Here is a 112,738-nt window from a genome sequence, read left to right on the forward strand (position 1 = left end):
CGGGGCCCCCCATGGCGCCCCCCCGCTGACCCCCATGGGCGTTTAGGCCCACCTACCGGGGGTCTGCCGCCCTTATGGTGGCCTTAACGGCACTTGGGCTACTTCTCCAGGATCGCGGTGATGCCCTGGCCGCCCGCCGCGCAGATCGAGATCAGGCCACGGCCGGATCCCTTCTCGTGCAGCAGCTTCGCCAGCGTCGCGACGATCCGGCCGCCGGTCGCGGCGAACGGGTGCCCGGCCGCCAGCGACGAGCCGTTGACGTTGAGCTTCGTCCGGTCGATGGCGCCGAGCGGCTCGTCCAGCTCCAGCTTCTCCTTGGCGAACGCCGGGTCCTCCCACGCCTTGAGCGTGGCCAGCACCTGCGACGCGAACGCCTCGTGGATCTCGTAGAAGTCGAAGTCCTGCAGTGAAAGCCCGGCGCGCGAGAGCATCCGCGGCACGGCGTACGCGGGCGCCATCAGCAGGCCTTCCTCGCCGTGGACGTAGTCGACGGCGGCGGTCTGCGAGAACGTCAGGTACGCCTGCACCGGCAGCTTGTGCGCCTTCGCCCACTCGTCGGTGGCGAGCAGGACGGTCGACGCGCCGTCGGTCAGCGGCGTCGAGTTGCCCGCGGTCATCGTGCCGCCGGGGCCGCCGAAGGCCGGCTTGAGCTTGGCGAGCTTCTCCGCGGTCGAGTCGGCGCGCAGGTTCTGGTCGCGCGCGAGCTTGAGGAACGGCGTCACGAGGTCGTCGAAGAACCCGCGGTCGTAGGCGGCGGCGAGGTGCTGGTGGCTGGCCGCGGCCAGCTCGTCCTGCGCCTCGCGGGTGATCTCCCAGATCTTCGCCGTGAGCGCCGCGTGTTCGCCCATCGAGAGGCCGGTGCGCGGCTCCTCGTTGCGCGGGATCGCCGGGACGATGTGCCCGGGCCGGATCTTCGCGACGAGCTTGAGCCGGTCCCCGAGCGTCTTCGCGGCGTTGAGCTGGATGAGGATCTGGCGCAGGTCCTCGTTGACGGCCAGCGGCGCGTCGCTCGTCGTGTCGACGCCGCCGGCGATGGCCGAGTCGATCTGGCCGAGCGCGATCTTGTTGGCGACGTTGACGATGGCCTGCAGGCCGGTGCCGCACGCCATCTGGACGTCGGACGCGGGCGTCGCGGGCGAGAGCTTGCTGCCGAGCACGCTCTCGCGGGCCAGGTTGAAGTCCTTCGAGTGCTTGAGCACGGCGCCGGCGGCGACCTCGCCGAGCACCTCGCCCTGCAGTGAGAAACGGCTGACCAGGCCGTCGAGCGCGGCGGTGAACATGTCCTGGTTCGACGCCTTCGCGTACGGGCCGTTCGACCGCGCGAAGGGGATCCGGTTGCCGCCGATGATCGCGACCTTGCGGACGGCTGCTGTCTTCCTGGGCGGCATGAACGTCACCTCTCTGGTCGGCTCTCTCACACTGTAACCTACTCGCAAGTAGGTTAGACTGCGACGTGACGCAGACTGCACGGGAGGCATTCGATGGCTGACAGGTACCAGCAGTTCACGAAAACCCCGTTGGGGAAGTTCGTGGTGCCGAAGCTCGGCCTGCCCAACCCCGCCACGCTGCGCCGGTACAAGCCCGGGCAACCCGCCCTCGAGGGTCCCGCACTTCTCGGCGCCGCGCCCGGCGGACGGCTCGAGAAAACCCTTCGTGACCAGCTGGCCGACGCCGGCATCGACGTCGTCACCACTTCGGGTGACCGGCACGCGGCGCTCGTCTTCGACGCCACCGGCGTCACCGACCCTTCGAGCCTGCGCGAGGTCTACGACTTCTTCCACCCGGTGATCCGCAGCGTCGGGCCGTCCGGCCGCGTCGTCATCCTGGGCACGCCGCCGGAGCAGGTCGAAGGCCGCGAGCGGATCGCTCAGCGCGCTCTCGAGGGCTTCGTGCGCTCCGTGGGCAAGGAGCTGAAGCGCGGCGCGACGGCTCAGCTCGTGTACGTCGCCGAAGGCGCCGAAGAAGCGACGGAGTCGACGCTGCGCTTCCTGCTCTCCGCGAAGTCCGCGTTCGTCGACGCGCAGGTCATCCGGATCGGCGCCGAAGGCAAGACGGCTTCGGCGCCCGCCAGCTGGGAGAAGCCCCTCGACGGCAAGGTCGCGCTGGTCACCGGCGCGTCCCGCGGCATCGGCGCGGCGATCGCCGAGGTGCTGGCCCGCGATGGCGCGCACGTCGTCGCGCTCGACATCCCCGCCCAGGGCGGCGACCTGTCCAAGGTGGCGAACAAGATCGGCGGGTCGTCGCTGCAGCTCGACATCACTTCGCCGAGCGCGCCCGCGAAGCTCGCGGAGTACCTGAAGGAGCGTCACGGCGGCGTCGACGTCGTCGTGCACAACGCGGGCATCACGCGCGACAAGACGCTGGGCAACATGAGCGAGAGCGCGTGGGACTCGGTGATCGCGGTGAACCTGGCGGCGCAGCTCGCGGTGAACGACAAGCTGCTCGGCGACAAGATCCTGCGGGAGAACGGCCGCATCATCGGCGTCTCGTCGATCGCGGGCATCGCCGGCAACGTCGGCCAGGCGAACTACGCGACGTCGAAGGCGGGCGTCATCGGCATGGTGAACGTCGGCGCGCCGCAGCTCGCGGCGTACGGCGGCACGATCAACGCGGTCGCGCCCGGGTTCATCGAGACGAAGATGACGGCGGCGGTCCCGCTGTTCATCCGCGAGGCCGGCCGGCGGCTGTCCAGCCTCGGCCAGGGCGGCCTCCCGGTCGACGTCGCCGAGACGATCGCCTGGTACGCGAACCCGGCGTCGGCCGCGGTGAACGGCAACGTGGTCCGCGTCTGCGGCCAGGCCCTGCTGGGGGCGTGACGTGGCGATCCGCGAACTCGACAGCACCCCGAGCCTGGCCACGCTGTACCCGAAGGCACTGCTCGGCGGCGTGCTGCGCAAGTCGTCCGGCTCTTCGCTGCCGGACACGGAGCTGGTGCGGACGGGCGTCGTCGTCGACCCGGCACACCTGGCGGCGTACAACACGGTGTGCGGCTTCCGGCTGAGCGACGAGCTGCCGGCGACGTACCCGCACATGCTGGCGTTCCCGCTGCAGATGGCGCTGATGACCGAGCCGGCGTTCCCGTTCCCGCTGCTCGGCATGGTCCACGTGGCGAACCGGATCACCCAGCACCGCGCGCTGCGCCTGGGCGAGCCACTGACGATCCGGGTGCGCGCGGAGAACCTGCGCCCGCACGAGAAGGGCCGTCAGTTCGACGTCGTCAGCGAGGCTTGGGCCGGGGACGACCTGGTGTGGGCCGACGTCAGCACCTACCTGCGTCGCGGCTCTTCTTCGGGTTCTACTTCCCGGCGCGACCAGCTCGCCCCGCCGACGCCGGACGCGATCTGGCGAGTGCCCGGCGACATCGGCAGGCGGTACGCGGAGGTCTCGGGCGACCGCAACCCGATCCACCTGCACCCGCTGACGGCGCGCCTGTTCGGCTTCCCCCGCGCGATCGCCCACGGGATGTGGACGAAGGCCCACGCCCTGGCCGCGTTCGAGGGCCGGCTGCCATCGGCGTTCACGGTGGACGTCCGTTTCAAGCAGCCGGTGCTGCTGCCGGCCAAGGCGGGCTTCACGTCCTGGGCCGACGGCGACGGCTGGGCGTTCGAGCTGTGGAGCAAGTCGAAGCCACACCTGGACGGCACGATCACCTCACTCTGACGGCTTCCAGACCTCGCCCTCGATGAGGTCGTTGAAGCCGAGCCAGACGAGGTTCATCAGCCACGACGCGAGGACGCCGTCGGAGATGTCGGGGTGGTCGAGGGCCCAGTCGGCCAGCGACTCGGCCGCCCCGACCAGCGCCGCGGACAGGCCTTCGCCGGAGAACTCGGCCTGCTCGCCGACGCCCTTGCGAGTACCCGCGGACACGACGAGCGCGGCGACCAGCTGGATCGCGCGCGCCCGCATGTCGGTGACCTCCGCGGCGAACGCCCCGCCGACGGTCAGCGCCTGGCGGTGCAGCACCGTCCACGACTCGCGGTACTCCGCGACGAAGCGGTAGAACGACCGCAGGCCGTGCCAGAGCTGCATGTCCGGCGGCAGATCGGGCTTCACCCCGGCCTGGATGGCTTCGAGCAGGCGGGTCGCCTCGCGGCGGATGCACGCGCCGAACAGGTCCTCCTTGGACCCGAGGTAGGTGTAGATCATCGGCTTCGAGACGCCGGCGACGTCGGAGATCTCGTCCATCGAGGCCGCGTGGTAGCCGTGACGCGAGAACACCTGGACGGCGGCGTCCAGGATCTGCCGCTCGCGCACGGCGCGCGGTAGCCGCCGCGCCCGCTCGGGCGGACGCTGATCATCCTCTGACACGCTGGACCTCCCTGTTGCTGCCCGGAGACGGTACCGGGCGTTGCCCCGGGAGGGTGATTTCGGCACGCTTGCCCGCCTACCTACTGGCGGGTAGCCTACGTGTGAGTAACTTGAGAGGGAGTGACGATGGCCGACAACGCCGGGATGACCAGCGCAGATCAGGTCGCGGAGCTCCGTGGAGCGGCACTGCTGGACAGGCTGGAGCGGCTCGACCCGCTCGGCCCCGAGGCGCACGCTCTCGACGTCAACGCACTGGCGGAGGCGGTCAACCCCCGCGACCTCGGCAAGGACGACTTCCGAAGACTCCTGGCGGCGCTGCTTCGCCTGGCGGAGCGCGCCCCCGCGTTCGACCTGAGCAAGGTCGAGCCGGCGCGGTTCGCGTCTCTGGTGTCTTCGGCGTCCCGCGCGCAGCTCGAGAGCGTCGTCGCGGAGAGGCCCCTGCGGGAGCGCGTGCTGGACGAGATCTTCGCCCGCATGGGCGCGCACATCAGGTCTGACAGGGCCCGTGACCTGCACGCGGTGGTCCACTGGCGCCTGTCGGGCGGCGTCGGCGAGGGTGGCTACGACCGCTACGAGACGGTGATTTCGCACGGTTCGTGCACGGTGAGCCGCGAGATGCGCTCCTCGCCACGGGTCACGATCACAACCGCCCCGGCGGACTTCTTCCGGCTCATTACCCACCAGGCGACGCCGGCAGTGTTGTTCGTCACGGGCAGAATCAAGGTCAAGGGCGATTTGGCCTTCGCGGCGGGCCTGATCGGATTCTTCGACCTCCCGCACCCCGTATAGTCCGTCCCTGTGCCCCGAAAAGCGAAGTGGCGCCTTTCCCGGCCCCGCGGAGTTCGCGCCGGCCACGCGGTGAACGCGTTCGCGGACAAGCTCGTCATCGGCAACCTGACGCCCACCCAGTTCATCCAGGTCCTGGAAACCCTGCACATGCTGGGCGAGTCGGGCGCGGGCATCGAGCTGAGCTCCCTGTCGACGGACGTCCTGGTGGACGTGGTCAAGCGCTCTTCGCGAGACCAGCTGAAGGCGATCGCGGACCACGCGGAGCTGCGTTCAGTGTTCCTGGACGAGATTTTCCGCCGAATGTCCGAGCATTTCTTGCCGGAGCGAGCGCGCCATGTGGACTTCGTGGTTTCCTGGCGCTTTTCCGAGGGAGACGGCGAGGACGGCTACGACCGTTTCCAGACAGTGATCGAGGACGGCGTGTGCGTTTCTTCGACGGACTTGTCACGCACCCCGGACACGACGATCACGCTGTCGGTGGACGACTTCATCCGGATGGCCACAGGTAACGCAGCAGTGGCGGCGATGTTCGTGACGGGCCGGGTGAAGGTCAAGGGCGAGTACGCCCCGGCGGTGCGGTTCTCCAGCTACTTCGACATCCCCAAGCCCAGCACTGACTAGCCCCCACGACAAGGGGCATCCTTCCCACCCGACTACCCGTGGCCGACTGACTTCTGAAGGACCTTCATCGGCGTCCGCGGACTGCTTTTATGACGCGGTCCGCGGCGGTCTCCGCGGTCTCGTGTTCCCAGATTCGAAGTGCAAGCCAGCCGGCTTCGTCGAGTCGAGTGTCGGTGTCGGCGTCACGCCTGCGGTTGGTTTCGATCTTCTCGCGCCAAAAGTCCGCGTTGTTCTTCGGCCACGTTGCGTGCACGGGACACCCGTGCCAGAAACACCCGTCGACGAAGACTGCTACACGGGCAGGGCCGAAGACCAGGTCTGCCTCCCGCCGCACCCCTTTGACCGGTCGCCGGTGCACTCGGTAGCGAAAGCCGGCGGCGTGGAGGATCTTGCGCAGTGTCATCTCGATCCCGGTGTTCCGGGACTTCTGCTTGCTCATCCGGATGCGTACCGCGGATGTGGTCTTCAGGCGCTCCACGCGCACATTGTGGCAAGGCCCGAGTCAGTTCTCCACGATCCGGCCCTCGATGACGGTTGGCTGCTCCTGCCGACGCGGCGCCTCGGGGACCACCTCACTGTCCACCACCATCACCGGCCCACGTCGCTGGTTGGCGAACCGCACCGCCCGCTTCTCCATCCGCTTCAACCACAACCGCCGAGCCACCGCGCGCGACGGCGGCAGCATCAACAGCAACCCCAGCACGTCGGAAACGAAACCCGGGACCAGGATCAACACGCCGCCGAGACCCACCAGCATCCCGTCGGTGAGTTCCTTCTCCGCCGGCTGCCCAGCCCGGGCGGCGTCCATGAACGCCCTCATCGCCTTGGCGCCTTCGCGGCGGGCCAGCCAGGAGCCGATGAACGCGCCGGCCAGGAGGAGGCCCAGCGTGCCGAGGACGCCGACAGTCGAACCCACCGCCCAGATCGCGGCGATCTCGGCGAAGACGTAAAGCAGGAACGCGACAGCCATACTCCTACAACGAACGACCCGTCCGATTTGCTCCCGGACCACGGACGGACCGGTCGGTCGCTGTTCCCGGTACCAGGTCAGCGCAGCAGCGTCTCGATCATCGAGCGCAAGCCGGTGGTCAGCCGGTGGGTCTCGCCTGTGCGCAGCAGGTGCAGCATCAAGTCGCTGTGCAACGAGCCCAGCAGCAGGTGCGCGATCAAGTCCGAATCGAGGGATGGCGCCGCCGCGGCGAGCAGGTCTCGGACGTGGGCGTGCCACGACACGTAGATCGGGTTGTTCAGCCGGTCCGTCGACGCCTGCTCGAACGCCGCCATCACCTTCACGTTGCGGGTCGCCAACTCGACCACCGCGTCGAAGAACGCCGCGAGCCGCGCAGACGGCGAGGCGCCCGGCCCCAGGGGTGGCGGGCCTGAGTCCACCGCGGAAGAAAGCGCTCGCACTCGCTCCTCCACCAGCGCGCGCATCAGGCCTTCGCGGTTTCCGAAGCGGTGGAACACCGTCCCCTTGCCGACGCCGGCCGCGGCCGCGACGCGATCCATCGAAACCTGCGAAAGCTCGTTCGTCTCCAGGAGCTCCTCGGTCGCGCGCAGGATCGCCCGGCGGTTGCGGGCCGCGTCGGCGCGTTCCATGGAAGCTCCTCGACAAGTTGACTGACGGTCCATATAGTAGGCGACCGTAAGTTGACCGATGGTCCAGTTAGGGAGCGGCAATGCGCGCAGTGGTGCTGTACGGCACGGGTGGCCCGGAAGTGCTGAAGGTCGAGGACCGGCCCGAACCCCACCGGCAGGACGGCGAAGTGCTGGTCCGCGTCGAGGCAGTCGCGGTCCCGTTTTACGAGACCCAGCTGCGGGCCGGGCTCCTCCCCGCCTCCAGCGAAGCGACGGTCTTCGGGCACGAAGCCGCGGGGATCGTCATCGAGGCCGACGACGAAACCCTCGTCGGGCGCCGGGTCGTCACCATGTCCTTCACCGGTGGCGCCTACGCCGAGGTCGTCGCCGCGAGCCAGTACACGGTGGTGCCCGACGGGGTTACCGCCGAGCAAGCCGTTGTTGCCGCTGTCCCCGCCGCGGTGGCGCTCGCGCTGTTTCGCACGGCGAACGTCATCGAGGGCGAAACAGTGCTGGCCGAGGCCGCTTCCGGGGCGATCGGCGGGTATGTGACGCGGCTGGCGAAGGCCCGCGGCGCGCGGGTTGTCGCCACGGCCGGCGGCGGGAAGTCCGTCCCGGACGCGGACGTCGTGCTCGACCACAACGACCCGGAATGGCGCAAGGACGTCCCCGAGGGCGTCCACGTCGTCTTCGAGTCGATCGGCGGAGCGCGCGCCGCCGAGCTCGCGACGAAACTCGCGCCGCGTGGCCGGATTCTCGCCTACGGCCTGCTCAGCGGCGAGTTTCCGGCGTACCCCGTCGCGAGCCTCGTGGCGCGCGGACTCACCTTGATCGGCTTCGGCGGTCCCGACGCCTACGGCCGAGACGTCGCTGCCGCCCGCGAAGAGGCCCTCGACCTCGTCGCGGACGGCACGCTGACGCCGGTGATCGACCGGACCTACCCCCTCGATGAAGCCGCCGCGGCGCACGAGCGCGTCGAGAGCCGCGAAGGCGTCGGCAAGGTCGTGCTCGTTCCCTAGCTCGGCACCTCGTCCAAGTACGCCTGCGCCTGAAGGGTGAACAGATCCGCGTACCCGGCCTTCGCCGCCATCAACTCCTCGTGCGTCCCGTACTCCGCCACCTTCCCGTGGTCCAGCAGCAGGATCCGCTCCGCCTGCCGCACCGTCGAGAACCGGTGGGAGATGTACAGCGTCGTCCGGCCCTCGGACAACTCACGCAGCCGCGAGAACAGATCGTGCTCCGCCTGCGCGTCCAGCGCCGACGTCGGCTCGTCGAGGATCAACAACGGCGCCTCGCGCTGGAACGCCCGCGCCAAAGCGATCTTCTGCCACTCGCCGCCCGACAAGCTCACGCCCTGGTCGAACCAGCGCCCCAACGGGCTGTCGTAACCACTGGGCAGCCGCTCGATGCGCTCGTCCGCGCCCGCTCGGCGAGCCGAATCCTCGATGTGGGGACGATCTTCCAGCCGGGTCAGGTCGCCCAGGCCGATGTTCTCCGCCGCCGTTCCCTGGTAGGTCACGTAGTCCTGGAACATCGCGCTGATCCGCGTGCGCAGCTCGACCGGGTCGTACTCGCGGATGTCGACGTCGTCCAGAAGGATGCGGCCGGCGGTCGGGTCGTACAACCGGCACAGCAGCTTGAACAGCGTCGACTTGCCCGCGCCGTTGCGGCCCACCACCGCCACCGTCTCGCCTGGGCGGATCTCAAAACTGACGTTGTCGAGCGCCGCCTCGTCCGCGCCTGGGTAGGCGAAGGTCACCGAGTCGAACTCGATGTGTCCCTCCACTGTGGACGGCATGGGACGCGGTGCAGGAGGCGCTGTGATCTCCGGCTTCGTGTCCAGGAAGCGGTACAGCGTGTCGAGGTAGAGATTGTTCTCGTACATCCCCGAAAACGCCGTGAACAGCCCGGACACCGACGTCTGCACGGACGTCGCCGCGGCCGTGTACAGCGCCAAGTCGCCGAGCGTCAGCCGGCCGCCGACCGCCTCCAGCGCGATGTACAACGCGATCGCCGAGCCCGCGAGCGTGCTCAGCAGCCCCCACGACGTCGAGCTGAGGTTGCGGTTGATCGTCAGCTTCCGCTGTCGCTCGTACGACACCAGGCCGAGCCGGCGGAACCGGTCGACGAAGTACGGGCCGAGCCCGAACAGCTTCGTCTCCTTGGCGTACGTGTCCGTCGTGACCAGCGACGACAGGTAGTCCATCCGCCGCTTGATCGGCGACATCAGGAACGTCAGCCAGAACGCGCGCGAGCCGTACTTCGACTGCGAGATGAACGCCGGGATCGGCGCCACCAGCGCGACCAGCGCGAGCAGCGGGCTGATCGAGACGAGCAGCGCGATCATGCTGCCGAACGTGATGAGCGTCCGGACGAGCCCCAGTGCGGAGTTCATCATCGACAGCGGCCGCGTCGGCGCCTCCTGCGCGGCCTGGCGCAGCATGTCGTAGGACGTCGAGCCCTCGAAGTACGCGAGGTGCAGCTCGCTGGCGTGCGCCATCACCTGGTGGCGGATGGTCAGCGTCATGCGTTCCTGCAGCAGCGACTGCGCGATCGACGTCAGCGCGCTGCTGATCGCGGTCGCGGCGAGCACGCCGAACTGGAACAGCGCGACGTTCACGATGTCGCCGGTGGTGCCCGTGTGCTGGATCGCCGCGACGACCGCGTCGAGCAGCAGCTTCGCGATGTACGCGGTCACGGTCGGCAGGAGGCCCGACAGCAGCGTGATCAGCGCCAGGAGGATCGTCAGGACCGGGCTGGCCTGCCACGTCAGCCGCACGACCTTCGGCAGGCCGCGGACCGTGCCCGCCACCGACGTCTTCGCGCGTTTCAGCCGGGATCGCCAGTCCTTCGGCTGGTCTTCCGGCTTGGGCTCGGGGATTTCGACCGGTCCGGTGAGCCCGCTTTCCGGGACCGTCGACGCGTGCCGCCGCCTTCCTCGCCGAGCCAGCATGAACTCCATGCCGCCCCCACCGCCCGGGATCATTTGGCCTCCACGGCGCCGTGCAGGAAGACGTCGACCACCTGGCGCGTGGTGGCGGGGTCATCGAGCGGTGCCATCCGGCGGCCGCCGAACAGCAGGGTCAGGAACAGCGCGGCCAGCTGCTCGGGGGCCAGCCGCAGCCGGTCCTTTTCGGGCTCGAACAGCTCGGTGATGGCGCCGCGCATGGCGGCCATCGACTCGCTGCGACCGCCCTTCCACGTGCCGCGCCGGTCCTTGAGGCGCTGCTCGGGATCGCGCTGCTTGTGCCGGCCGGACGCGTGCAGGGCGCCCATCAGCGCGCCCATCCGCTCGAGGTGCGCGCCGAGCGCGTCGGCGGCCTCGACGAGCCGGTCTTCAAGGGGCTGGTCGATCGGGATTTCGGCGATCGCGTCGAGCACGTGGTCGGGGCGCAGCGCCTCGGCCGTGCAGGCGTCGAACAGCTCGTCCTTGTCCTTGAACGCGCGGAAGATGGTGCCCTCGCCGATGCCGGCGGCGCGGGCGATCTGGCTGGTGGTCACGCCGGCGCCGTGCTCGATCAGGAGCGGCAGCACCGCGTGCACGATCATGGCGCGCCGGGCTTCGACGCTCATGCCCGGCGCTCTCCGCCGGGTTTCGGGTGCTGGTGTCATGCGACCAGTGTGCGGAGTGAGTGCTCACTCCGTCAAGCGAGTATGCCGACGGCGAAAACCATGAAGGGCACCCTCATGGGCGTTAACGCCCATGAGGGTGCCCTTCATGGCATGGGAACTAGTACGTCATCGCCATGGCCGGGTCGGCCAGCAGGGCGCCGACGTCGGCCAGGAACTCCGAACCCTGCTGGCCGTCGACCACGCGGTGGTCGAAGCTCAGCGACAGCTGGAGCACCTTGCGGACCTTGATCTCGCCGTCCACCACCCACGGCTGGTCCTTGATCGCGCCGAGGCACAGGATCGCGGACTCGCCCGGGTTGATGATCGGCGTGCCGGTGTCGACGCCGAACACGCCGACGTTGGTGATCGTGATCGTGCCGTTCGCCATCGCCGCCGGGGACGTCTTGCCCTCGCGGGCCACGTCCGTGAGCTCCGTCAACGCGGCCGCGAGCTCCTTCAGCGACAGCGAGTCGGCGTCGCGGACCTTGGGCACGATCAGGCCACGCGGGGTGGCCGCGGCGATCCCGAGGTGCACGTAGTCCTTGTAGACGATCTCCTGCGCCGCTTCGTCCCAGACCGCGTTGATGTCCGGGGTGCGCTTCGCCGCCAGGCACACGGCCTTCGCCGCGAACGTCAGCGGCGTGACCTTCACCCCGGCGAACTCCCGCGACTTCTTCAGCTTCTCGCGGAACTCCATCATCGGCGTGACGTCGATCGTCAGGAACTCCGTGACGTGCGGAGCGGTGTACGCGCTCTGCACCATCGCCGCCGCGGTCATCTTGCGGACGCCCTTGATCGGCACGCGCCGCTCGCGGGTCGCCGGGTCGTAGCCGGTGTCCACAGCGGACACAGCGGGAGCAGCCGAACCGTTCGCCGCCCGCTCGACGTCGTCCCGGGTGATCACGCCACCGTCGGCGCTCCCGGTCAGCGCGTGCAGGTCGACGCCGAGGTCCTTCGCCAGCTTCCGCACCGGCGGCTTCGCCAGTGGGACGTACCCGCCGCGCGGAGCCGCGACCGGAGCCGGAGCGGGAGGAGCGACGACAGCGGCAGCCGGAGCGGGAGCGGCGGGAGCCGCGCCCTTCCGGGCCCGCCGCTGCGTGACGACGGCCTTGGAGCCGTAGCCGACCAGCGGCTTCATCTCCTCTTCCTCCGCAGGCGCGGCGGCAGCGGGAGCAGCAACCGGAGCAGGAGCAGCCGCCCCACCGGGGTCGACGTCGATGGTGAGGATCGCGGTACCGACCTCCACCGTCTGCCCCGGCTCGACGTGCAGCTCCGTGACCACCCCGGCCCACGGGATCGGCAGCTCGACGGCCGCCTTCGCGGTCTCGATCTCGACGACGATCTGGTTGACCGTCACCGTGTCGCCCGGCTTCACGTGCCAAGAAAGAATGTCGGCTTCGGTCAGCCCCTCGGCCGTGTCGGCCAGGGGGAACTGTTTGTACGTAGGCATTGCGCGGAGATCCCCCTTACCAGGCGAGTGAGCGGTCGACGGCGTGCAGCACCCGGTCCAGGTCGGGGAGGTAGTGCTCCTCGAGCTTGGCCGGCGGGTACGGCGTGTCGAACCCGGTCACCCGGAGGACGGGCGCTTCCAGCGAGTAGAAGCACTCCTGCTGGACGCGCGCGGCGATCTCCGACGTCAGCGACGACTCGGACGGCGCCTCCGACAGCGCGATCAGCCGGCCGGTCTTGCGCACCGACTCGAACACCGGGCCGAGGTCCAGCGGCGAGAGCGTGCGCAGGTCGATGATCTCGAGAGACTTGCCCTCGTCCTCCGCTGCGGCGGCCGCGTCGAGCGCGACCTTCACCGAAGGCCCGTACGCGACGACCGTCGCCGTCGTACCTTCACGGACGATCTGCGAGGAGAACATCTGCTGCGGCGTGCCCGCGACGTCGATCTCCGTGCGCAGCGCACCCGAGTGGTACAGCCGCTTCGGCTCGAAGAACAGGATCGGGTCGTCCGACTTGATCGCCTGCTGGATGCCCCAGTAGGCGTCGACGGCGTTCGAAATGGACACGACCTTGAGGCCCGGGATGTGCGCGAACAGCGACTCCGGCGACTCCGAGTGGTGCTCGACCGCGCCGATCCCGCCGCCGAACGGCACCCGGATCACGATGGGCATCTTGATCTTGCCCTGCGTCCGGTAGTGCAGCTTCGCCAGCTGCGACGAAATCTGGTCGAAGCCGGGGAAGATGAAGCCCTCGAACTGGATCTCGCAGACCGGCCGGAACCCGCGCACGGCCAGGCCGACCGCGGTGCCGATGATGCCGGACTCCGCCAGCGGCGTGTCCAGCACGCGCTGCTCGCCGAAGTCCTTCTGCAGGCCGTCGGTGATCCGGAAGACGCCGCCGAGCTTGCCGACGTCCTCGCCCATGATCAGGACCTTGGGGTCCTCTTCCATCGCGCGGCGCAGGCCGAGGTTGAGCGCCTTGCCGATGGTGAGTTTCTGGAGGTCGGTCATCAGTGCTCACCCGCCGATACGAAGCCGTCGAGGTAGGACAGGAACTCTTCGCGCTGCGCCTCCAGCACCGGGTTGCCCTCGGCGTAGACGTTGCTGAAGATCCTCTCCGGCGGCGGCTCCGGCATGTTGAACGTGTACTCGCGCAGGTCGGCGGCGAAGGCGTCGGCTTCCTCCTGGACCTTGTCGAAGAAGGCGTGGTCGGCGCCGCCCTTGCGGGCCAGGAACGCCCGGACGCGCTCGATCGGGTCCTTGAGCTTCCACTCTTCGAGCTCGTCGGAGAGCCGGTAGCGCGACGGGTCGTCGGTCGTCGTGTGCGCGTCCATCCGGTAGGTGAACGCCTCGATCAGGACGGGTCCGTTGCCGTGGCGGCACTCGTCGAGCGCCCAGCGGGACACCGCGAGGCAGGCTAGGACGTCGTTGCCGTCGACGCGGATGCCGGGGAAGCCGTACCCGCGGGCGCGCTGGTAGAGCGGCAGGCGCGACTGGCGCTCGGTCGGCTCCGAGATGGCCCACTGGTTGTTCTGGCAGAAGAACACGAGCGGCGCGTCGTAGACGGCAGCCCAGACGAATCCTTCGTGGACGTCGCCCTGCGAGGTCGCGCCGTCACCGAAGTAGCAGATGGTCGCTTCGCCGTCGTCGTCGCCGACCTTGCCCTCGAACTTCTGGCCCATCGCGTAGCCGGCGGCGTTGAGCACCTGGTTGCCGATCACGATGGTGTACGGGTGGAAGCCCGTGCCCTGGTAGTCCCAGCCGCTGTGGTCGGTGCACCGGAAGATGCCCAGCAGGTCCTTCATGTCGACCCCGCGCGCGTACGCGACGCCGTGCTCGCGGTAGCTGGGGAACGCCATGTCGTTCTTCTTCAGCGCGCGGCCGGAGCCGATCTGCGCGGCCTCCTGGCCGAGCAGCGGGACCCAGATGCCGAGCTGGCCCTGGCGCTGCATCGCGTTGGCCTCGCGGTCCGCGCGGCGGACGAGCACCATGTCGCGGTACAGCTGGCGCAGGGCTTCGTCATCGATGTCGTCGACGTACTTGTCGAACTGGGGCGACGGGACCCGCTCGCCTTCGGGGGTGAGCAGCTGAGTCAGCTCAGCGCCACCTTCGCTGGTCGCTCGCAATCCGGCGATCACCTGCTCGGGGGAAGGCTGGGCCGCGACGGCGGCCGGTCCATCTCCAGGCTCCGGGTGCGTCCACTGTTCGGACGGCATGGGCGTTGCTCCTCGGTGTCGGTGCCTCTGGCGGCCGCTTGTGGCGACCACAGCGACTGCACCGGCGGGGACCAGCGCATCGGGTCTCCGAAGCGCTCGGTCACCGTCGGCATTGACGGTTCACGCCGACATCCTGGCACGAAGGTCTGCGCTTTCGTCAGGCGCGGTTGCTGATTTGTTGCTGAGAAACGGGTCCTGAACAGGCAAAACGCTAGGAAGCCCGAGCATTGGACCTACGAGAGTAGGGAGCCGGTCGGCGGGCTCACCAGGCGCGTCCGCACACACGGGCGGCCGTGCGCACACGCGCGCTCGCGCTCCGTGCCCGCCTTTGTGACGTGCCGCACGGTGGGACGTGCGTGGCAACATGGGCGGCGTGGAGCAGAAATCCGTTCGTGAATCCGTCGTGACGTCGTGGACCGATGACGTCATCCCGAGCCTGTCCGGACTGGTGGCCATCCCCGCCTTGTCCCCGGCCTTCGACGCCGAGTGGGCGACGACCGGCCACCTGGCCAACGCCGTCGACCACGTCCGCGAGTGGATCGCCGCGCGCGACCTGCCCGGGGCGACCCTGGACGTCGTGCAGCTCGAAGGCCGCACCCCGCTGCTGCTCGTCGACGTCCCGGCGACCCCGGGCGCGGCGGGCAAGGGCACCGTCCTGATGTACGGCCACCTCGACAAGCAGCCCCCGGTCGGCGGCTGGTCCGAGGGCCTCGGCCCGTGGACCCCGGTGATCCGCGACGGCCGCCTGTACGGCCGCGGGTCCGTCGACGACGGCTACTCCGGCTACGCGGCGACGACGGCGATCGAAGCCGTCCACGCGGCCGGCGGCGAGCACGCCCGGATCGTGGTGCTCCTGGAGACCGGCGAGGAGTCCGGCAGCCCGGACCTGCCCGCGTACGTCGAGCACCTGGCCGACCGGATCGGCGGGGTCTCGCTGGTGGTCTGCCTCGACGCCGGCGGCAGCGACTACGAGCGGTTGTGGCTGGTCACGAGCCTGCGCGGGATGCTGCACCTCGACGTCACGGTGCAGCTGCTGGACTCGGCGCAGCACTCGGGCATCGCGAGCGGCGTCGTCGCCAGCTCGTTCCGAGTCCTGCGGCGGCTGATCGAGCGGCTCGAGGACAGCGCGACCGGCGATCTGCTGCTCGACGAGCTCAAGGTGGACGTCCCGGCGAACCGGCTGGCCGAGCTCAAGGCCGTCTCGCAGGACTTCCCCGAGGCGCTGACGACGGCGTTCCCGCTGGTCGAGGGCGGTCGGGTGATCACCGAAGACGCACTGGAGCTGATGCTCAACAACGCGTGGCGTCCGACGCTGTCGATCATCGGTGCCGACGGCTTCCCGAAGCCCGCCGACGCCGGCAACGTCCTGCGCGAGAGCACGACGTTGACCCTGAGCTTCCGCCTCCCGCCGACGGCCGACGCCGCGAAGGGGCTCGAAGCCGTGAAGGCGGCCCTGACCACCGACGTCCCGTACGGCGCGAAGGTCACCTTCGGTCACAACCCGCAGGCGGAGGACGGCTGGAACGCGCCGACCGAGTCGCCGTGGCTGACGAACGCCCTGCGCACGGTCAGCGACGAGGTCTTCGGCCAGCCCCACCGCGCGACCGGCATGGGCGGGTCGATCCCGTTCATGGGCCTGCTCTCCCGCAAGTACCCGGAGGCGCAGTTCCTGGTGACCGGCGCGTGCGGGGCCGACTCGAACATCCACGTGCCGGACGAGTGGCTGCACCTGGACTACGCGCAGCGGGTGACCGAGGCCGTGGCGCACATCCTGGACGCCCACGCCCGCGGCTGATCCCGTCTGAGCGGCGCTTTCACCGCGAAAGCGCCGCTCAGCCCAGCCGGGTCAGGTGGACCGAGACGTCCAAAGTGGACTGCCCGCCACCCGTGAAGATCCCCTTCAGCGGCGCCACGTCCGCATAGTCCCGCCCCATCGCCACCCAAACATGCCGCGGCCCGACCGGGATCGCGTTCGTCGGGTCGTACGCCCACCACCCGCCGGTCCAGACGTCGACCCACGCGTGGGACTCGCCCTCCACCACCTCGCCGAGCTTCGCGTCCGGTTTCGTGTGCAGGTACCCCGACACATACCGGGCCGGGACGCCGATCGCGCGCAGCATCACCAGCGTCACGTGCGCGAAGTCCTGGCACACGCCTTCACGCGCCTGCCACGCGTCCGTCGCCGTCGAGTGGACGCCCGTCGTGCCCGGCTGGTACTTCAGCTGCTTGTTCACCCACTCGCACACCGCGAGCACCGCCTCGGCCGGATCCAATCCGGTCCGCAGCGAACGGGCCTCGCGCGCCAGGGCGGCGTCGCGCGGGGTGTAGTCGGTCGGGGTCAGGTACTCCGTGCGGTGGTCGACCACCGTCTCGCTCCGCAGGTCCTTCCACGACGCCGTGCGGATCGGCTCGGCCTCGTCCGCCGTCTCCACCACCGACGTCGCCAGCACCGTGAACTCCGTGTGCGGCGCGTGGAGGTCGAACGACGTCACGACCGTGCCCCAGTAGTCCGTGTACCGGTAGGCGCGGGTCGCCGGGGTCGTTTCGATGCGTGTCGCGACCGTCGTCTGGCGCCGGTCCGAACGCGGGGTCAGCCGCGCCTCGTTGTACGACTGGGTCGCCGGCGTCGCGTACCGGTACCCCGTCCGGTGCGCCACCCGCAGCTGCCACGTCACAGCGAAACCTCCGCACCGCTCCACGCCACCCACGGCGACGTGCTGAAGTACTGCAACGACACCGCTTCGCCGATCTCCTTGATCGACGTCTGCAACGTCCCGAGCCGCCGCGGCAGGTCCGTCAGCAGGTCCGCCGGGCGCAGGAACTCCAGCTCGCTGCGCGCCCGGCCGAGCTCGCGCAGGGCCTCGGACTTCTCGTTGTTGCGCGCGCCGCCGCCCGGGTCGAGCCGCTGCAGGCACTCCTCCGCCTGCCGCAGCGCGTGGAACACCGAGCGCGGGAACAGTGTGTCCCGCAACAGGAACTGCACGACGCGGCCGGCGTCCAGCGCGCCCCGGTACGTCCTCAGGTACGTGTCCTGCGCGCCGGCCGAGCGCAGCACCGTGATCCACCCCGGCGACGACGCACGGTCCGCGACCCGCGACAGCAGCAGCCGGACCACCATGTCGGCGCGTTCGATCGAGCGGCCGAGGACCATGAACAGCCAGCCGTCGTCCCGGCTCATCGTCGAGTCGGCGAGCCCGGCGAACATCGCCGCGCGCTCCTCGACGAACGACAGGAACGCGTGCGGCCCGGCGCGCCGGGCGTAGCGCTGCCGGTCCGGGACCGCGTTCCACGTCGCGTTCAGGCATTCCCACAGCTCGGTCGGGACGACTTCGCGCGCGCCCCGCGTGTTCTCGCGCGCCGAGTTGATCGAGCCGACGATCGACGCCGGGTTGTCCTTCGCGTACGCCACCAGCTCGGTCAGCTTCCAGACGTCGAGGGCGTCTCCGTCGGGGTCGTCGATGCCCAGGACGGCCAGCAGCTGCCGGCTCGCGTGGTCCGGGTCGACCGTCGCGTCCTCCAGCAGCTGGTGGACCGAGACGTTGAGGATCCGGGAGGTGTCGTCGGCGCGTTCGACGTACCGGCCGATCCAGTACAGCGACTCCGCGTTGCGTGCCAGCATCCGGACCCCCTAGCTCTGCTGTTGCTGCTGCTGTTGGGACGAGGTCAGTTCGGGTCCCTGTTCGGCGACCAGGCCGTCCACAGTGGACATCGCACCGAGCGCGGGCTGTTCGAGCTCTCGTTCGACGGTGGACGCGCGCGACGCCAGCACCCACGTGTCCTTCGAACCGCCGCCCTGCGACGAGTTGACGACCAGGCTGCCCTCCGGCAGCGCCACCCGCGTCAGCCCGCCGGGCAGCACGAAGATGTCCTTGCCGTCGTTGACGGCGAACGGCCGCAGGTCGACGTGCCGCGGCGCGAGCCGGTCCTCCACCTTGGCCGGCACCGTGGAGAGCTGGACCACCGGCTGCGCGATCCAGCCGCGCCGGTTCGCGCGCACCTTCCGCCGCAGGGTCGCCAGCTCCGCCGCGGTCGCCTCGGGCCCGAAGACGATCCCGTAGCCGCCGGAGCCTTCGACCGGCTTGACGACCAGCTCGTCGAGGTGCGCCATGACGTGGTCGAACTCGTCCGGCAGCCAGCACCGGAACGTGTCCACATTGGGCAGCAGCGGCTTCTCGTTCAGGTAGTACTTCACCATCTCGGGCACGTAGGTGTAGACGAGCTTGTCGTCGCCGACGCCGTTGCCGACGGCGTTCGCGACGACGACGTTGCCCGCGCGCGCCGCGTTGAGGACGCCGGCGATGCCGAGCACCGAGTCCGGCCGGTAGTGCACCGGATCGAGGAACTCGTCGTCGATGCGCCGGTAGATGACGTCGACCTGGCGCTCGCCCTCGGTCGTCCGCAGGTAGACGACGTTGTCGCGGCAGAACATGTCGCGGCCTTCGACCAGCTCGACGCCCATCAGCCGGGCCAGCAGCGAGTGCTCGAAGTACGCCGAGTTGTGGACACCGGGAGTGAGCACGACGACCATCGGGTCGGCGACGTTCGCCGCGGCCGCCGCGCGCAGCGCCCGCAGCAGGTGCGACGCGTAGTCCCCGACCGGCCGGACGCGGTGCTGGGCGAACAGGTCCGGGAAGACCCGCGCCATCGTCCGCCGGTTCTCCATCACGTACGACACCCCGGACGGGTTGCGGAGGTTGTCCTCCAGCACCCGGAACGTGCCTTCCTCGTCGCGCACCAGGTCCACTCCGGACACGTGGATGCGCACGCCGTTCGGCGGGTTGATGCCGAACGCCTCCCGCTGGAAGTGCTCGCACGAGGTGATCAGCCGCCGCGGCAGCACGCCCTCGCGCAGGATCTGGCGGTCGCCGTAGATGTCGGCGAGGAACGCCTCGAGCGCGCGGACGCGCTGGGCCACGCCCCGCTCGAGCTTCGACCACTCGGCCGCCTGGATCACCCGCGGCACCAGGTCCAGCGGGAACGGGCGCTCCTGGCCGGACAGTGAGAACGTGATGCCCTGGTCGACCATCGCCCGGTCCAGCGCGAGCGACCGCGAGTTCAGGTCGTGGGCGTCGAGTGCGGCGATCGACTCGTACAGCGCGCGGTACGGACCGCGGACCGTCCCGTCGGCGGCGAACATCTCGTCGTACGCGCCGGCGTGCGGCCGGTCCGGCGAGAGGTAGCCGTCGAACCGGGCTCCCGGCCGGGTGATCCGGCGGGTCGTCGCCTTCCTCGCGCGTCGACCGGAGGGGGGCAGCCGGGGCGGGGTCGCGTTCATGAACGACATCCTGACCCACGTGCCCCTTCGTGCGCGACACTCCCACACCGGTGGGCGCGGTGCGAAACGTCGCTGTAACTCGACAGTGCTGTGCTTTGGTATGGATGAGTGGCAATATGCGTGCTCTCACGAACTGAGAACTACGAGGAGTGACGACGTGGCCCGAGGACCCCAACTCAAGGCGCTCGCCCTGTTGCCCGCTTTCGCCCTGGTCGGACTGACCATGGCCTGCGGCGCGGGTGGTAGCGGTGCCGGCGACGTCGGCTCGAGCAGTGCCGCTCCGGCAGGTACTGGTTCGGGTGACGCGGGCACGGTCGCGAAGGACGACGCGCTCGCCGCGCTGGTGCCCGCCGACGTCAAGACCGACGGCAAGATCCTGGTCGGCCAGGACCAGAGCTACCCGCCCAACGAATTCCAGGACAACGGCAAGGCGGCCGGCTTCGACGTCGACCTCGGCACCGCCATCGGCCAGGTGCTCGGCGTGCAGATGGAGTTCCAGAACGCTTCGTTCGACGGCATCATCCCCGGCATCGGCTCGAAGAAGTACGAGCTGGCGATGTCGTCGTTCAGCATCACGAGCGAGCGGCTGCAGACGGTCGACATGATCTCGTACTACAAGGCCGGCACCTCGCTGGGCGTGCTGAAGGGCAACCCGGACGGCATCAAGGTCGACGACCTCTGCGGCAAGAAGGTCGCCGTGCAGAAGGGCACCACGCAGGTCGAGGACCTCGACAAGAAGAACGCCGCCTGCACCGGTGGCGGGAAGCCGGCCATCGAGATCACGCAGCTGCAGGCCCAGACCGACGTCAACCTGGCGCTCACCGCGAAGCGAGTGCAGGCCGAGCTGGCCGACTCGCCGGTCATCGACTACGCGGTGAAGCAGACGAACGGCGCGCTCGAGGTCGTCGGCGAGCCCTACGACACCGCGCCTTACGGCATCGTGCTCGGCAAGAACAGCGGCGACTACGGCAAGGCCGTCCAGGGCGCCGTGCAGAAGCTCATCGACAGCGGGGCCTACAAGAAGATCCTCGACAAGTGGGGTCTGTCCTCGGCCGGTGCGGTCACCAAGTCGGAGATCAACCCGGCTTCCTGAGTCAAAGGACTGAGTTCGTGAGCTCCTCCGAAGCGCCTCCCGCCGAGGCGCCGAACGACGCCGAGTCCATCAAGGCCGTCCCGGTGCGCCACTACGGGCGCTGGGTGGCCGGGGTGATCATCCTCTTCCTGGCGTTCATCGTGGTCCGCAGCGTGATCACGAACGATGCCCTGCAGTGGCCGGTCGTCGGCCAGTTCCTGTTCGACGACCGGATCCTGCGCGGTCTGCAGAACACGTTGATCCTGACGGTGATCTCGATGCTGATCGGGATCTTCGGCGGGATCCTGCTGGCCGTCATGAGGCTTTCGCCCAACCCGCTGACGTCGGGCGCCGCGGCGCTCTACATCTGGCTGTTCCGTGGGACCCCGCTGATCACGCAGCTGATCATCTGGAACTTCCTCGGCCTGGCCTACTCGCGGATCGGGCTCGGCATCCCGTTCGGGCCGACGTTCGTCAGCTGGGACACGAACCTGCTGATCACGCAGTTCACGGCGTCGCTGCTCGGCCTCGGCCTCAACGAAGCCGCGTACATGGCGGAAATCGTGCGCGGTGGCATCCAGTCGGTCGACTCCGGCCAGCTGGAAGCAGCGAGCGCGTTGGGGATGAACCGCACCAGGACCCTGCGGCGGATCATCCTGCCGCAGGCGATGCGGGTGATCATCCCGCCGACCGGCAACGAGACGATCTCCATGCTGAAGACGACGTCACTGGTCGTGGCGATCGGGTACTTCGAGCTGATGGTCGCGGCGCAGACCATCTATTCGCAGAACCTGAAGACCGTGCCGTTGCTCATCGTGGCCGCGCTTTGGTACCTGTTCATGACATCGGTGCTCACGGTGGTCCAGATCCAGATCGAGAAGCGGTTCTCGCGCGGCACCTCGCGGGACGTGGTTCAGCGCCAGGGCTGGGCAGCGAAATTGTTCAGCCGGGGTGGAGGGAACGTCACATGACGCCGGTGGTTTCCGCACAGCGGATCTGCAAGAGTTTCGGCAGCGTCGACGTCCTCAAAGGCATCGACCTCGAGGTCAACGAGCGTGAGGTGCTCTGCCTGATCGGGCCGTCCGGCTCGGGCAAGTCGACGCTGCTGCGCTGCATCAACCACCTCGAGAAGATCGACGCCGGCCGGCTGTACGTCGACGGCGTGCTCGTTGGTTACCGGCAGCGTGGCGACAAGCTGCACGAGCTGCGGGAGAGCGAGGTCGCGTTCCAGCGCAAGGACATCGGGATGGTGTTCCAGCGGTTCAACCTCTTCCCGCACATGACCGCGCTGGAGAACGTCATGGAGGCGCCGATCCAGGTGCGGCGCGAGCCGAAGGCCCAGGTGCGGGAGCGCGCGCTGGAGCTGCTGGACCGCGTCGGCCTCGGCGACAAGGCGAAGAACTACCCGGCGCAGCTGTCCGGCGGGCAGCAGCAGCGCGTCGCGATCGCCCGGGCGCTCGCGATGAAGCCGAAGCTGATGCTGTTCGACGAGCCGACGTCCGCATTGGACCCGGAGCTCGTCGGCGACGTCCTGGGCGTGATGAAGCAGCTCGCCAAGGACGGCATGACCATGGTCGTCGTCACGCACGAGATGCAGTTCGCGCGCGAGGTGGCGGACAAGGTCCTGTTCATGGACGGCGGCGTCGTCGTCGAAGAGGGCCCGCCCGACCAGGTCATCGGGAGCCCGCGCGAGGAGCGGACGAAGTCGTTCCTCGCCCGGGTGCTGAACCCGAACGCTTGAGGTGAATAAGGCCGTTGGCCTGCGAAACGCCTGCGAATATCGTTCGCTTTCGCTACTTTGAAGGAGGGTGAGGGAGGGGGCGGCCGGTGACGACCGAAAACGCGCTGCCTCCTCTCGACCCGTTCGCGGGCATCCCGGACCGCCGGTACGAGGTCAAGGCGTCCGACCTGCTCAAACCCGGCAACGGCGGGTTGCTGCGCTGGCGGCGGCAGGCCACCAACGCGCCGATCGTCTACGTCGAGGACGCCTACATCACCGGCACGCTCGACCTGCGCGCCGCGGACCTCAAGTACCTCTTCCGGTTCGAACGCTGCCGCTTCGAGCAGCCGCCGGACGTGCGTGAGGCGCACTTGCTCGGCCTGGTCTTCCGCAAGTGCTGGCTGCCCGGGCTCAAGGCCCGCAACATGCGCAGCCGCAACGACGTCCGGCTGATCCGCAGCGTCGTGCAGGTCGACGGCGCCGACCGCGAGATCGAGGAGACCACCGTCCAGCGCGGGGACGACCGCGAACGCGGGATGCCGAACGCCGCGGTCAACCTGACCGACGCCGTGATCGAGGGGTCGCTGGTGCTGACCCGCACGGTGATCGCCCACCCGCACGGCAAGGCGATCCACGCCGACCGGCTCGTGCTGAACGGCGCGCTGCTCGCGTACCGGATGGTCGCGAACGGCGAAGTCCGGCTCCCCGGCCTGCGGACCGGCGGTAACGTCAATTTTTCGGGCGCCACGCTGAACAACCCGGACGGCTTCGCGCTCAACGGCAACGGCCTGCACATCGGCGGCAGCCTGCTCTGCGAAGTCGACAACTACGGGCCCGCCAGCCAGCGGAAACGCTTCTCCGCCACCGGGATCATGTACCTGCCGAGCGCCACCGTGGACAGCGACATCGTGCTGCGCGAGGCGAAGCTGACGGTGTCCCAGCAGGGCCCGATCGCCGTCGACGCGTGGAAGTCCAACGACCCGTACCTCGACCCGCGACCGGCACTGGTCGCCGACCGGATGCGCGTCGACGGCAACGTCGAGCTGTCGGACGGCCTGCAGGCGCTCGGCACGCTGCGCATGGTCAACGCCCGGATCGGCGGCTCGCTGCGGCTGGCCGGCGCCGAGGTCAGCGTCGTGCGCGGCAAGTCGCAGCCGTACTACGACCGCGCGCTGCACCTGGACGGCACCGAGATCGGCGGCGACATCGAGGCGACGAGCCTGCGCGTCCCGGCCGGTCAGCTGCGGCTGGCGGACGTGACCGTCGGCGGCAACTTCCTGGCGTGGAACTCGATGTTCCGGCACCCGGGCCGTGACGTGTTCTCGGCGCGCCGGTCGAAGATCGCGGGCAACTTCCAGCTCACCGACGCGACGATCCACGGCACGCTGCGGCTGCAGGGCGTCGAGGTCGGCGGCTCGATCAACCTGGCCGGCACGCGGTTGACGGAGCCGGGCATGCGCTCGACCAGCAGTTTCTCCCTCGACATCCGCACCGGCCGGATCGGCCGCGACCTGACGCTCCGGGACAACAACAGCCGCCCGTTCGTCGCGGAGGGCGGCGTCAACCTCGACGGCGCCCAGGTCGCCCGCAGGGTGGATCTGCGCGGATCCGAGCTGGGTTCGCTGCCCCCGTTCCTGGTGGCACTCGACGCGGGCGACGTCGCGGCGGACGAGTTCACGCTGACGCCGAAGCTCCCCCCGACCGGCCGGGTGGTGCTGCGCCGCGCGCACTGCGGAACGCTGACCGACAACGAGGAGTTCTGGGCCGCGTCCGGCGGCATCGAGCTGGAGGACTTCCGCTACGACGCCCTCGGCAAGAGCATCCCGCTGGCCGACGACAAGGCGCTGGACCACCGCATCGAGCTGCTGAGCAAGGCCATGCGCGGCTACCGGCCGGGCCCGTACGACCAGCTCGCGCACATGCTCCGCGCGGCGGGGAACGAAGAGCACGCGTCGACGGTGGCGTTGCGCAAGCAGCAGTTCAGGTACGAGGCGCTGGCTCGCGGGTTCAAGTTCTTCGGGCCGGGGGTGCGGCTGTGGAGCTGGCTGCAGCGATCGATGGTCGGCTACGGCTACCGCCCGGTGCGCGCGCTGGGCTGGCTGTTCACGCTGCTGGTGCTGGGGAGCCTGTGGTTCGGCCTGGGCTCGGACGACTGCGTTCACTGGCAGTCGGCGGACCAGGCTCACCAGATCATCGCGAACGGCCCGCGCTGCGTGGTGAACCAGCAGGACACGGGGCTGCAGTGGAACCCGGTGATCTACACGGCGGACCTGCTGGTGCCCATCGTGGACTTCGGCAACAAGAGCCGCTGGTACATGCACGGCCCGGACAACTGGGTGGCGGCGGGATTCACGGCATCGGGCTGGATCCTGGCGACCACGGTGGCGGCGGGCGTCAGCCGGATGTTGCGCCGGGAGAACTAACAGCTTCTAAGCTTTTCTAGCTTTCACGCTAGACGGCGTCAGATTCGGCTAGTCGATGAAGCGGGACCAGAAGTCTATGTACCTCGGACCGTCCGGTGGGGCGGTGCTGATGCCGCCCGTCGCGAACTCGCGGTTCAGGTAATCCCGCAGGTCACAGCCGTAAACGATGATGTCCGTCTGGTACACCGACAGCACCGGGTAGCCCGCCGTTCCCGCGAAACCCGGGAGGTACCGGTGCCCGCACACCGGCACCAGCTGCGGCACGTCGGCCAAGCGCCGGCGGGCTTCGCGGACCGCGTCCTCCGGGCCGACCGGGCGCGTGCCCCAGTCCGGCAGCCAGAAGCCGTTGTGCTCGACGTCGTACAGCACGCCGTCGACCGGCCAGGCCAAGCGTTTGCGCAGCTGCTCGGTGTTGCCGCAGCGCCAGTCCGGCCAGCGGTCGCCGATCGGGACGCCGGCGGACAGGAACGTGCGGTGGTCCACGGCGAAGCGGAAGCCGAACCGGCGCTCGACGTCGTCGAGCTCGGATCCGGTCAGCCCGGGACGCACCGGTTCCCGGAGGTTCTCCTGCAGGTGCCGTGCCTCCTCGAAGGTGAGGGCGCCGGCCGGCTGGACGGGGGTCATGGTCCGAAGCCTAAGCGGCGGCTCACCCCGCCGCGCGTTCTTTTCCGCCGTCTTGGCGGGGCACCCCCGTGGGGTGAGTTTGTTCTCTCATCGGCTGAACTCCGGAACAGAGCGTGAACAGTTGTAGTTCACTCTTGCCGTGACTTCACCCCGACCGCAGGCCCGCGTGCGCGCCCCCGAGCTGCGCGGCGACGTCTGGCTGAACACCGGTGGCCGCGCGCTGACCCTCGCCGAGCTGCGCGGGCGCGTCGTCCTGCTGGACTTCTGGACCAGCGGCTGCATCAACTGCCTCCACGTGCTCGACGAGCTGCGCCCGCTCGAAGCCGAGTTCGCGGACGTGCTCGTCACGATCGGCGTCCACTCGCCGAAGTTCCTGCACGAGGGCGAGCGCGCGTCGATCGAAGCCGCGGTCCGGCGCTACGAGGTGCACCACCCGGTCGTCAACGACCCGAAGATGGAGCTGTGGTCGCAGTACGCGGTCCGCGCGTGGCCGACGCTGGCGGTCGTCGACCCCGAGGGGTACGTCGTGCACGTCGCCGCGGGCGAAGGGCACGAAGAGGCGCTTCGCCGGGTCATCGCGGACCTCGTGACGAAGCACGAGGCGAAGGGGACGCTTCGCCGCGGCGGCAGCCCGTACGTCCCGGTCGAGGAGCAGGTCAGCGAGCTGCGGTTCCCGAGCAAGGCCGTCGCGACGGCCGAGGGGCGCGTCCTCGTCGCGGACACCGGGCACCACTCCGTCGTCGAGTTCGCGTCGGACGGTGAGACGGTCATCCGGCGCTTCGGCAGCGGAGAGCGCGGTGGCCAGGACGGGCCGTTCGACATCGCGACGTTCGCCGAGCCGTCGGGTATCGCACTGCTGCCCTACGACGTCGCCGAGCGCGCCGGTTATCACGCCGTCGTCGCGGACACCGCCGGTCACCGGCTGCGCGGCCTCGACCTGATCACCGGCGAGGTGACCACGGTCGCCGGCACCGGCGCGCAGTGGCGCACCGGACCGGACGCCGGCAAGGGCGTCGAGGTCGACCTCACGAGCCCGTGGGACGTCGCCTGGTACGGCCCGGTCGGCGGGATCGTCGTCGCGATGGCCGGCAACCACACACTGAGCGTGTTCGACCCGGTCTCCGGCACGATCCGCCGCTTCGCCGGCACGACCGTCGAAGGCCTCCGAGACGGCGACGTCAGCGAAGCCTTCTTCGCGCAGACGTCGGGCCTCGCCGCGGACGGCGACAAGCTGTGGCTCGCCGACGCGGAGACGTCGGCGCTGCGCTGGATCGAGCCCGACGGCGAGTCGTTCACGGTGCACACGGCGATCGGCGTCGACCTGTTTTCGTTCGGCCACACCGACGGCCCGGCCGACAAGGCGCTGCTGCAGCACCCGCTCGGTCTCGCCGTGCTGCCCGGCGACAAGATCGCGATCGCCGACACCTACAACGGCGCGGTCCGCCACTTCGACATCTTCACGCGCGAAGTGACCACGATCGCCACGGGACTTTCGGAGCCGCAGGGCCTGCTGCTGCACGACGGCGAACTGCTGGTCGTCGAGTCGGCGGGCAACCGGATCGGCCCGTTGCCCGCGGGCGAGCCGACGCTCGTCGCGGGTGACGCGCACGCCGTTCGCAGGCCGCCGACGGTGCTCGCACCGGGCGAGATCGACTTTTCGGTGCTGTTCACGGCACCGCCGGGCGAGAAGCTCGACGACCGTTTCGGCCCGTCGACGCGGCTGGAGATCAGCGCGTCGCCGCCCTCGTTGCTGGCCGACGGCGTCGGCACCGGCACCGGCTTGAAGCGCAAGATCCGGTTGGCGGAGGGTGTCACCGAGGGTGTGCTGCAGGTGGTCGCGCAGGCGGCGAGCTGTGACGACGGTGGTGAGCACCCGGCGTGCCGGATCACCCGGCAGGACTGGGGCGTACCGGTGCGGCTCCAGGCGGACGGGGCGCGCGAGCTGAGCCTGGTCATGGCGGGTGAGCCCGCCGAGTAGCATGCGAACCGTGTCTGACGGGGCGAAACTCGAGATCCAGATGCTGCACGACCGCGTGCTGGTGCGGTTGTCCCCGGACGAGGGCGAGCGCCGCAGCAGCGGCGGCATCGTGATCCCGGCGACGGCGCAGGTGGCGCGCCGGCTCGCGTGGGGTGATGTGCTGGGCGTCGGGAACAGTGTGCGGAACGTCAAGACGGGCGACCGCGTGCTCTTCAACCCGGAGGACCAGTTCGAGGTCGAGATCAGGGGCGAGGGGCACCTGGTGATGCGCGAACGCGACATCCACGCGGTGGCGACGGAGCAAACCGAACAAGGAACGGGGCTCTACCTGTAGGCGGGGGCGTGGCAGACGACGAGGCGCGCGAGCGTGCCGAGGTACGGGAGCTCGAGCCTGTGACCGCGGAGCCGCCTGCGGCAGCCGAGCCCGCCGCGGAGCCGCCTGCGGCACCCGAGCCGGCTGCGGCAGCCGAATCGCCTGTGGTCGAGCCCGCTGTGGAGTCCGTTGCCGGCGCTACGCCCGCCGAATCACCTGCTGTCGAGCCCACCGAGCCCGAGCCCGCGGAGCCACTCGCCGCCGAGTCCGCCGAATCGGGCGCGGAACCCGAACTCGCACCCACCGACGAGCCGCCCGTCACCACTGATCTCTTTGCCGATGATCTCCTCGGCGAACTCCTCGAAACCCCCACGCCACCACCGGCGCCGGAGACTCCCGCGCGGAAGCTTCGGACCGGACTTGCCCGCGCCATGATGTCCGTCGGGATCGCGCTCGGGCTCTTCGTCATCCTCTATGCCATCGATCTCTTCGCCAGTGCCGGGGATGTTCCGCGGGGCGTGACCGTTGCCGGGATCGAGGTCGGCGGGCTGACCCATGCCGAAGCCGAAGCCAAGCTGCGCAAGGAACTCGAGCCGCGGCTCACCCGGCCCGTTGCCATCCACGGGGGCGATGTCCAGGCCCAGCTCGTGCCCTCGGAGTCCGGGCTCGGGCTCGACTGGCCGAACACCCTCGGGCTCGCCGGGCACCAGCCGCTGAGCCCGATCACGCGCGTCATGTCCTTCTTCACCACTCGCGAGGTCGGCGTCGCGACGCGGACCGATCCCAACCAGATCGGCCAGGCCGTGCGCGAACTCGCCGAGCGCAGGCTGAACCACCCGGCCACCGAAGGCTCGGTCGGGTTCATGGCGGTCCAGGGCAGCGATGGCGGTGTCACGCCGTACCCGATCCTGCCGCGGCAGGGGCAGCAGCTGACCGACCTCGACGGCGCCGTGCACGCCGTCACCGACCACTGGCTCGACCCCGGTGGCGTCAAGCTCGGCATGGCGATCACGCCCGTCAAGGCGACCGCGGCCGGTGTGCAGGCCGCCTACCAGCAGATCGTCGTGCCCGCCGTCGCGAAACCGGTCGTCGTGCACGGGCAGGGCAAGGACGTTCCGCTCACGCCCGCCACGATCGCGTCGTCGTTCCAGTTCGCCGCGGTCGAGGGCGGGGCCGTCGAGGTCCGCATCGACCAGGGCAAGCTGCAGGCCGCCCTCAAGGACGGGCTCGCCAGCACCGAGACCGACGGCAAGGACGCCCAGATCGTCTTCACCGGCGACCAGCCGGCCGTCGACCCCTCCGAGGACGCCCGGAAGGTCAACTGGGAGAAGACCTTCCTGCCGCTCATCGACGTGCTCAAGAAGACCGACGGCCGGGACCTCCCCGTCGTCTACAGCGCGTCGAAGCCCGGCGTGACGACCGACGCCGCCGGTGCGCTCGGCATCAAGGAGGTCGTCGGCGAGTTCGCCACCGGCGGCCTGGCCGGCCCGGCCGCGACGAACAACCGGACGCTCGCCGCCCGCTTGTCCGGCACGATCGTCAAGCCCGGCGAGACGTTCAGCCTCGGCGCCCGCTCCGGCCCGCGTACCGCCGACAACGGCTACGTGCCCGCCCCGGCCGACGAAGACGGCACCGGCGCGACCGTCGTCGGCGGTGGCGTCTCGCAGCTCGCGTCCACTTTGTACAACGCGGGCTACCTCGCCGGCCTGACCGACGGCGGCCACCTCGAGCACGACCACTACCTCGACCGCTACCCCGTCGGCCGCGACGCCAAGGCCGTCAACGCCGACGGCAGCCCCGTCGAGCTCAAGCTGACCAACGACTCGCCGACCGGGATCGCCATCCAGGCCATCGTTTCCGGCGACTCCGTGACGGTCCGGATCTGGGGCACCCGCCACTACCGCGTCGACGGCCAGACCGGCGCCCAGGTGCCCGGAGACCCGCCACCGGTCCAGTTCGGGGGGACCAGCCCGTGTCAGCCGTCGATCGGCACGCCCGGCTTCAGCGTCACCGACACCCGCGTGCTCTACGACATCACGAGTGGCGCCGAAGTCCGCCGGACGTCGCACACCGCGACCTACGGCCCGCGCCCGACCATCCTCTGTTGAGTTGTCAGCGAAGGACCATGCACCCCGCCTCCTCGAAGTCGCGCAGCCACGCCGGCTCCCGGAAGTGCTTGTTCCACCGCAGATCCAGTTTGTCCAATTTGGACAGCCGGGCGATCGACGAAGGAAGGGAGACGAGCAGGTTCTCCCGCAGGTCGAGCTGACGCAGCTCACCCAATGAACCGATCGACGCGGGCAGCGAAGTCAGCCCGTTGCCCCGCAGGTGCAGCTCCCGCAGGGCACCGAGCGTGCCGATCGACTCCGGCAGCGCGGTCAACGCGTTGCGGTACAACCGGAGTTCCCGCAGCGAAGAGAACCCGGAAAGATCCGGCGGCAACTCGGTGAGACGGTTGTCCGTGCACCCCAGGTACTTCAGCGTCCCCAGCCGGCACCACGCCGAAGGGAACGCCGTCAGCCGGTTGTCGCTGACGTACAGGTACTCGGTGAGCCCGGCCAGCTCACCCAGCTCGTCCGGCAGCGAGTCGAACTCGTTGTGCGCCAGGTCGAGCGTGTGCACGGACTTCAACGCGGAAATCCCCGGTGGCAACGAAGACAGCCGGTTCGTCGCCAGGTTGAGCACCTCCAGCCCGGTGTGCTCCCACAGCGAGGCAGGCACCGACGAGAGCGAGTTCCGGTACAGGTCGAGCCGGGTCACGCCGGCCGGCAGCGAGGGAAACTCGGTCAGCCCCCGGCTGCTCAGATCGAGTGACGTCATGACGACCTCCGCGTCGAGGGCAGCAACGCCCAGGTGGCCGCATCGTCCGGAGTGGACACCTGGATCCGCAGGCCCGGCACCTCCGACACCGCCAGCTCGGTCAGCCGGAAGGTCATCCGCCCGGCCCGCGGGTGGTGCAACCGCCGCAGCCGCGCCCGCGGTTCCGCCACCTCGTGCCGCTCCCACAGCTCGACGAACTCGGGACTCAACGCCGACAGCCGCCGGATGTCCTCTTCCCAGCCCGGATCGCCGACGTGCCTGCCGTACTCGGCCCGCATCCGCGCGACCATGTGCGGTACCTCCTCGTCGTAGTTCAGCAGGAACGCCCGCGCGTTCGGTTCGGTCACGCAGCACCACAGCAGGTTCTTGTGCAGGCACGGCATGCTGTGCCACTCCCAGAACAGCTCTTCCTGTGCCGCGTTCGACGCCAGCACGTCGAACCGGCCGTTGACCACCGTCGCGGGCACCGGATCCAGCGCGCGCAGCACCTCGCGCACCGCGTCCGGCACCACCTCGGCCGACGACGGCAGCCGCGACGGCGTCAGCTCCGCCAGCCGGTACAGGTGCTCCCGCTCCGGGTGGTCCATCCGCAGCGTGCGCGCCACCGCGTCGAGCACCTGCGCGCTCGCGTTGATCGGCCGCCCCTGCTCCAGCCACGTGTACCAGGTGACGCCGACGCCGGCGAGCAGCGCCACCTCTTCGCGGCGCAACCCGCTGAGCCGTCGGCGAGGACCGGGCGCGAGCCCGACCTCCTCCGGGCCGATCCGCGCCCGGCACGCCTTGAGGAACCCGCCGAGTTCCTCCCGGCGGTTCGTGCGGACCTGCGTCTGGGTCATGCGGACATGGTGCCGGAGGGGTACGACAGTTTTGGACGGCTCAGCGGACGGAAGCGGGTACTCCCAGCACCAGCATCACCAGGCTCTCTCCGCCGGGAACCGAAGAACCGCAAGGTCAGGTACATGACACTGACCACTCCTGCCCCGGCCACGGACCGGGAAGCCCGGCCGGACCGGCGGCCGTGGTTCATGCTGGCCGTCCTGCTGCTCGGCCAGTTCATGGCGCTGCTCGACGTCACCGTCGTGAACGTCGCCATGACCGACATCCGCACCGACCTGCACGCGTCCGGCGCCGCGCTGCAACTCGTCGTCTCCGGCTACACCGTGGGCTACGCGATGCTGCTGATCACCGGTGCCCGCCTCGGTGAGCTGTTCGGCCGGCGCCGGCTGTTCGTCACCGGCACGATCGCCTTCACCGTCTGCTCGGCACTCTGCGGCCTGGCGCCGGACGAAAAGATCCTCATCGTCGCGCGGATCGCGCAGGGCGCCGGGGCCGCGTTGATGATGCCGCAGGTCATCAGCGTCATCCAGGCGCAGTTCACCGGGGCCGCGCGGGCGAAAGCGCTCAGCGCGTACACCGCGGTCATCTCCGTCGCGTTCGTCGCCGGTCAGGTCGTCGGCGGGGTGCTCGTCGGCGCGGACCTGTTCGGGGCGGGCTGGCGGCCGGTCTTCCTGGTGAACGTCCCGATCGGCGTCCTCGTGGCCGTGCTCGCCGTCAAGTTGGTGCCCGGTGGTGCCGCGAAGGCGGGCCGGCGGCTCGACCTCGCCGGGCTCGCGATCGCCGTGCCGGCGGTGGTGCTCGTCGTGCTGCCGCTGGTGCTCGGGCACGAAACCGGCTGGCCGGCCTGGACGTTCGGCTCGATCGCCGTCGGCGCGCTGCTGGCCGTGCTCTTCGTCGTCGTGGAACGCCGCGTGCGCGATCCGCTCGTCGACCTCGCCGTGCTCAAGATCCGCGGTGTCGCGCCGGGCTTGGCCACCCTCGGGGCAGGAGTCGCGTCCTACGGCGGATTCCTCTTCTGCGTGGCGCTGCACCTGCAGTCGGGCCTCGGCAAGACGGCGCTGGCCGCCGGCTTGGCGATGGCCCCGGGCGGGGTCGTCTTCGGCCTGTGCGGGTTCTTCTGGAACAGGCTGCCGCCGCGGGTGCACGCTTGGCTGACCCCGTGCGGTTACGTGGGATCCGCGATCGCTTACGTGCTGCTCGGGCTGGGCCGGGACGGCGGCACGCTGTTCTTCGTGGCCCTGCTGCTCTTCGGCCTGTCGATGGGCCCGGCGTTCGGCTCCCTGATGGTGAACGCGCTGACGCACGTCCCGCTCGAGCGCGCGGCGGACGTCAGCGGTCTGCTGACCACGACGTTGCAGCTGGGCCAGGTCATCGGCGTGGCGACGTTCGGCAGTGTGTTCCTGACGATCGCCACGACGTCGTCGGCGCACGCCCTCACCACGACGATGGCCTGCGCCGCCGCGCTGCTGCTCGTCGGCGCAGGCCTGGCCGTCAGGCGGTAGTGCGGCTGCCGCCCTTGACCCTGGCGTAGATCGCCGAGGCCGCGATGACCCCGACGACGGCGGCGACGATCTGGAAGATGTGCCGGATCCAGTCGATGCCGGAGGTGTCCTTGACGCCGAACACCCCGGCGAGCCAGTTGCCGATGAACGCGGCCACGATGCCGACAACGATGGTCAGCCAGATCGGGATCTTCTGGTCGCCCGGCGCGAACAGCCGGCCGAGCACGCCCAGGATCAGGCCCACGATGATGGTCGAGATGATGCCCCAAAGTCCGCCGAGCACAGCTGCCTCCTCGGATTGCGCAATAAGCGCCACGGTGGCACCGATCCCGGCGCATCGCCCGCGCAGACCCCCGATGGAGTGAGACACGGAAAAGCCCGGTCCGGCGCACCCCCGACGGTGCACCGGACCGGGCCTTGGTCCGAGGTGTTACCTGGTCACGCCGCGACGGCCGTAAGCGCCGGCGGCGATGCTGACCCCGATCGCGGCCAGGACGACCTGCGTCAGGATCTCCAGCCAGTCGATGCCGTTGGTGTCGGCGTAGCCGAGACCACGGGCGATGGCCGTGCCGATGAAGGCGGCGATGATGCCGATCAGGATGGTCAGCCAGATCGGGATGCTCTGCTTGCCGGGGGCGACCAGCCGGCCGAGAACACCGATGATCAGCCCGACGATGAGTGCGCTGACGATGCCGGCGACAGTCATCACTTTCTCCTCTCAAGGATCCGCGAACCCGGCCACTCGGGTCCGTCGGACTCGGTGAGCGGAGTGCCCGCCCCGCGGGTCCCCGAAACGCGAAAAGGGCCCTCCTCACGTGAGGAGAGCCCTTTTCGTGACCATCAGAAAGCGGCTTCGTCGAGCTCCATCAGCGCGTTGTCGGCGGCCTCGACGATCGCGCGGCGAGCGGTCAGCTCCGGCAGCACCTGCTTCGAGAAGAACGACGCCACGGCGATCTTGCCCTCGTAGAACGGGACGTCCTTGGCGGACGCGCCCGCGTCGAGCTTCGCGATCGCGACCTCGGCGTGCTTGAGCAGCTGCCAGCCGATGAGCAGGTCGCCGACCGACATCAGCAGGCGGACCGTGTGCTGGCCGACCTTGTTGATGTTCTGCGGGTCTTCCTGCGACGTCGTCAGGTAGCCGATCAGCGAGCCCAGCATGCCCTGGGTGTCCTCGAGGGCCTGCTTGAGCAGCCCGCGCTCGTTCTTGAGCCGGCCGTTGCCCGCCTCGGACTCGATGAACTTCGTGACCTCGCCGGCGACGAAGGCCAGGGACGCGCCCTTGTCGCGGACGATCTTGCGGAAGAAGAAGTCCAGCGACTGGATCGCCGTGGTGCCCTCGTAGAGCGAGTCGATCTTGGCGTCACGGATGTACTGCTCGATCGGGTAGTCCTGCAGGAAGCCGGACCCGCCGAGGGTCTGCAGCGACTGCACGAGCTGCTCGGTGGCGCGCTCGGAGCCGACGCCCTTGACGATCGGCAGCAGCAGGTCGTTGACGCCGTGCGCGACCTTCTGGTCACCCTCGCCGGTCCACAGCTGGTCCTGGAACGACGCCGTGTACAGGTACACCGCGCGGAGGCCCTCGGCGTACGCCTTCTGGAGCATCAGCGAGCGGCGGACGTCCGGGTGGTGCGTGATGGTGACGCGCGGCGCGGCCTTGTTCAGCATGTTCGGCAGGTCGGCGCCCTGGACGCGCTCCTTGGCGTACTCGAGCGCGTTGAGGTACCCGGTCGACAGCGTCGCGATGGCCTTGGTGCCGACCATCATCCGGGCGTACTCGATGACCTGGAACATCTGCGCGATGCCGTTGTGCACCTCGCCGAGCAGCCAGCCCTTGGCCGGGGTGCCGTGCTGGCCGAAGGTCAGCTCGCACGTCGTGGAGGCCTTGATGCCCATCTTGTGCTCGACGTTGGTGACGTAGGCGCCGTTGCGCTCGCCCAGCTCACCGGTCTTCGAGTCGAAGTGGAACTTCGGCACGAGGAACAGCGACAGGCCCTTGGTGCCCGGCTTGGTCTCGATGCCGGGACCCTCGGGGCGCGCCAGCACGAGGTGCATGATGTTTTCGCTCATGTCGTGCTCGGCGGAGGTGATGAACCGCTTCACGCCGTCGATGTGCCAGGAGCCGTCCTCCTGCTGGACGGCCTTGGTGCGGCCGGCGCCGACGTCGGAACCGGCGTCCGGCTCGGTCAGCACCATCGTGGCGCCCCAGGCCCGGTCGATCATGAGCTGGGCCCAGTGCTTCTGCTCTTCGGTGCCGTTCTTGTTCACGATCATCGCGAAGTTCGGGCCCGCCATGTACATGAACAGCGGGGCGTTGGCGCCGAGGATGAGCTCGGACGCGGCCCACTGCACGGTCGGGGGCAGGCCGAAGCCACCGAGGTCGTTGGTGAGGCCGAGGCGCCACCATTCGCCGTCGAGGAGCTGCTTGTAGCTCTTCTTGAACGACTCGGGGATCTTGACGCTGAAGGTCTTCGGGTCGTACACGGGCGGGTTGCGGTCGGCGTCGGCGAAGGACTCGGCGAGCGGGCCGGTCGCGAGCTTGTTGAGCTCGGACAGCACCCCGCGGGCGGTCTCCTCGTCGGACTCGGCGAGCACACCCTTGCCCAGGCGTTCCTGGACGCCGAGCACCTCGAAGAGGTTGAACTCCAGGTCTCGGACGTTGCTCTTGTAGTGGCCCATGTCGTCACTCCAATGTGTTCGGCTCCCCGGCCGGGCACATGTTCGCCTTACTCGCCGGTAACTTCAGGATATTACCTGCGGGTAACTGGAGCAAGCAGATCCGCACTTCCGAGTGCGGAAATCCGGGTCCCTTCAGGGGTCAGCGCTGCCCCGGGAGGGCCGTTGTGTCGGCTGTCACGGGCACGTGGCCGTCTTCTGCCCGGGCGACCAGTATCCCGCCGCGGAAGGCGATCGTCACGGCGTGCGTCCGGTCCCGCGCGGACAGCTTGCGCAGGATGCTCTTGACGTGCGTCCGGACCGTCTCGACGGACAGGAACAGCAGCTTCGCGATCGCCGAGTTCTCGAGCCCTTCGGCGACGAGCTGGAGCACCTGGTACTCGCGCCGGGAGAGCGGCATCCCGCCACGCGGCGACGGCGGGCTGTCGTGGGCGAGATCGCCCTTCGGCACGGTCGACCGCTTCGGCCGGGCGGTGAGCGCGGCCAGCGCCGGGTCGATGTACCGGCGCTCGGTGTGCGCCCGCCGGATCGCTTCGGCGAGCCGTCGCGAGTCGATCGACCGCGGCACGATCGCGTGCGCCCCGGCGGCGATCGCGGCCGCGAGGTACTGCTGCGTGCGATTCGTGTCCCGGATGAGCGTGACGAGGATCAGCGCCGGGTCGCCGGCGTTGAGCAGCTTCGTCAGGTGGCAGTTCGGGTCGAGCGCCGAGTCGAGCACGACGACGTCCGGCTTGACCTGCTCGCACAGCTGCAGCGCGGCGTGGTGGCTGGCCGCCTGGCCCGCCCAGTGCAGCCCCTGGCTGCGGTGGACGAGCGCGGCGAGGCCGTCGCGGAAGATCGGGACCGGGTCGACGACCGCCACGCCGAGACTTCGCCCGCCGGGTCCGGTCGGCCCGATCGGCCTGCGGGTGGGCTCGATGCCGTGCATCGTGGGCCTCCGTCTCTGCGCCGTCGCTCTTGGGACGCCTGACGCGACCCCTCGGTTCACGCGTCCGGCACCGTCCGGTCTCCCCTGCCGGGACCGGCCAAAAGTGACTCCTCCTGCTTGGTACGAGTCGCGATTGCGCAGCTCATGACGCCATCTCCCCCTCATGGCCTAATCGCCCGGTCACAGCAAACTCTGGGTAGAAAACCTTCCGGGGAAGTGGGCTCGACCGGGCTGGAAAGGACCTGATGGGGCGGTTGGCGCTACTGAGGGTGGCCCGCCTCTTGTTCAACGATTTCGACGATGTTCGGATGCGGCCCGCAGCTCCGCGAACTCGGCCGCGAGCCCGGCCGGCGTCCAGTGCGCGTTGAGGCCGCTCGGATTGGGCAGCACCCACACGTGGGTGTCCCCGATCCGGTGCTCCTGCTGCCCGACGCGCGCCTTCGGGAAGCCGAACGCGGTCCGGTAGGCGGTGATCCCGACGACGGCCAGCCACCGCGGCCGGAACTCGAGGACTTTCGCCTCCAGGAGCTTGCCGCCCTCGCGCAGCTCATCGCCGGTGAGCTCGTCGGCGCGGGCGGTGGTCCGGGCGACGACGTTCGTGATGCCGAGCTTCAGGTCGAGCAGCTGGTCTTGTTCGTCCGGTTTGTAGAGGTGTGGGGTGAACCCGCCCTGGTGGAGCGCCGGCCAGAAGCGGTTCCCGGGACGGGCGAAGTGCTGCTTCAGTGCGCCGGAGTAGAGGCCGGGGTTGATGCCGCAGAAGAGGACGTCGAGACCGGGGGCGAGGACGTCCGGGATGGTCGTGTTGTGCGCGGCGGCCAGCTGGTCCTTCGTGGGTCGGGTGCTCACGCCTTCAGTTTCCGGCACGCTCGGGGGATGGACGTCACCGCGGACGGATGCTCGGTCGAGGTCTACCGGTTGCTGCCGCCCGCCGGTGAGCCGGAGATCGTGCACGCGGCGGTGCCGGCAGGGGCTTCGATCCTCGAGCTGGGGTGTGGGGTCGGGCGGGTCACCCACCCGCTGATGGAACTGGGCCACCGCGTGGTCGCCGTGGACGATTCGCCGGACATGCTCGCGCATGTCCGGTCGGAGACGGTGTGCGCGCGGATCGGCGACCTGGACCTGGGGCGGACGTTCGATGCGGTGCTGCTGGGGAGCCATTTGGTCAACACGGCGCTGGATTCGGACCGGCACGCGCTGCTCGCCGCCGCTCGACGGCATTTGGCGCCTTCGGGGCGGCTGATCGTCGAGTGGCATCCGCCGGAGTGGTTCGACTCCGTCGCTTCCGGTCAGGGCGGGCGGCTCGGGGACGTTGCAGTCGAGTTGGCCGATGTCGTCCGTGAAGGCGACCTGCTTTCGGCGACGGTCCGGTATTCCGCCGACGGGCGGCGGTGGAACCAAGAGTTCACCTGCCGCCGCCTGGCTCTCGACGACGTCCTGACCTCGGCGGGCCTGACTTTCGACGGCTGGCTCACCGATGACCGGAACTGGTTCGCCGCCCGCGCCCGTCGCTGGGGGTGGCGAAATGACCACAGACCTGCGTAACCTGTTGTGATCTCCCGCACAGCGCCGTACCGAGGAGGATTTCGTGCAGCTTCCGATCGTCCTCGGGCTGGTCGCGCTGGTCTTGGCCGTCGCCGCCCTCGTTGTCGTTCTCGAGGACCGCAGGGCCGCCAAGCGGGCCGCCTTGCAGCGGAAAGCCCGGTTAGCGCGTCTCGGCGAAGTGGACCCGCTCGCTCCGGGCCGGCTGCACGCCGACCGGTGAACGCAGGATCGCCAGCAGCAGCGCTCCGAACACCCAGCCGACTCCCGCGCCGAACGTGTTGTTCATGAGGTCGTCCACGTCGAAGATGCGGTAGACGTACGGCGCCGTCCCGAAGTTGGCCGTGACCTGCGTGAACTCGATCAGCAATGACGCCGCGAAGCCGATCAGGACCGTGCCGGTCAGGCCGCGGCGCCACAGAACCCGGGCGAACACCCCCAGCGGGACGAACAGCAGCACGTTCATGCAGGCCTGCTGGAACGTCTGCGTCATGAACCACTGCGACAGCGGCTCGCCGTGCTTCAGCAGCTCCGTGTGGATGTCAGTGATCCACTGGAACGGGTGCAGCTGCACCGTCTGGCTCAGCCGGCGCGTGCCGGGGCCGGGCAGCGGCAGGAAGACGACCGCCAGGGTCATGCAGCCGTACAGCAGCACCGCGGCGGTCGTGACGATGCCGCGCAGTCGCAGGCCGCCGTGCCGGGCCAGCTGGGTGATCAGCTGCGGCACCAGGACGACGGTCCACAGCGCCAGGAAGCCGATGAATCCGTACTGCAGGGCGGTGACCTGTGCGTTCGTCATGCCACCGACGTTATGGATCATGACCGGCGAGCACTTCGGTCGAAGAGCCGGACCCCATCGGCCACTCGGCCGAACGGCTCCCGGCCGATCGGTCAGTCGTCTTCGCGTTCCTCCGAGCGCTCGGCCCGCCACGCGCTGAACACCGTGCCCCCGATCAGCAGCACGACGACGGCCAGCACCACGAGTACGACCTCGATGCCCATTTGTCCCCCACACGTCCTAGTGCCCGGCTCATCGCCCCTGGCTGAACCGCCGTTACGGCGGTGATCGATGTCATGCCGGGTGAACCGAGACGTAACCGGATGCGGCTTGCGCTCACCCGGGAATGCCCACGACGCTCGGCACGTCGAACTCTTGTGGGGGCAACGAAAGGGAACGCTCATGGCACCGGTCCGGGTCGGCATCGTCGGGCTCAGCGCGAACGGCGGCTGGGCCGCCACCGCGCACGTGCCCGCGCTGGCCGCGGTGGACGGCTACGAGCTTCGCGCGCTGAGCGCGAGCAGCGCCGACTCGGCGCGGGTGGCCGGGGAGAAGTACGGCGTGCCGCTGACCTTCGGCGACGCCGGGGAATTGGCGCGGCACCCGGAGGTCGACCTGGTCGTCGTCGCGGTGAAGGTGACCGAGCACCGCGCGCTGATCGAGCCCGCGCTGGCGGCGGGTAAGCAGGTGCTGAGCGAGTGGCCGCTCGGCGTGAGCCTGGCCGAAACCGAGGCGCTGGCCGAAGCGGCGAAGGACGTCAAGACGGCCGTCGGCCTGCAGGGGCGGTCCGCGCCCGCGTTGCGTTACCTGCGTGACCTCATCAAGGACGGCTACGTCGGCCGCGTGCTCTCGACGTCGTTGATCGGCTCGGGGGGCAACTGGGGTCCGTCGGTCCGGGCCGGGCGCGACTACCAGCTGCACCCCGAAGGCGGGGCGACCATGCTGACGATCCCGTTCGCGCACACCGTCGACGCGTTCGACATGGTGCTCGGCCGGTTCTCCGAGCTGTCGGCGACGATGGCGACCGTCCGGTCGCGGGTGCGCGACGAGGTCACCGGCGACTCGGTCCCGATGACCGCCCCGGACCAGATCGCCGTCAGCGGCGTGCTGAACGGCGGCGCCGTCGCGTCGCTGCACCTGCGCGGCGGGTCCTCGCCCGCCACGGACTTCCACTGGGAGATCAACGGCACCGAGGGCACGCTCGTCGTCACCGCCGCGGACCCGCTGTTCTGGATCGCGAAGGTGACGTTGCGCGGCAGCCGGACCGGCACGCTGGAGAAGCTCACCGTGCCCACCCGGTACGAGCTGCCGCAGCTGGCCGGGCGCGCCGCCGAGCCGTCGTACAACGTCGCGCACGCCTACGCGCGGCACCTCAAGGGTGACCTGCCGGACTTCGCGCACGCACTGCGCGTGCACCGCGTTCTCGACGCCGTCCAGCGGTCCGCCGACGCCGGGACGCGGATTCACCCGGACGCAGAGTAACTGTTACCGACGGTAGTAGCTTTTCCGCGAACCCGGACTTACTCTCGGGTAATGGACGACGTTGTCTACGACCGCGAGGGCCGGGGCGAGCCGCTGGTGCTGATCCACGGCATCGGCCACCGCCGTCAGGCCTGGGCGCCGGTGTTCCCGCTGCTCACGCCGCATCGTGACGTCATCGCCGTGGACCTGCCCGGCTTCGGCGAGTCGCCTGAACCGGCCGGTGGTTACGGCGTCGAGCCCGCGCTGGTGATGTTCAAGGGGCTCTTCGCCGAGCTGGGGCTCGACCGCCCGCACGTCGCGGGGAACTCGCTCGGCGGCCTGCTGTCGCTGGCGCTCGGCCAGGCCGGGCTCGTCCGCAGCGTCACGGCGTTGTCGCCGGCCGGGCTGTGGAACCGGACGCAGAAGATGTACGCCGTCGCCACGCTCAAGGCCCATCGCGCGTTCGCCCAGCGCACGCCGCCGCACGTCGTGCGCCGGATCGCCGCGACGGCGGCCGGACGTAAGGCGCTGACCGGGATGATCGTCGGGAAGCCGGCCCTGCTGACCCCGGACGCCGTCGTCGAAGACGCCCACGCGCTCGCGACCGCGCCGGGCTTCGAGCCGACCGCCGCGCAGTCCCGCGGGGACTTCCGCTTCACCGGGCCGGTCACCGGCGTCCCGGTGACCGTCGCCTGGGCCGAGCACGACCGGATCCTCGCCCGGCCGCGCGTCGCCGACCTGCGAAAGGTCGCTCCCAACGGGACGTTCCGGCTGCTGCCCGGCTGCGGGCACGTGCCGATGAACGACGACCCGGCGCTCGTCGCGCGGGTGCTGCTCCAGGGAAGCGTTAGGTGACATTCGCTTTACGGCCGTCTTTTGACCCTGGCAGCCGACTGCTCCGCGAGGCAGAATCCTCCGCCGTGCGCCCGTAAGGGGACCTGGGCGCGAATCGGAGGAAACACGCATGAGGCTTTCAACCCGGCTCGTGGTGCTCGCCGCGGCCGCGCTGGCGACGACGGCGGTGACCACCGCACCCGCGTCCGCGGGCCAGCGCCCGGACCCCACCACCGACGTCCGGATCATCGGTTTCAACGACCTGCACGGGAACCTGGCGCCGCCGACCGGCTCCAGCGGCCGCGTCACGCAGTCCGACGGGACCACTGTGGACGCCGGCGGCGCCGCTTATCTGGCGACGCACGTGAAGCAGCTGCAGTCGCAGGTGCGCAACTCGCTCGTCGTTTCCGCCGGCGACAACATCGGCGCGTCACCGCTGACCTCGGCGCTGTTCCACGACGAGCCGACCATCGACTTCCTGAACATGCTGGGCGTCACCGCGTCCGTCGTCGGCAACCACGAGTTCGACGAGGGCTACAAGGAGCTGCAGCGCATGCAGTTCGGCGGCTGCCACCCGACGGACGGTTGCCAGTTCGACAAGAAGTTCAAGGGTGCAGACTTCCCGTTCCTCGGGTCCAATGTGTACTTCACCAACGGCCTGCCCGCGCTGTTGCCGTTCACCGTCAAGTTCGAAGGCGGCGTGCCGATCGGTGTCATCGGCGCGACGCTGAAGGACCTGCCGTCCGTCGTCACCCCGGAAGCCATCAAGGGCCTGAAGTTCGGTGACGAGGTCGAGGCGATCAACCGCACCGCGAACCTGCTCGACTTCTTCGGCGTCAAGTCCCAGATCGTGCTGATGCACCAGGGCGACAGCACCGAGCTCGAGGGCCCGAACGACTGCAAGGTCCTGCCCGGCCCGGCCACCGCGATCGCCAAGGCGGTGACCCCGAAGGTCGACGCGATCTTCACCGGCCACAGCCACCAGCAGTACAACTGCGTCATCAACGACCCGGCGGGCCAGCCGCGTACGGTCATCCAGGGCTCGTCCTTCGGCCGGCTCCTGTCGGTCGTCGACCTGAAGATCAACCTGAAGACGCGGGACGTCGTCCGGTCGGCGACGCAGGCGCACAACGAGATCGTCACCCGCACGGTCACCCCGGACCCGGCCGTGGCGGCGCTGGTCGCCGACGCGACGGCGAAGGCAGCCCCGATCGGGAACAAGCAGGTCGGCACGATCACCACGGACCTGAAGGCGGCCGGGAACGCGGCCGGCGAGTCGGCACTCGGCGACGTCATCGCCGACGCGCAGCTGGCGGGCACGCAGTCGAACGGCGCGGTCATCGCGATGACCAACCCGGGTGGCATCCGCGCCGACCTGACCTACGCGTCGTCCCCGGCGGGCGAAGGTGACGGCGTGGTGACCTACAGCGAGGCGTTCACCGTCCAGCCGTTCTCGAACATCATGCAGACGATCACGCTGACCGGCGCGAACCTGAAGAACGTGCTGGAGCAGCAGTGGGCGCCGGGCGTGAACCCGAAGTTCCTGCAGATCTCGAGCTCGCTGCACTACAGCTACTCGGCGGCCGCGCCGCAGGGCTCGCGGGTCTCGAACATCACGGTGAACGGCACGCCGGTCGACCCGGCGGCGACGTTCCGCGTGTCGGTGAACAACTTCCTCGCCGCCGGCGGGGACGGCTTCACCGAGTTCACCAAGGGCACCAACCTGGCCGGCGGACCGGTGGACCTGGACGCGCTGGTCGCGTACCTGGGCGTCCACCCGAACCTGGCCCCGCCCGCGGCGGATCGGGTCACCCTGCTGCCGTAGTCCGGTTTTTCCAAGACGCCGGGTCGACAATGGACCCATGACGACTTGGGAAGACGTCGTCCGCCTGGCCTCGGAACTCCCCGAGGTCGAGGCGGCGACCTGGTACCACACGCCCGCGCTGAAGGTGGCGGGCAAGGGGTTCGCGCGGTTGCGCACCGAGGCCGAAGGCGGCCTGGTCGTGATGTGCGGGCTCGACGAGAAGGCCGCGTTGCTGGACTCCGGCGACGCGGCCTTCTTCACGACATCGCACTACGACGGGTACGGCTCGATCATCGTCGACCTCGATCGCGTGAAGGTCGATCAGCTGCGTGAGCTGCTCGAAGAGGCGTGGCGGCTGAAGGCGCCTCGCCGGCTCACGACTTGAGCTCGCCCTTGAGCATGCTCATCAGGATCATGTCGTGGCGCTCGCCGTCCATCGCGACGAACGCCTCGCGGTGGCGGCCGTCTTCGGAGAAGCCGACCTTGCGGTAGACGTGCCGCGCGCGTTCGTTCTCGGCGACCACCCAGAGCGTGATCATGTGCAGCCGCATCGAGTTGAAGCCGTAGCGGCACATCAGGCGCAGTGCCTCGGTGCCGTAGCCGCCGCCGTTGCGGTATTCGGCGTCACCGATGTAGATGTCCAGCTCGGCGTTGCCGATCTCGGGCTCGGCGTCGCGGAGGTCGATGATGCCGATGAGCTTGCCGTCGGCCTCGATCCCCAGGACGACGAGCCCGTAGCTGTTGAGCGGGCGTTCCTCGGCGTGCTTGCGCAGCTGCGCAAGGGAGCGCGGGTGGCTGTTGGTCATCCACCGGCCGACCTCGGGGTCGTGGATCCACGGGTGGATCTTCTCGGCGTCTTCCGGTTCCAGCGCGCGCAGCCGGACGAGCTCCCCCTCGAGCAGCATTTCTCCCCCTAGTCCCGCTTCAGCAGCAGGAAGTCTTGGACGTTCAGCAGGCCGAGGAACTGCCGCACGGGCGTGGGCATCGCTCGGCGTGACTCATCATGCACGAGCTCGGGCGAACGCACGCGGTAATTACGCCGCCGGGTGACCACGGTGCAACTCTCCGCGGCCAGCACGTTCTTGACCCAGTCGGTGTCGGGGCCGTAGGTGAGCGCGACGACGAAGCCGTCGTCCGTGCGGAAGACGTTCAGCGGCGTGCGGTACTCCTTGCCCGACTTCCGTCCTTTGTGGACCAGCATGCCGAACCCCGGCGCCCAGTTCACGACGTACTTGTTGATCCGGTTGGTGACCACGCGGTTGAAGCGGGCGAGTCCTTTGGGCAGCACCATGCCCGCGATAATATCAACGCTCGATGAATTAATCGAGCGGACGACCCCGCTTCCCGGCCCGAGGTCGCCCGGTGGTGGGATATGGCGCATGTCGACCGAATGGCCGCTGCGCCAGGACCCGGAAGCGCCGGTGATCATCGCCCTGGCCCTGGTCAACGATCCGGACGCGCTGGGCTTCGTCGTGCTGGACGACGAGGACGACTGGTTCATCAGCGACGGCACCGAGCTGTCCGAGGACGTCGTGGTCAACCGCGAGAGCTTCGGCAAGATGTCGGTGCGCGAGGCCCTCGAGCTGCTCCCGCAGCTGGCCGCGCTGGCCGGCCTGCCGACGGGCATGGCCGCCGACTGGGACCCCGAGCGCCGCACGTGGCTGCTGTCGTCGGTGACGGGTTCCGACGACGAGGACGAGGACATCCGGCTGCTCGGACAGCGCCGCGCGGCCTGGGAGTTCGAGGGCTCGCCGGACGACGAAGCCCAGATCAGCACCGGCCTCACCGAGATCCCGGCCGGCTGGCAGCAGTCGGTGCGCGCGGTCCGCCAGGTGGTCCGCGAACAGGACGGCACCTGGCTGTTCGTCGGCTTCGAGGTCCCCGAGGCGGAGGACTTCGAGGTCGAGGGCCTGGAACTGGAGCACGTCGCGAACCTGTACCCGGACGTCCGGACGGTGCTCAAGGCGGCGCCGGGCCAGGTCTACGACCGCGAGACCCCGGACGCCGAGTGGGAGCTCGTCGAGGGTTAGACCTCGATCGGCAGGGGGAAGAGCCCCCGCGTGATCGGGCTCGGCCACCAGGTGAGTGCGTTTTCGGCGACTGCGAGTCGTGCGGTCGGAAGCCGCCGGAGCACGGTTTCGAAGGCGACGTCGGCTTGCAGCCGGGCGTGATCCAGCGGACCGGCGTTGATCATGCTCGACGCGAGTGACGGCCGGTGGTCGAGGCAGCCAGGCCCACGTGCCGGTCGGGAAGGCGAGCCGGTGCGGTGGCCGTTCACGCAGCCAGGCGTACGCCGGCGAGGGGTCGCGATCGAAGTCCGGACCGAACAGCGCGGGCTCTCCCATGCCCCTCCACCCTGCCCGGAAAACTTTCTTCGCGACAAGTGTCCCGGCGCGTCCGCGCCCGTTCGTCCTTACAGTGAGAGCCGGCGATCGGCGCCGGTCAGGATCTGTGAGGAGCAGCCATGCCCCAGTACGCCGCGATCATCTTCGCCTCCGACGTCGACCCGACCAAGCCCGAGGCCGCGGACATGATGAAGGACTACGCCGAGTTCCACGACGGCGCCCAGGCCGTCATCCGCGGCGGTGCGGCGCTGTACCCGACGGCCACCGCGACGACGGTCCGCGTCACCGGTGGCAAGGGCGGCGACGTCGTCACCAGCGACGGCCCGTACGCGGAGACCAAGGAAGCGCTGACCGGCTTCTACCTGATCGAGTGCGCCGACCTCGACGAAGCCGTCAAGGTCGCGTCGCGCATCCCGGGTGCCTGGGACGGCGCCATCGAGGTCCGGCCGGTCGTCGACTTCGGCCGGTGATCCACGCCGGGGACGCGGTCGCGCGGCTGGTCCGGGACGAGGGCACCCGGGTACTGGCCACGCTGGTCCGCGTCACCGGCAGCGTCGACCTGGCCGAGGACGCGGTCCAGGACGCCGTCGTGCGCGCGCTGGAGACGTGGCCGCGCGACGGCGTCCCGGACAACCCGCGTGGCTGGCTCCTGGTGGCGGCCCGCCGTCGCGCGGTGGACGTCGTCCGCCGCGAAGCGAAGCGGCTCGGGAAGGAGGCGGACGCGATGCCCGCGTTCGACCCGTTCCCCGACCCGGTCTCGATCCGCGACGACCTGCTGCGGCTGGTGTTCACGTGCTGCCACCCGGCGTTGTCGGTGGATGCCCAGGTCGCGTTGGCGCTCCGGACGTTGGGCGGTTTGTCGACCGCAGAGGTCGCTCGCGGCCTGCTGGTCCCCGAAGCGACGATGGCGAAGCGCCTGACGCGCGCGAAGCAGAAGATCGCGCAGGCTCGGATCCCGTACCGGGTGCCCGCGGCGGAGGAGCTCCCCGCACGCTTGGCCGGCGTCGCGTCGACGGTGTACCTGATCTTCAACGAGGGGTACACGGGCCGGGTCGCGCTGCGGGCGGAGGCGGTCCGCCTGGCCCGGCTGCTGGCTTCGCTGATGCCCGACGAGCCGACGGCGTTGGGGTTGCTGGCGTTGGTCCTCCTGCAGGACGCCCGCCGCGCGGCCCGGTTCTCCGCGGGGATGCCGGTGCTGCTGGCCGAGCAGGACCGGTCGGCGTGGGACTTCGAGCTGATCAAGGAGGGCGTGGCGCTGGTGGGGGCCGGCCTGCGCCGCACACCGTCGGTCCCGAACGTCTACGTGGTCCAAGCGGCGATCGCGGCTTGCCACGACCTGGCACCGTCGTATTCGGAGACGAACTGGGACGCGGTGATCTCCTGGTACGACGTGCTGTTGTCGGTCCAGGACACACCGGTGGTCCGGCTCAACCGCGCGGCCGCGGTGGCGGAAAGGGACGGCCCCGCGGCGGGATTGGCACTGGTGGACGCGTTGGCGGAGCTGGACGATTATCCGTGGTGGCACGCTTCGCGGGCGGAGTTGTTGCACCGCTTGGGTTCTGCGTCGGCGTCCGCCGCTTTGGGGCGGGCGGTGGAAACCGGTTTGCCGGATGCGCACGCGGCTCATTTGCGAGCCCGGATACAAAAAGAAAACCCCGGAGAAAATGTCCGGGGTTTCATTGAGAGCGGATGACGGGAATCGAACCCGCGTATTCAGCTTGGGAAGCTGATGTTCTACCATTGAACTACATCCGCAGTGTGTCGCCAGCATACACGGCGGCGTGATCCCCGTGTCCAGACCCCTCCCTCCTTGACGTCCGCGCTTCAAGTGACAACACTTGTTGTCGACCTCGGAGGTGAGCGCCATGGAAGAGCCCGAGCTGTTCCGCGAAGGCGGGTTCCGGCTGGCCCAGCGGCTGTTCATCGAAGGGGACATCCGGGGCGACGAACGGCAGGTCGCCCGGCTGCGGGAGTTCGCCCAGGTCGAGGACCAGCGGGCCGACGACGTCGTCGCCTGGATGGCGCGGCAGCCGAAGGGGCAAGGGCGCCGGCTTTTCGAGGACGCGCTGAAGAACGGCGTCGCCGAAGAAGGGCCGCTGAAGGACTTCTTCGACGAGGTCAACGCCAAGCCCTACTGGGTCGACGACGAGCGGCTCGAGCGTGGCGCCAAAGCCATTACCCGGGCCGGGTTGCTGGGCCTCTTCCCGCTCGGGGACATGTCGCTGATGGGCGGCTACCTCGCGTCCCGCGCCACGAAATCCCTGGTCGGGACCGGGGAGATCGAGTACAAAGCCACGCGGCGGCTCGTCGAGACCGCCGCCTGGTGGATCGACGTCACCACGCCCGGTGCCCTCAAGCACGGCGAACAGGGCTACGCCTCCGCGCTCCGGATCCGGGTCGTGCACGCCCACGTGCGCGCCGCCATGAACCGGCGGGACGACTGGGACTACGCCGCCTGGGACCGGCCCGTCAACCAGGTCCAGACCGCCGGCACCCTCCTGCTCTTCTCCCTCGTCTACGTCTTCGGCACGCAGCTGCTCGGCCTCCGCTACTCCGCCCGCGAGCGCGGCGACATCCTGCACCTCTGGCGCTACATCGGCTGGCTCATGGGCGTCGACGACGAACTGCTGCCCACCTCCGAAGAAGACGCCTGGCGCCTGCTTTGGCTGCTCGCCGCCACCGAGTTCATCCCGGACGACGACTCGAAGCGCCTCGCCAAGGCGCTCATCGAGGCCAACGCCGCCGTCGGCGAGGGGCGCGGCGCCGTCGGGAAGGTGCTGTCACACGTCTCCGTCGCCGTGCACTCGTCGATCAGCCGGCTCGTGCTCGGGAAGACCAACGCCGACTTCCTCGGGCTGCCGAACGACCCCGTCGCGCAGGCCGCGATCGTCGCCGTGGCGGGCGTCAACTTCGCCGCCGAGACCGTGCGGCGGTTCATCCCCGGTGCCACCGCGCTGCAGGAACGGATCGGCGAGGCCGGGCGCCGCGGGTACGTGAAGCGGCTCGAGAAGCTCTTCGCGCCCGACACGACCTACGCGCAGCACATGCGGGCCGCCTGAACCCACCGGATAGGCTTCCCGGCGTGCTGCTCAGTGACCGTGACCTCCGCAAAGAGCTCGACGCCGGCCGGCTCGGCATCGACCCCTTCGACGCCGGCATGGTCCAGCCGTCCAGCGTCGACGTCCGGCTCGACCGGTACTTCCGCGTCTTCAACAACAGCAAGTACACCCACATCGACCCGCAGCTGCAGCAGGACGACCTGACCTCACTGGTGGAGAAGGAGGGCGACGAGCCCTTCGTCTTGCACCCGGGCGAGTTCGTGCTCGGCTCGACGTACGAGCTCGTCACCCTCGCCGACGACCTCGCCGGCCGCCTCGAAGGCAAGTCGTCGCTCGGCCGGCTCGGGCTGCTCACGCACTCGACCGCCGGGTTCATCGACCCGGGCTTCTCCGGGCACATCACGCTCGAGCTTTCGAACGTCGCGAACCTGCCGATCACGCTCTGGCCGGGCATGAAGATCGGCCAGCTGTGCATCTTCCGGCTCTCCAGCGCGGCCGAGTTCCCGTACGGGTCGAGCGAGGCCGGGTCCCGCTACCAGGGGCAGCGCGGCCCGACCCCGAGCCGGGCGTACAAGAACTTCCACCGCGTCGACACCTGGCGCTAAGCGGAGATCTTCTCGTCCCAGTCGATGCGGTGATTCCACATGAAGGCGTTCGGGTCCTCGTCGAACGGCTTCGAGAACACCCGCTTGATGAAGAAGTCGCGGACCACCCGTCCGACCGGGCCGATCACCTTGTCGTCGCCGTTGCGCTTTCCCGCCGCGACGACGGCTTCGACGCGCTCGCGCCGCAAGCTCTCGTACGTGGTCAGCGCGCGCTCGACGTCCGGCACATCGCGAAGGCATTTGCCCAGCGTGACGGCGTCTTCGATGGCCATCGACGCGCCTTGGCCCGCCGCCGGTGACGTCGCGTGCGCCGCGTCGCCGATGATCACCATGCGGCCGCGGTGCCAGACCGGGACCGTCGGGAAGTCGAACGTCGGCCACGCCGGGTAGACCTCGCGGGTCGCGCGGACGATCTCCGTCGCCGGTGTCCGGTCGCGCTCCACCAGGTGCAGCAGCTCGGTGCGCAGCTTCTCGCCGGCCAGCGTCGCCAGCTCGGAAGCGGTCGGCTCGGTCTTGCGGGCGGGGTTCGCGAACCACCAGACGCGGCCGTCCGGGCTGACGACGTGGCAGAAGAACACCCGCTTGCCGAAGACCATGTTCAGCACGCCCGGCTCGTCCGGCAGGGTCAGGCCTTCGGCGAACCCGCCGGTGTTGAGCAGCGGCACGTACCGCGGTGCCGGCGCGTCCGGGTCGATGATCGTGCGGACGCGCGACCGGAGTCCGTCGGCGCCGACCAGCAGGTCGCCTTCGACGTGCGAGCCGTCCGAGAAGTCCGCCCTGACCTGCGAAGACGTCTGGCTCGCGCCGATCAGGCGTTTGCCGTACTCGGCGTGGATCCCGCGCCGGGTGGCCTCGTCGCGCAGGGCGACGTAGAGGTCGGAGCGCAGCACGGTCTGGCTCACCGTGCCGTCCGGCAGGGTGCCGCCGAGGGCGAACTCGGCCAGCCGGGTGCCGTTGCCGAGCCCGATCGACATGCGGGGCGAGTCGAAGCCGGTGCCCTTGACGACGTCCTTGAGGCCCAGCGGCAGCAGCGCGTCCAGGCCGTTCACCGCCAGCGTGAGGAACGCGCCGACGCCCTCGGCGCCCCGGTCGTACGCCTCGAACAGCACCGGTTCGTGCCCGGCCTCGTGCAGGGCGATGGCCGTGATCGTGCCCGCGATGCCGCCCCCGATGATCAACACCTTGGTCATCTCGTTCGTCCCCTCGAATCTCTTAGAAACTAATTCGTTCTGTCGAACTAAAGAGTGGGCTAGGCTGAGGCCCGTGTCAAGTGAGCGAGCGCACCTGGTCGAAGAAGTCCTGCTCAGGTCCCGGGAGCTGTCGACGGAGACGGTCATGTTCCACACCGCGATCTCCGAGACGCGGGGGCTGTCGGCCGTCGACAGCAAGGTCCTGGACTACCTCGCGCGGTTCGGGCCGCAGACGCCGAAGGACCTCGCGCGGCTCTCCGGCCTGGCGCCCGCGTCGGTGACCGCGATGATCGACCGGCTGGAGCGCAAGGGCATCGTCGACCGCCGGCCGCACCCCGACGACCGCCGCCGCGTCCTCATCGCGCTCGACGAACAGGCCATCGCGAGCGGCGTGCATCTCTGGGACAACCTCGTCAAGCGCATGTACGAGCTGTGCGACCGCTACACCGAAGACGAACTCCGCACGGTGATCGGGTTCGTCGAGGGGGCCACCGCCCTCACCCACGAATCGACGGCGAAGCTGACCGGATCCACGGACGGGTGAGATTCGGCCCGCGCGGCCCGCTCTCATGCCAGGCTCCCTAGGTCGTCTCGGCCCCGGAGGTGGCGAGGAGTGCCGTTGCCCGAAAGACCGCTTCGCCTGGTTCTCGTTCTGGCACTGGTCTTCTTGGCCTCGGCGCTCGTGCCGTCGGCCGGTGCGGCCGGTGCCCCGCCTTTCGCGGTGGGCTACGACGACGTCGTCTACGGCGACTTCGTGTACGCGGGCAACGGTGTCCTGCGCTGCCCGGTCGCCGCCGACCACGCGCCGGTCGCCGGCGCGGTCGACACGCCCGCGGCGTGCGCGAACACCGCGGACCGCAAGGACACCCTGGTCAACGACGACTTCTTCATGCAGTGGGCCGACGTCGACGCCGACCCGGCCACGTTCGACTCGGCGAGCGCGTCCGTCCGCATCCCGCCCGGCGCCCGGATCGTCTTCGCGCGCCTGAACTGGGCGGGCAACACGACGGGGACGACCTGCGGTTTCCGCGAGGGAATTCCTGCCGTTCCGCCGCCCGGGAACCCCGCCACGCAGAACGTCCGGCTTTCGGTGGGCAGCGCGAAGTCCGTCGACGTTCGTCCGTCGGCCTTCGCCGAGGACGGCCCGTATTACTCGGCCCACGCCGACGTGACCGGCCAGTTCGCGGGCGCGCCGACCGGCGCCGCGCTCGACGTGACCGTCGGCAACGTCTGGGCCCCCAAGGGTTTCGACTGCGTCGGCGGCTGGTCGATCGCTCTGGTTTACGCGTATCCGTCGCGCAACGCCGACTTCGCGCCGAACAAGCGCAAGGTCGTCGTCTACGACGGGCACGTCCGCCAGGCCTCCGACGTCCCCACGGAAACGACGATCACCGGCTTCCGCGCGGCGGCCGCCGACGCGCACCTCGGCGTCACCGCCTACGACGGCGACTGGGGTGGCTCCGGCGACCAATTCCTGGTCGACGGCACCCCGGCCGCCGAGCCCGCGACCGGCGGGACGTCGAACTTCTTCATCTCCAACGCCGACAACGCGGCCGCGCCGGGCGTGAAGAACAACTTCAGCGTGGACGCGAAGTCCTTCGACGTCGACAACATCCCCGCGGGCGCGACGAGCGCGAAGCTCGGCTTCGTCACCAGCGGGGACAGCTATCTCGCGCAGAACATGGCCTTTTCCGTGCCGGTGCCTGAACTCCAGGCCGCCCTGCGCGTGAAGCAGCCGAAGGCGCACGCCGGCGAGCCGGTGACGTTCACCGTCGCCGTGACCAACCCGGGCAGCGTCGCGGCGTCCGGCGTGCAGGTCGCCGACGAGGCCTTTCCGGCCTGCGCCAAGCCACTCGGCACGCTGACGCTGGGCCAGACGGTCACCTACGACTGCACCGGCCCCGCCCCGGCCGACGACTTCACGAACTCGGTGAAGGCGACCGGCACGAGCGCACTCGGCGACGCGCTCGACGGCGACGCGACCGCCGCCGTCGACGTCGTGCACCCGTCCTTGGGCATGACGAAGACGGCCGACAAGCCCGCCTACCGCGGCGGCGACACCGCGACCTTCACGATCAAGGTCACGAACACCGGCGACACCGGGCTTTCCGGCCTGCGGGTCGCCGACGTGAAGGCGCCTTCGTGCGCCCTCACCGGTGCTCTCGCCCCGGGCGAAAGCCGCACGACGACGTGCACGGCGAAGGCCCCGATCGCCGACGGCGTCAACACCGCGACCGCGGCCGCCACCGACGACTTCGGCAAGGAGGTCACGGCCACCGCGGACGCACCCGCGCCGACGATCGCGCCCGCCGTCGAGGTCACCAAGACCGCGAACCCGCCGGTGATCCACGCGGGCGACGCCGTGACGTTCTCCGTCGCGGTCAAGAACACCGGCGACAGCCCGCTCGCGCCGGTGAAGGTCACCGACGACACGACGACGTCGTGTTCGCGCACGTTCGACGGCCTGGCCGCGGGCGCGACGCAGACGTACACGTGCACGGCGAACCCGTCCACGACGACGACGTCGCACGTGACCGCCACCGGCACCGACCTCGCGGGGCAGCCGGTGACCGCCACCGCGCCGGCGACCGTCACGGTGATCACGCCGGCCCTGACGCTCACGAAGGACGCCTCGCCCGGCATCGTCCGCGCCGGCGACCCGATCACGTTCACGATCACGGTCGCCAACGCCGGTGACACCCCGCTGACCGAGGTCGCCGTCACCGACGACCGCACGCCGGCGTGCGCGCGAGTGATCGGCGCGCTGCCGCCGCAGGGCAGGCAGACGTACACCTGCACCGCACCGGCCCCGCCGGACGACTTCACCAACACGGCAGCCGCGTCGGGGAAGGACCAGCTCGGCCGCACGGTGAAGGTCACCGACGACGCCGTGGTCGACGTGATCCACCCGGGGGTGGCGCTCGCCGCGCAGGCTTCGCCCGCCGCTGTCCGCGAAGGCGACACGGTGACGTGGACGATCACCGCCACCAACACGGGCGACGTGCCGCTGACCGGCGTGACGATCGCGGACGACCAGGTCGCGACGTGCGCGAAGCCGCTCGGGACGCTCCAGCCGCAGGCGGTGTCGGCGTACACGTGCACGACGGTCGCAGGCGCCACCGGCTTCACGAACAAGCCGGCGGTGACGGGCATGGACCCGACGGCCCGGCCGGTGACGGCGGCCGCGGAAGCCGCGTTCGCCGTGCAGCACCCGGCCGTGGCGCTCACCGCGGAGGTCACGGGCGGGCCGTTCCGCGAGGGTGACGTGGTGCCGCTGCGGATCACGGTGCGCAACCCGGGTGACGTCCCGCTGACTGGCTTGCGAGTCACGGACTCACCGGCGTCTGGTCAGCAGGCCAATGGCGTGCCGACCACCGGGCAGGCCACCAGCGGGCCGCCTGTCGGCGGGCAGAACGCGAGCACCCGAACCGCTGGCCCGCGGGCCACCGGACCGCAAGCGCGAGCCACCGGCTGCGCCCAAGTCCTCGACGGCACCCTCGAACCCGGCGCCACCCGGGACTTCGGCTGCACCCTCACCGCACCGGCCGACGACGTCACCGCCGCCGTCCAGGTCACCGGCACGCCACCCACCGGCCCCGCGGTCACCGCGAAGGCCCAAGCCGCCGTCGACGTCGTCCACCCGGCCGTCACGATCGGCAGGACCGTCGAGCCGAAGGTCGTCCGCGCGGGCGACACCGTCACCTCGACGATCACCGTCACCAACACCGGCGACAGCGTGCTGCGCGACGTCTCCGTGGCCGATCCCGGCGCACCGGCATGCGCCAAACCCCTGGGTTCACTCGAACCGCGAGCCACGCAGAACTACAGCTGCACTCAAGTCGCCGGCGAAGCCGACTTCACCGCCACCGCGGCCGTCACCGCCACTGACGCCACGAACCGTCCCGTGACCGCCACCGCCGGGGAACCGGTCGATGTCATCCACCCGGCGGTCACCATCACGGACGACGCGACGCCCGCGCAGGTCCGGCAAGGCGACACCGTCACGTTCACCCTCGTCGTCGCGAACACCGGCGATGTCCCACTGACCGACGTGTCCATTGCGGACAGTCGCACTCCGGCGTGCGCTCAGTCCATCGGCACCCTCCCTCCCGGCGCCTCCCGGCACCACTCCTGCACGGTAAACGCTGGCACCGACAGTTTCGTGAGCTCCGCCACCGCGATCGGCACCGATCCGACGAACCGCCAGGTCAGCGCGACCGACGATGCCTCCTACACCGTCCAGCACCCGGCACTCTCCATCACGCAGGAAACGAAGGGCCCCTTCCGCGAGGGCGACGCCGTGCCCCTCGCGGTCACCGTCGCGAACACCGGCGACGTTCCCCTGACCGACGTGAAGGTCAGCGAGCCCTGCGTGAAGGCCTTCGCCAAGCTCGAAGCCGGCGCGAGCCAGAAGTTCGGCTGCACCACGACCGCGCCGCAGGACGACGTCATGAGCACGGCGAAGGCCACGGCCGCGGCGCCGATCGGCCCGCCGGTCGCCGCCGGGGACGTCGACGAGATCGATGTCATCCACCCGGCCGTGAAGATCACCAAGGAAGCGAAGCCGGCCACGGTCCGGGTGGGCGACGACGTCACGTTCACGATCAGCGTCACCAACACCGGTGACGTCCCGCTGACCAGCGTGTCCGTTGTGGACGACGAGCCGTGCGCGAAGAAAATCGGCACCCTGGCGACCGGGGAAAAGCGGATCTACACCTGCACTCGAAAAGCGCCGGAGGACGACTTCACCACCGTCGCGGAAGTCACCGGAATGGACCCGACCAATCGCTCCGCGCAATCGAAAGCCGAGGCGAAAGTCGACGTCGTCCACCCCGAGATCGCCCTGATGAAGGACGCGGCGCCGTACGAAGTCCGCCCGGGCGACGTCGTCACGTTCTCGATTCTGGTCAAGAACACCGGAGACGCGCCGCTGACCGCCGTGTCCGTCGTGGACGACCACACGGTGTCGTGCGCGCACACCGTCGCTGACCTGGCCGCGGACGCCGAAGTCACCTACACCTGCACGACTGTCGCGGGCAGGGAAGGCTTCACGAGCAGGGCGACCGTCATCGCTCAGGACCCGACGCGCCGCCCAGTGACGGCGTCCGGGGACGCCACCTTCAAAGTCCGAAGCGGCTGAACGGAGTAACGCCGGAGCGTCCGATTGCCGCGGGTTCCATGTCGGTCGTCGAATGCCCGGCCCGGGAAATGTGACCAGTGCGTTCGTAGGGTTCTCGCTGTAATCGTTCCGTGATACGTTCTCGCGCCGTGTCCCCCATTGGTGAACGTGGTCGCGTGGTGATGGTGTCACTCAGTGTGCTGCTCGGCGTTTTCTCCGCCGCGACAGGCACCTGGATGGCCACCGCGGAAGGAAACACGGCCGAACTCGGCGCCGCGGCCTTGGTGCTGCCCGACGCGCCGGGTGGCTCCGGGGGCAGCACCGGCACGGACCTCGCCGGTGGGCAGTCCCCGGCCACGAAGCAGGCCACGACCGACGCTTCCGCGCCGACGACGTCCAGCGCGGCCCCGGCTCCGACCGAGACGTCCGAAGCCCCGAAGCCGACGACGTCCGAAGCGGCCCCGCCGCCGAGCACCAAGGCCGCGGCCCGCGTCGCCTCCTCGACGACCGAGCAGGTCATCTCCCTCGTCAACGACGAGCGCGCGCAGGCCGGCTGCAAGGCGCTGGCCGAGGAATCGCACCTGACCACGGCCGCGCAGGACTACAGCGACGACATGTCCGCCCGGAACTTCTTCGCCCACACCAACCCCGAAGGCGTCACGTTCGACCAGCGCATCAAGGTCGCCGGCTACTCGAAGCCGGGCGCGGAGAACATCGCGAAGGGGCAGACGTCCGCGGCGCAGGTCATGGACGCCTGGATGAACTCCGAGGGCCACCGCGCGAACATCCTGAACTGCTCGCTGACGAAGATCGGCGTCGGGTTCACCAAGGCGGGCAACTACTGGGTCCAGGACTTCGGGTACTAGACCGGGTTGTTCCAGCGCTCCGCGATGTCGCCGTAGCGGGCGAGCACGGTGGCCCGCAGGTCGGGATCCGTCCGCGGCACCGGCTCGATGAACACCTCGGTGACGTCGTTGAACGACTCGGTCAGCTCGGCTGCGATCCGCACGCAGGCGCGTTCGACGTCGCCGGCGCCGAGCGAGTCGTCGAAGTCGACGCGGGTGCAGACGAGGACCTGGTCGGTACCCATCAGCATCGTCTGCAGGTCCACGACGGCCTCGATCTCCGGCGCGGCGGAGAGGTGGTCGCGGACGCCGCGGACGATCTCCGGGTTGGCCTGGCGGCCGATGAGCAGGCCGCGGTTGGTCCGCCCGAGCAGGTAGGCGACGAAGGCGAGCAGCACGCCGATGACGATCGAGGCGACGCCGTCCCAGACCTCCGAGCCGGTGACCTGGTGCAGGCCGATGCCGGCGAACGCGACCAGCAGGCCGATCAGCGCGGCGGAGTCCTCGAACAGCACGGTCTTCGGGGTCGGGTCGTCGATCAGGCGGAGATATGCCCAAAGTGACCGGTTTTCGGCCTTCGACTCCCGGACGGTCTGACGCACCGCCTGCACCCACGACGTGCCCTCGAGCACGAAAGCTACCGCCAGCACGATGTAGCTGAGGATCGACGTGCTCTGCGCCTCGCCGTGGCCGAACAGCGTCGAAACGCCCTCGTAGAGCGCGAACATCGAGCCCGACGCGAAGATCGACACGGCGGCGAGCAGCGACCAGAAGTAGCGCTCCTTGCCGTAGCCGAAGGGGTGCACGCGGTCGGCCGGGCGGTCGGAACGTTTCAACGCGGTCAGCAGCAGGACCTCGGTGAACGTGTCGGCCACCGAGTGCGCCGCTTCGGAGAGCATCGCGCCCGAGCCGGTGATGATGCCCGCGATCAGCTTCATGATCGCGATCGCCAGGTTCACCCCACCGGCGAGCAGGACGGTCAGCGTGCTTTCGCCACCGGGCTTTTCGGGTTCCTCGCTCACCTTGGTGAGCGTAATGGTCAGAGGCGGCGCAGGCCGTGCAGCACGCGTTCCATGAGCGCCACGGCCGGACGGCCGTCGGTGTTCACGCGGGTGTCGTGGATCGTGACCAGGCCCTGCTCGGCCATGTCGTCGAGCAGTACGCGGGCGACGCCGAGTGGCACGCTGAGCCGGGCGGCGACCTCGGCGACCGAGCGCGGGTGGTGGCAGATCGAGCGCACCGAGCGGAACTCGCCGGTCAGCCGGGCGCCGTTCCAGTGCGCTCCGGCCCGCGTCGAGACCATGGCTTCGATCGCCAGGTGCCGCCGCGACTGCGTCCGGCCGCGAGTGAGGACGTAGGGGCGGACGAGCGTCCGCTGGACCGGCACGTAGCCGGCGTCGACGATCCGGCGTTCCTCGAGGGGTTCGTCGCTGCGGAGAGCGTGCCGGCCGACGGAGGGGAGACGATCTTCCCCGCGCCCGGCCGGCTTGGTCCGCGGGTCCTCGCCCATCCTCGCTGCCCCCTGATTCCGTCATCGTCGAAGTGGCCTCGCTGGCAGCGGTGGCGGCGAGGAAAGGCCAGGATACGCCGGACTACTGGGCTTTTGGCCAACGTTTCTTGTTGGCCTGATGGGCCATTTCGGTGAATATCGTGAACATTATTCGGGAAATCGATTGCCGTGACAAAATCCCAGCTGGTGGACGCGGAGATCGGTGACAACGGGTAGCCCGACAGCTACGAAAATGCGGTTATCACCCTTTCCACAATGAAAAACGGCCCCGATCAGGAAGTCCTGACCGGGGCCGCGCGCAATTCGATCTGCGTCACTCCTCCGCGAGCGACGGCGCACCGAGGGCGATCGGTTTCGGCTCCGGCTTGCGCTTGACCGACTCCAGCAGCATCTGCGCGACGTCGACGATCTCGACCTTCTCGCTCGCGCTGCCGTCGGCCTGGCGGGCCGTGAGGCCGTCGTTCAGCATCACCTTGCAGAAGGGGCAGCCGGTCGCGATCTTCGACGGCGCGGTGCCGAGCGCCTCGTCGACGCGCTCGACGTTGATCCGCTTGCCGATCTTCTCTTCCATCCACATCCGCGCGCCACCGGCACCGCAGCACATCGACTTGTCGCCGTGCCGCGGCATCTCGCGCAGCTGCGCGCCGGTCGCGCTGACCAGCTCGCGCGGCGCCTCGTAGACCTTGTTGTGGCGGCCGAGGTAGCACGGGTCGTGGTAGGTGACGTCCTCGGCGACCGGCGCCACCGGCACCAGCTGCTTCTCGCGAACCAGGCGGTTCAGCAGCTGCGTGTGGTGCACGACGTCGAACTGGCCGCCCAGCTCCGGGTACTCGTTGGCGAGAGTGTTGAAGCAGTGCGCGCAGGTCACGACGACCTTGCGCGTCTTGCGCTCCCGTCCCTCGAACACCGAGTTCAGGATCTCGACGTTCTGCTGGGCGAGCATCTGGAAGAGGAACTCGTTGCCCGCGCGGCGGGCCGGGTCACCGGTGCAGGACTCCTCCGAGCCGAGCACCTTGTACTTGACGTCGGCCATGTGCAGCAGCTCGGCGACCGCGCGCGTCGTCTTCTTCGCGCGGTCCTCGAACGCGCCGGCGCAGCCGACCCAGAACAGGTACTCGGCGTCGCCCATGTCGCCGTCGAACACCGGGACCTCGAAGTCCAGGTCCTCGGTCCAGGCCAGCCGGTCCTTGGCGTTCTGGCCCCACGGGTTGCCCTTGTTCTCCAGGTTCTTGAACATGCCGTTCAGCTCGCTGGGGAACGACGACTCGATCATCACCTGGTAGCGGCGCATGTCGACGATGTGGTCGACGTGCTCGATGTCCACCGGGCACTGCTCGACGCAGGCGCCGCAGCTGGTGCAGGACCAGAGGACGTCGGGGTCGATCACGCCGCCGTCGTCGCCGATCAGCGCCTTCTGCGACTCGGCGATGGCCAGGACGTCGATCCCGGCGTACATGTTGTCCCCAGACCCCGCCCCACCACCGCCCTCAACGGAGGCGCTTCGCGCCGCTGTGTTGGACACCAGGCCGACCTCGTCGCCCGCCATGTCGCGCTTGCCGCCGGCCATCAGGTACGGCGCCTTCGCGTAGGCGTGGTCACGCAGCTGCGTGATGAGCAGCTTCGGCGACAGCGGCTTGCCGGTGTTCCACGCGGGGCACTGCTCCTGGCAGCGGCCGCACTCGGTGCACGTCGAGAAGTCCAGCCAGCCCTTCCAGGTGAAGTCCTCGATCTTGCCGACGCCGAAGGTGTCCTCGTCCGGGTCGGCTTCCTCGAGGTCGAGGACCTTGCCGCCGCTCATCATCGGCTTGAGCGCGCCGAGGGCGACGCCGCCGTCCTGCTCACGCTTGAAGTAGATGTTGAAGAACGCGCTGAAGCGGTGCCAGGCGATGCCCATGGTCATCGTGCGCGCGACGACGATCAGCCAGACCGTGGCGCTCATCAACTTGACGAACGCGAAGACCGTGACCAGGTTCGGGCTGGCCGGCAGCAGCTCGCCGAGCGGGTTCGAGACGAAGGCGGCCCAGGTCGGCGTCTCGTGCGCGCCGAGCGCGGCCTTCGCGGCGCGGACGCCGATGATGCCGATGCCCTCGATCAGGACGACGGCCTCGATGAAGTACGCCCACTTGAAGTTGGAACCTTGGAAACGGCTCTGGCGGTCGGCGCGGCGCGGGTGGTTGCGCTGGCGGATCGCCATCAGCACCAGGATGCCGACGATCGTCCCGACCCCGAGCAGCTCCATGAGCAGCTGGAACGGCGGGAAGTCGTCGAGGATCGGCCAGCCCCAGTGCGGGACGAAGACCTCGCCGTAGGCCTCGAACAGGGCCAGCGAGCCGAGCAGGAAGCCCCACATCACCAGCCAGTGGGCCGGTCCGACACTGCGCTTCCGGTTCATCCGGGTGTGGGCCGCGAACTCCTTGACCAGCGTCTTCATGCGCGGCATGAAGGGGCCGTTGCGGGTCGCGTCGGGCTGTCCGAGGCGGATAACCCGCACGAAGCGGGCGATCGTCGCGGCGAACATGCCCCAGGCGACGAGGCCGAGCAGGACGGAGATCCCGCCGAGCGTCAGTTGCAGAGCGCCCATCGTTCGGGTGCCTTTCGTCCGGATGGATCAGTGGTGGTGCGGGGAGACTAACCTTCCTTACTGATGAGTAACCCGTTGAGTGGGCCTAAGTCCCACCGATGTGGTGTACGTCGCTCTTTGTTTCGGGACGATCGTTCAGGTAGTTTTCACCCTATGGGTGCGTACCTTCTCCTCGCGCTGGCGATCGCCGCCGAGGTCTCCGCGACGATCTCGCTGAAGCTCTCCGAGGGCTTCTCCAAGCTCGGGCCGTCGATCGTCGTGGTGGCCGGGTACGCCGTGGCGTTCGTGGCGCTGTCGTACGTGCTGAAACTCGGGTTGCCGATCGGCGTCGCGTATGCGATCTGGGCCGCGGCCGGCGTCGCTCTGGTCGCGATCGTCGGCGTCGTGTTCCTGAAGGAACCGGTCAACGCGGCGATGATCGCCGGGCTGGCGCTGGTCATCGGTGGTGTCGTGCTGATCGAGATCGGGAGTGCATCGACGTGAAACTTCAGGTCGACGGCCGCAAGGTACGCGGTGACAAGCGGCGCGCGGAGATCATCGAGGCGACGCTGCGGGTGATCGAGCGTGACGGCGTCGCCGGCGTCACGCACCGGATCGTCGCGGCCGAGGCCGGCGTGCCGACGACGTCCACGACCTACCACTTCTCGTCGCTGGACGACCTCCTCATCGCGACGCTCATCTCGTGCGCCCGCGACATGGCGACCGAGGTCTACTGGATGATCGACCGCGCCCGCTCCCGCGGCTCGCGCGGCGCCGAGGAGGTCGCGGTCCTGCTCGCGGAGGCCTTGGGGCCGCGACGCGGGCGGACGATGGCCGAGTACGAGCTGTACCTGCTGGCCGCGCGGAAGCCGGAGCTGCGCCCGGCCGCGCGTCGCTGGCTGGACGTCCTGACGTCGATGGTCCGCCACGACGACGAGGTGGCGTTCCGGGTGTTCCTCGCGGGCATCGACGGGCTGCTGATCCAGGGCCTGATCGACGACGAGCCGCCGTCGGCGGACGAGCTGCGCCCGGTGGTGGACTACCTGCTGAAACCGCGTTGACGCCTGGCTTATTTTCGGATCATGCGGACCTTCGGTGACTACGAGCTCGACGACGATCGGACGCGGCTCGACCTCGACGTGGTGTGGAAGTTCCTCTCGACCGAGGCGTATTGGGGCCGGTGGCGCACGCGTGCGCAGGTCGAGGCCGCGGTCGACGGGTCCTGGCGGGTCGTCGGCGCCTACCGCGGCGACGAGCTGGTCGGCTTCGCACGCGCTTTCTCCGACGGCGTCAGCTCGGCTTACCTGGCGGACGTGTTCGTCGTCGACTCCGCCCGCGGCACCGGGCTGGGCAAGGAAATCGTGCGGGAGATGATCGACAACGGCCCCGGCGCCGGGTTTCGCTGGATGCTGCACACCGCCGACGCGCACGGGCTGTACCGGCAGTTCGGTTTCGGTGAGCACACCAAGGGCCGCTACCTGGAGCGCGAGGGCGTCAACCAGGAAGCCCTGCGCTGAAGCGCTGCCCGGCACCGATCCGTCCCGGTGCCGGGCAGCGCTCAGGGAACTCAGCCCTTGTTCTCGTACACCGGCGTGATCACGGCGCGAGCCAGCGTGTGGCCGAACATGTTGAAGCCGAGGAACGCCGGCGTCGCGTCCTCCGGGACGTCCAGCTTGTCGACGTCGAGTGCGTGCACCGCGAAGTAGTAGCGGTGCGGGCCGTGCCCGGGCGGGGGTGCCGCGCCGAGGAACTGCTTGACCCCGCCGTCGCCCTTGAGCGTCACCGCTGTTTCGGGGAGGCCGGAGCCGTCGCCCGCGCCGGAGGCCAGCTCCGTCACCGACGCCGGGAGGTTGAACACCGCCCAGTGCCAGAAGCCGCTGCCGGTCGGGGCGTCCGGGTCGTAGCACGTGACCGCGAAGCTCTTCGTCTCCGCCGGGAAGCCTTCCCAGGCCAGCTGCGGCGAACGGTCCTCGCCGCCGGCACCGAAGATGCCCGAGAGATGGGGCGTGGCCAGCGTTTCGCCGTCGGCGACGTCGGTGCTGCGGAGGGTGAAGGACGGCACGTCGGGCAGGGATTCGTACGGGCCGGGTGCTTGCGGCATGGATCCTCCTGATCACGGAACTGGAGCCTGGCGCCAGGTTAGGCCCCCCGAGCCACCCCCGCGTGTCAGGGACGGATCTCAGGGTCTTTCGGGGGGTTACCCCCATGTGCCGCCCCCGCACCTGGCCATAACGTTTCTCACGCAGAGGAAACTCACTGAGGGGACCAACGACCATGGCGCGCCCGCTTCTGGCTCTGGGTGGCATCGTCCTGATCGGCGTCGGCCTGGCGACCGCGTTCGGCTGGGGCTGGGGATCGGACTTCGAGAACACCAATACCCTTTCGGAGACGATTCGCAGCGTGAAGCTGGAAGGCGACTCGGGGTCGGTGAAGATCCGCACCGGCACGGGACCGTCGACGGTGCACGAAAAGATCAACTACCACTGGCGCGGCAAGCCGGGCGACGCGTTCTACCGCGTCGACGGCGACCAGCTCGTGCTCAGCGACTGCGGCACCAACTGCTCGGTCGACTTCGAGGTGGTCGTGCCCGAGGGCGTGCCGGTGACCGGCCGGATGGACTCGGGCGGCCTGGACGTCGCCGGGGTGGCGAGCGTGGACGTCCAGTCGGACTCCGGTCACGCGCGCGTCGAAGACGTGCCGGGCCTCGTGAAGCTGCGGCTCGAGAGCGGCGGGATCGACCTGTCGGACGTCGGCGAGGTCCAGGTGCACGCGGACTCGGGCAGCATCAAGGGCACCGGCGTGCGCGGCCCGGTCGACGTGACGGCGTCGAGCGGGAGCGTCGACTTCACGTTGGCGCAGGCGAACAACGTCAAGATCAAGGCCGACAGCGGCAGCGTCGACGTCGAGGTGCCGGGCGGGCCGTACCGGGTCGTCGGGGACAGCGACAGCGGGCACCGCAGCATCGACGTCCCGACCGACGGTTCCGCGCCGAACACGCTCGACCTCACCACCGACAGCGGCAGCGTCACGGTCCGCGCGGCCTGACCTTTTCCTTACTACGGGGGCTTTTTCACCATGGTCAAGATCGAACGGCGCGTGCTGGCGGCCGCGCTGCTGGGGGCCGTCACGATGTTCGGCTTCGTGGCGTTCACGCGGGGGGAGGGATCCGCGGCACCGGCCCAGGGGGTGCCGGTCGCCGCGGATTCCCACTATCGAGTGACTTCTTGGGTCGGCACGCCGGCGGAAGTCGCTGTGCAGCAAGGAAATGCCGATTTCTTCTTCTCTTCCTGGGCCGGCCACCGCTCCTGAATCGTCGGTGGTCGCTGTTAGGAAGGGAGCACGCCGAAGGCCGGCGTGCAGGGGAGGAACCGGATCATGGATGTGCGCCGGATCGCCGCGGTCATCGCGGCGGTCGTGGTCATGGGGGCCGTACCGGCGGTGGCTTCAGCGTCTTCTTCGCTGACGTGGCAGCCATGCGCGACGCAGCAAGAACAGGCAGCCGAATGCGCGACGGCCGACGTGCCGATCGACCGCGCGCGGCCGGAATCGGGGTCGGCGCGGCTCGCGTTGACCCGGCTGCCGGCGCTCGATCCGGGCAGGCGGATCGGTTCGCTGCTGGTGAACCCGGGCGGGCCGGGCGGTTCCGGCGTCGGGTTCGTGCAGTTCGGCGGGCTGGCGTCGCCGGACCTCGCGCGGCTGCGGCAGCGGTTCGACGTCGTGGGCTTCGACCCGCGTGGCGACTGGTTCAGCACGCCACGCATCACGTGTGACCCGGCGAAGTTGTTCGATCCGGCGCTCGACCGGTTCCCGTCGTCCCGGCCGGGGTTCGACGCGCTGGTGGCGCACAACCGCGCGGCGGGCGAAGACTGCTCGGCCCGGACCGGGCCGTTGCTGGCGAACGCGGACACGCAGAGCGCGGCCGAGGACATCGAGACGATCCGCGTGGCGCTCGGCGAGCCGAAGATCTCGTGGCTGGGCCTGTCGTACGGCACCGAGCTGGGCGCGGTCTACGCGTCGAAGCACCCCGGCCGGATCCGGACGATGGTGCTCGACGGCGCGGTCGACCACGCCCGGCCGCTGCGCCAAGCGATCCTCGAAGAGGCCGCGGCGACCGAAGACGCGCTGGTCCGGTTCGCGGACTGGTGCCGCGGCTCGGCGGACTGTGCCTTGCGGGGGCGTGATGTCCTCCGCTTCTACGACGACGTCGTGGCCCGGGCGGCGCACGGCGCGGTGTGGGCGAGCGACCTGGGCCGCTCGGCGACGGCCGACGAGATCTCGGCCGGCGTCTACAACCACCTCTACCTCCGGGAGGAGTGGCCGGCGCTGGGCAAGGCACTGGCCGCGGCCGGCGGCGAGTTCCCGGACGCTCGCGGGCTCACCGAGCGGAACCAGTTCCTGTCTCCGATCTACGGCGCGTACCGGGCGATCGGCTGCCACGACTTCCCATCGCCGTTCACCGGTCCGGCGGACCTGGGGGCGATGGCCGGGCTGCTCCGCGCGGTGGCGCCGCACAGCTGGCGGTACTCGGAGTTCTGGGACTTCACCAGCGGCTGCACGGGCTGGCCGATCCCGGCCAAGAACCCGCCGCAGCCCCACCCGGTCCACGGTGCCGCACCGATCCTGGTGGTCGGCGGCGCCCACGACCCGGCGACACCGCTGGCCTGGGCCCGCGGCCTGGCGGCGAGCATCGACGGCGCGGCGTTGCTGACCCGCACCGACGACGGCCACACGGGGCTGTTCAACTCGGCGTGCGCCCGCTCGGCCGAGGTGGAGTACCTGGTGAGTGGTGTCACACCCGCTCGTGGGCACATCTGCCGCTGAACCCGGGAACAAGAACCCGGACCGGCTCGTTAGGCTGGATACGAAGGTTGAGTGCAGTCGACTCAAGTACGACTTGACGAGGTGCACGAAGACCCGACTAAACTTGCCAGAGCCTCGCTCAAGGCGAGGAAGAACGTGCAGGTCACGTACATAGCAGGCTTACACAGGAGGAAAGCACCATGGCGCGAGCGGTCGGCATCGACCTCGGCACGACCAACTCGGTCGTCGCTGTCCTGGAGGGCGGCGAGCCGACGGTCATCGCCAACTCTGAAGGCTCCCGGACCACCCCCTCGATCGTCGCCTTCGCCAAGAACGGTGAAGTGCTGACCGGTCAGCCGGCGAAGAACCAGGCCGTGACGAACGTCGACCGGACGATCCGGTCCGTGAAGCGGCACATCGGCACCGACTGGAAGACCGAGATCGACGGCAAGAACTACACGTCGCAGGAGATCAGCGCCCGCGTGCTGATGAAGCTCAAGCGCGACGCCGAGGCGTACCTGGGCGAGACCATCACCGACGCGGTGATCACCGTCCCGGCGTACTTCGAGGACGCGCAGCGGCAGGCCACCAAGGAGGCCGGGCAGATCGCCGGCCTGAACGTGCTCCGCATCGTCAACGAGCCGACCGCCGCCGCGCTGGCGTACGGCCTGGACAAGGGCGAGAAGGAGCAGACCATCCTGGTCTTCGACCTCGGTGGTGGCACCTTCGACGTCTCGCTGCTGGAGATCGGCGAGGGCGTCGTCGAGGTCCGCGCGACCTCCGGTGACAACCACCTCGGTGGCGACGACTGGGACGAGCGCATCGTCAAGTGGCTGGTCGACAAGTTCAAGGCCACGAACGGCATCGACCTGACCAAGGACAAGATGGCGCTCCAGCGCATCCGCGAGGCGGCGGAGAAGGCGAAGATCGAGCTGTCCAGCTCGAACTCGGCCGGCATCAACCTGCCCTACATCACGGTCGACGCCGACAAGAACCCGCTGTTCCTCGACGAGCAGCTTTCCCGCGCCGAGTTCCAGAAGATCACCTCGGACCTGCTCGAGCGCACCCGGAACCCGTTCAACAACGTGATCCGCGACGCGAACATCGCCGTCGGCGACATCGACCACGTCGTGCTCGTCGGTGGTTCCACCCGCATGCCGGCCGTGTCCGACCTGGTCAAGGAGCTGACCGGCGGCCGCGAGCCGAACAAGGGCGTGAACCCGGACGAGGTCGTCGCGGTCGGCGCGGCGCTGCAGGCCGGTGTCCTGAAGGGCGAGGTCAAGGACGTCCTGCTGCTGGACGTGACCCCGCTGTCGCTGGGCATCGAGACCAAGGGTGGCGTGTTCACCAAGCTCATCGAGCGCAACACCACGATCCCGACCAAGCGCTCGGAGATCTTCTCCACCGCGGACGACAACCAGCCGTCGGTGCAGATCCAGGTGTTCCAGGGTGAGCGCGAGATCGCCGCGCACAACAAGAAGCTCGGCATGTTCGAGCTGACCGGTCTCCCGCCCGCCCCGCGTGGCGTGCCGCAGATCGAGGTCACCTTCGACATCGACGCGAACGGCATCGTGCACGTCCTGGCCAAGGACCTGGGCACGAACAAGGAGCAGTCGATGACGATCACCGGTGGCTCCGCGCTGCCGAAGGACGACATCGAGCGGATGGTCAAGGACGCCGAGGCGCACGCCGAGGAAGACAAGACCCGTCGCGAAGAGGCCGAGACCCGCAACCAGGCCGAGACGCTGGTCTACCAGACCGAGAAGTTCCTCAAGGACAACGACGACAAGCTGCCCGAGGACCTCAAGGGCAAGGTCAAGTCCGCGATCGACGAGTCGAACGAGGCGCTCAAGGGCACCGACTCGGCCAAGATCCGCGAGTCGATCGAGAAGCTGAACACCGCTTCGCAGGAGCTGGGCACCGCCCTGTACGCCAACGCGAACGCCGACGCGGCCGCGGGTGCGGCCGGTGCTGAAGGCTTCCCGGGTGCGGCCGGTGGCGACGCCGGTGCGGCCGGCGGCCAGGCCAAGGCCGATGACGTGGTGGACGCCGAGATCGTCGAAGAGGACGAGAAGAAGTGACCCACAGCTACGACGAATCCGAGAACCAGGGCCGCGGCCCCGAGGAGCCGGTGGTCGTGCGGGATCGGCGGCGGGTGGACCCCCAGACCGGGCAGGTTCGCCCGCCCGGTCCGGCCCACGCCGCGCCGGAACCGGAGGAAGCGCCCGTGGAGCACGCGGGCCCCTCGCTTGGCGAGTCCATTGTGGACGACTCGGTGTCGGTGGTATCCGACGTCGAGAAGGAGCTGGCCGAGCGCACCGCCGACCTCCAGCGCCTGCAGGCGGAGTACGCCAACTACCGCAAGCGCGTCGAGCGTGACCGCGAGGCGGTCGTGATCGGCGCGAAGGCGACGGTGGTGAACGACCTGCTGCCGCTGCTCGACGACCTCGAGCGGGCCGACCAGCACGGTGACCTCACCGGGGCGTTCAAGGCCGTCGGCGACAAGCTGATCAGCGGCCTGCAGCGCGCGGGGCTCGAGTCGTTCGGCAGCGAGGGCGAGGCCTTCGACCCGAGCGTGCACGAGGCCGTGCAGCACAACACCTCGCCGAACGTGGCAGGCCCGACGGTGACCGTGGTCATGCGCCGCGGCTACCGCTTCGGCGACCGGGTCCTGCGGGCGGCGCTGGTCGGGGTCACCGACCACGAGCCCGGCGGCCCGGCGGAGCACCCGCCCGTCGGTGGCGAGCTGCCGCTCGGCGGCGGACTCGATGACCAGCAGCAGTAAGCAGTATCCGGTTCAGCTGGAAGGAGGAGGCGCCCGATGAGTGCTCGGGAATGGGTCGGCAAGGATTTCTACCGTGAACTGGGCGTCTCCTCCGACGCCACGGCCGACGAGATCAAGAAGGCCTACCGCAAGCTGGCCAAGGAGAACCACCCGGACGCGAACTCCGGCAACGCGCAGGCGGAGCAGAAGTTCAAGGCCGTCTCCGAGGCCTACGGCGTGCTCTCCGACGCGAGCAAGCGCAAGGAGTACGACGAGGCGCGGCGGCTGTTCGGCGGCGGGGGCGGGTTCAACTTCCCCGGCGGCGGTGGCGCCGGCGGCTTCGACGTGGGCGACATCTTCGGCCAGGCCGGCGGCGCGGGCCAGCAGCAGGGTTTCGGCGGGCTCGGCGACATCCTCGGCGGGCTGTTCGGCCGCGGCCGGGCGTCGGCGGGCGCGACGGCGAACCGGCCGCAGCGCGGGGCCGACGTCGAGACGGACGTCCGGATCGACTTCGTCGAGGCGGTCAAGGGCGCGACCCTGCCGTTGCGGCTGTCGAGCCCGGCGACCTGTTCGACGTGCGGCGGCAACGGCGCGAAGCCGGGCACGTCGCCGCGGACCTGCCCGACCTGTTCCGGGTCGGGGCTGGTCAGCCGCAGCCAGGGCGCGTTCGCGTTCTCGGAGCCGTGCCGCGACTGCCGCGGTCGCGGGCAGATCATCGACGACCCGTGCCCCGAATGCGGCGGCGAAGGCGTCAGCACGCGGACTCGCACGCTGACCGTCCGGATCCCGCCTGGCGTCGACGACGACCAGCGGATCCGGCTGGCCGGTCAGGGCGAGCCGGGCCGGGGTGGCGCGCAGGCGGGCGACTTGTACGTCCGGGTGCACGTGGCTCCGCACGCGCTGTTCGGCCGCAAGCCGAAGTCGCTCGACCTGACGCTCACCGTGCCGGTGGACTTCACCGAGCTGACGCTCGGCACCACGATCACGGTGCCGACGCTGGACGGCAAGGTCTCGCTCAAGGTGCCGCCGGGCACCGCGAGCGGGCGCGTGCTGCGCGTGCGCGGCAAGGGCATCGCCAAGCGCGACGGTTCGCAAGGTGATCTGCTCGTCACCCTCACCGCGGCGATCCCCGCCAAACTGGACGACAAGGCGCGCGAAGCACTGCAGGCGTACGCCGAGTCGATGGCCGGGCACGACCCCCGGCCCGAGATCACTGAGCTGCTCGAAGGCAGGTGAGTGGGATGTTCGGCGGGATTCCCCAGGAGGGGGACGAAGAGACCCCGGTGTTCGTCATCTCGGTGGCGGCACAGCTCGCCGGGATGCACGCTCAGACGTTGCGCACCTACGACCGGCAGGGTCTGGTGTCGCCGGGCCGCACGTCCGGCGGTGGGCGGCGCTACTCGATGCGGGACATCGCGCTGCTGCGCGAAGTCCAGCGCCTGTCGCAGGAAGACGGCGTCAACCTGGCCGGCATCAAGCGCATCATCGAGCTGGAGAACCAGGTCGACGCGCTGCGGGCCCGGCTCGCCGAGCTGACCGAAGAACTGGCCGCGGCGTACGTCGCGGGCGAGCAGGCCGCGGCGGCGGCGCACGCGTCCTACCGCCGGGACCTGGTGCCGCTCAACCAGCAGACCGCGATGGTGGTCTGGCGGCCCAAGCGCCGCTGACGTCCTGATGCACCGAAGGCCTCCCCGGGTGACCGGGGAGGCCTTCGTGCGTCAGAGGTCCAGCCGCGGCCAGGCCGCGAGGTCCCGCAGCATCCGGCGATCGTGCGTCGCCACGACCACCGCGGCCGGGGTTTCGAGCAAGGCCTCGGTCAGCTCCTCGACGAGCGTCGCCGACAGGTGGTTGGTCGGCTCGTCGAACACGAGGACGTCCGGGCGGCCGGCCAAGTGCAGGGCCAGGTCGAGCCGCCGCTGCTGGCCTTGGGACATGCGGCCGACCGGCGTGCGCAGGGCTTCGGCGTCGAGCAGGCCCATGGCCGAAAACGGGACGCCCGCACGCTCGAACAGCCGGCGAGCGGTGAAGTCTTCCGGCCACGCCGGGACTTCCTGGCCGATCAGGGCCACCTTCGCGCCGGGCAGGTGCCGGACCCAGCCGGTCGTCGGCGTGAGCTCGCCGGCGAGCGCGGACAGCAGCGTCGACTTGCCCGCGCCGTTCTCGCCGGTGACGAGCAGGCGGTCGCCGCGGTCGAGGGACAGCGTCACCGGTCCGGTGAGACGACCGGCGACGCCGACGTCGTGCAGGCGGACCAGAGCTCGAGCGCCGGAGCCGAGATCGGGCCACCGCAACGACAACGGCGGCTCGGGCACGGTCACGCGGTGCGCCTCCAGTGCCGCCCGCTCCCGGTTGAGCGCCTGGACGACGCCGGGTGCGCGGGACTGGCGCTGGTGCCGTCCGGTGCCCTTGTCCGGCCGCCAGCCGGTGCTGAGCCGGTCGCGCGCCTGCGACACCGCGAGCGTGAGCTGCCGGTGCGTGTCCTGCTGCTCCTCGAATTCCTGCATCCAGCGGTCGCGGTCGCGGCGGCGGCCGTCCTGCCAAGCCTGGTAGCCGCCGGCGTAGCTGCGCGGGCGGCCGTCCTGGCTGGGGTCGAGGTCGAGGAACTCGGTCGCGACGTCGCCGAGCAGCGCGCGGTCGTGGCTGACCAGCGCGACACCGCCGTCGTGGCCGCGCAGGCGCTCGGTGAGGAAGGCGAGGCCACCGGCGTCCAGGTGGTTGCCGGGCTCGTCGAGGAGCAGGAAGTCGTGCCGCGCGCCGAGCAGGCAGGCCAGGCGCACGCGGTAGCGCTGCCCGACCGAGAGCGTGCCGAGCTCGCGGGTCCGGTCGGCGCAGGCGCCGAGGGCTTCGAGGGCGACGTCGACGCGACGTTCGGCATCCCACGCGTCGAGGCGTGTGGCCGTGTCGAGCGCGGCGGCGTAGCGGTCTTCGGCGAAGTTCTCGGTTGCCGCGTCGAGCGCTCGCAAGGCGTCGTCGGCGTCGCGCAGGGCTTCGGTGGTCAGTGTGCCGACGGTCTCGCCGGACCGGAAGGGCAGCGCTTGCCGGGCGACGCCGACGGTGCCGGTCCGGTGGACGGTGCCGTGGTCGGGCGCCCGGAGCCCGGCGAGGACGTGCAGCAGCGTGGTCTTGCCACGCCCGTTCTCGCCGACGATCGCCAGCCGGGACCGGGCCGAAACGGTGACGCTGACGTCGTGCAGGACACGACGGGAGCCGAGCGTGACGCCGACGCGCTCCGCGCGCAGGTGGGCGTGTTCGGGCAGGAGGGAAGTCAAGGGATGCTCCGCAGCTCTGGAGGGAGCCGGGCAGCACGAGAGGGGCCGCCCGGCAGGCCGGAACGGCGGGCAGGGAAAGGAGATCGGTGCGCCGCCGTCAGCGGCGGCTGCGCAACCTCGCGAAGACGGCGAAGGAGAACTTCATGATCACGAGGCTAACGCGGCGCTGAGGCCCGGCCAACCGAATTTCGGCGCGGGGACGATCGGCCGGCTGGGCGTGCGGGCGAGCTGCGAGGGCGGCAGCGCCGCAGCCAAGCGAGCCACAGCCAGGCCGCTGCCGGTGGCCGGACCGGAGGCATCCCGGCGAGCTGCGAGGGCGGCAGCGCCGCAGCCAAGCGAGCCACAGCCAGGCCGCTGCCCGTGGCCGGACTGGAGGCATCCCGGCGAGCATCCTGCGCCGGCCCGAGCCGCAGCTGACCGCGAGCAGCCCGGCAGGAAGGCTGCTCGCGGCCGGCGCCCTGGAGCCGCGGGAGGCGTCAAACCTTGAAGTTCAGCAGCTGCTTGACCTCCGCCGTCCGCGACTCGATGACCCGTCGGGCCAAATCGCGGGTCTGGGCGTTGACTCCGCCGCCAGTTCCGTTCTCCGTCTGGGCCAGCTCCACCGCTCCCTGCTGCTGGCCGGTCAACACGTCCAGGAACTTGCGGGAAAACTCCGCGTCCGGAGCCGACCGGAGCGTGCCCACCAAGTCGGGGGAAGTCATCTTCATGCCGCCGTGGCCCGCGTGGGCCTGGGGGTTCATGTCCATCGTCTCGGGCCGGCCCCAGTCGCGCAGCCAGCGCTTCATGTCGTCCACTTCAGTGAGCTGCGTTGATTCGATCGCCGCCGCCAGCTCCTTCAGGGCCGGGGGCAACGGGTGGTCCGCGGCCAGGCGGACGATCTCGATGCCCTGCTGGTTCTGGGGGATCAGCATCTGCAGGAACATCACGTCGGCCGCGTTGAACGCAGGCGGGGCCGCCGGGGCGGGGGGCCCCGGGGCCCCCCCGCCCGCCCCCGCCCCCCCCCCCACACAAACGCCCGCGCCCCCGCCCCCGGGGGGGGGGGGGGCCCCCCCCCCCCGCCCCGCCGCGGCCGCGCGCCTGCCCCCCCACCCCCCCGCCTGGCCCCGCTCCTACCCCCACTCCAGAGCACACCCACCCCCCCCCCCCCCCCCCCACCGGTCTCAGCGAGGCGTGATCGGTAGCCGCAAGGCGCCCGGTGCGTCGGCCGGGACCACCGGCTTCGAAGGCGTCACCGCCGCCACCCGCTGGTACGGCGAACCCAACGCCGGCCGCGGATCCGTCTCACCCCGATTCGGCCAGAACGCCATCGCCCGTTCGGCCTGCGCCGTGATCGTCAGCGACGGGTTCACCCCCAGGTTCGCCGAGATCGCCGACCCGTCCACCACGTGCAGCCCCGGATACCCGTACACCCGCTGATACGGATCCACGACCCCGGTGGAAGCCGAGTCGCCGATCGCGCACCCCCCGATGAAATGGCCCGTGATCGGGATGTTCGCCATGTCCGTCCAAGCGCCCTGCGGCAACCCGCCGATCTTCGAAGCCACCCGGCGCGTCACCTCATGCCCCGCCGGGATCCACGACGGCGAGGGCGCACCCGAACCCTGGCGAGTCGTCATCCGGCGGCCGAACAACCCCCGCTTCGTGTACGTCGTCACCGAATTGTCGAGCGTCTGCATCACCAGCAGCCCGATCATCCGCTCGGACCAGTGCCGCGGGTTGTGGATCCGCAACAACTGACGACGTTGACGCCACAGCTCCCGCAGCCCCAGCACCCATCGCCGGCGCCCGGTCTCGCCGTCCACCAGCACCGTCGCCAGCAACCCCATCACGTTGCTGCCGCGCCCGTACCGGACCGGCTCCACGTGCGTCACCTCGTCCGGGTGGATCGACGACGTGATCGCGACACCCCGCGTGTAGTCCGTGTCCGGGCGCAGCGACCGCGCCGCCAGCACGGCTTCGGAGTTCGTGCGAGCCAGCAGGCCCAGCCGGGGTGACAGCGAAGGCAGCGTCCCGTTGTCCCGCATCCGGTGCAACAGCCGTTGCGTTCCCAAGGCGGCCGCGGAGAACACCACCTGTGACGCCGTGAACGTCCGGCGAGAACGGCGGCCGGTCCGTCGCGTCTCGACCGCGTATCCGCCGGAAATCGGCCGCACCGAAACCGCCGTCGTCAGGGGATGTACGACTGCGCCCGCCTTTTCCGCCAGGTACAGGTAGTTCTTCACGGTCGTGTTCTTCGCCCCGACCCGGCACCCGGTCATGCACTCGCCGCACAAGGTGCACGAGGAGCGCGCGGGTCCCGCGCCGCCGAAGAACGGGTCCACCCCGGACTGTCCGAAGTAGACGCCGACCGGCGTGCGGCGGTACGTGTGCCCGATGCCCATGTCCTCGGCGACGTCCTGGAGCACGCGGTCCGCGGCCGTCGTCGCCGGGTTCTCGACCACGCCCAGCATCCGCTTCGCCTGGTCGTAGTACGGCGCCAGCTCGTCCTTCCAGTCCGTGATGTGCGCCCACTGGGGATCGGCGTAGAACTTGTCCGGCGGCTCGTACAGCGTGTTCGCGTACACCAGCGAACCGCCGCCGACGCCGGAGCCGCTCATCACGAACGTGTTCTTCAGCAGCGTCAGCCGCTGGATGCCGAAACAGCCCAGCGCGGGCGCCCACAGGTACTTCCGCAGGCGCCACGACGTCTTCGCGAACTCGTCGTCGGCGAACCGGCGGCCGGTCTCCAGCACGCCGACGCGGTAACCCTTCTCGGTCAGCCGCAACGCCGTGACGCTCCCGCCGAAGCCCGACCCGATCACCAGGACGTCGTAGTCCATCACGCCACCACCCGGAAGTCGCTCGCGTCGAGCCGTCGCGTCCGGCGGTCGTACTCGGTGACCAGGCCCGGCCAGTTGGTCGTCACGCGGCCGTCGGCCTGGCGGTACCAGCTCGTGCACGCGCTCCACACGCTGTCTCCCAGCCGCTTCTGCACTTCCCGGTCGTACCGCTCTTCGACGTCGGCCCGCACGTCCACATAGGACACGCCGGGCCGCGTGAGCTGTTCGACCGCCTGGCGGATGTAGCGTGCCTGCCGCTCGATCATGTAGATGATGGACCCGGCGCCGAGGTTCGTGTTGGGGCCGTAGACGCAGAACATGTTCGGGAACCCGGGCACGGCCATGCCCAGGTAGGCGCGCGCGCCGCCGGCCCACTCGTCCCGCAGCGACCGCCCGCCGAGGCCGGTCACGGTCATCCGGCCGAGGAACTCCGTCGCGGCGAACCCGGTGCCGTAGACCAGGACGTCCGCCTCGACCTCGGTCCCGTCCTCGAGCCGGACGCCGCTCGGCGTGATCGAGGCGATCGGCCGCGCCTCGACGTCGACGTTCGGCTGGGCCAGCGCGGGCAGGTACTCGTTGGAGAACAGGATCCGCTTGCAGCCCAGGGGATAGGCCGGCTTGAGCTTCGCGCGCAGCTCCGGGTCCTTGATGTGCCGGCGCCGCAGCTGGGCGGTCCGCAGCTCGAACATCTTCGCCAGCACGGGGTGCTTGGTCATCGCGTACGTCGCGTACTCCGCCAGCAGGAAGATCCGCAGCCGGCCGAGCAGCTGCGTGGGCGGCAGGTGCTCGAACAGCCAGTGCTGCCAGCGCCGGTAGCTGGGGTCGGACTTCGCCATGACGTACGGCGGCGTGCGCTGGAAGACCGTGACGCGCTTCGCGTGCTTGCGCAGCTCGGGTACGAACTGGACCGCGCTGGCCCCGGTCCCGATGACGGCGACGCGCTTGCCGGCCAGCTCGACGTCGTGGTCCCAGCGCGCCGAGTGGAACGCGTCGCCGGCGAAGCTCTCGCGGCCCGCGATGTCCGGCAGTATCGGCCGCGACAACTGGCCGACGGCCGGGACGAAAACGTTTGCCTCGTACGTTTCGCCACCCTGCGTCTCGACGCGCCAGACGCCGCGCTCCTCGTCGAACGCGGCCGCGGTGACCTCGGTCCGGTACCGGATGTGCGGCTCGAGCCCGTACTTCGTGATGACGTCCCGCAGGTAGGCCAGGATGTCCGGCTGGTAGGAGAACCGCTTCGGCCAGCGCGGGTTCGGCTCGAACGAGTACGAGTAGAGCGGCGACGGGATGTCGCAGGCGGCGCCGGGGTAGGTGTTGTCCCGCCAGACGCCGCCGGGCTCGGCGGCGCTCTCCAGGATCGTGAAGTCGGTGAACCCGGCGCGCTTCAGCTCGATCGCCGTGCCGATACCGCCGAAGCCGGTGCCCACGATCAGCACCGACGGCCCCTTCGCCGAACTACTCATGGGAAAAAGCTACGCAGCGGACGCCTGTGACAACAGGCCGCGAACGGTCACTCGATCGAGAATTCCGGCCAGCTCGTCACGCCGGCGGACGGACGCGCACCTCCCGCGTCTCCGCGTCGGGCTCCGCCCAGGTCAGCAGGCGTCCGGCGGTACTTTCCAACGCCGCGAGGTCGCGCTTCGTCAGTTTCTCGAACGGCGACAGCTCGACGATCGCCGCCTTCTTCGCCTTCGTGATCTCCCAGAAGCCGCGTACCTGCCCGCCGACCAGCAGCGTGCCCTTGACCAGGCCGTTCTGGGTGATGACGCGCTTGCGGTAGTCGTCCGAGATCACCCGCGTCCGGTCCGCGTAGGAGAGGATCAGCTGGTCGAACGGCCCGAGCAGCCGGGGCGGCGCCGGGACGTCCTCGTCCGGCACGGTCAGTTCCGGCAGGTCCAGCAGCTCCCGGCCGTCCTCGTCGCGGTACCGCCGGAGGTCCATCGACGACGCGACCTCGCCGAGGCGCGTGATGCCCGCCCACGCCTGCACGTCCGCCACCGTCGCCGGCCCGAACGCGCGCAGGTACCGCGCGATGAGCGAAGCGGGCGAAGGCGGGGGAAGTGGCGCGCCCACCCACTCGTCGAGACACGCGTACGTCGTTTGCCCCGCCTTGCCCCAAATCGCGCGCGGCGGCGTCTGGACCAGCGGCAGCCGACCCCGCGCGAGGTGGGTCAGGGACGCCGGAGCGCGGTCCGGCCAGCGCCGCGCCAGCTCGGCTCCCAGCGCCGTGCTGGACAGCGCCGAAGCGGCCAGCAGCTCCCGTGCCGCCGAGGCGACTTCGAAGTGGTCGAGGTCGGCCAGCTCGCGGGCGTGCTGGGTGTTCGTCTTCAGGTCGCGGTCGTAGAGGACCTGCACCACGGGCCGCCAGGCCAGCGCGTCGGCCGCCGTGACCAGGTGGACCGTGCCGCGCATCAGCGCGATCCGCACCACGCGCCGCTCCTGCAGCAACGAGGCCAGCTCCTGCGGCTTGAACCCCTGCAGCCGCGACCACAACGCGTAGTACGGCGGGAACGGCGCCTGCGCCTGCAGCCCGGCCAGGTGCTCGACGGCGTCGTACGCGGACATCTTCGCGGGCCGCAGCAGCAGCTGGCGCTCCAGCGTCGCGCGGTTCACGGCCCGGCGGCTCAAGGTCTCCACAGCCGTCACCTTAACGATCACCCCGGACAGTTCCGGTCCTCGATTCGACGCGTGCACGGCCGTCATCCATACTTCCGGCCATGGCCGAGCTCGCCGCGCCCGCCGTCGTGGACTGGGACTTCCCGCGCGGCACCGCGAGCATCGAGCTGATGACCCGGTTCGCCGCCGACCGCGGCCTGCCCGCGGAGAAGCTGCTGGCCGCGACCACGCTCTCACCGGAGCTCCTCGCCGACCCGTCGGTGCAGGTCGACGCGCGTCAGGAGCTGGCCGTCGTCCGCGCCCTGGTCGAGCTGGACGGCTCGGACGCCGCGGCGCTGGACCTCGGGCGCCGCTACCGCGTCACCACCTTCGGCATCTTCGGGTTCGCCTGCATCAGCAGCCCGACCCTGCGGGACGCGATGCTGTTCTCCCTGCGCTACTTCGACCTCAGCTTCGCCTTCTGCATCCCGCACGTCGAGCTGGAGGCCGGCCGCCTGACGCTGGAGCTCGACGACAGCCGCGTGCCCGCCGACGTCGCCCGCTTCCTCGTGCTGCGCGACCTGGCCGCGATCTTCTCGGTCATGCGCGACCTGCTGCCGGAGATCGTGCTGGACGACCTGGGCTTCCGGCACGAATCGTCCACAGTGGACGCCTATCGGGCCGCGTTCGGCCTGGTGCCGCGGTTCGGTGCCGACGCCTGCCGTGCGACGCTGGACTCCGCGCTGCTGGCGCTGCCGCTGCCGCAGGCCAACGAGCAGACCGTCGCGCTGTGCGCCGCGCAGTGCGAAGCGCTCGTCGCGCGCAAACGCCGGCGGTCGGGCATCTCGCAGCAGGTCAGGGAACGCCTGGTCCGGCTCGGCGGGGTCGACGCCGGGATGGACGAGATCGCCCGCCAGCTGACGCTGAGCACGCGCACGCTGCGGCGGCGTCTCACCGAGTCCGGCACCAGCTACCGCGCGCTGGTCGACGAGGTCCGCCAGGCGCTGGCCGAAGAGCTGCTCGACACCGGCGTCCTGTCGGTCGAGGACGTCGCGTACCGGCTCGGGTACGCCGAGGCGTCGAGCTTCATCTACGCGTTCAAGCGCTGGACCGGGATGACGCCGGCGGCGTTCGCGCGGCGCTTCCGGGCCGCTCGGCAAGCACCGCCGGGTAGGTGAGCTTGAGCAGGTTGAGGATCGAATCGGTGAGGAAGGTGCGCAGCGCCGCGCGGTCGAGCGTGCCGCGGATCAGCCATTCGCGCGACGCGGCCCGCAGCATCCCGCCGAACGACCGGATCATCGCGCGCAGCTCCTCGCGGCCGTCGGTGACGTCGGTCATCAGCGCGGCTTCCAGCACCCGGTCGGCGGCGATCTCGTCGGCCTCCAGCATGATCCGCTCGATCTCGGGGTCGCGGCCGGCGGACTCGGGGCCGATCACGGTCAGCCAGGCGTCGCGGTTGCGGTCCACGACGTCGATCCAGCGCTCGACGCCGATCGCGAGCCGCTCCTCCATCGTGGTGTCCGGCAGCGCTTCGGTGACCGGCGCCGGCACGATCATCAGCTGCCGCACGACTTCCAGGTAGAGCTCGCGCTTGCCGCCGAAGTAGTGGTTGATCAGCGGGCGCGCGACTCCGGCCGCCTCGGCGATGTCCGAAGTGGACACCGAGGCGTAGCTGCCCGCGCCGAACAGGTGCCGGGCGGCGGCGAGGATCTCCGCCCGCCGTTCGGCCGGTTCGAGGCGGCGCCGCCGCGGCCGGGTCCCACTGGTCATCCGCTCAGCCTCGCGGGGGAGCGGCACGCTGTCAACAAGTAGTTGACCCATCGTCAAAAGAGTGACTCCGGTGGCGGGCAACGGGTGTTTCGCGCCAACCTTTGTCGTTACGCAACCGGAACAACCCACCGGTAACTTCCCGGCGCCCGGATGCGACGAGACGGCAGGGACCCGCGACCGGGCAGGGAGCAGATGAGCGAAGAAGACGCGCCGATCCGGCAAGCCGGACGCTGGGTGAGCGTTCGCCTGCAGCATCGTCACGTCAGCTTCGACGAGGGCTTCGAAGCGGACGAGCCCCTCCCCGACGGCGACTGCGCGGACGAAGAGTCGTTGTCCTACTCGGGAATCGTGATCACGGGTTACGACGAGGGGTCGAAGGTTTCCGAGCACTGGATCCCGTTGGGCGTCGACCCGTCCGAAGCGGATGACGAGCGGTTGATCGAGCAGTTGCGCGAAGCCCTTCTCTGGCAAGCGGGGCGACCGCCCCAGAATGCCGACGACTGAGGATCGTGAGTGGTAATCAGGGTTCCCGACGCGAAGTCACGATCCGGTGCGCAGGCCTTCGAAAGCCACCTTGCACACCGCGTCCGCCACTTCGGTCGCCGACGAGCCGCGCCGCGGTTTGTACCACTCGATCAGTGAGTTGACCATGCCGAAGATCAACCGCGCGGTCACCGCCGGGTCGACGTCCGGGCGGATGTCGCCCTCCGCCTCCGCCTGCTTCACCAGGTCCGTCACCAGCAGGTCGAACTCGCGCCGGCGGGCCAGGGCCGCCCGCTCCACCTTCGTGTTGCCGCGCACCCTCAGCAGCAGCGTCACGAACGGCAGCCGGTCGGCCAGCACCAGCACGCTGCCGCGCACCAGGTGCTCCAGCCGGTCGATCGCGCGGCCGTCGAGGCGGTCCGTGGATGCCGCCACCTCGAACAGCCCGTCCAGCGCGCGGTCCACCGACAGCCGCAGCAGTTCCTCCTTGCTGGGCACGTGGTGGTAGATCGCCGACTTCGTGATGCCGAGCTTGCGGGACAGGTCCTCCATGCTCGTGCCGTCGTAGCCACGCTCGTTGAACAGCTTCACCGCCACCTGCAGCAGCGATTCGAGGTCGTAGCCCGGACGCCCGCGGCGCGGGGTGGTCACGGCTTGTCCCGCTGGTCGACGATCCGCCGCATCTTGCCCATGGACCGTTCGAGCGTGTCCGGGTCGACGACGTCCACCGACACCGTCACGCCGACGCCGTCCTTCACGCCCGAAATCAGCGAAGCGGCCGCCTGCTCGCGCGAAGCAGCCGAAGCGTCGTGGCGCGCCTCGACCAGCACGGTCAGGTGGTCGAGCCGCCCGCGCGTGGACCGGACGAGCTGGAAGTGCGGGCTCAGCCCGGCCGTCCGCAGCACGATCTCCTCGATCTGCGTCGGGAAGACGTTGACCCCGCGCAGGATGATCAGGTCGTCCGTGCGGCCGGTGACCTTGTCCATCCGCCGGAACGCCGGGCGCGCGGTCCCCGGCGACAGCGCCGTGAGGTCGCGGGTGCGGTAGCGGATGATCGGCAGCGCCTGCTTGGTCAGCGACGTGAACACCAGTTCGCCGGTCTCGCCGCCGCCGAGTACGCGCTCGTCGAAGGGGTCGATCACCTCGGGGTAGAAGTGGTCCTCCCAGATGTGCAGGCCGTCCTTCGTCTCGACGCACTCCTGCGCGACGCCCGGGCCCATCACCTCGGACAGCCCGTAGATGTCGACGGCGTCGATCGCGAACCGCTCCTCGATCTCGGTGCGCATCTGCTCGGTCCACGGCTCGGCGCCGAAGATGCCCACCTTGAGCGAACTCGAGCGCGGGTCGACGCCCTGGCGCTCGAACTCGTCGAGCAACGTCAGCATGTACGACGGCGTGACCATGATGATCTCGGGCCGGAAGTCGGTGATCAGCTGCACCTGGCGCGCCGTCATACCGCCGGACGCGGGGATCACCGTGCAGCCCAGCTTCTCCGCGCCGTAGTGCGCGCCCAGGCCGCCGGTGAACAGGCCGTAGCCGTAGGCGACGTGCACCTTGTGCCCCGGCCGGCCGCCGGCGGCGTGGATCGACCGGGCCATCACCGTCGCCCAGGTGTCGATGTCCTGCTCGGTGTACCCGACGACGGTGGCCTTGCCGGTGGTGCCGCTGGAGGCGTGGATGCGCCGCACCTGGTCCTGCGGCACGGCGAACATCCCGAACGGGTAGTTCTCCCGCAGGTCCTGCTTCGTCGTGAACGGGAACTTCGCCAGGTCGGCGAGCTCCTTGCAGTCGTCCGGGTGGACGCCGGCCTCGTCGAACTTCTTCGTGTACGCGGGCACGTTCGCGTACGCGTGCCGGAGTGTCCACTGCAGACGTTCGAGCTGCAGCGCGGCCAGTTCGTCGGCGCCGATGTTCGCCTCGATCATGCTTCTTCCCGTTTCGCGGAGAGGACGCGGCTGCGGCCGCGGAATTCGGCGACGACCTCGGGCCCGCCGGGGGTCTCCCGGTGCACGGTGACGTCGTAGATGCCGTTGCGGCCGTAGCGGGTGCGCTCGGTGGCCGTGGCGACGAGGCGGTCCCCGAGCCGGCCGGCCGCGACGAAGGAGATTTCGGCGCCCGCGGCGACGGTGACCGGCCCGTGGGTGTTGCAGGCGCAGGCGAAGGCGGTGTCGGCGAGCAGGAAGACGTACCCGCCGTGCGCGATGTCGTGGCCGTTGACCATCTCGCGCGTGATCGTCATGGTCGCCACGGCCCGGCCGTCCCCGGCTTCGGCCAGCTCGATGCCCAGCGCGCGCGAAGCCTCGTCGGCGGCGAACATGGTGTGCGCGGCGTTGGTCATTCGTCCTCCGTGCCTGACTTACCGAATGGACGGTCACCTGGGGTGTCGCTCAGTAAAGGCAGTGGCCCGGCCGGTGTCAAGCGTCGCCCCTTCCGATCTCGGGGCCCGGCGGCTACCATGCAAATAACTGAACGTCCGGTAGGTAATTCGGTGGAGGTCGGGACCTGATGGCAGTGCTGCGCAGCTACGTCTCCGGGGAGTGGCACACGGCGGCGGACGAGGGCGTCCCGCTGCACGATGCGGCCACGGGCGAGGAAGTCGCCCGGATCTCGTCGGCGGGCGTCGACTTCGCGGGTGCGCTGGAGTACGGCCGCCGGGTCGGTGGCCCGGCGCTGCGCGAGCTGACGTTCCACCAGCGTGCGGCCCTGCTGAAGGCGCTGGCCTCGCACCTGCGGGAGCACCGCGAGGAGCTGTACGCACTCTCCGCGCGCACCGGTGCGACGCTGGGTGACTCGAAGTTCGACATCGACGGCGGCATCGGCGTCCTGTTCAGCTACGGCTCGAAGGGCAAGCGCGAGCTGCCGAACGACACCGTCTACGTCGAGGGCGCCGTCGAGCCGCTTTCGCGTGGGGGCACGTTCGTCGCCCAGCACATCGCGACCCCGCTGCGGGGCGTCGCGGTCCAGATCAACGCGTTCAACTTCCCGGTGTGGGGTCCGCTGGAGAAGTTCGCGCCCGCGTTCCTGGCCGGGGTCCCGAGCCTGGTCAAGCCGGCCAGCTCGACGGCGTACCTGACCGCGCGGCTGGCCGAGCTGATCATCGAGTCCGGGATCCTGCCGGAGGGGTCGCTGCAGTTCGTCGCGGGCAGCGTCGGCGACCTGCTCGACCACGTGACCGCGCAGGACCTGGTGTCCTTCACCGGCTCGGCGTCCACCGCCCAGAAGCTGCGCGCGCACCCGGCGATCGTGCGGAACTCGGTGCGGTTCAACGCCGAGGCCGACTCGCTGAACTGCTCGATCCTCGGCCCGGACGCGGTGCGCGGGACGACGGAGTTCGACCTGTTCGTCAAGCAGCTGACCGCGGAGATGACGGTCAAGGCGGGCCAGAAGTGCACCGCCATCCGCCGCGCGTTCGTCCCGGCCGCGCTGCTCGACGACGTCGCTTCCGCCGCGTCCGAGCGGCTCGCGAAGGTCACCGTCGGCAACCCGGCGACCGAAGGCGTCCGGATGGGCGCGCTGGCCAGCCTGGAGCAGCGCGAGGAGGTCCGGCGCTCGCTCAAGGCGCTGCTGGACGCCGGCAGCGTCGTCTTCGGCGACCCGGAGCAGGTCGAGGTCGTCGGCGCCGACGCCGAGCGCGGCGCGTTCATCTCGCCGGTGCTGCTCAAGGCCGACCCGGAACGCTCCGAGCCGCACGAGGTCGAGGCGTTCGGCCCGGTCTCGACGCTCATGCCCTACACGTCCACCGAGCAGGTCATCGACTTCGCCGCTCGCGGCGGCGGCAGCCTCGCCGGGTCCGTGGTCTCGGCCGACAAGGAGTTCGTGCGCGAGGTCGTGCTCGGCGCGGCGCCGTTCCACGGCCGGCTGCTGGTGCTGGACGCCGAGGACGCCAAGGAGTCGACCGGGCACGGCTCGCCGATGCCGCAGCTCGTCCACGGCGGCCCCGGCCGCGCCGGTGGCGGTGAGGAGATGGGCGGCATCCGCGGCGTCCTGCACCACATGCAGCGCACGGCGGTCCAGGGCTCGCCGGCGGTCCTTTCGGCGGTCACCGGCCGCTGGGTCACCGGCGCGCCGCGCACCGAGGGCGACGTCCACCCGTTCCGGAAGTCCCTGGCCGAGCTTCGCATCGGTGACTCGGTCGTCGCCGGACCGCGGACCGTCAGCCAGGAGGACGTCGACCACTTCGCCGAGTTCACCGGCGACACGTTCTACGCCCACACCGACCCCGAAGCCGCGGCCGCGAACCCGTTGTTCGGCGGGATCGTCGCGCACGGCTACCTCGTGGTCTCGTTCGCGGCAGGGTTGTTCGTCTCGCCCGAGCCGGGCCCGGTGCTGGCCAACTACGGCCTCGAGAACCTGCGGTTCCTGACGCCGGTCAAGGTCGGCGACTCGCTGACCGTGACCCTGACCGCCAAGCAGATCACCCCGCGGATCGACCAGGAGTACGGCGAGGTCCGCTGGGACGCCGACGTCACCAACGCCGACGGCGAGTCCGTCGCGAAGTACGACGTCCTGACGCTGGTTTCGAAGGAGCAGCCGTGACCGCTGTAGCTTCGCTGGAAGAACACTTCGAGGCGACGATTGAGCGTGACCAGCGCATCGAGCCGCGCGACTGGGTGCCCGAGGGCTACCGCAAGACGATGATCCGGCAGATCGCGCAGCACGCGCACTCGGAGATCATCGGCATGCAGCCCGAGGGCAACTGGATCACGCGGGCGCCGTCGTTGCGGCGCAAGGCGATCCTGCTGGCCAAGGTCCAGGACGAAGCCGGCCACGGCCTCTACCTGTACTCGGCGGCGGCGACGCTGGGCGCGGACCGCGCCGACCTGACCGACAAGCTGATCACCGGCAAGCAGAAGTACTCGTCGATCTTCAACTACCCGACGCTGACCTTCGCCGACGTCGGAGTGATCGGCTGGCTGGTCGACGGCGCGGCGATCTGCAACCAGGTGCCGCTGTGCCGGTCGTCCTACGGGCCGTATGCGCGGGCGATGATCCGCATCTGCAAAGAGGAGTCCTTCCACCAGCGGCAGGGCTACGAGCTGCTGATGACGATGATGCGCGGGACCGCTCAGCAGCGCGAAATGGTCCAGGAGGCCGTCAACCGCTGGTGGTGGCCGTCGCTGATGATGTTCGGCCCGCCGGACGCGGACTCGCCGAACACGGCGCAGTCGATGGCGTGGAAGGTCAAGCGCCACACCAACGACGAGCTGCGGCAGCGCTTCGTCGACATGTCGGTGCCGCAGGCTGCCGCCCTCGGTGTCACGTTCCCGGATCCTTCGCTGAAGTGGAATGCCGAGCGGGAGCACCACGACTTCGGCGCGGTGGACTGGGACGAGTTCAAGAACGTGTTGAAGGGCAACGGCCCGTGCAACGCGTCGCGCATCGCGCACCGGCGCCGTGCGCACGACGACGGTGCCTGGGTTCGCGAAGCCGCTGTGGCGCACGCGGCGAAGAAGGAGGGTTCGGCGTGAAGCACGATTGGCCGCTGTACGAGGTGTTCGTCCGGGGCAAGCGCGGGCTGAACCACGTGCACGTCGGGTCGTTGCACGCGGCCGACGACGAGATGGCGCTGCACCACGCGCGTGACCTCTACACCCGCCGCAACGAAGGCGTGTCGATCTGGGTCGTGAAGGCGTCGGACATCACGGCGTCGTCGCCGGACGAGAAGGACCCGTTCTTCGCGCCGAGCGGGGACAAGGTCTACCGGCACCCGACGTTCTACGACATCCCCGAGGAGGTGCCGCACATATGAGTTTCGACAACGTCTACGAGTCGCTGACCGAGGAGAACGACGCCCGCTGGGCGTTCGGCACCGGCTTCGAGGACCCGCTGTCCGGAGTGGACACTTCGGTGCCGTCCGGTGTGGACGGCGCTCGGCTCGCGGCGTACTGCCTGATGCTGGGCGACGACGCGCTGCTCTTCTCCCACCGGCTGCAGGAGTGGTGCACCAACGCGCCCGAGCTGGAGGACGAGGTCGCGATCGCCAACATCGGCCTCGACCTGCTCGGCCAGGCCCGGCTGCTGCTCGCGCGCGCCGGCAAGGCGGACGGTTCTTCGCGTTCGGAAGACTCGTTCGCGTTCGACCGCGTCGAAAACGAGTTCCGCAACGTCCGGCTCGCGGAGCTGGGCGGCGGGCACTTCGGGCACCTGATCGCGCGGCTGTTCGTGTTCTCGACGTGGCGCCTCGCGCTGCTGCAGCGGCTGGTGTCATCGGTGGACCCGGTGCTGGCGGCCATCGCGGACAAGGGCGTCAAAGAGGTGACCTACCACCGCGACTACGCGGCGCAGTGGCTGGTCCGCCTCGGCGACGGGACCGAGCTGTCGCGGTCGCGGATGCAAGAAGGGCTCGACGCGGTCTGGCCCTACGTCGGCGAGCTGTTCCGCACGCACCCCTCCGAGCTGGTGGACGCGGCCACGCTGCGGCCGGAGTTCGACGCCGTGCTGGACCAGGCTCTGGCGGCGGCGACGTTGTCCGTTCCTGCGGCAGGTGAGCTGGCCGGCGTCTCGGGACGGACGGGCCGCGACGGCGTCCACACCGAGCAGATGGGGTTCCTGCTGGCGGAGCTGCAGAGCGTGGCCCGGGCGATGCCGGACGCGAAGTGGTGACCGCCGAGGCCGTCGCCGCGACGGTCACCGACCCCGAGCTGCCGATGCTGACGCTCGCGGACCTGGGCGTGCTGCGCTCGGTGTCCGAAGTGGACGGTCGCGTGGTCGTCGCGATCACGCCGACGTACACGGGCTGCCCGGCGATGGACACGATGCGCGACGACCTGGAGCACGCGCTGGTCACGGCGGGCTTCGCCGACGTCGAGATCCGGACGCAGCTGTCGCCCGCGTGGACGTCGGACTGGATTTCGGCTTCGGGGCGCCGGAAGCTGGCCTCGGCCGGAATCGCCCCGCCGGGCGCGGCACCGCGGCGGTTGGGTCCGATCCCGCTGACGCTGTCGGCTCCCGCGTCGGCGGTCCGGTGCCCGTTGTGCGGGTCGGCGGACACGGAGGAGCAGTCCCGTTTCGGCGCGACGGCGTGCAAGGCGCTGCGGCGCTGCCGTGCGTGTGCCGAGCCGTTCGAGCACGTCAAGGAGATCTGAGGTGGCGTTTCATCCCCTGAAGGTCGCGGGCGTTACGCGGTTGACCGACGACGCGGTCGCCGTGACGTTCGACGTGCCTCCCGCGCTGGCCCCGGACTTCGCTTTCAAACCAGGCCAGTCGCTGACGCTGCGGCGTTCGGTCGAGGGCCGCGACGAGCGCCGGTCGTACTCGATCTGCGCGGCGGCGGGCACGGCGCCCCGGGTCGGCGTCCGCCTGGTCCCGGACGGGTTGTTCTCGTCCTGGCTGGTGAACGAGGTCCGCGCGGGCGACACGATCGAGGTGGCCACGCCGACGGGGTCGTTCACCCCGGACCTTTCCGAAGGCGGCCACCACGTCCTGATCGCGGCGGGGTCGGGGATCACGCCGGTGCTGTCGATCGTGTCGTCGCTGCTGGCGACCCCGGACGCGACGGTGACGGTGCTGTACGGCAACCGCCGCACGGACACGGTGATGTTCGCGGACGAGCTGGCGGACCTGAAGGACCGGGCGCCGTCCCGGCTCGAGCTGATCCACGTGCTGTCGCGCGAGCCGCGCGAGGCGGAGCTGTTCACGGGGCGCTTGGACGTGCCGAAGCTGCGTTCTCTGTTCTCTTCCCTGGTGCCGGTGTCCTCGGTGGACCATTGGTGGCTGTGCGGCCCGTTCGAGATGGTGACGGGAGCGCAGGAGCTGCTGGCGTCCCTGGAGGTACCGCGCGCGCGGATCCACCAGGAGCTGTTCTACGTCGACACCCCGCCGGCGCCGGTCGAGCACCTCGACCCCGCGGTGGCGGGAGAGTCGTCGGAAGTCCGCGTTGTCCTGGACGGCCGCTCGTCGTCCATGACGCTGCCCCGCTCGACGTCGGTCCTGGACGGCGCGCAGAAGTTCCGCCCGGACCTGCCGTTCGCCTGCAAGGGCGGGGTGTGCGGCACATGCCGGGCGCGCGTCACGGAGGGCAAGGTGGACCTGCGGCGCAACTTCGCGCTGGAGGAGGCCGAGGTCGAGGCGGGGTTCGTGCTGACGTGCCAGTCCTACCCGGTCTCGGAGACGATCACCGTGGACTTCGACGCCTGATCAGCGGATGCGCCCTCGCCGACGACGGCGGGGGCGCGTCTCGGTCTCCTCCTCGGCGGCCGGCTCGGCAGCCGGGTCCGTGAGGCCCAGCATCTCCGCCGCCAGCTGCTGCGAGCTCGCGAACATCCCCGTCGGCGCCTCGCTCGCCCGCCGCAGCGCCGCCGGGCGGAGGCGGTTGTAACCCCGGACCGTCACCGGCCTGCGCGGCCGCAGCTCGTACGCCTTCTCCTCCGCGAGCTCCGCGGCCAGCTCCCGGTCCACCAGGATCGTGCCCGGGCGGGCCACCGACGTCAGGCGGGCCGCCAGGTTGACCACCGATCCGTACACGTCGCCGAAGCGCGCCAGGATCCGGCCCGATGCCATTCCCGCGCGGACCGCCGGCAGGCTTTCGTCCGCCGTTGTGCGCTCCGTGAGCGCCAGGGCGATCTCGGCCGCGTCGACCGCCGAGTCCGCCACGAACAGGACCTCGTCGCCGATCATCTTCACCACGCGGCCGCGGTGCTCGGCGATCGTCTCCGCCGCGAGCAGCTCGAACGCGTCGAGGACCCGGCTCAGCTCTTCTTCGTCGATCTGGCGCGTCAGGCGCGTGTAGCCGACCATGTCGACGAACCCGACCACCTCGGTGCGCGCCTCGACGTTGTCACCCGCCGCCGCGAACGCCCGCCCCGCGTACGCCGCGAGGTGCCGGCGCCAGACGAAGTTCTGCACCCGCTCGAGCTCCGGCAGCAGCCGGTCGACCAGGCGGGCCACCTGGCGCTCGCTGCGCCCCAGCTCCGGCTGCTCCTTGATCAGCTCCCAGAGCATGTCGACCTGCCACTCGGCCAGCCGCGACAGGTGCTGGCCGAGCGCGCGCGTCACCGAAACCTCGATGCTCGGGTCGATCAGCCCCGACTGGACCAGCTGGTCCGCCGTCCGCATCGCCTCGACGTCCGCGTCGGTGAAGACGACCTCGTCGTCGCGCACCGTCGCGAACCCCAGGGCACGCCAAAGCCGGCGTGACCGCTCCTCGGGCACGCCGGCTTTTTCGGCCACTTCGAGCCGCGTGTACTTCCGCCTGCCGCCGAGCAGGACGCGTTCGAGCCGCTGCTGGAGCTCTTCGCTCGAATCGGCCACGAGCTCAGGTCGTGTGGACGATCAGCACGTCCACGCCGGACTTGCGCGCCACCTCCGACGGCACCGAGCCCAGGATCCGGCCGGCGATCGTGTTCAGGCCGCGGTTGCCGACCACCAGCAGGTCGGCTTCGCGCTCGTGCACGACCTTGCGCAGCGAGTCGACCGGGTCGCCCTTGACCGCGACCGTGTCGATCTTCTCCGCACCGGCCCGCACCGCCCGGTCCCGCGCCGACTGCAGGGTGTCCTCGGCCGGCGCCGAGCCGACGACCTGGTACGCCTCGTCGCCGAGGACGTCCTGGGCCTTGTCGACGTCGGTCTTGCTGGCCGGGTAGAACGCACACGCGATGACGAGCGTGGCGCCCGCGTCGCCGGCCACCGCCGCCGCGCGGTCCACCGCCGCGAACGAGGACTCCGAGCCGTCCGTGCCCACCACCACGGTCCGATATGCCGCACCCATGCGCAAAACCTCCAGGTGATCCCGCGTGAGCAGGGACGATAGCCGGTCGGTACCGACCGTGCCGGCTCGTCCGCGCCCGTGTCGGGAGGAAGGTTACTCGCCAGTCGCTTTCTGCGCTCCGCTTGGCCGCGGACTCGGCTTCGGGGCGGGCTTGGGGGCCTGTTTGGGGGCCGGCTTCGGCTTCGGGACGTCGGACGCCTTGATCCGGATCGTCTCCTCGACGTCGCCCACCGGCGTCGTCTTCCCGGTGTCGGCCACCGGCTTCTCCGCCTTGAGGTCTTCGGCCTTCAGGTCGGCCGTGACGTCGGCGGGCACCTTCACCTCGTCGCCGAGGACGGTGTGCGCCTCGGCCAGCACCGCCCGCGCCGCGCGGACCTGCTCGGCCAGCCCGCCACGCACCTTGCGCAGGCTGTCGACACGCTCGTTGGCCTGGGTGATCCGCCGGTTCGACTCCTCGGTCGCCGTCGTCACGCGGCGCCGCGCCTCGTCGGCGGCCTCCGCGAGCCGGGCGTTCGCCTCGTTGATCGAGTCCTGCCGGCGCTTGTTCGCGTCCGCGACCGACTCCCGCTGACGGCGGTCGACCTCGGCCTTGGTCGTCTTCTCCTCTTCGAGGATCTTCGCGCGGATGTCGGCGGCGTCCTGCGTCGCTTCCTGGACGCGGCGCGCGGCCTCGGCCTTGCTCGCGGCTTCCTGCTCGGCCAGCACGCGCATCGCCTCGGTGCGGCGCGAGGCCATCGCGATCTCGAAGTCCTCTTCGACCTTGGTGCGGCGGTCCGACGACTCGGTGTCGAGCTTCGTGCGCTCGGCCTCGGCCTTGTCGGTGATCTCCTTGGCCTGCGCGCGGGCGTCCTCGAGCACCTTGCGGTGCTCCGCCTCCATCTCCTTGCGGCGCAGGTCGAGCTCGGTGAGCAGCTGCTCGTAGCGGGCGCGCATGGCGCTCGCGTCCGTCTCGGCCTTGGCCCGGATGTGCCCGGCCTCGGCTTCGGCGCGGGCGCGCGTGTCGGCGGATTCGTCCTGTGCGAGGCGCAGCATCCGCTGCAGCCGCTCGGACAGGCCTTCGACGCTCGTCGGCGGCTGGGCGAGCCGGTCGACCTGCCCGCGCAGGTCCGCGATCTCGCCGCGCGCGATCTCCAGCTGCCGGGCCAGGTCGCCGGCCTGCGCGATGGCCGCGTCCCGGTCGGCGGTGAGCATCTTCAGGTCGGCGTCCAGCCGTTCGAGGTGCTCGTCGACCTGCGCTCGGCTGTATCCCCGCTTCGCTACGTCGAAGCCGGCTCCCAGCGGCACAAGCTCCCGTTCATCGCCAAGGCTCATGCGCCTACCGTAGTCGCAGCCGGGTCACGGAAGGGTGAGCACCCGGGCCCTGCGCCGAACGTGCCGTGTGATGCGGCGACTGGATCTTGCCGGATCGGCCCGGATCCCGGTGGTTCCTGACACCCGGGATCCGGCCTCGTCGTCGCAGCTCAGGCACCGCGGAACGCGTTGATCCCCTCGATGTGCTTCGCGCGCTTCTCCTCGTCGCGGACGCCGAGGCCTTCCTGCGGGGCGAGCGCGAGCACGCCGACCTTGCCCTGGTGGGCGTTGCGGTGCACGTCCAGCGCCGCCTGCCCGGTCTCTTCGAGCGGGTACGTCTTCGACAGCGTCGGGTGGATCAGGCCCTTCGAGATCAGCCGGTTCGCTTCCCAGGACTCGCGGTAGTTCGCGAAGTGGGAGCCGATGATCCGCTTCAGGTTCATCCACAGGTAGCGGTTGTCGTACTGGTGCATGTACCCCGAGGTCGACGCGCACGTGACGATCGTGCCGCCCTTGCGCGCGGCGTAGACGGACGCGCCGAACGTCTCCCGGCCGGGGTGCTCGAACACGATGTCCGGGTCGTCGCCGCCGGTCAGCTCGCGGATCTTCGCGCCGAAGCGCTGCCACTCCTTCGGGTCCTGTTCGGTGTCGCTCTTCCAGAACTTGTAGGCCTCGGCACTGCGGTCGATGATCAGCTCGGCGCCGAGCTTGCGGCAGATCGCCGCCTTCTCGGGGCTGGAGACGACGCATACCGGGATCGCGCCGCCGTTGAGCGCGTACTGCGTCGCGTAGGAGCCGAGGCCGCCCGAGGCGCCCCAGATCAGGACGACGTCACCCTGCTTCATGTCCGCGCCGTTGCGCGAGACCAGCTGGCGGTAGGCGGTGGAGTTGACCAGGCCGGGGGAGGCGGCTTCCTCCCAGGTCAGGTGGTCCGGCTTCGGCATCAGCTGGTTGGCCTTGACCAGCGCGATCTCGGCGAGGCCGCCGAAGTTCGTCTCGAAGCCCCAGATCCGCTGCTCGGTGTCGAGCATCGTGTCGTTGTGCCCGTCCGGGCTTTCGAGCTCGACGTTCAGGCAGTGCGCGACGACCTCGTCGCCCGGCTTCCAGTTGTGCACGCCGACGCCGGTGCGCAGCACGACGCCGGACAGGTCCGACCCGACGACGTGGTAGGGCAGGTCGTGCCGCTTCGCCAGCGGCGAGAGCTTCCCGTACTTCTTGAGGAACTTGAACGTGGGGATCGGCTCGAAGATCGACGTCCACACGGTGTTGTAGTTGATGGCGCTCGCCATCACGGCGACCAGCGCCTCACCCGGGCCCAGCTCGGGGACGGGGACGTCGTCGAGGTGCAGCGACTTGCGCGGGTCCTTGTCCCGGCTCTCGAGGCCCTCGAACATGTCGACCTCGTCCGCGCGCACGGTCACCCCGCGGTAGCTCTCGGGCACGGGCAACGAGCCGACCGCGGCGGACTCGCCGTTCAGGATGGCCTGCTGGATCTCGCGGAGCTGCGTCATTGATTCCTCCGGGGTCAACGGCGTTGGCGGCAGAAATTACTCGCCGGTAACTCGCGGGCACAACTGTACGAGACGGACAGCACGATTACACGTCGAACTGTGACGGAGCAGTCTTGACCGGCCGGCCAGTCAAGCGGATCATCGGCAGTGGGAACACCCACCCGACCAGCAGTTTCACCGACGGAGGTGAGCACGAATGAGTGAAGTCTCTACGCGCGCATGGGCCCGGCCCCACGATTGGGCCGAGGTCGTCATCGGGGTCGTCGCCGCTCTTTCACCCCTTTGGCTGAGCACGGACACGACCGCGATGTGGACGATGGTCGTCCTGGGCGCCTTGATCGCACTCGACGGCCTGGTCTCGCTGGCCATGCCGGGCATGGTCTACGGCGAAGGCATCCAGATCGCGCTCGGCGTGCTGTTCTTCATCGCGCCGTGGGTGATGGGGTACACCGAGTTCAACGGCGCGTCCTGGACGTCCTGGATCGCCGGGGTGCTGACGGTCATCGCCGGCGCGGCAGCGATGCCGGTCGCGAGCGCCGCGCACCGCACGGCAGGCCAGCACTGACGGTTCCGACGGCCCAGGAGGCACCCGGATGACCGAGGATTCGGCGAAGGAGCGCATCCTCTGCGCCGCCGAGGCGCTCTTCGCCGAGTCCGGCTTCGACGCCACCCCGACCTCTCGCATCGCCGAGCGGGCCGGGGTGCCGAAGGGGCTGGTGCACTACTACTTCCGGCACAAGGCGGACCTGCTCACGGCGCTCGTCGAGCGACTGCCCGACGAGCGCATCGAGCCGGCGGTGGTCGTCGTCCCCGGCGACCTCGTGGGCAGCTTGCGGCGGCTCGTCCGCGAACTCGACCACCGCTTCAGCCGGTCGCTCGGGCTTTCGCACCTGCTGTGGCGCGAGGCGGACACTCATCACGTCGTCCGCGACGCCCTCCACGAGCGCTTCCAGGTGCTGGTCCGCCAGGTCCACGCGGTGATCCAGGCGGCGACGGGCGGGGGCGTGCCCGCGGCCGACGTCGATCGCGCTTCGGGCTTGCTGGCGCGCGCGGTCAGCCACCGGCACGCGACGGCCCGCCACTCGGACGACGACCTGCCTGCCGAGTTCGACGGCGAGTTGACGTTCATCGCCGACGCCCTGGTTTCGAAGACCGCGCCGGCTTAGCCCTCACCGGGGCGGCGCCTACGGCCCCAGCCTCGGCTCACGGCTCCGGCCTCGGCTCGGGACGCGGCTCACGGCCCCAGCCCCGGCGCACGGCCTCGGTCCCCCGGCCCCGGTCTCGGCTCACGGCCTGGGGGAGTGCCACGGTCGGATTGCTGCCCCGCCCCCACCCCTCCCGCCGCTCCGCCCGCCTGTTTGTCATCGTCGTGCGCCTTGGCCGCGCCGGAGTTGTTGCGCCCGAACGGGTCCGCGTCAGTGCGCCGCGCTGTCCTTGGCCGGCTCCACCAGCTCCACCAGGACGCCGCCCGCGTCCTTCGGGTGGATGAAGTTCACCCGGCTGTTGGACGTTCCGCGCTTCGCCGCCTCGTACAGCAGGCGCAGGCCCTGCTCGCGCAGTGCCGCCGACGCCGCGTCCACATCGGACACGCGGTATGCCAGCTGCTGCAGTCCCGGGCCGCTCTTGGCCAGGAACTTGCCGATCGCCGAGTCGTCCCGCAGCGGGGCGAGCAGCTGGATCTGCGTCTCCGTGCCCGCCGTTCCCGGCGCGCGCAGCATCGCCTCCCGCACTCCCTGCTCCTCGTTCACCTCCTCGTGCGCCACTTCCAGGCCGAAGTTCGCGCGGTGGAACTCGATGGCCGCGTCCAGGTCCGGGACCGCGATGCCGACGTGGTCGATGGCCGTCACGAACGGCCGCAGGGCGTCATTCATGGAGGCAGGATAGGGGGCCACCGCCCGGCGTTCTCCCAGAATCGTCGCGTGCCCCGCCTCACACTGGCTCCATCAAGAAGCCCACCCTCCGGGTATGGTCGGAAAAACTGCCCATGCGCCGAAGCTTGGAGGACGCCGTGTCCGGTTCCGTGATCCTGGGTGCCGCCCGTACGCCGATCGGGCGCTTGCTCGGATCCCTCAAGGACTTCACGGGGGCACAGCTGGGCGGGGTCGCGATCAAGGCGGCCCTCGAACGCGCCGGGGTCGCCCCGGACGCGGTGCAGTACACGATCATGGGTCAGGTGCTGACCGCCGGCGCCGGCCAGATCCCGGCCCGCCAGGCCGCGGTCGCCGCGGGCATCCCGATGAGCGTGCCCGCCCTGACGATCAACAAGGTCTGCCTCTCCGGTCTCGACGCCATCGCGCTCGCCGACCAGCTGATCCGCGCCGGCGAGTTCGACATCGTCGTGGCCGGCGGCCAGGAGTCGATGACCCAGGCACCGCACCTGCTGCCGAAGTCCCGCTCCGGCTTCAAGTACGGCGACACCACGCTCGTCGACCACATGGCCTACGACGGGCTCTTCTGCGCCTTCGACCAGGTCGCCATGGGCTCCTCGACGGAGAAGTACAACTCCCGCTACGGCGTCACCCGCGAGCAGCAGGACGCGTTCTCCGCCCGCTCGCACCAGCGTGCGGCCGAGGCGATCAAGAACGGCTACTTCGCCGACGAGATCGCGCCGGTCTCCATCCCGCAGCGCAAGGGCGACCCGGTCGTCTTCGACACCGACGAGGGCGTCCGCGCCGACACCACCGCCGAAGGCCTCGCGAAGCTGCGCCCCGCCTTCGCCTCCGACGGCACCATCACCGCGGGCTCGGCCTCGCAGATCTCCGACGGCGCCGCCGCGGTCGTCGTCGCCAGCAAGGCGAAGGCCGAGGAGCTCGGCCTCACGCCGATCGCCGAGATCGGCGCACACGGCGTCGTCGCCGGGCCGGACGCCAGCCTGCACGAGCAGCCGTCGAACGCCATCCTCGCCGCCCTGGCGAAGGCGAACCTCGGCGCCGACGCGCTCGACCTCGTCGAGATCAACGAGGCCTTCGCCGCGGTCGGGCTCGTCTCGACCGAGAAGCTCGGCCTCGACCCTGAGAAGGTCAACGTCAACGGCGGCGCCATCGCGCTCGGCCACCCGATCGGTGCCTCCGGGGCGCGGCTCGCCGTGCACCTGATCCACGAGCTGCGCCGCCGCGGTGGCGGGCTCGGCGCGGCCGCGCTGTGCGGTGGCGGCGGCCAGGGCGACGCCCTCCTGCTGCGGGTGCCGTCCGCGTAAGTGGCCGGTGCACTCGACCTCGACGACCTGGTCGGCCGCGCGCGGGACGGGCAGCCCCGTGCCGTCGCGCGGCTGCTGTCGCTCGTCGAGGACGCCCACCCCCGCGTCGCGGAGATCGCGCGGGCGCTGACGCCGCACACCGGGCGGGCCCGGGTCGTCGGGCTCACCGGCCCACCGGGTGTCGGCAAGTCGACTTCGACGTCTGCGCTGCTCACCGCGTTGCGCGCGGAGGGCAAGCGGGTCGGGGTGCTCGCGATCGACCCGTCTTCGCCGTTTTCTGGCGGCGCGCTGCTCGGCGACCGGATCCGGATGACCGAGCACGCCACCGATCCCGGCGTGTTCATCCGCTCGATGGCCACGCGCGGGCACCTCGGCGGGCTGTCGTGGGCGACCCCGCAGGCGGTGCGCGTGCTCGACGCGGCCGGCTTCGACGTGGTGCTGATCGAAACCGTCGGCGTCGGGCAGTCCGAAGTGGACGTCGTGAAGCTGGCCGACACCACGGTGGTGCTGCTCGCGCCGGGGATGGGCGACGGCATCCAGGCCGCGAAGGCCGGGGTGCTGGAGATCGCCGACGTCTTCGTCGTGAACAAGGCCGACCGCGAGGGCGCGGACGCGACGGTGCACGACCTCAAGCAGATGATTTCGCTGGCGCGCCGCGAGATCCGGGGCGCGAGCTGGCGCCAGCCGATCGTGCGGACGGTGGCGGCGAAGGGCGAGGGCGTCGACGAGGTCGTGCGGGCGCTGGCCGCCCACCACGACTGGCTGGTGGAGCACGGCGAGCTGGCCCGGCGCCGGGTCGCGCGGGCACGCGACGAGGTCGAGGCCATCGCGATGCGCCGGTTGCGGGCCGAGCTTGCTGACCTGCGGGGCGGGGGACGGCTCGCCGGGGTGGCCGAGCGCGTCGTGGCGCGGGAGATCGACCCCTTCGCCGCCGCCGACGAGCTGATCGCGGACCTGCGGCGCTAGCGCGTTCAGGATCGCCGCCGCGATCCGCCCGAGCAAGAATCCTGCCGCCGCAACGGGTCTTCGCTTCATGACTGCTCCTTTCGCCGTGCGGTGTTTGCCGCGTGATCGACAGCGTGCTCCAGGGGTCCGACAGTTTCGGGGTGCTGCCCGGTCGCGGGTGCCGGGGTTCACCCGACCGTGTGGCACGGGCGACTTTCGCCGGTTCTGGCTGTCGGTGCCGGGCCCTAGACTGCGGGGCGCTCCGGAACCGGGCGATCACTGGGAGGGCGTGCAGGATGAAGAAGACACTCGTCACCGCGCTGGCGGCGGGCGCGTTGTTCGTCGCCGGCAACGGCGTCGCCACCGCGGCCGACGCACCACCGCCGAAGACGACGCACGGGCCGTGCCAGTACACCGAGACGCCGGACGAACCGGCGTCGCGGCCGGTGCCGCTGCCGCCCGACCCGCGGCACACGCCGAGCCACGGCAAGGTCGACGTCGCCGTCCCGACCAGCCAGGGCGCGCTGCCGCTGCGGCTCGACCGCGCGAAGGCGCCGTGCACCGTGCAGAGTTTCCTGCACCTGGCGAACCACCGGTTTTACGACCACACGGTGTGCCACCGGCTGACGTCGTACCCGACGTTGAAGGTCCTGCAGTGCGGCGACCCGAGCGCGACCGGCGAGGGCGGGCCGGGCTACAAGTACAAGGACGAGCTGCCGGTGGACCTGCCGCCGTCGCCGACCGACCCGACGGGCGCGCGCAAGGTCTACGCACGCGGGTTGCTGGCGATGGCCAATGCGGGACCGGACACGAACGGCTCGCAGTTCTTCGTCGTGTACGGCGATTCCGCGCTGCGGCCGAACTACACGGTGTTCGGCACGGTCGGCGCCGAAGGCCTGAAGACGCTCGACAAGGTCGCCGCCGGCGGGATCCAGCCGACGGCGGAGGACCCGGCACCGGTCGACGGGACGCCGGCGCTGCGGACGGAGCTGCTTCGCGTCCGGCCCGGCTGCTGGTTCTGACGGTGAACGCGGGCCACTCCCGGACTCGGGGGTGGCCCGCGCCGGGCATCACGTGTGATTGGAGGGGCATCGCACGTGACTGGGGAGGCATCTCGCGTGATTGAAGGGGCATCACGTGTGATTGCGAGGTCGACTCGCGTGATTGGAGGGTCGGCTTGCGTGCCTGGAGGGTCGGCTTGCGTGACTGGGGGCGGGACTCGTGTGATTGGGGGCGGGAGTTGCGTGATTGGGGGCGGATCTCGGGTGGTCGGAGACAAGATCAGGCTGTGATTTCCCAGAGGGCCTCGATCAACGTCTGGGTTGCGCCGGCGAAGGCGTGCTTCGGGGTTGCCGCGTAGCCGACTATCAGGCCGCCGGGGCGGTTGGTGTCCATCCAGTAGCCGGTCAGGCCCTCGATGCCGAGTGCGCGGCGGCGGCAGGCCGCCATGGCCGTTGCCTCCGAAGGGCCGTCCGGCGGGAGCATCAGCAACAGGTGGAGGCCGGCCGCGATGCCTTGCGGGCGCACCGAGTCCGGGAGAGCGGCCAGCAGACGGGCGCGGCGGGAGCGGTACTCCGCCCGGCTGCGGCGGACGTGCTGGTCGTACGCGCCCGAGTCGATCAGCTCCGCCAGGGCCAGCTGGTTCAGCACCGCCGGGCGTGAACCGCTGTCGGCCATCGCCGCGCGGACCGGCTCCACCAGCGTCCGCGGCAGCACCAGCCACGCCAGCCGCAGGGCCGGGGCCAGGGTCTTGCTCGCCGTCCCCGCGTACACCACCCGCTCCGGCGCCAGCGCCTGCAGCGCCCCGACCTGCTGGTGGTCGAAGCGGAACTCGCCGTCGTAGTCGTCCTCCAGCACGAACGCGCCCGAGCGGGCCAGCTGGGCGCGGCGGTGCGGAGCCAGCGTGACGCCGGTGGGGTACTGGTGTGCCGGCGTCACCACCACCGCCGGACTGTCCAAAGCGGACACGTCCAGGCCGTGCTCGTCCACCGGGACGCCGACGACCCGCTGGCCCTGCGCCGCCGCGATCGAGCGGTACATCTCCAGTGACGGGTTCTCGAACGCCGTTTCGCCGACACCCAGCGAGGAAAGCGCCCGGGACACCACGGCGATGGCGTGCGAATACCCGTGGCAGACCACGATCCGCTCCGGGTCCGCGACCACCCCGCGGGCCCGGGCGAGGTAGCCGGCCAGGGTGTCGCGCAGCTCGGGCGCGCCCAGCTCAGACTCGTAGCCGAACGCTGCCGCCGGCGTCCGCAGCAGGGCCCGCCGGGTCGCGGTGATCCACGCCTGGCGGGGGAACGCCGTCAGGTCCGGGCGGCCCGGCCGCAGGTCCCAGCGCGGGGCCGGGTCGCGGGGCGCCTGCCGTGGCGCGGACTGGGGGAGCGAGCCCGCCGTCGCCACCCGGGTCGGGGCGCCCTGGGCCGTGCGCAGGTACCCCTCGGCGGCCAGGTCGGCGTACACGCGGGTGACCGTGCCGCGCGCGATGCCCAGGTCGTGGGCCAGGGAACGGGTCGACGGCACCGCCGCGCCCGCCTGCCACCGGCCTTCGCGGATGGCCGCGCGGATCGCCGCCGCGAGGCCGCCGCGGCCGGTCGAAGGTTCCCAGTCGAGGTGGACGTCGAGCCCGGAACTGGACCACGATTCCGTCATGTGACTGGACCATACCCGTGGACCAGTTCGGGCTAGCGTGGATGCCATGACGAAGCGAATCGGACTCGGGCGCGCGCCCGGGATCTACCAGGCGATGGCGAACCTGCAGGCCGAGGTGAACAAGGCCGCCGCGAACGCGGGTGTCGACCCGAAGCTGCTCGAACTGGTGAAGATGCGGGCCTCCCAGCTCAACGGCTGCGCGTACTGCCTCGACATGCACAGCCGCGACGCCCTCGAAATGGGCGAGTCGGCGCGCCGGCTGTTCGTGCTCGACGGCTGGCGCGAGACCGACCTCTTCACCGAAGAGGAACAGGCCGCCCTCGTCCTCACCGAGGCGATGACCAAGCTGTCGGCGACCCAGAGCGTGCCCGACGACGTCTACGAGCGGGCGACGAAGGTCCTGACCGAGGACCAGTACCGCGCGATCGCGTGGGAGGTCATCGCGATCAACAGCTGGAACCGCATGGCCGTCACCAGCCACAGCCCGCTCCCGAAGCGCGACGCGTGACCGCCGCCGCTCTCAAGGCGCTGCACGTGCCCGGCAAGCCGCTCGTGCTGCCGAACGCGTGGGACGCCGACACCGCCCGGCTCGTCGAGGCCGCCGGGTTCCCGGTCGTGGCGACCAGTTCGGTCGCCGTGGCGTCTGTTCTCGGCTTCCCCGACGGCGAGAAGGCGCCGGCCGAGGAGATGTTCGCCGCGGCGAAGCGCATCGCGAAAGCCGTGAGCGTCCCGGTCACCGTCGACGCCGAGTCGGGCTACGGCCTGTCCGGCGCCGAGCTGGCGGGCCGGCTGCTCGACGCCGGTGCCGTCGGCTGCAACTTCGAAGACACCGACCACGCCACGGGTGGCGTGCGACCGGTCGCCGTGCAGGCGGAGCGGATCGCCGCCCTGCGCGAGGCGGCGGGAGACGGCCTGGTGATCAACGCCCGCGTCGACTCGTTCCGCGGCGTCGACCCCGAGGGCCACCTCGTCGACGGCATCGCCCGGGCGAAGGCCTACCTAGACGCGGGCGCCGACTGCGTCTACCCGATCCACCTGCGCACCCCCGAGGTGCTCGCGGCGTTCGTGCAGGGCGTCGGCGGCGCCGTCAACGCGCCCGCGTGGCCGGGCAGCCCGGGCCTGGGCGGCCTCGCCGAACTGGGGGTGGCGAGGATCTCGCTCGGCGGCGGGCTCTGGCAGTACGCCCGCAAGCACCTCGAAGCGACGCTCGCGGGTGTCGCCGAAGGAAAACTGCCCTACTGAATGGCCGAAGGCCGCCGCGAGGGTGACCCGCGACGGCCTTCGGTGTTTCGGGGACCGTCAGTGCGTGACGGCCTTCTCGGCGCCCGCGCCGGTCAGGGAGCGGACCTCCATCTCGGCGTACTTCTTCTCGTCGTGCTCCTTGGACAGCACCGTGCCCAGCCAGCCCAGGAAGAACGCGGCCGGGATCGAGACCAGGCCCGGGTTGCTCAGCGGGAACCAGGCGAAGTCCGCGGTCTTGATCATCGACGTGCTCTTGCCGGACACCGCCGGTGAGAACACGATCAGCACGATCGTGATGGCCAGGCCGCCGTAGATCGACCACAGCGCGCCCTGGGTGTTGAACCGCTTCCAGAACAGCGAGTAGAGGATCGTCGGCAGGTTCGCCGACGCCGCCACCGCGAACGCGAGCGCCACGAGGAACGCCACGTTCTGCCCGTTGGCCAGGATGCCGCCGCCGATCGCGAGGGCGCCGATCACCACCGCGGTGATCCGGGCGACCTTGACCTCCGAGTCCGGCGACGTCTTGCCGCGCTTGACGACGTTCGCGTAGACGTCGTGTGCGAACGACGCCGACGCCGTGATCGTCAGGCCGGCGACCACCGCGAGGATCGTGGCGAACGCGACCGCGGAGATCAGGCCCAGCAGCACCGGCCCGCCCAGTTCGAGCGCGAGCAGCGGGGCCGCGGAGTTGACCCCGCCCGGCGCTTTCTTGATCGTGTCCGGCCCGACCAGCGCACCGGCGCCGTAGCCGAGCACCAGCGTGAACAGGTAGAACACGCCGATCAGCACGATCGCCCAGACCACCGAGCGACGCGCGTCGCGGGCGGTCGGCACGGTGTAGAAGCGCATCAGGACGTGCGGCAGGCCCGCGGTGCCCAGCACCAGCGCGATGCCGAGGGAGAAGAAGTCCAGCTTGGACGTTCCGGTGGCGCCGTACTGCTTGCCCGGGCCGAGCAGCGTCTCCCCGGCCTTGCCCGCCTTGTCGACGGCGGCCTGCAGCAGGCTGGAGAAGTTGAAGTTGTACTTGCCGAGCACCCACAGGGTGATCACGAGCGCGCCGATGATGAGCAGCGCGGCCTTGATGATCTGGACCCAGGTGGTGCCCTTCATGCCGCCGATCAGGACGTAGGCGATCATGATGATGCCGACCACGGCGATGACCAGCGCCTGCGCTCCGCTGCCTTCGACGCCGAGCAGCAGCGCGACGAGACCACCGGCACCGGCCATCTGTGCCAGCAGGTAGAAGAACGACACGATCAGCGTCGACGTCGCGGCCGCGGCCCGCACCGGGCGCTGCTTCATGCGGAACGCCAGCACGTCGCCCATCGTGAACTTGCCGGTGTTGCGCAGCAGTTCCGCGACCAGCAGCAGCGCGACGAGCCACGCGACCAGGAAGCCGATGGAGTATAGGAAGCCGTCGTAGCCGTTGATGGCGATCGCGCCGGCGATGCCGAGGAACGACGCCGCCGACAGGTAGTCACCCGAGATCGCGATGCCGTTCTGGGGGCCGGTGAACGCGCGGCCCGCGGCGTAGTAGTCCGACGCCGTCTTCGTGTTGCGGCTGGCCCGGAACACGATCACCAGCGTGATGACCACGAAGGCGGCGAAGATCAGGATGTTGAGGAGCGGGTTGCTGCCTTCCACACCCGCGGCGATGGTCGTCGTCATGCCTGCTCCTTCGAGGATTCGCCTTCGATGTCCTCACGGATCTTCTCGGCGACCGGGTCCAGCTTCCGGTTGGCGTACCGGACGTAGAGGCCGGTGATCACGAACGTCGAGACGAACTGCAGCAGGCCGAAGATCAAGCCGACGTTGATGTTGCCGAACACCTTCGTGCTCATGAAGCCGTGCGCGTAGTCCGCGAGGAGCACGTAGAGCAGGTACCAGAGCAGGAACACCGCCGTCATCGGGAAGACGAACCGGCGCAGACGGCTGCGCAGCTCGCGGAACTCGGTGCTTTCGTGCGCCCGTTCCCAGATGGTCTCTGACGTGTCCGGGGGCCCGCCGCCAGTGTCAGTCGTGCTCATCGCTGCTCCCTGCGACGTTGCGGAAAGTGACCTGCGACACCGTAGGGACGTGTGAGTCTCGCGTGAAGATTCAGCGGCTCAACAGCCGGGCCAGACGACGAACGGTTGACGAACGGTCACGCGGTCCCGTCGAACGGGGTTCGTCGAGATGCAGGCGCAACATCGCCGCCGTCGACCAGGCGGGTGGCCTGCCCCGCAGGGAGACCAGCGCCATTACGCCGAACGCCAGCGGTACCGACCAGGGTGCCGGTTGCTGCACCAAGATCGCCACCCAGCCGTGCAGCGGCGGCCCGGCGAGCGCGAACAAGATCGAGCCGGACGACGCGACGAGCCCGGTCAGCACCCCGGCGATCCCGCCGGCCGCGGTCAGCCGCGGCCACCAGATGCCGAGCACGAGCAGCGGGCAGAACGTCGACGCGGCGACGGTGAAGCCCCACGTGACGAGCACCCCGGCGTCGAGCTCGGCCGAGCGCAGCGCCAGCAGCACCATCACGCCGGCGACGCCGAACACGGCGATCCGCAGCCGGCGCAGCCCACCGGGCACGAGGTCGTGCGCGATCGCGCCGGACATCACCAGCAGCAGGCCGAGTGACGTCGCCAGGAACGCGGCGAACGCGCCCGCGGTCAGCAACGCCGTGAAGAGGCCGCCGGCCCAGCCACTGTCCACTTGGTACGGAAGGGCGACGACCACGGTGTCCGTGGCGCCGGAGAGGTAGAGGCCCGGCACGAGGACGCGGCCGAGGACGCCGTAGACGCCGGGGAAGAGGTAGAAGATCCCCAGCAGCGCCACGGTGATCGCGGCGGTGCGGCGCGCGGCGCGGCCGTCCGGGCTGGTGTGGAAGCGCATGAGCACGTGCGGCAGGCCCATCGTGCCGAGCATGGTCGCGATGAGCACCGCCCACGTCCCGAGCAGCGGGTAGCCCTGGTCGCCGAGGTCGAGCAGCGGGCGCTGCCAGTCGTGCCCGCCGAGCGGCGCGCCGCCGCGGACCGCCGGGACCGCGGTGCCCGCGCCGAACACGACCTCGTCCTGGCTGTGCGCGGTGAACTCGCCCGGTGGCAGGATTTCCGCGACGCCGTTGCGGCGGACGGTGGTCGGCTCGCGGATCTCCATCGTGACGTCGACTTCGAACTTGACCGGCGTCTCGCGGGTGAAGTGGGTGAACTCGACGGGGTTGAGGGCGTCGGTGCGGTTGACGGCGCCGGCCTGCAGCACCAGCCAGATGGCCGGGATCAGGAACAGCAGCAGCTTCAGCACGAACTGGAACGCCTGCACGTACGTCGCCGCGCGCATCCCGCCCAGGGCGAGGGTGATGCTGACCGCGGCGCCCGCCAGCACGACGCCGACCCAGTACGGCGTGTGGCCGACGGCCGTGAGCACCAGGCCGGCGGTGCGGAACTGCGGGACGACGTAGATGGTGCCGATCACCAGCACGACCACCGCGGCCAGGCGGCGCAGCGCGGGGGAGTTGAGGCGGGCTTCGGCGAAGTCGGGGACGGTCAGCGCGCCCGAGCGCCGCATCGGCGCGGCGACCAGGACGAGCATCGCGATGTAGCCGGCGGTGAAGCCGACCGGATACCAGAGCGCCCCGATGCCGTCCTTGACCACGAGTCCGGCGACGCCGAGGAACGACGCCGCGGACAGGTATTCGCCGGAGACGGCGGCCGAGTTCACCAGCGGCGAGATCCGCCGGGACGCGACGAGGAAGTCCGACGTCGTGCGCATGGCGGCGACCCCGCGGACGCCGATGAGCAGTGTCACGAGCACGACGGGCGCGACGGCGAGCGCGACGCCCACTAGCCGTCGTCCTCGAGGCGTTCCGCGCGGCGCAGCTGCCAGCGCGCGAGGACGGCCATCGCCGGGTACGGCAGGACCGCGATCATCAGCCAGGACACCGGGATTCCCAGCAGCCGCACGGTGTCCAGGCCGGGGAAGATCGCGAAGATGCCCGGCAGGCCGAGCAGGAGGGCGAACATGAGGACGAGCGCGGGGACACCGCGGCGGCGCTGGGCGCGGTACAACGCCGTCGCGCGCTGGGTGTCGCCGACGGGGAGGCGGGGCTGGCGCCAGCGGTGGCGGGACCGGCGCCGGGCGTGGGCGAGGCGGGTTTGCGGGCTCGTGACGGCGACCCGGCGGATCTTGCTCATCGCGGGCCCGGCCCGAGCTGACCTCGTTGAGCGGCTTCCAGCAGCCGGTCGCGCAAGTCCCGCGCGTGCCGGCGGCTGACCGGGACGTCGCCCGCCTCGGTGTGGGCCAGCAGCCCGCCCGCGCTGTCGCTCCGCAGTTCCAGCACCGCCCCCACGGAGAGGAGGAACCCGCGGTGGACCCGGCTGAACCCGGTGCCCTCCCAGTACTCCTCGAGCCGCGAGATCGGCATCCGCACCAGGTGCACGCCACCCCGGGTGTGCAGGCGGACGTAGTCGCCGTGGGCCTCGACGAACAGCACGTCGTCGCGGCGGACATAACGCGTGCGCCCGCCGGACTCGACCGGGAGCGCGGCCATCGCGTCCGGGGTCGTGCGCGACGACGGCGTCGCGTTGCGCGTCACCTTGGCCAAGGCCGCGGCCAGCCGTTCGGCGCGGACCGGTTTGAGCAGGTAGTCGACGGCGCCGATGCCGTACGCGGTCACCGCGTGCCCGTCGTGCGCCGTGACGAACACGATCACCGGCGGCTCGCTCAGCTTCGCCAGCAGCCCGGCCAGCTCGAGCCCGTCGAGGCCCGGCATCGAGATGTCGAGGAACACCGCGTCGAACCTGTCGGCCTGAAGCAGCCTCAACGCCTTCAAGGCGTCGGCCGCGCCGACGACTTCGCCGACTTCGGGCGCTTCGCGGAGCATGCGGCACAGTTCGTCCAACGCGGGCGCCAAGTCGTCGACGGCGAGGACGCGCAGACCGGTCACGGCAGCACCCCCGGCTGGAACCGCGGCACCCGGACGACCACGCGGGTGCCCGCGCCGACCTCGGTCTCCACGGTCAGCCCGTACCAGGCGCCGTAGACGTCCCGCAGTCGTCTGTCCACATTGGCCAATCCCATACCCGCGGCATCGTCCTCGCCGGTGCGCCCGGCCAGGATGTCCGCCGCGCGCTTCGGGTCCATGCCCACCCCGTCGTCCTCGACGAAGATCACGCAGTCGTTCCCTTCCGCCTGGCCGTGCACCTGGACGAAACCGGTGCCCGAGCGCGGCTCGATGCCGTGCCGGATCGCGTTCTCCACCAACGGCTCCAGCACGAGGTACGGCACCGCGACGGCGAGGATCTCCGGGGCGACGCGCACCTGGACGCGCAGCCGTTCGCCGAGCACCGCCCGCTGCAGCGCCAGGTACGTCTCGATTGCGCGGAACTCCTCGGCGACGACCGTGTATTCGCCGTGCCGCGCGAGGCTGTAGCGCGTGTAGTCGGCGAAGTCGAGCATGAGGTCGCGGGCGCGGTCGGGGTCCGAGCGCACCAGCGACGCGATGACGGTCAGCGCGTTGTAGACGAAGTGCGGGGACATTTCCGCGCGCAGCGCCCGCAGTTCGGCCTGTGCCGCCTGCTCCGCCGACGCTTCGAGCCGGCCTCGCTCCAGAGCCTGGACGACGAGGTCGGCGGCCTGGGCCGCGACCGCGTCCCGGACATCGCCGACGACCAGCAGCGCCCCGGCCAGTTCGTCGTGGACGTGCAGCGGCAGCACGAGGACGTCCGGCGCGGAGCCGGGTTCCTCGGTGTGGAGCACGCCGTCGAGGACGGTCGCGACGACCGCGTCCGGCCCCGGCCGTCCCGACCAGAGCAGCGAGCCGGACAGGTCGGTGAGGCCGAGCCCCGGGAAGCCGAACAGCCGGCGCAGGTGGTGCGCGGCGCGGCGGGCCCGGGTGCCGGAGAGGCCGTCGCGCAGGTCGTCGGTGATCCGGCGGGCGGCGGCGAGCACCGGCAGCGGGTCGGCGCGGGACGCCGGGCGCAGGTGCACGGTCATCGGGCCTCCCCTCGGCGACGGTGTCCAGGGGACCAGATCCTACGGCTACGCGGGGTCCTCACGGTCGGCCAGCACCTGGGCGTGGCGGCGGAAGCGGCGCCAGGTGCGGTAGTCGTCGAGCGCCGGGACGTCGCCGAGCAGTGTCGCGTTCGGCGGGTAGGGCCGGTCCGGCAGCGCGACCCAGGCGGTCGTCCGGGTCTCCTTGACCGCCACCGGCACCGGCCGGAACGTCGTCGGGTCGAGCGCCTCGCTGTGCCGGACGACCTCGTCGAAGAACCAGGTCGACGTGATCAGCGCCAGCACCCCGCGCGAGGACTTGAGCGCCTTCTTCAGCGGCGCGGCCTCCAGGAGCCGGAACGTCTGGTTGATCGCCGGCGCGGTGACACCGAAGTCGTCGTGGGCGACCTCGCCCGCGTGCAGCGCCATCCGCAGCCGGATCCGGGCCTCGGCGTGGTGGGTCAGGTTGTGCCGGTGCAGCGCCACGGCGAGCGCGTTGGGCAGGTACTCGACGAAGGGTCCTTTGGGGATCTCCGCCGGGGCGAGGACGAAGACGCCGTCCCCGCAGTCCTCTCTCCGGCAGTGCCGCCACGGGACGCCGGCGTCGTCGAAAGCCCGGAACAGCGCGCGGTACAGCCCTTCGCGCAACGCCAGGCGGTGTGGCGTCGTCCTGCGCCGGTCGCCGTAGCCCTCGACGTCCACGGCGAAGATCGTCCGGTGTGTCGCCGGCCGCTCGTAGTTCATCGCACCCTCCCTGCGATCATGCATGTGCCGATGCATGTGCATTTGAGTGTGACGCGGGACACCCGGATGGGGAACCGGCCGTGCGGTGAGCGGTGCCCCTACCGCGGTGACCGGCAGTGAGCGATCGGCGTTGGTGAAATCGCCTGGTGAGCGGATTGACAACCATCACCGCGGGAGCTGACGGACAGAACGTGAAAGCGGCGGGACCGTGCCGGGTCTCGGCACGGCCCCGCCGCCGGATCAGGGGGTCAGCAGGACTGCTTGTAGAAGTACTGCGAGTTGGCGTCCATGTCCGCCTTGGTGATCGAGTGCAGCTGCGCGGTCAGGTTCCGCGTCACCGGCTTGCCTTCGATGGCCGCCACGGCCTGCTGGACGCCCTGGGTGCCGATCGAGGCCGGGTCCTGGGCGATCAGGGCCTGGTACTGGCCGTTCTTGAGGCCCTCGACCTCCGACGGGCTGGCGTCGAAGCCGATCAGGTTCACCGCGCCGACCTTGCCCGCGTTGCGCAGGCCGGTCGCCGCGCCTTCACCGGTGTTGAGGTTGGTCGCGAAGACGCCGATGAGGTCCGGGGTCGACGACAGCGCCGCCGTCACCTTGGCCGCGGCCTGCTCCGGCTCGTTCTGGGTGAACTGGACGCCGATCGACTTCAGGTTCGGGGTGTTCTTCAGCTCGTCCTCGAAGCCCTTCACGCGGGCCGCCGTGGTGGACGTGCCGGCGACCGTGTCGAGCACCAGCACCGAGCCGCTCTTGCCGTTCGCCAGCTTGGCCATCGTCTGGGCCGCGAGCTTGCCGCCCGCGGCGTTGTCGGAGGAGACGGACGACGCGGCCACGCTCGTGTCCTTCAGCGAGGTGTCGACCTCGACGATCTTCGAGCCGCGGGACTTCACCTGCTGGATCGGCGCCAGCATCGCGGTGTCGTCGGTCGGGGCGATGAGCAGCGCCGCCGGCGGGTTCGAGCCGAGGGCGTTGACCAGCTGGGTCTGCAGGGGCGCGTCGAACTTCTGCGGCGCCTGCGTGGTCAGTTCGTAGCCGAGCTTCTTCGCCTCGGCCTCCGCGCCGCACTGCAGGGAGATGTAGAACGGCTCGGCCTGCACACCCGGGATCAGCGCCAGCTTCTTGCCGCCCACCGGCTGGGTCGAGTCACCGGACCCGGTCTGCCCGACCGTGCCGGACCCGCACGCGGTGAGCAGGGCGGCGGCGGAGACCACGGCGCCCATGGCGGTGAGAGTCTTGGTCAGCTTCATTCGTAAGCACCTCTTTGTACTCGGGGGAACTCAGCGGGAGTTGCGGCGACGGCGGCGCTGCTGGTCGAACCAGACCGCGGCGACCAGGACCCAGCTGACGATGAACATCTGCCAGAAGTCCTGGACGTGGATGATGTTGAAACCCTTGCGCAGCACAGCGGGGATGAAGACGCCGATGACCGTGCCCAGGATCGTGCCGACCCCGCCGAAGAGGCTGGTCCCGCCCATCACGACCGCGGCGATGGCGTTGAGGTTGTCGGTGGTGTGCCCGGAGATGGTCGTCGAGTTGTAGTAGGCCAGCGAAAGGAACCCGGCGATCCCGGCCAGGAAGCCGGTGAGCGTGTAGACCTTCAGCAGGTGCGCGGTGACGCCGATGCCGACCCGCCGTGCGCCTTCGGCGTTGGAGCCCACCGCGAACGTGTACCGGCCGAACTTCGTGGTCCGCAGCAGCCAGGCCCCGATCACCGTGATCACGATCGCCACGATCACCAGGTTGGGCACCACACCGAAGGAAGTGCCGTAGCCGAGGGTCTGGGTGAGCTCGGTCGGCACGGTGCGCAGGTCCGAGCCGCCGTTGAGCAGGTAGGCCGTGGCCAGCGACGCCCCCATCGTGCCGAGCGTGACGATCAGCGGCGGGAGCTTCGCCAGCGCGACGAGGGCGCCGTTGATCAGGCCCCAGATCGTGCCCGTGACCACGGCGACGACGAGCCCGACGACGATCACGCCCCAGCCCGCCTTCGACGCGTCGCCGCCGGACAGCGCCTCCATCGTCTTGCCCCCGACCATGCCCGAGAGGATCAGCACCGAGCCGACCGAAAGGTCGATGCCGGAGGTGATGATCACGAACGTCATGCCGACGGAGAGGATCAGCAGGACCGAGGACTCGATGAACAGCGTCTGGAAGGTGAACAGCGTCGGGAAGGTGTCCGGCGCGATCACGCTGAACAGCACGACCAGGGCCAGCAGGACCAGGCCGATCCAGAACGTGTTGGCCTCCAGCAGGCGCTTGCCGAGCGGCCGCTTGCCGAAGCCGGCTTCGGGCGTTTCCTGGATGTCCTTCTGCGCGGGGCTGGACACGCTCACGCCGCCTCCTCTTGCACGAGTGCGCCGGTCATGGCGGCGACGAGGTCCTCGAGCTTCGTGTCCGGCCCGGTGAACCGGGCGACGCGCTTGCCGAGCCGCAGCACCTCGACGCAGTCGGCGACCGACAGCACCTCGGGCATGTTGTGGCTGATCAGCACGACGGCGATGCCCTTGTCGCGCACCTTCTTGATGACGTCGAGCACGCGTTCGCGCTGCACGACGCCCAGTGCCGCGGTCGGCTCGTCCATGAACACGACCTTGGACGCCCACACGACCGAACGCGCGACCGCGACGCTCTGGCGCTGCCCGCCGGACAGCGAGCCGATCGGGACGTCGGTGCTCTGCAGCGTCACGCCGAGGCGCTGGAACTCCTCGACGGCCTGTCGCCGCATTTCGGCCTTGTCGAGCATGCCGAGCTTGCCGAGGATGCCTTTGCGGTGGATCTCACGGCCCAGGAACAGGTTCGCGGCCGGGTCGAGCTCCGGCGCGACGGCCAGGTCCTGGTAGACGGTCTCGATGCCCAGGCGCCGGGCGGTCGTCGGCGAGTCGAAGTGCACCTCGGCGCCGTCGAGGAGGATCTTCCCCGACGTCGGCTGTTCCGCGCCCGAGAGGCACTTGACCAGGGTGGACTTGCCGGCGCCGTTGTCGCCGATCAGCGCCGTCACCTCACCCGCACGGGCCTGGAAAGCCGCGCCGCGCAGGGCTTCGACCGACCCGTAGTGCTTCGTCAGGTCGATCGCTTCCAGCAGGATTTCGCTCATCCGTGCCTCTCTTCCGGCGCCGGCGGCCGGCAGCGGATCACCGTCGCCGTGCCGGACAGCTCGGTCTGGCCGGCGTCGAACGGCACGACGTAGGTGTCGCCCTTCGCCAGCGCGTGCTCGCCGCCGTGCTCGGTGCGCAGGGTGCCTTCGCCGTCGAGAACGACGAGCACCGCGAACGACGGGTCGAGTGACAACGTTGTCGTCTTGTCCGTACGCAGCTGGTCGGCTCGGAAGAACCGCTCCGATCCGCCGGCCAGCAGGTCCACTGTGGACGCGTGGTCGCCCGCGGTGCGCTTGATGATGCTCTCCAGGCGCCCGGCGTCCCAGCCCGAAGTGTCGAGTGCCTCGATGGCGGTGTCGAACCCGATCCCGAGGTGGCCCTTCTCCGGCGACGCGAGGAAGTCACGCCACTCGATGGTCAGCGAGAAGTCCGTCGGCTGCTGCAGCTCGACGACGAACACGCCCTCGCCGATCGCGTGCGGCAGCCCGGCCGGGATGTAGACGGTGTCGCCCGCGGTCACCGGGACGCTGTTCAGCGCGCCCAGCATCGACGGCACGTCCTGCTCCCGCGTCCACTCGGACACGGTCGCCTTGGACAGCGTCTCCTTGAAACCGGGGTAGACGCGCGGGTCGTCGCCGTAGGTGCCGACCACGATCCACGCCTCGGTCTTGCCGAAGTGCGAGTCGAAGTGCTGCTTCGCGAAAGCGTCGTCCGGGTGGAAGTGCACGGGCAGCCGCTGGCCCGCGTCGAGGAGCTTGACCAGCAGCCCGGTCGACGTCCCGAGTGCCTCGACGTGCTTGGCGCCGAGCCAGCCGTTCGGGTTCGCGACGACGGCGTCACGCAGCCAGGCGCCGTCCGGGAGCCGGGTCAGGCCGTTGGTCTCCTGGCCGAACATGGTGCTCACCGAGGCGACCCAGTCTTCCGGGCCGAACTTCTTCTCGGAAGACGCTCCGCGCAGTGCCGCGATGGCGTCGCCGCCGCGGTAGAACTGCGGCGGCTGGTTGGCGGGGAGCCGGAGGGGTTCGAGGGTCACGGGGCGACCTCACCGGAGCCGCGGGCGACGAGATGCACGGGCAGGACTACCTTTCTGGGCGGGGACTGATCTCCTTGGACGCGGGCGAAGAGCAGCTCGGCCGCGGCGTGACCGAGGGCGCTCACGTCGTGCGCGACGACGGTGACCGGCGGGTCGAGCAGGTCCGCCAGCTCGAAGTCGTCGAAGCCCACCATCGCCGGGCGCTGCTCGGCGTGGGCCAGTGCGCGCAGCACGTGCACGGCGACCCGGTTGTTGCCGGCGATTACCGCGGTGGCCGCGTCCGGGCCGTGCAGGAGGCGCTTCACGGCGTCGCCGATGTAGTCCTGCGTCGGCGTCCGCATGGAGACCAGGGACTCGTCGTAGGAGATCCCGTTGCGGACGCAGCCCTCGCGGAACCCGCGCAGGCGCTCGGCCGCGGTGAAGATGTCCGGGCTGTCGCCGAGGAACGCGATCCGCCGGTGGCCGTGCGTGGCCAGGTGGGTGACGGCCTCGATGGTGCCGCCGAGGTTGTCGACCAGCACGGTGTCGGCCACGATGTCGCCGGCCGGGCGGTCGATGAACACCACCGGAGTGCCTGCGCGCATCTCCGGCACCAGGTAGCCGTGCTGCAGGCCGGCCGGGACGACGAGGATGCCGTCCACCCGCCGCGCGCAGAACTCGAGGACGAGCTCGCGCTCGCGGTCGGAGTTCTCCTCGGACGAGCCGGTGAGCACCTGGCGGCCGAACGACGTCGCGATGCGCTCGACCGCGCGGTTCAGCTCGGAGTAGAAGGGGTTGCCGACGTCCTCGACGATCAGCCCGATGGTGCCGGTCGTCGACCCGCGGCGCAGGTTGCGCGCGCCCAGGTTGCGCCGGAACCCCAGCTGCTCGATGGCCGCCATGACCCGCTCGGCGGTGTCCGGGTGCACCGCGGGTTCGTCGTTGACCACACGCGAGACGGTCTTGATGCTGACGCCCGCCAGCCGGGCCACATCGCTCATGGTGGCCCGCCTGCTCGCGGTGCGCGGTGCGCCGTCGCGGTCCCGGCCGGGAGGAGACAACGTTGTCATAGTGACCGGGATTGAACGCCACCTGCCCGTGGGTTGTCAACGGTCTGCGTGCGGATTGTGCCGATTCGGCTACTGACGTCGTAGGTCAGACGGCTGATCTTGCTGTCCCGAAGTGGACAGGTCTTGACGGGACCCTTGACTGCCTGGTGAGCCGCTGCCCAAGGTGGCCCGGTTCGACCGACTGCGCGACAAGGTTGTCATGACACCGTTTCTGGTCGCGCTGATGAGGTGAGAGGCGATGGCGATGGCGCGAGTGCGCTTCAGAGCCGGTTTGGCTTTCCTGACATTGGCGGTGACGGCAGCGGTGGCTCCCGCTGTCCCCGCCGCGGCCGCCCCGGCGACGGACTTCGCGAAGTGGGTCAACCCCTTCGTCGGCACCCGTCCCGGTGGCGCCGACCACGGCACCGGGGGCGGTGCCGGCAACACGTTCCCGGGCGCGGTGGCGCCGTTCGGCATGGTCCAGTGGAGTCCGGACACCGTGAAGTCCCAGCCCGGCGGGTACTTCTACGACGACAACGCCCTGACCGGGTTCAGCCTCACGCACCTTTCGGGCGCGGGCTGTTCGACCTATCAGGACATTCCGTTCATTCCGTACGTCGGTGAAGTTTCGACATCCCCGGCGACCGACCCGTCGCACTACACGTCGAAGTTCTCGCACGCCAACGAACACGCGACGGCGGGCGCCTACGACGTGACCCTCGACAGCGGCGCGAAGGTCGAGCTGGCCGCGACCCAGCGCACCGGCTCGGCGCGGCTGACCTACCCGGCCGGCGCGTCCTCGACGCTGCTGGTGAACACCTCCGGCTCGGTCAACGGCACCGACGACGCGTCGATCACCATCGGCAAGGACACCCTCAGCGGCTGGGCCACCAGCGGCCGCTTCTGCGGCGCGAAGAACAGCTACCGAGTCTACTTCTCGGCCAAGTTCGACACGCCGTTCAAGTCGATCGGCACCTGGAAGAACGGCGCCGTGACGCCGGGCAAGTCCGCCGAAACCGGCGGTGCGAAGGCGAAGGTCGCGCAGCCCAACGGCGTCGACGCGTCCATCGCGCGCCCGGCCAAGGCCAAGCAGCAGGACACCACCGTCAGCGGCCCCGGCAGCGGCGGGTACGTCACCTTCGCCAACCTCAACGGCGCTCAGGTGAACGTCCAGGTCGGACTGTCCTTTGTGTCCGTCGACGGCGCGAAGGCCAACCTCAAGGCCGAGAACACGAAGAAGTCGTTCGACACCGTGGCCGCGGGCGCGCGGAAGGCGTGGAACGACCAGCTCGGCAAGATCGCCGTCACCGGTGGCTCGGACGCCGATACGACGACGTTCTACACCTCGCTGTACCACTCGCTGATCCAGCCCAACGTCTTCTCCGATGTGGACGGTCAGTACCCGGGCTTCGATGGGCGGATCCACAAGGCCGACAAGGGCCACGC

The 112,738-nt window shown here is 70.2% G+C and carries 109 protein-coding genes and 1 tRNA gene (1 of these 110 cut by a window edge); 53 read left to right on the top strand and 57 right to left on the bottom strand.

The genetic code is table 11. The features are described 5' to 3' along the window. Positions 1–98: 98 nt before the first annotated feature. Positions 99–1,388: an acetyl-CoA C-acetyltransferase gene (locus QQ657_RS16505; protein ID WP_284743030.1), complete on the bottom strand. Its 1,290-nt coding sequence runs from the start codon at positions 1,386–1,388 to the stop codon at positions 99–101. Between the two features lie 93 nt (positions 1,389–1,481). Between QQ657_RS16505 and QQ657_RS16510 the strand changes: the two genes are divergently transcribed. Then, complete coding sequence (locus tag QQ657_RS16510; RefSeq protein ID WP_284743031.1) at positions 1,482–2,816, top strand: 3-oxoacyl-ACP reductase; 1,335 nt, start codon at positions 1,482–1,484, stop codon at positions 2,814–2,816. A 1-nt stretch (position 2,817) separates the two neighbouring features. Further along, positions 2,818–3,660: a MaoC family dehydratase gene (locus QQ657_RS16515; protein ID WP_284743032.1), complete on the top strand. Its 843-nt coding sequence runs from the start codon at positions 2,818–2,820 to the stop codon at positions 3,658–3,660. Here QQ657_RS16515 and QQ657_RS16520 read toward each other — a convergent pair. Continuing rightward, positions 3,652–4,308: a TetR/AcrR family transcriptional regulator gene (locus tag QQ657_RS16520; protein ID WP_247059480.1), complete on the bottom strand. Its 657-nt coding sequence runs from the start codon at positions 4,306–4,308 to the stop codon at positions 3,652–3,654. The genes QQ657_RS16515 and QQ657_RS16520 overlap by 9 nt on opposite strands. A gap of 126 nt (positions 4,309–4,434) precedes the next feature. Between QQ657_RS16520 and QQ657_RS16525 the strand changes: the two genes are divergently transcribed. Together QQ657_RS16525 and QQ657_RS16530 are read left to right on the top strand one after the other, a co-directional pair. Then, positions 4,435–5,097 (top strand): SCP2 sterol-binding domain-containing protein, encoded by a 663-nt coding sequence (locus tag QQ657_RS16525; protein WP_284743033.1) that lies wholly within the window; start codon positions 4,435–4,437, stop codon positions 5,095–5,097. Positions 5,098–5,166: 69 nt separating this feature from the next. Beyond that, entirely contained in the window at positions 5,167–5,718 is a 552-nt protein-coding gene (locus tag QQ657_RS16530; protein ID WP_284743284.1) for an SCP2 sterol-binding domain-containing protein, read from the top strand. Positions 5,719–5,782: 64 nt separating this feature from the next. Here the strand turns inward: QQ657_RS16530 and QQ657_RS16535 are convergent, their stop codons facing one another. From QQ657_RS16535 to QQ657_RS16545, 3 genes are all read right to left on the bottom strand, one after another. Beyond that, positions 5,783–6,157, bottom strand: a complete 375-nt coding sequence (locus tag QQ657_RS16535; RefSeq protein WP_284743285.1) for a very short patch repair endonuclease — start codon at positions 6,155–6,157, stop codon at positions 5,783–5,785. A gap of 63 nt (positions 6,158–6,220) precedes the next feature. Beyond that, positions 6,221–6,688: an FxsA family protein gene (locus QQ657_RS16540; RefSeq protein WP_284743034.1), complete on the bottom strand. Its 468-nt coding sequence runs from the start codon at positions 6,686–6,688 to the stop codon at positions 6,221–6,223. Between the two features lie 77 nt (positions 6,689–6,765). Beyond that, the gene (locus tag QQ657_RS16545; protein ID WP_284743035.1) at positions 6,766–7,317 is read right to left on the bottom strand and encodes a TetR/AcrR family transcriptional regulator; all 552 of its coding nucleotides are present in this window, start codon (positions 7,315–7,317) and stop codon (positions 6,766–6,768) included. An 80-nt stretch (positions 7,318–7,397) separates the two neighbouring features. On the opposite strand from QQ657_RS16545, the gene QQ657_RS16550 reads away from it, so the two are divergent. Next, a complete protein-coding gene (locus QQ657_RS16550; RefSeq protein ID WP_284743036.1) occupies positions 7,398–8,315 on the top strand; it encodes a quinone oxidoreductase family protein in 918 nt (305 codons plus the stop codon). Here QQ657_RS16550 and QQ657_RS16555 read toward each other — a convergent pair. From QQ657_RS16555 to pdhA, 5 genes are all read right to left on the bottom strand, one after another. Next, a complete protein-coding gene (locus QQ657_RS16555) occupies positions 8,312–10,258 on the bottom strand; it encodes an ABC transporter ATP-binding protein (protein WP_284743286.1) in 1,947 nt (648 codons plus the stop codon). The two genes, QQ657_RS16550 and QQ657_RS16555, sit on opposite strands and share 4 nt — an antisense overlap. A gap of 20 nt (positions 10,259–10,278) precedes the next feature. Further along, complete coding sequence (locus QQ657_RS16560; RefSeq protein WP_284743287.1) at positions 10,279–10,869, bottom strand: TetR/AcrR family transcriptional regulator; 591 nt, start codon at positions 10,867–10,869, stop codon at positions 10,279–10,281. Between the two features lie 157 nt (positions 10,870–11,026). Beyond that, complete coding sequence (locus QQ657_RS16565) at positions 11,027–12,358, bottom strand: dihydrolipoamide acetyltransferase family protein (RefSeq protein ID WP_284743037.1); 1,332 nt, start codon at positions 12,356–12,358, stop codon at positions 11,027–11,029. A 16-nt stretch (positions 12,359–12,374) separates the two neighbouring features. Beyond that, positions 12,375–13,367 carry an alpha-ketoacid dehydrogenase subunit beta gene (locus QQ657_RS16570; protein ID WP_284743038.1) on the bottom strand — a complete coding sequence of 331 codons (993 nt, stop codon included), beginning with the start codon at positions 13,365–13,367 and terminating at the stop codon, positions 12,375–12,377. Further along, entirely contained in the window at positions 13,367–14,572 is a 1,206-nt protein-coding gene (gene pdhA / locus QQ657_RS16575) for a pyruvate dehydrogenase (acetyl-transferring) E1 component subunit alpha (protein WP_284743039.1), read from the bottom strand. Before pdhA ends, QQ657_RS16570 begins: the two co-directional genes overlap by 1 nt. A gap of 373 nt (positions 14,573–14,945) precedes the next feature. Between pdhA and QQ657_RS16580 the strand changes: the two genes are divergently transcribed. Beyond that, on the top strand, positions 14,946–16,367 hold the full coding sequence (locus QQ657_RS16580) for a M20/M25/M40 family metallo-hydrolase (RefSeq protein WP_284743040.1): 1,422 nt from the start codon (positions 14,946–14,948) through the stop codon (positions 16,365–16,367). 37 nt (positions 16,368–16,404) lie between these two features. Here the strand turns inward: QQ657_RS16580 and QQ657_RS16585 are convergent, their stop codons facing one another. From QQ657_RS16585 to QQ657_RS16595, 3 genes are read right to left on the bottom strand one after another with little or no spacing between them, the layout of a single operon-like run. Next, the gene (locus tag QQ657_RS16585; protein ID WP_284743041.1) at positions 16,405–17,247 is read right to left on the bottom strand and encodes a transglutaminase family protein; all 843 of its coding nucleotides are present in this window, start codon (positions 17,245–17,247) and stop codon (positions 16,405–16,407) included. Next, positions 17,244–18,191, bottom strand: a complete 948-nt coding sequence (locus tag QQ657_RS16590) for an alpha-E domain-containing protein (RefSeq protein WP_284743042.1) — start codon at positions 18,189–18,191, stop codon at positions 17,244–17,246. Before QQ657_RS16590 ends, QQ657_RS16585 begins: the two co-directional genes overlap by 4 nt. A gap of 9 nt (positions 18,192–18,200) precedes the next feature. After that, positions 18,201–19,856: a circularly permuted type 2 ATP-grasp protein gene (locus QQ657_RS16595; protein WP_284743043.1), complete on the bottom strand. Its 1,656-nt coding sequence runs from the start codon at positions 19,854–19,856 to the stop codon at positions 18,201–18,203. A gap of 148 nt (positions 19,857–20,004) precedes the next feature. Here QQ657_RS16595 and QQ657_RS16600 point away from each other — a divergent pair, with 148 nt between their 5' ends. The 4 genes from QQ657_RS16600 to QQ657_RS16615 all read left to right on the top strand — a co-directional run bounded on the left by QQ657_RS16600 (position 20,005) and on the right by QQ657_RS16615 (position 25,062). Continuing rightward, complete coding sequence (locus QQ657_RS16600; RefSeq protein WP_284743044.1) at positions 20,005–20,940, top strand: ABC transporter substrate-binding protein; 936 nt, start codon at positions 20,005–20,007, stop codon at positions 20,938–20,940. 17 nt (positions 20,941–20,957) lie between these two features. Continuing rightward, positions 20,958–21,890, top strand: coding sequence for an amino acid ABC transporter permease (locus tag QQ657_RS16605; RefSeq protein ID WP_284743045.1), 933 nt, complete (start codon positions 20,958–20,960; stop codon positions 21,888–21,890). Next, positions 21,887–22,660 carry an amino acid ABC transporter ATP-binding protein gene (locus QQ657_RS16610; RefSeq protein ID WP_284743046.1) on the top strand — a complete coding sequence of 258 codons (774 nt, stop codon included), beginning with the start codon at positions 21,887–21,889 and terminating at the stop codon, positions 22,658–22,660. Before QQ657_RS16605 ends, QQ657_RS16610 begins: the two co-directional genes overlap by 4 nt. An 86-nt stretch (positions 22,661–22,746) precedes the next feature. Then, positions 22,747–25,062, top strand: coding sequence for an oxidoreductase (locus QQ657_RS16615; protein ID WP_284743047.1), 2,316 nt, complete (start codon positions 22,747–22,749; stop codon positions 25,060–25,062). A gap of 48 nt (positions 25,063–25,110) precedes the next feature. Here the strand turns inward: QQ657_RS16615 and QQ657_RS16620 are convergent, their stop codons facing one another. After that, positions 25,111–25,686: a hypothetical protein gene (locus QQ657_RS16620; protein WP_284743048.1), complete on the bottom strand. Its 576-nt coding sequence runs from the start codon at positions 25,684–25,686 to the stop codon at positions 25,111–25,113. A 166-nt stretch (positions 25,687–25,852) separates the two neighbouring features. Between QQ657_RS16620 and QQ657_RS16625 the strand changes: the two genes are divergently transcribed. From QQ657_RS16625 to QQ657_RS16635, 3 genes are all read left to right on the top strand, one after another. Further along, entirely contained in the window at positions 25,853–27,664 is a 1,812-nt protein-coding gene (locus QQ657_RS16625; RefSeq protein WP_284743288.1) for an NHL domain-containing thioredoxin family protein, read from the top strand. A gap of 1 nt (position 27,665) precedes the next feature. Continuing rightward, the gene (locus tag QQ657_RS16630; protein WP_284743049.1) at positions 27,666–27,998 is read left to right on the top strand and encodes a GroES family chaperonin; all 333 of its coding nucleotides are present in this window, start codon (positions 27,666–27,668) and stop codon (positions 27,996–27,998) included. A gap of 158 nt (positions 27,999–28,156) precedes the next feature. Beyond that, on the top strand, positions 28,157–30,085 hold the full coding sequence (locus QQ657_RS16635) for a VanW family protein (RefSeq protein ID WP_434056744.1): 1,929 nt from the start codon (positions 28,157–28,159) through the stop codon (positions 30,083–30,085). 4 nt (positions 30,086–30,089) lie between these two features. On the opposite strand, the gene QQ657_RS16640 is transcribed toward QQ657_RS16635, so the two are convergent. Together QQ657_RS16640 and QQ657_RS16645 are read right to left on the bottom strand one after the other, a co-directional pair. Further along, positions 30,090–30,797, bottom strand: a complete 708-nt coding sequence (locus QQ657_RS16640) for a leucine-rich repeat domain-containing protein (protein ID WP_284743050.1) — start codon at positions 30,795–30,797, stop codon at positions 30,090–30,092. After that, the gene (locus QQ657_RS16645; RefSeq protein WP_284743051.1) at positions 30,794–31,633 is read right to left on the bottom strand and encodes a helix-turn-helix transcriptional regulator; all 840 of its coding nucleotides are present in this window, start codon (positions 31,631–31,633) and stop codon (positions 30,794–30,796) included. The genes QQ657_RS16640 and QQ657_RS16645 overlap by 4 nt, the downstream gene beginning before the upstream one ends. A 123-nt stretch (positions 31,634–31,756) precedes the next feature. Here QQ657_RS16645 and QQ657_RS16650 point away from each other — a divergent pair, with 123 nt between their 5' ends. Next, the gene (locus QQ657_RS16650; RefSeq protein WP_284743052.1) at positions 31,757–33,136 is read left to right on the top strand and encodes an MFS transporter; all 1,380 of its coding nucleotides are present in this window, start codon (positions 31,757–31,759) and stop codon (positions 33,134–33,136) included. Here QQ657_RS16650 and QQ657_RS16655 read toward each other — a convergent pair. The 5 genes from QQ657_RS16655 to mug all read right to left on the bottom strand — a co-directional run bounded on the left by QQ657_RS16655 (position 33,126) and on the right by mug (position 37,583). Continuing rightward, on the bottom strand, positions 33,126–33,419 hold the full coding sequence (locus QQ657_RS16655) for a GlsB/YeaQ/YmgE family stress response membrane protein (RefSeq protein ID WP_284743053.1): 294 nt from the start codon (positions 33,417–33,419) through the stop codon (positions 33,126–33,128). The genes QQ657_RS16650 and QQ657_RS16655 overlap by 11 nt on opposite strands. Positions 33,420–33,566: 147 nt before the next feature. Next, positions 33,567–33,842 (bottom strand): GlsB/YeaQ/YmgE family stress response membrane protein, encoded by a 276-nt coding sequence (locus tag QQ657_RS16660; protein ID WP_284743054.1) that lies wholly within the window; start codon positions 33,840–33,842, stop codon positions 33,567–33,569. Between the two features lie 134 nt (positions 33,843–33,976). Next, positions 33,977–35,812 (bottom strand): acyl-CoA dehydrogenase, encoded by a 1,836-nt coding sequence (locus tag QQ657_RS16665; RefSeq protein ID WP_284743055.1) that lies wholly within the window; start codon positions 35,810–35,812, stop codon positions 33,977–33,979. A 139-nt stretch (positions 35,813–35,951) separates the two neighbouring features. After that, the gene (locus QQ657_RS16670; protein WP_284743056.1) at positions 35,952–36,737 is read right to left on the bottom strand and encodes a response regulator transcription factor; all 786 of its coding nucleotides are present in this window, start codon (positions 36,735–36,737) and stop codon (positions 35,952–35,954) included. Between the two features lie 285 nt (positions 36,738–37,022). Next, positions 37,023–37,583: a G/U mismatch-specific DNA glycosylase gene (gene mug / locus QQ657_RS16675; protein ID WP_284743057.1), complete on the bottom strand. Its 561-nt coding sequence runs from the start codon at positions 37,581–37,583 to the stop codon at positions 37,023–37,025. Between the two features lie 27 nt (positions 37,584–37,610). On the opposite strand from mug, the gene QQ657_RS16680 reads away from it, so the two are divergent. After that, positions 37,611–38,279, top strand: a complete 669-nt coding sequence (locus QQ657_RS16680; protein WP_284743058.1) for a class I SAM-dependent methyltransferase — start codon at positions 37,611–37,613, stop codon at positions 38,277–38,279. A 160-nt stretch (positions 38,280–38,439) separates the two neighbouring features. On the opposite strand, the gene QQ657_RS16685 is transcribed toward QQ657_RS16680, so the two are convergent. After that, positions 38,440–39,075: a VanZ family protein gene (locus tag QQ657_RS16685; RefSeq protein WP_284743059.1), complete on the bottom strand. Its 636-nt coding sequence runs from the start codon at positions 39,073–39,075 to the stop codon at positions 38,440–38,442. Between the two features lie 381 nt (positions 39,076–39,456). On the opposite strand from QQ657_RS16685, the gene QQ657_RS16690 reads away from it, so the two are divergent. The 4 genes from QQ657_RS16690 to QQ657_RS16705 all read left to right on the top strand — a co-directional run bounded on the left by QQ657_RS16690 (position 39,457) and on the right by QQ657_RS16705 (position 43,538). Beyond that, on the top strand, positions 39,457–40,536 hold the full coding sequence (locus tag QQ657_RS16690; protein WP_284743060.1) for a Gfo/Idh/MocA family protein: 1,080 nt from the start codon (positions 39,457–39,459) through the stop codon (positions 40,534–40,536). Positions 40,537–40,587: 51 nt separating this feature from the next. Then, positions 40,588–41,370, top strand: coding sequence for an alpha/beta fold hydrolase (locus tag QQ657_RS16695; protein WP_284743061.1), 783 nt, complete (start codon positions 40,588–40,590; stop codon positions 41,368–41,370). Between the two features lie 109 nt (positions 41,371–41,479). Beyond that, complete coding sequence (locus QQ657_RS16700) at positions 41,480–43,174, top strand: bifunctional metallophosphatase/5'-nucleotidase (RefSeq protein ID WP_284743062.1); 1,695 nt, start codon at positions 41,480–41,482, stop codon at positions 43,172–43,174. 37 nt (positions 43,175–43,211) lie between these two features. After that, entirely contained in the window at positions 43,212–43,538 is a 327-nt protein-coding gene (locus QQ657_RS16705; protein ID WP_284743063.1) for an MmcQ/YjbR family DNA-binding protein, read from the top strand. Here the strand turns inward: QQ657_RS16705 and QQ657_RS16710 are convergent. Further along, positions 43,528–44,058: a GNAT family N-acetyltransferase gene (locus QQ657_RS16710; RefSeq protein WP_284743064.1), complete on the bottom strand. Its 531-nt coding sequence runs from the start codon at positions 44,056–44,058 to the stop codon at positions 43,528–43,530. The two genes, QQ657_RS16705 and QQ657_RS16710, sit on opposite strands and share 11 nt — an antisense overlap. Before the next feature lie 8 nt (positions 44,059–44,066). Further along, the gene (locus QQ657_RS16715; RefSeq protein ID WP_284743065.1) at positions 44,067–44,444 is read right to left on the bottom strand and encodes a nitroreductase family deazaflavin-dependent oxidoreductase; all 378 of its coding nucleotides are present in this window, start codon (positions 44,442–44,444) and stop codon (positions 44,067–44,069) included. A gap of 88 nt (positions 44,445–44,532) precedes the next feature. On the opposite strand from QQ657_RS16715, the gene QQ657_RS16720 reads away from it, so the two are divergent. The 3 genes from QQ657_RS16720 (at position 44,533) to QQ657_RS16730 (ending at position 47,191) form a co-directional block, all read left to right on the top strand. Further along, complete coding sequence (locus QQ657_RS16720; RefSeq protein WP_284743066.1) at positions 44,533–45,183, top strand: hypothetical protein; 651 nt, start codon at positions 44,533–44,535, stop codon at positions 45,181–45,183. A 434-nt stretch (positions 45,184–45,617) separates the two neighbouring features. Beyond that, on the top strand, positions 45,618–45,968 hold the full coding sequence (locus QQ657_RS16725) for a YciI family protein (protein WP_284743067.1): 351 nt from the start codon (positions 45,618–45,620) through the stop codon (positions 45,966–45,968). Continuing rightward, a complete protein-coding gene (locus tag QQ657_RS16730) occupies positions 45,965–47,191 on the top strand; it encodes an RNA polymerase sigma factor (protein ID WP_284743068.1) in 1,227 nt (408 codons plus the stop codon). Before QQ657_RS16725 ends, QQ657_RS16730 begins: the two co-directional genes overlap by 4 nt. Here QQ657_RS16730 and QQ657_RS16735 read toward each other — a convergent pair. Further along, positions 47,183–47,253: transfer RNA gene (locus tag QQ657_RS16735), tRNA-Gly, on the bottom strand. The two genes, QQ657_RS16730 and QQ657_RS16735, sit on opposite strands and share 9 nt — an antisense overlap. 110 nt (positions 47,254–47,363) lie before the next feature. Between QQ657_RS16735 and QQ657_RS16740 the strand changes: the two genes are divergently transcribed. Both QQ657_RS16740 and dcd read left to right on the top strand, forming a co-directional pair. Further along, a complete protein-coding gene (locus QQ657_RS16740; protein WP_284743069.1) occupies positions 47,364–48,557 on the top strand; it encodes an oxygenase MpaB family protein in 1,194 nt (397 codons plus the stop codon). A gap of 23 nt (positions 48,558–48,580) precedes the next feature. Then, complete coding sequence (gene dcd / locus QQ657_RS16745; protein WP_284743070.1) at positions 48,581–49,162, top strand: dCTP deaminase; 582 nt, start codon at positions 48,581–48,583, stop codon at positions 49,160–49,162. On the opposite strand, the gene QQ657_RS16750 is transcribed toward dcd, so the two are convergent. Next, positions 49,159–50,352, bottom strand: coding sequence for an FAD-dependent oxidoreductase (locus tag QQ657_RS16750; RefSeq protein ID WP_284743071.1), 1,194 nt, complete (start codon positions 50,350–50,352; stop codon positions 49,159–49,161). The two genes, dcd and QQ657_RS16750, sit on opposite strands and share 4 nt — an antisense overlap. 73 nt (positions 50,353–50,425) lie before the next feature. On the opposite strand from QQ657_RS16750, the gene QQ657_RS16755 reads away from it, so the two are divergent. The 3 genes from QQ657_RS16755 (at position 50,426) to QQ657_RS16765 (ending at position 56,337) form a co-directional block, all read left to right on the top strand. Next, complete coding sequence (locus QQ657_RS16755) at positions 50,426–50,896, top strand: MarR family transcriptional regulator (RefSeq protein ID WP_284743072.1); 471 nt, start codon at positions 50,426–50,428, stop codon at positions 50,894–50,896. A gap of 75 nt (positions 50,897–50,971) precedes the next feature. After that, positions 50,972–55,492: a DUF7507 domain-containing protein gene (locus tag QQ657_RS16760; protein ID WP_434056745.1), complete on the top strand. Its 4,521-nt coding sequence runs from the start codon at positions 50,972–50,974 to the stop codon at positions 55,490–55,492. 155 nt (positions 55,493–55,647) lie between these two features. After that, positions 55,648–56,337 (top strand): CAP domain-containing protein, encoded by a 690-nt coding sequence (locus QQ657_RS16765; protein ID WP_284743074.1) that lies wholly within the window; start codon positions 55,648–55,650, stop codon positions 56,335–56,337. Here QQ657_RS16765 and QQ657_RS16770 read toward each other — a convergent pair. From QQ657_RS16770 to QQ657_RS16780, 3 genes are all read right to left on the bottom strand, one after another. Continuing rightward, the gene (locus tag QQ657_RS16770; RefSeq protein ID WP_284743075.1) at positions 56,334–57,338 is read right to left on the bottom strand and encodes a cation diffusion facilitator family transporter; all 1,005 of its coding nucleotides are present in this window, start codon (positions 57,336–57,338) and stop codon (positions 56,334–56,336) included. The genes QQ657_RS16765 and QQ657_RS16770 overlap by 4 nt on opposite strands. 17 nt (positions 57,339–57,355) lie before the next feature. Beyond that, on the bottom strand, positions 57,356–57,826 hold the full coding sequence (locus QQ657_RS16775) for a DUF742 domain-containing protein (RefSeq protein ID WP_284743076.1): 471 nt from the start codon (positions 57,824–57,826) through the stop codon (positions 57,356–57,358). Positions 57,827–58,139: 313 nt separating this feature from the next. Then, entirely contained in the window at positions 58,140–60,407 is a 2,268-nt protein-coding gene (locus QQ657_RS16780; RefSeq protein WP_284743077.1) for a (Fe-S)-binding protein, read from the bottom strand. 153 nt (positions 60,408–60,560) lie between these two features. On the opposite strand from QQ657_RS16780, the gene QQ657_RS16785 reads away from it, so the two are divergent. From QQ657_RS16785 to QQ657_RS16795, 3 genes are read left to right on the top strand one after another with little or no spacing between them, the layout of a single operon-like run. Beyond that, on the top strand, positions 60,561–60,890 hold the full coding sequence (locus QQ657_RS16785; RefSeq protein WP_284743078.1) for a DMT family transporter: 330 nt from the start codon (positions 60,561–60,563) through the stop codon (positions 60,888–60,890). Next, positions 60,887–61,447, top strand: a complete 561-nt coding sequence (locus QQ657_RS16790) for a TetR/AcrR family transcriptional regulator (protein ID WP_284743079.1) — start codon at positions 60,887–60,889, stop codon at positions 61,445–61,447. Before QQ657_RS16785 ends, QQ657_RS16790 begins: the two co-directional genes overlap by 4 nt. 21 nt (positions 61,448–61,468) lie before the next feature. Next, positions 61,469–61,903: a GNAT family N-acetyltransferase gene (locus tag QQ657_RS16795; protein WP_284743080.1), complete on the top strand. Its 435-nt coding sequence runs from the start codon at positions 61,469–61,471 to the stop codon at positions 61,901–61,903. A gap of 50 nt (positions 61,904–61,953) precedes the next feature. Here QQ657_RS16795 and QQ657_RS16800 read toward each other — a convergent pair whose 3' ends face one another. Next, positions 61,954–62,487 carry a YbhB/YbcL family Raf kinase inhibitor-like protein gene (locus QQ657_RS16800; protein ID WP_284743081.1) on the bottom strand — a complete coding sequence of 178 codons (534 nt, stop codon included), beginning with the start codon at positions 62,485–62,487 and terminating at the stop codon, positions 61,954–61,956. A gap of 173 nt (positions 62,488–62,660) precedes the next feature. On the opposite strand from QQ657_RS16800, the gene QQ657_RS16805 reads away from it, so the two are divergent. From QQ657_RS16805 to QQ657_RS16835, 7 genes are all read left to right on the top strand, one after another. Further along, positions 62,661–63,431: a DUF4097 family beta strand repeat-containing protein gene (locus tag QQ657_RS16805; protein WP_284743082.1), complete on the top strand. Its 771-nt coding sequence runs from the start codon at positions 62,661–62,663 to the stop codon at positions 63,429–63,431. 30 nt (positions 63,432–63,461) lie between these two features. Beyond that, a complete protein-coding gene (locus tag QQ657_RS16810) occupies positions 63,462–63,695 on the top strand; it encodes a hypothetical protein (RefSeq protein WP_284743083.1) in 234 nt (77 codons plus the stop codon). 66 nt (positions 63,696–63,761) lie between these two features. After that, positions 63,762–65,207 carry an alpha/beta hydrolase gene (locus QQ657_RS16815; RefSeq protein WP_284743084.1) on the top strand — a complete coding sequence of 482 codons (1,446 nt, stop codon included), beginning with the start codon at positions 63,762–63,764 and terminating at the stop codon, positions 65,205–65,207. A 179-nt stretch (positions 65,208–65,386) separates the two neighbouring features. Beyond that, on the top strand, positions 65,387–67,267 hold the full coding sequence (dnaK, locus tag QQ657_RS16820; protein WP_284743085.1) for a molecular chaperone DnaK: 1,881 nt from the start codon (positions 65,387–65,389) through the stop codon (positions 67,265–67,267). Further along, complete coding sequence (gene grpE, locus QQ657_RS16825; protein WP_284743086.1) at positions 67,264–67,971, top strand: nucleotide exchange factor GrpE; 708 nt, start codon at positions 67,264–67,266, stop codon at positions 67,969–67,971. The genes dnaK and grpE overlap by 4 nt, the downstream gene beginning before the upstream one ends. A 36-nt stretch (positions 67,972–68,007) precedes the next feature. Then, positions 68,008–69,186 (top strand): molecular chaperone DnaJ, encoded by a 1,179-nt coding sequence (gene dnaJ, locus QQ657_RS16830; protein ID WP_284743087.1) that lies wholly within the window; start codon positions 68,008–68,010, stop codon positions 69,184–69,186. Positions 69,187–69,191: 5 nt separating this feature from the next. Then, positions 69,192–69,617, top strand: coding sequence for a heat shock protein transcriptional repressor HspR (locus tag QQ657_RS16835; RefSeq protein ID WP_155548123.1), 426 nt, complete (start codon positions 69,192–69,194; stop codon positions 69,615–69,617). Positions 69,618–69,668: 51 nt separating this feature from the next. On the opposite strand, the gene QQ657_RS16840 is transcribed toward QQ657_RS16835, so the two are convergent. From QQ657_RS16840 to QQ657_RS16860, 5 genes are all read right to left on the bottom strand, one after another. Further along, a complete protein-coding gene (locus QQ657_RS16840) occupies positions 69,669–71,219 on the bottom strand; it encodes an ABC-F family ATP-binding cassette domain-containing protein (protein ID WP_284743088.1) in 1,551 nt (516 codons plus the stop codon). A gap of 476 nt (positions 71,220–71,695) precedes the next feature. Next, on the bottom strand, positions 71,696–72,226 hold the full coding sequence (locus tag QQ657_RS16845; protein WP_284743089.1) for a DUF305 domain-containing protein: 531 nt from the start codon (positions 72,224–72,226) through the stop codon (positions 71,696–71,698). Positions 72,227–72,379: 153 nt separating this feature from the next. Further along, positions 72,380–74,038 carry a GMC oxidoreductase gene (locus tag QQ657_RS16850; RefSeq protein WP_284743090.1) on the bottom strand — a complete coding sequence of 553 codons (1,659 nt, stop codon included), beginning with the start codon at positions 74,036–74,038 and terminating at the stop codon, positions 72,380–72,382. After that, entirely contained in the window at positions 74,038–75,501 is a 1,464-nt protein-coding gene (locus QQ657_RS16855; protein WP_284743091.1) for a flavin-containing monooxygenase, read from the bottom strand. The genes QQ657_RS16850 and QQ657_RS16855 overlap by 1 nt, the downstream gene beginning before the upstream one ends. A gap of 76 nt (positions 75,502–75,577) precedes the next feature. Then, the gene (locus QQ657_RS16860) at positions 75,578–76,675 is read right to left on the bottom strand and encodes a winged helix DNA-binding domain-containing protein (RefSeq protein ID WP_284743092.1); all 1,098 of its coding nucleotides are present in this window, start codon (positions 76,673–76,675) and stop codon (positions 75,578–75,580) included. 80 nt (positions 76,676–76,755) lie between these two features. Here QQ657_RS16860 and QQ657_RS16865 point away from each other — a divergent pair, with 80 nt between their 5' ends. Next, entirely contained in the window at positions 76,756–77,811 is a 1,056-nt protein-coding gene (locus QQ657_RS16865) for an AraC family transcriptional regulator (protein ID WP_284743093.1), read from the top strand. Here QQ657_RS16865 and QQ657_RS16870 read toward each other — a convergent pair. Continuing rightward, positions 77,732–78,403 carry a TetR/AcrR family transcriptional regulator gene (locus QQ657_RS16870; RefSeq protein WP_284743094.1) on the bottom strand — a complete coding sequence of 224 codons (672 nt, stop codon included), beginning with the start codon at positions 78,401–78,403 and terminating at the stop codon, positions 77,732–77,734. The two genes, QQ657_RS16865 and QQ657_RS16870, sit on opposite strands and share 80 nt — an antisense overlap. A 192-nt stretch (positions 78,404–78,595) precedes the next feature. Here QQ657_RS16870 and QQ657_RS16875 point away from each other — a divergent pair, with 192 nt between their 5' ends. After that, a complete protein-coding gene (locus QQ657_RS16875) occupies positions 78,596–78,907 on the top strand; it encodes a hypothetical protein (protein WP_284743095.1) in 312 nt (103 codons plus the stop codon). Between the two features lie 36 nt (positions 78,908–78,943). Here QQ657_RS16875 and QQ657_RS16880 read toward each other — a convergent pair whose 3' ends face one another. The 3 genes from QQ657_RS16880 to paaI are packed head-to-tail and all read right to left on the bottom strand — an operon-like array spanning position 78,944 to position 81,224. Continuing rightward, the gene (locus QQ657_RS16880) at positions 78,944–79,537 is read right to left on the bottom strand and encodes a TetR/AcrR family transcriptional regulator (protein WP_284743096.1); all 594 of its coding nucleotides are present in this window, start codon (positions 79,535–79,537) and stop codon (positions 78,944–78,946) included. After that, positions 79,534–80,811 carry a phenylacetate--CoA ligase PaaK gene (gene paaK, locus QQ657_RS16885; protein WP_284743097.1) on the bottom strand — a complete coding sequence of 426 codons (1,278 nt, stop codon included), beginning with the start codon at positions 80,809–80,811 and terminating at the stop codon, positions 79,534–79,536. The genes QQ657_RS16880 and paaK overlap by 4 nt, the downstream gene beginning before the upstream one ends. Further along, positions 80,808–81,224: a hydroxyphenylacetyl-CoA thioesterase PaaI gene (gene paaI / locus QQ657_RS16890; protein WP_284743098.1), complete on the bottom strand. Its 417-nt coding sequence runs from the start codon at positions 81,222–81,224 to the stop codon at positions 80,808–80,810. The genes paaK and paaI overlap by 4 nt, the downstream gene beginning before the upstream one ends. 167 nt (positions 81,225–81,391) lie before the next feature. Here paaI and paaZ point away from each other — a divergent pair, with 167 nt between their 5' ends. The 6 genes from paaZ to paaE are packed head-to-tail and all read left to right on the top strand — an operon-like array spanning position 81,392 to position 87,022. Continuing rightward, positions 81,392–83,422, top strand: a complete 2,031-nt coding sequence (paaZ, locus tag QQ657_RS16895) for a phenylacetic acid degradation bifunctional protein PaaZ (protein WP_284743099.1) — start codon at positions 81,392–81,394, stop codon at positions 83,420–83,422. Next, the gene (gene paaA, locus QQ657_RS16900; RefSeq protein WP_284743100.1) at positions 83,419–84,354 is read left to right on the top strand and encodes a 1,2-phenylacetyl-CoA epoxidase subunit PaaA; all 936 of its coding nucleotides are present in this window, start codon (positions 83,419–83,421) and stop codon (positions 84,352–84,354) included. Before paaZ ends, paaA begins: the two co-directional genes overlap by 4 nt. Continuing rightward, positions 84,351–84,635, top strand: coding sequence for a 1,2-phenylacetyl-CoA epoxidase subunit PaaB (gene paaB, locus QQ657_RS16905; protein WP_160701458.1), 285 nt, complete (start codon positions 84,351–84,353; stop codon positions 84,633–84,635). The genes paaA and paaB overlap by 4 nt, the downstream gene beginning before the upstream one ends. Then, complete coding sequence (gene paaC / locus QQ657_RS16910; RefSeq protein ID WP_284743101.1) at positions 84,632–85,489, top strand: 1,2-phenylacetyl-CoA epoxidase subunit PaaC; 858 nt, start codon at positions 84,632–84,634, stop codon at positions 85,487–85,489. The genes paaB and paaC overlap by 4 nt, the downstream gene beginning before the upstream one ends. Continuing rightward, positions 85,483–85,971, top strand: coding sequence for a 1,2-phenylacetyl-CoA epoxidase subunit PaaD (gene paaD / locus QQ657_RS16915; RefSeq protein WP_284743102.1), 489 nt, complete (start codon positions 85,483–85,485; stop codon positions 85,969–85,971). The genes paaC and paaD overlap by 7 nt, the downstream gene beginning before the upstream one ends. Then, a complete protein-coding gene (gene paaE / locus QQ657_RS16920; protein ID WP_434056747.1) occupies positions 85,937–87,022 on the top strand; it encodes a 1,2-phenylacetyl-CoA epoxidase subunit PaaE in 1,086 nt (361 codons plus the stop codon). Before paaD ends, paaE begins: the two co-directional genes overlap by 35 nt. Here the strand turns inward: paaE and QQ657_RS16925 are convergent, their stop codons facing one another. From QQ657_RS16925 to ccrA, 4 genes are all read right to left on the bottom strand, one after another. Beyond that, positions 87,023–88,135 carry an adenylate/guanylate cyclase domain-containing protein gene (locus QQ657_RS16925; protein ID WP_284743104.1) on the bottom strand — a complete coding sequence of 371 codons (1,113 nt, stop codon included), beginning with the start codon at positions 88,133–88,135 and terminating at the stop codon, positions 87,023–87,025. It abuts the gene before it with no gap. Positions 88,136–88,139: 4 nt separating this feature from the next. Further along, on the bottom strand, positions 88,140–88,592 hold the full coding sequence (locus tag QQ657_RS16930) for a universal stress protein (RefSeq protein WP_284743105.1): 453 nt from the start codon (positions 88,590–88,592) through the stop codon (positions 88,140–88,142). 93 nt (positions 88,593–88,685) lie between these two features. Continuing rightward, on the bottom strand, positions 88,686–89,903 hold the full coding sequence (locus QQ657_RS16935) for a coiled-coil domain-containing protein (RefSeq protein WP_434056746.1): 1,218 nt from the start codon (positions 89,901–89,903) through the stop codon (positions 88,686–88,688). Positions 89,904–90,052: 149 nt separating this feature from the next. Then, positions 90,053–91,393, bottom strand: coding sequence for a crotonyl-CoA carboxylase/reductase (ccrA, locus tag QQ657_RS16940; RefSeq protein ID WP_284743106.1), 1,341 nt, complete (start codon positions 91,391–91,393; stop codon positions 90,053–90,055). Between the two features lie 196 nt (positions 91,394–91,589). Between ccrA and QQ657_RS16945 the strand changes: the two genes are divergently transcribed. Further along, the gene (locus QQ657_RS16945; RefSeq protein ID WP_284743107.1) at positions 91,590–91,958 is read left to right on the top strand and encodes an SPW repeat domain-containing protein; all 369 of its coding nucleotides are present in this window, start codon (positions 91,590–91,592) and stop codon (positions 91,956–91,958) included. 28 nt (positions 91,959–91,986) lie between these two features. Next, complete coding sequence (locus QQ657_RS16950; protein WP_284743108.1) at positions 91,987–92,559, top strand: TetR/AcrR family transcriptional regulator; 573 nt, start codon at positions 91,987–91,989, stop codon at positions 92,557–92,559. A 249-nt stretch (positions 92,560–92,808) separates the two neighbouring features. Here QQ657_RS16950 and mce read toward each other — a convergent pair whose 3' ends face one another. Next, complete coding sequence (mce, locus tag QQ657_RS16955; protein ID WP_284743109.1) at positions 92,809–93,264, bottom strand: methylmalonyl-CoA epimerase; 456 nt, start codon at positions 93,262–93,264, stop codon at positions 92,809–92,811. Positions 93,265–93,401: 137 nt separating this feature from the next. Between mce and QQ657_RS16960 the strand changes: the two genes are divergently transcribed. The 3 genes from QQ657_RS16960 (at position 93,402) to QQ657_RS16970 (ending at position 96,556) form a co-directional block, all read left to right on the top strand. Continuing rightward, the gene (locus tag QQ657_RS16960) at positions 93,402–94,589 is read left to right on the top strand and encodes an acetyl-CoA C-acetyltransferase (RefSeq protein ID WP_284743291.1); all 1,188 of its coding nucleotides are present in this window, start codon (positions 93,402–93,404) and stop codon (positions 94,587–94,589) included. Continuing rightward, positions 94,590–95,555: a methylmalonyl Co-A mutase-associated GTPase MeaB gene (gene meaB, locus QQ657_RS16965; RefSeq protein ID WP_284743110.1), complete on the top strand. Its 966-nt coding sequence runs from the start codon at positions 94,590–94,592 to the stop codon at positions 95,553–95,555. 275 nt (positions 95,556–95,830) lie between these two features. After that, positions 95,831–96,556 carry a peptidylprolyl isomerase gene (locus QQ657_RS16970; protein ID WP_284743111.1) on the top strand — a complete coding sequence of 242 codons (726 nt, stop codon included), beginning with the start codon at positions 95,831–95,833 and terminating at the stop codon, positions 96,554–96,556. Positions 96,557–96,815: 259 nt separating this feature from the next. Here QQ657_RS16970 and pdxR read toward each other — a convergent pair whose 3' ends face one another. Then, complete coding sequence (pdxR, locus tag QQ657_RS16975) at positions 96,816–98,186, bottom strand: MocR-like pyridoxine biosynthesis transcription factor PdxR (protein WP_284743112.1); 1,371 nt, start codon at positions 98,184–98,186, stop codon at positions 96,816–96,818. A 46-nt stretch (positions 98,187–98,232) separates the two neighbouring features. Between pdxR and QQ657_RS16980 the strand changes: the two genes are divergently transcribed. Together QQ657_RS16980 and QQ657_RS16985 are read left to right on the top strand one after the other, a co-directional pair. Continuing rightward, on the top strand, positions 98,233–98,694 hold the full coding sequence (locus QQ657_RS16980) for a carboxymuconolactone decarboxylase family protein (protein ID WP_284743113.1): 462 nt from the start codon (positions 98,233–98,235) through the stop codon (positions 98,692–98,694). Next, on the top strand, positions 98,691–99,428 hold the full coding sequence (locus tag QQ657_RS16985; protein ID WP_284743114.1) for an isocitrate lyase/PEP mutase family protein: 738 nt from the start codon (positions 98,691–98,693) through the stop codon (positions 99,426–99,428). The genes QQ657_RS16980 and QQ657_RS16985 overlap by 4 nt, the downstream gene beginning before the upstream one ends. Before the next feature lie 57 nt (positions 99,429–99,485). On the opposite strand, the gene QQ657_RS16990 is transcribed toward QQ657_RS16985, so the two are convergent. The 12 genes from QQ657_RS16990 to QQ657_RS17045 all read right to left on the bottom strand — a co-directional run bounded on the left by QQ657_RS16990 (position 99,486) and on the right by QQ657_RS17045 (position 111,244). After that, entirely contained in the window at positions 99,486–101,096 is a 1,611-nt protein-coding gene (locus QQ657_RS16990; protein ID WP_284743115.1) for a monocarboxylic acid transporter, read from the bottom strand. Further along, the gene (locus QQ657_RS16995; RefSeq protein ID WP_284743116.1) at positions 101,093–101,455 is read right to left on the bottom strand and encodes a DUF485 domain-containing protein; all 363 of its coding nucleotides are present in this window, start codon (positions 101,453–101,455) and stop codon (positions 101,093–101,095) included. Before QQ657_RS16995 ends, QQ657_RS16990 begins: the two co-directional genes overlap by 4 nt. Before the next feature lie 70 nt (positions 101,456–101,525). Further along, a complete protein-coding gene (locus QQ657_RS17000) occupies positions 101,526–103,250 on the bottom strand; it encodes a sodium/solute symporter (protein ID WP_284743117.1) in 1,725 nt (574 codons plus the stop codon). Further along, positions 103,250–103,600 (bottom strand): hypothetical protein, encoded by a 351-nt coding sequence (locus tag QQ657_RS17005; RefSeq protein WP_284743118.1) that lies wholly within the window; start codon positions 103,598–103,600, stop codon positions 103,250–103,252. The genes QQ657_RS17000 and QQ657_RS17005 overlap by 1 nt, the downstream gene beginning before the upstream one ends. Next, complete coding sequence (locus QQ657_RS17010; RefSeq protein WP_284743119.1) at positions 103,597–104,352, bottom strand: LytR/AlgR family response regulator transcription factor; 756 nt, start codon at positions 104,350–104,352, stop codon at positions 103,597–103,599. Before QQ657_RS17010 ends, QQ657_RS17005 begins: the two co-directional genes overlap by 4 nt. Beyond that, positions 104,349–105,401, bottom strand: a complete 1,053-nt coding sequence (locus QQ657_RS17015; protein ID WP_284743120.1) for a sensor histidine kinase — start codon at positions 105,399–105,401, stop codon at positions 104,349–104,351. The genes QQ657_RS17010 and QQ657_RS17015 overlap by 4 nt, the downstream gene beginning before the upstream one ends. A 45-nt stretch (positions 105,402–105,446) precedes the next feature. Continuing rightward, positions 105,447–106,142 carry a hypothetical protein gene (locus QQ657_RS17020; RefSeq protein WP_284743121.1) on the bottom strand — a complete coding sequence of 232 codons (696 nt, stop codon included), beginning with the start codon at positions 106,140–106,142 and terminating at the stop codon, positions 105,447–105,449. Positions 106,143–106,390: 248 nt separating this feature from the next. Beyond that, positions 106,391–107,386: an ABC transporter substrate-binding protein gene (locus QQ657_RS17025; RefSeq protein ID WP_284743122.1), complete on the bottom strand. Its 996-nt coding sequence runs from the start codon at positions 107,384–107,386 to the stop codon at positions 106,391–106,393. A gap of 30 nt (positions 107,387–107,416) precedes the next feature. Then, positions 107,417–108,469 (bottom strand): ABC transporter permease, encoded by a 1,053-nt coding sequence (locus QQ657_RS17030; RefSeq protein ID WP_284743123.1) that lies wholly within the window; start codon positions 108,467–108,469, stop codon positions 107,417–107,419. After that, positions 108,466–109,230, bottom strand: a complete 765-nt coding sequence (locus tag QQ657_RS17035; RefSeq protein WP_284743124.1) for an ATP-binding cassette domain-containing protein — start codon at positions 109,228–109,230, stop codon at positions 108,466–108,468. The genes QQ657_RS17030 and QQ657_RS17035 overlap by 4 nt, the downstream gene beginning before the upstream one ends. Next, positions 109,227–110,264 (bottom strand): class I mannose-6-phosphate isomerase, encoded by a 1,038-nt coding sequence (locus QQ657_RS17040; protein WP_284743125.1) that lies wholly within the window; start codon positions 110,262–110,264, stop codon positions 109,227–109,229. Before QQ657_RS17040 ends, QQ657_RS17035 begins: the two co-directional genes overlap by 4 nt. Next, a complete protein-coding gene (locus tag QQ657_RS17045) occupies positions 110,261–111,244 on the bottom strand; it encodes a LacI family DNA-binding transcriptional regulator (protein WP_284743126.1) in 984 nt (327 codons plus the stop codon). The genes QQ657_RS17040 and QQ657_RS17045 overlap by 4 nt, the downstream gene beginning before the upstream one ends. Before the next feature lie 307 nt (positions 111,245–111,551). Between QQ657_RS17045 and QQ657_RS17050 the strand changes: the two genes are divergently transcribed. Further along, positions 111,552–112,738, top strand: the beginning of a protein-coding gene (locus tag QQ657_RS17050) for a GH92 family glycosyl hydrolase (RefSeq protein WP_284743127.1). It continues 2,044 nt past the right edge of the window; only the first 1,187 of its 3,231 coding nucleotides appear in the window; its start codon is at positions 111,552–111,554; the stop codon falls past the right edge of the window.

Origin of the sequence: Amycolatopsis ponsaeliensis (assembly GCF_030182635.1) — a bacterium.
Taxonomy (GTDB): Bacteria; Actinomycetota; Actinomycetes; order Mycobacteriales; family Pseudonocardiaceae; genus Amycolatopsis; species Amycolatopsis ponsaeliensis.

Bases quoted from the DNA above. Each gene is read 5' to 3' on its own strand.
- QQ657_RS16505 (WP_284743030.1), bottom strand. From the start codon at position 1,388: ATGCCGCCCAGGAAGACAGCAGCCGTCCGCAAGGTCGCGATCATCGGC.
- QQ657_RS16510 (WP_284743031.1), top strand. From the start codon at position 1,482: ATGGCTGACAGGTACCAGCAGTTCACGAAAACCCCGTTGGGGAAGTTC.
- QQ657_RS16525 (WP_284743033.1), top strand. From the start codon at position 4,435: ATGGCCGACAACGCCGGGATGACCAGCGCAGATCAGGTCGCGGAGCTC.
- QQ657_RS16535 (WP_284743285.1), bottom strand. From the start codon at position 6,157: ATGAGCAAGCAGAAGTCCCGGAACACCGGGATCGAGATGACACTGCGC.
- QQ657_RS16540 (WP_284743034.1), bottom strand. From the start codon at position 6,688: ATGGCTGTCGCGTTCCTGCTTTACGTCTTCGCCGAGATCGCCGCGATC.
- QQ657_RS16545 (WP_284743035.1), bottom strand. From the start codon at position 7,317: ATGGAACGCGCCGACGCGGCCCGCAACCGCCGGGCGATCCTGCGCGCG.
- QQ657_RS16550 (WP_284743036.1), top strand. From the start codon at position 7,398: ATGCGCGCAGTGGTGCTGTACGGCACGGGTGGCCCGGAAGTGCTGAAG.
- QQ657_RS16555 (WP_284743286.1), bottom strand. From the start codon at position 10,258: ATGGAGTTCATGCTGGCTCGGCGAGGAAGGCGGCGGCACGCGTCGACG.
- QQ657_RS16560 (WP_284743287.1), bottom strand. From the start codon at position 10,869: ATGAGCGTCGAAGCCCGGCGCGCCATGATCGTGCACGCGGTGCTGCCG.
- QQ657_RS16565 (WP_284743037.1), bottom strand. From the start codon at position 12,358: ATGCCTACGTACAAACAGTTCCCCCTGGCCGACACGGCCGAGGGGCTG.
- QQ657_RS16570 (WP_284743038.1), bottom strand. From the start codon at position 13,367: ATGACCGACCTCCAGAAACTCACCATCGGCAAGGCGCTCAACCTCGGC.
- pdhA (WP_284743039.1), bottom strand. From the start codon at position 14,572: ATGCCGTCCGAACAGTGGACGCACCCGGAGCCTGGAGATGGACCGGCC.
- QQ657_RS16590 (WP_284743042.1), bottom strand. From the start codon at position 18,191: ATGCTGGCACGCAACGCGGAGTCGCTGTACTGGATCGGCCGGTACGTC.
- QQ657_RS16595 (WP_284743043.1), bottom strand. From the start codon at position 19,856: ATGTCGTTCATGAACGCGACCCCGCCCCGGCTGCCCCCCTCCGGTCGA.
- QQ657_RS16610 (WP_284743046.1), top strand. From the start codon at position 21,887: ATGACGCCGGTGGTTTCCGCACAGCGGATCTGCAAGAGTTTCGGCAGC.
- QQ657_RS16620 (WP_284743048.1), bottom strand. From the start codon at position 25,686: ATGACCCCCGTCCAGCCGGCCGGCGCCCTCACCTTCGAGGAGGCACGG.
- QQ657_RS16630 (WP_284743049.1), top strand. From the start codon at position 27,666: ATGCGAACCGTGTCTGACGGGGCGAAACTCGAGATCCAGATGCTGCAC.
- QQ657_RS16640 (WP_284743050.1), bottom strand. From the start codon at position 30,797: ATGACGTCACTCGATCTGAGCAGCCGGGGGCTGACCGAGTTTCCCTCG.
- QQ657_RS16645 (WP_284743051.1), bottom strand. From the start codon at position 31,633: ATGACCCAGACGCAGGTCCGCACGAACCGCCGGGAGGAACTCGGCGGG.
- QQ657_RS16650 (WP_284743052.1), top strand. From the start codon at position 31,757: ATGACACTGACCACTCCTGCCCCGGCCACGGACCGGGAAGCCCGGCCG.
- QQ657_RS16660 (WP_284743054.1), bottom strand. From the start codon at position 33,842: ATGACTGTCGCCGGCATCGTCAGCGCACTCATCGTCGGGCTGATCATC.
- QQ657_RS16665 (WP_284743055.1), bottom strand. From the start codon at position 35,812: ATGGGCCACTACAAGAGCAACGTCCGAGACCTGGAGTTCAACCTCTTC.
- QQ657_RS16670 (WP_284743056.1), bottom strand. From the start codon at position 36,737: ATGCACGGCATCGAGCCCACCCGCAGGCCGATCGGGCCGACCGGACCC.
- QQ657_RS16680 (WP_284743058.1), top strand. From the start codon at position 37,611: ATGGACGTCACCGCGGACGGATGCTCGGTCGAGGTCTACCGGTTGCTG.
- QQ657_RS16685 (WP_284743059.1), bottom strand. From the start codon at position 39,075: ATGACGAACGCACAGGTCACCGCCCTGCAGTACGGATTCATCGGCTTC.
- QQ657_RS16690 (WP_284743060.1), top strand. From the start codon at position 39,457: ATGGCACCGGTCCGGGTCGGCATCGTCGGGCTCAGCGCGAACGGCGGC.
- QQ657_RS16695 (WP_284743061.1), top strand. From the start codon at position 40,588: ATGGACGACGTTGTCTACGACCGCGAGGGCCGGGGCGAGCCGCTGGTG.
- QQ657_RS16700 (WP_284743062.1), top strand. From the start codon at position 41,480: ATGAGGCTTTCAACCCGGCTCGTGGTGCTCGCCGCGGCCGCGCTGGCG.
- QQ657_RS16705 (WP_284743063.1), top strand. From the start codon at position 43,212: ATGACGACTTGGGAAGACGTCGTCCGCCTGGCCTCGGAACTCCCCGAG.
- QQ657_RS16710 (WP_284743064.1), bottom strand. From the start codon at position 44,058: ATGCTGCTCGAGGGGGAGCTCGTCCGGCTGCGCGCGCTGGAACCGGAA.
- QQ657_RS16715 (WP_284743065.1), bottom strand. From the start codon at position 44,444: ATGGTGCTGCCCAAAGGACTCGCCCGCTTCAACCGCGTGGTCACCAAC.
- QQ657_RS16720 (WP_284743066.1), top strand. From the start codon at position 44,533: ATGTCGACCGAATGGCCGCTGCGCCAGGACCCGGAAGCGCCGGTGATC.
- QQ657_RS16725 (WP_284743067.1), top strand. From the start codon at position 45,618: ATGCCCCAGTACGCCGCGATCATCTTCGCCTCCGACGTCGACCCGACC.
- QQ657_RS16740 (WP_284743069.1), top strand. From the start codon at position 47,364: ATGGAAGAGCCCGAGCTGTTCCGCGAAGGCGGGTTCCGGCTGGCCCAG.
- QQ657_RS16750 (WP_284743071.1), bottom strand. From the start codon at position 50,352: ATGACCAAGGTGTTGATCATCGGGGGCGGCATCGCGGGCACGATCACG.
- QQ657_RS16775 (WP_284743076.1), bottom strand. From the start codon at position 57,826: ATGGGCGAGGACCCGCGGACCAAGCCGGCCGGGCGCGGGGAAGATCGT.
- QQ657_RS16780 (WP_284743077.1), bottom strand. From the start codon at position 60,407: ATGGGCGCTCTGCAACTGACGCTCGGCGGGATCTCCGTCCTGCTCGGC.
- QQ657_RS16785 (WP_284743078.1), top strand. From the start codon at position 60,561: ATGGGTGCGTACCTTCTCCTCGCGCTGGCGATCGCCGCCGAGGTCTCC.
- QQ657_RS16795 (WP_284743080.1), top strand. From the start codon at position 61,469: ATGCGGACCTTCGGTGACTACGAGCTCGACGACGATCGGACGCGGCTC.
- QQ657_RS16800 (WP_284743081.1), bottom strand. From the start codon at position 62,487: ATGCCGCAAGCACCCGGCCCGTACGAATCCCTGCCCGACGTGCCGTCC.
- QQ657_RS16805 (WP_284743082.1), top strand. From the start codon at position 62,661: ATGGCGCGCCCGCTTCTGGCTCTGGGTGGCATCGTCCTGATCGGCGTC.
- QQ657_RS16810 (WP_284743083.1), top strand. From the start codon at position 63,462: ATGGTCAAGATCGAACGGCGCGTGCTGGCGGCCGCGCTGCTGGGGGCC.
- QQ657_RS16815 (WP_284743084.1), top strand. From the start codon at position 63,762: ATGGATGTGCGCCGGATCGCCGCGGTCATCGCGGCGGTCGTGGTCATG.
- dnaK (WP_284743085.1), top strand. From the start codon at position 65,387: ATGGCGCGAGCGGTCGGCATCGACCTCGGCACGACCAACTCGGTCGTC.
- dnaJ (WP_284743087.1), top strand. From the start codon at position 68,008: ATGAGTGCTCGGGAATGGGTCGGCAAGGATTTCTACCGTGAACTGGGC.
- QQ657_RS16835 (WP_155548123.1), top strand. From the start codon at position 69,192: ATGTTCGGCGGGATTCCCCAGGAGGGGGACGAAGAGACCCCGGTGTTC.
- QQ657_RS16850 (WP_284743090.1), bottom strand. From the start codon at position 74,038: ATGGACTACGACGTCCTGGTGATCGGGTCGGGCTTCGGCGGGAGCGTC.
- QQ657_RS16855 (WP_284743091.1), bottom strand. From the start codon at position 75,501: ATGAGTAGTTCGGCGAAGGGGCCGTCGGTGCTGATCGTGGGCACCGGC.
- QQ657_RS16865 (WP_284743093.1), top strand. From the start codon at position 76,756: ATGGCCGAGCTCGCCGCGCCCGCCGTCGTGGACTGGGACTTCCCGCGC.
- QQ657_RS16870 (WP_284743094.1), bottom strand. From the start codon at position 78,403: ATGACCAGTGGGACCCGGCCGCGGCGGCGCCGCCTCGAACCGGCCGAA.
- QQ657_RS16875 (WP_284743095.1), top strand. From the start codon at position 78,596: ATGAGCGAAGAAGACGCGCCGATCCGGCAAGCCGGACGCTGGGTGAGC.
- paaK (WP_284743097.1), bottom strand. From the start codon at position 80,811: ATGATCGAGGCGAACATCGGCGCCGACGAACTGGCCGCGCTGCAGCTC.
- paaI (WP_284743098.1), bottom strand. From the start codon at position 81,224: ATGACCAACGCCGCGCACACCATGTTCGCCGCCGACGAGGCTTCGCGC.
- paaZ (WP_284743099.1), top strand. From the start codon at position 81,392: ATGGCAGTGCTGCGCAGCTACGTCTCCGGGGAGTGGCACACGGCGGCG.
- paaC (WP_284743101.1), top strand. From the start codon at position 84,632: ATGAGTTTCGACAACGTCTACGAGTCGCTGACCGAGGAGAACGACGCC.
- QQ657_RS16930 (WP_284743105.1), bottom strand. From the start codon at position 88,592: ATGGGTGCGGCATATCGGACCGTGGTGGTGGGCACGGACGGCTCGGAG.
- QQ657_RS16935 (WP_434056746.1), bottom strand. From the start codon at position 89,903: ATGAGCCTTGGCGATGAACGGGAGCTTGTGCCGCTGGGAGCCGGCTTC.
- ccrA (WP_284743106.1), bottom strand. From the start codon at position 91,393: ATGACGCAGCTCCGCGAGATCCAGCAGGCCATCCTGAACGGCGAGTCC.
- QQ657_RS16945 (WP_284743107.1), top strand. From the start codon at position 91,590: ATGAGTGAAGTCTCTACGCGCGCATGGGCCCGGCCCCACGATTGGGCC.
- QQ657_RS16950 (WP_284743108.1), top strand. From the start codon at position 91,987: ATGACCGAGGATTCGGCGAAGGAGCGCATCCTCTGCGCCGCCGAGGCG.
- mce (WP_284743109.1), bottom strand. From the start codon at position 93,264: ATGAATGACGCCCTGCGGCCGTTCGTGACGGCCATCGACCACGTCGGC.
- QQ657_RS16970 (WP_284743111.1), top strand. From the start codon at position 95,831: ATGAAGAAGACACTCGTCACCGCGCTGGCGGCGGGCGCGTTGTTCGTC.
- pdxR (WP_284743112.1), bottom strand. From the start codon at position 98,186: ATGACGGAATCGTGGTCCAGTTCCGGGCTCGACGTCCACCTCGACTGG.
- QQ657_RS16980 (WP_284743113.1), top strand. From the start codon at position 98,233: ATGACGAAGCGAATCGGACTCGGGCGCGCGCCCGGGATCTACCAGGCG.
- QQ657_RS16990 (WP_284743115.1), bottom strand. From the start codon at position 101,096: ATGACGACGACCATCGCCGCGGGTGTGGAAGGCAGCAACCCGCTCCTC.
- QQ657_RS16995 (WP_284743116.1), bottom strand. From the start codon at position 101,455: ATGAGCACGACTGACACTGGCGGCGGGCCCCCGGACACGTCAGAGACC.
- QQ657_RS17005 (WP_284743118.1), bottom strand. From the start codon at position 103,600: ATGAGCAAGATCCGCCGGGTCGCCGTCACGAGCCCGCAAACCCGCCTC.
- QQ657_RS17015 (WP_284743120.1), bottom strand. From the start codon at position 105,401: ATGACCGTGCACCTGCGCCCGGCGTCCCGCGCCGACCCGCTGCCGGTG.
- QQ657_RS17020 (WP_284743121.1), bottom strand. From the start codon at position 106,142: ATGAACTACGAGCGGCCGGCGACACACCGGACGATCTTCGCCGTGGAC.
- QQ657_RS17025 (WP_284743122.1), bottom strand. From the start codon at position 107,386: ATGAAGCTGACCAAGACTCTCACCGCCATGGGCGCCGTGGTCTCCGCC.
- QQ657_RS17035 (WP_284743124.1), bottom strand. From the start codon at position 109,230: ATGAGCGAAATCCTGCTGGAAGCGATCGACCTGACGAAGCACTACGGG.
- QQ657_RS17045 (WP_284743126.1), bottom strand. From the start codon at position 111,244: ATGAGCGATGTGGCCCGGCTGGCGGGCGTCAGCATCAAGACCGTCTCG.